The sequence below is a fragment of the Nonomuraea sp. 10N515B genome (genome assembly GCF_052245915.1).
Taxonomy (GTDB): Bacteria; Actinomycetota; Actinomycetes; order Streptosporangiales; family Streptosporangiaceae; genus Nonomuraea.
Genome location: NZ_JBQQBQ010000024.1, coordinates 1 through 114442, shown reverse-complemented (window position 1 = coordinate 114442; position 114442 = coordinate 1). Strand labels below are relative to the sequence as shown.

The following is a 114442-nucleotide window of genomic DNA, read 5'->3' as shown; positions in this document are numbered from 1 at the left end:
TCTTCCGCGTGTGGACGGCCTGGTCCACCTCGGCGACGAGCGTGTTGACGTTGCCGCGCCGCCAGTCGGCCAGGCTCTTGCCCTTGCCGTACTTTGTAAAGGCGGCCTTGTCGTTGAACTGGCCGCCCTCGCCCGGGTACGGGTAGAAGTAGTCGTCGAAGTGCACCCCGTCCACGTCGTAGCGGTCCACCACGTCCGTGATGACCTTGACGACGTGCTGGCGCACCTGCGGCAGACCCGGGTTGAAGTAGAGGCGGTCGCCGTATTTGACCGTCCAGTCCGGGTGCTGCCTGGCCGGGTGGTTGGCGGGCAGCTTGGAGACGTCGGCGTCGTAGGAGGCCCGGTAAGGGTTGAACCAGGCGTGGAACTCCAGGCCCCGCTTGTGGGCCTCGTCGATGAGGAACGGCAGCGGGTCCCAGCCGGGATCCTTGCCCGCGGTGCCCGTGAGGAACTGCGACCAGGGCTCGAGCGACGACTTGTAGAGCGCGTCGGAGGCGGGCCGCACCTGGACGAAGACGGCGTTGAAGTTGCGCTTGGCGGCGCTGTCCAGGATCTTGACGTATTCGGTCTTCTGCCGCTCGGCGGACAGCCCGCTCCGCGAGGGCCAGTCGATGTTCTTGACCGTGGCGATCCAGACGCCCCGGAGCTGGCGCTTCGGGTAGCGGGCGTCGGCCGTGCAGGCGGCCACGGGGGTGGCGGCGGTGGTCGTCTTCTTCTTGCTCGCCGCGGGGCTCTCGCTCGCACCGGGGCCGAACGCGTAGGCGGCGGAGGCGGTGACGACGGCGAGGGCTGCGGCGGCTAGGAGTGGGCGTCCAGTTCGCATAATGCCACCCAGTGTGACATCTGCTCAGGGATGGTCGGTACGAAAAACCGAAATGAAGTCGTGATGTTTTTGTGACAATACTCCATGGCTGGGCCGGGAGGGACCACAGATTTCCCTCCCGGCTCCTCAGCTCATCCGAGCCCTCTCCTCGAGGCTCAGTCCTCGGCCGCCAGCTTGGAGGCGAGGTTCGGCGGCAGCGGCTCGTAGCGCAGGAACGAGCGCGTAAAGGTGCCCGTGCCGTGTGACATGGATCTCAGGTCGATGGCGTAGCGCGTTATCTCCAGCTCGGGCACCTCGGCCTTGACCAGAGTGCGTCCGGTGCCGACGGGCTCGGTCCCGAGCACGCGCCCGCGCCGCGACGACAGGTCGGACATCACCGATCCCACGTGGTCGTCGGCCACCAGCACGGAGAGCTCGTCCACCGGCTCGAGCAGCAGGGTCGGCACCTTCGCCGCGGCCTCCTTCAGCGCCAGCTGGCCGGCGATCTGGAAGGCCATGTCGGAGGAGTCCACCGAGTGCGCCTTGCCGTCGTACAGCGTGACGCGCACGTCGACCATCGGATAGCCGGCGACGACGCCCCGCTCCATCTGGGCCCGCACGCCCTTCTCCACCGACGGGATGAACTGCCGGGGCACCACGCCGCCCACGATCTTGTCCACGAACTCGAACCCGCCGCCGGACGGCAGCGGCTCCACCTCGAGGTGGCAGATCGCGTACTGGCCGTGACCGCCGGTCTGCTTGACGTTGCGGCCCATCGCCTGGCACTTGCCGCCGAAGGTCTCGCGCAGCGGCACCCGCAGCTCGATCCGCTCGACCTCCACGCCGTGCCGCTTGGACAGCCGGTCGAGCAGCACGTCGGTGTGCGCCTCGCCCATACACCACAGGACGAGCTGGCGGGTCTCGGCGTTGTTCTCCAGCCGTAGCGTGGGGTCCTCGGCCACGAGCCGGCCGAGTGCCTGCGACAGCTTGTCCTCGTCGGCCTTGGACTTGGCCCTGATCGCCACGGGCAGCAGCGGGTCGGGCATGGCCCAGGCGGTCATCAGCAGCGGCTGCTCGACGTCTGACAGCGTGTCGCCGGTCTCGGCCCGCGACAGCTTGGCCACCGCCACGATGTCGCCGGCCATGCCCTTGGCCGCGCCGCGTTGCTGTTTGCCCAGCGGGCAGGTCAGAGTGCCGATGCGCTCGTCCACGTCGTGGTCCTCGTGGCCGCGGTCGGCCAGGCCGTGCCCGGACACGTGCACGGTCATGTCGGGGCGCAGCGTGCCGGAGAAGACGCGGACGAGGCTGATGCGGCCCACGTACGGGTCGCTGGTGGTCTTGACGACCTCCGCCACGAGCGGGCCGTCCGAGTCGCAGGCGACGCCCTTGACCGGTTTGCCGGACAGGTCGGTGATCTCTGGCATCGGGTGTTCGAGCGGCGACGGGAAGCCCTGGGTGATGACCTCCAGCACCTCCTGCATGCCGACGCCCAGCCCGCTGCAGAGCACCGGGTAGAAGCTGCCGCGTGCGACGGCCTTCTCCAGGTCCTCGATGAGGACCTTGGTGTCCATCGGCTCGCCCTCGAGGTATCTCTCCATGAGAGTCTCGTCTTCGCTCTCCTGGATGATGCCCTCGATCAGGGAGCCGCGGTATTCCTCGATCTGCGTCTCGTACTCCGCGCCGGGCTCCTTCTCGGTGCGGGCGCCGGTCGCGTAGTTGTAGAACTTCTGGGTGAGCAGCCCGATCAGCCCGTTGACATGCCCGTTGGTGATCACCGGTAGGTAGAGGGGCGCCACGCCGTCGCCGAAGACGTCCTGGCAGGTGGCGAGCACCTCGTCGAAGTCGGCCCGCTGATGGTCGATCTTGGTGATCACGACCGCCCGCGGCATGCCGACCTGCGCGCACTCCTCCCAGAGCATCTGGGTGAGCCCGTCGATCCCGTCGGATGCCGACACCACGAACAACGCCGCGTCGGCCGCGCGCAGCCCGGCCCGCAGATCGCCCACGAAGTCGGCGTAGCCGGGGGTGTCGAGAAGGTTGATCTTGATTCCGTTGTGCAGCAGGGGGGCCAAGGCGAGATTGACCGACCGCTGTTGCCTGACCTCGACCTCGTCGAAGTCGCTGACCGTGTTGCCGTCCTCAACCCGTCCCGGGCGCTGAATAGTGCCCGTGGCGGCCAGCAGCTGCTCGACGAGAGTCGTCTTACCTGCTCCTGAGTGGCCGACCAGCACGACATTGCGTATCGCATCCGCCCTGTCGGCCGCGGGTGCCCTGCCCGCGGCTCCTGCGGCGCCTCCCGTGTTTCTTTCCGCCACGTCGCCTCCCGCGTCGTCGGTTTGTTTCCAACGCCGCGCCCGCGCGGAAGCTTGGCAGAAACCGCATGGACGCGGTGTGTTCACCAAATACCCGTGTGGCGGATATCACAAGAGGTGCAGGGCAAAGAAAGTTGTCAGGTCTGTGATGGCCTACGATCGGACCGCGATGCTCAAACTCCTGCGCCCGGCCATGACCCGGATACTCACCCCGCTGGGCAGGGCCCTCGTGGGCCGCGGGATCGGCCCGAACGCCGTCACGGCGATCGGCACCCTCGGCACCGTCGTGTCCGCCCTGACCTTCTTCCCCCTGGGCTACCTGACCGTGGGGGCCCTCGTGATCACTGTCTTCGTGCTGTTCGACCTGCTCGACGGCGTGGTGGCCCGGCTCGGCGGGAAGGGGGGCAGCACCTGGGGCGCGTTTCTGGACTCGACGCTCGACCGGGTCGCCGACGCCGCCATCTTCGCCGGCCTGATCTTGTATTTCGTGTCCAGACAGGACACGCTGATGGCCTCGGTGACGCTGGTGTGCCTGATCGCCGGGACCCTGGTGTCCTACGCCAAGGCCAGGGCCGAGGGGCTCGGGCTCACGGCCGACGTCGGGCTGGCCGAGCGGCCGGAGCGGCTGGTCGTGGCGCTGGTCGCGGCCTGCTTCTCGGGGCTCGGTGTGCCGTACATTCTGCCTGCGGGGATGTGGCTGCTGGCGGCGGCCAGCGTGATCACCGTGGGGCAGCGGGTGATGGCCGTTTACCGGCAGACGAGGGAGAAATGAGCGAGAAGGCGTCGTTCGGCGATCGCGTCGTGGCCGCGGGTTTCGCGGCCGGCTGGAAGCTCGTGCCGCTGCTGCCCGAGCGCCCGACGGCCGCGGTCTTCGGCTTCCTGGCCGACCGGGTGTGGGCCAGGGGCGGCAAGTCGGTGCGCCGGCTGGAGTCCAACCTGGCCAGGGTGACCGGACTCGACGTGGGCAGCCGGGAACTGCGCGAGCTCACCAGGGCGGGCATGCGCTCGTACTTCCGCTACTTCCACGAGATCTTCCGGCTGCCGTCCATGAAGACCGAGGAGATCGTGCGGCGCACGCATGTCATCGGCGCCGAGCACGTCCACGACACCGTGGCGGCCGGGCGGGGCGTGGTGCTGGCGCTGCCGCACATGGGCAACTGGGACCAGGCCGGCGCCTGGCTGGTGGGCGTGGGCCATCCGTTCACGACCGTGGCCGAGCGGCTCAGGCCGGAGTCGTTGTTCCGCCGCTACGTGGCCTTCCGCGAGGGGCTCGGCATGGAGGTGCTGCCGCTGACCGGCGGCGACGGCCACAACTTCGCCTCGCTGGCCATCCGGGTGCGCAAAGGCGGCGTGGTGTGCCTGCCCGCCGAGCGCGATCTGACCAAGAGCGGCATCGAGGTGCGCTTCTTCGGCGCCACCACGAAGGTGCCCGCGGGGCCGCCGCTGCTGGCCGTGCAGACCGGGGCCGCGCTGCTGCCGGCGATCGTCTACTTCGTCGACGGCGACTGGGGCATCCACATCCACGAGGAGGTCCCGGTCCCGCAGGAGGGCACCCGGCAGGAGAAGGTCGCGGTGGTGGCGCAGCGGCTGGCCGACGTGTTCGAGAAGGGCATCTCCGAGCATCCTGAGGACTGGCACATGTTGCAGCGGCTCTGGCTGGAGGACCTGCCTGCTCAGAAGGTCGGCCCATGAAGGTCGGCATTGTGTGTCCCTATTCATGGGACATGCCCGGCGGAGTCAAGCAGCACATCGACGACCTGGCGCAGGCGCTGATCGCGCAGGGGCACGACGTGTCGGTGATCGCGCCCGCGGCCGACGACGACGAGCTGCCCCCATATGTGACGGGAGCCGGGCGGGCGGTGCCGGTGCCGTACAACGGGGCGGTGGCCAGGATGTCGTTCGGCTTCCTGTCGGCGGCGCGGGTGCGGCGGTGGGTGCGCACGGGCCGGTTCGACGTGCTGCACATCCACGAGCCGCTGATCCCGAGCCTGGGCGTGCTGGCGTGCTGGGCGGCGAAGGGACCGATCGTGGCCACGTTCCACGCGTCGTGGTCGCGCTCGCGGGCCATCGCGGTGGCCGAGCCGCTGCTGCAGAGCGCGCTGGAGAAGCTCAGCGGCCGCATCGCGGTCTCCGACGCGGCCCGCAAGAGCCTGGTGGAGCAGTTCGGCGGCGACGCGGTGCTGATCCCGAACGGTGTGACCGTCTCCCGCTACACCGAGGCCGAGCCGCTGGACGGGTGGGGTCCCGACGGGGCCACGATCGGCTTCCTCGGGCGGATGGACGAGGAGCGCAAGGGCCTGCCGATCCTGCTGGAGGCGTTCACGGCGCTGGCGGCCGCGCGGCCGGAGGTGAAGCTGCTCATCGCCGGTCCCGGCGACGAGAAGGACGTGTTCGAGCGGGTGCCCAAGCGCTTCCACGACCGGGTGACGGTGCTGGGCATGGTGAGCGAGGCCGACAAGATCCGCGCCTACCACTCGGTCGACGTGTTCTGCGCGCCGAACACGCGGGGGGAGAGCTTCGGCATCGTGCTGGCCGAGGCCATGGCCTCCGGGGCCACGGTGCTGGCCAGCGACATCCCGGCCTTCCGCAGGGTGCTCGGCGAAGGCCAGGCGGGCGCGTTGTTCGCCAACGGCGATGCCGGCTCGCTGGCGCGCGAGGCCGCCGCGCTGCTCGACGCGCCGGAGCGGCGTGCCAAGCTGGCCGCGGAGGCGCTGGTGGCGGTCAGGAAATACGACTGGTCCACGGTGGCGCGGGACGTGGTGCGGGTGTACGAGACGGTCACGACGAGCGGCGCGGGCCGTGTGGAGGAGGATCTGTGACCGCGGGTGAGCGGGGGGATGAGCTGTGACCTCCACCATGGTCATTCTGATCGTGGGCATCGTCGTGGTGCTCATGGCCGTGTACGTCTCCTGGCGGGCCGGTCGGCTCGACCGCCTGCACATCCGCCTGGAGCTTGCCCGCGAGTCGCTGGACGCCGCGCTGATGCGGCGCCGGGCGGTGGTGCTGGAGCTGGCCGGCGCGCGCCTGCTGGACCCGGCCACGTCGCTGGTGCTGGCCGCGGCCGCCCACGAAGCCAGGATCGCCGGGACCGAGGAGCGCGAGCACGCCGAGAGCGACCTGTCGCGGGCGCTGCGGGCGGCGGTGGACCAGGAGCGGTTCAGGGAGAAGCTGTCGGAGTCGCCCGGCGGCCGCGACCTGCTGGAGGAGCTCGACACGGCCGTGGCCAAGGTCGTCTACTCACGGCGCTTTTATAACAATGCGGTGGCGGTCACCCGTACGGCGCAGCGCCGCTGGCTGGCGAGAACCCTGCGCCTGGCGGGCCATACGGAGTATCCCGATTTCTTTGAAATTGATGACAATCCGCCTGCGACTATGGCAACTGAATGACCTGATTTGGGGAAGCCAGTAAGCTTCATCCCGTTTTTCGGGCTGAAGCGAGGAGTGTTGCAGGTGCGGCTACCCCGGTTGATCACGCTCACACTTGCCGGAGCGGCCGTGCTGCTGCCCGTCGCGGCCTGCTCGTCGGACGAGCCGGCTCCAGGCCAGGTGCCACAGGCCGCTACCGCGGCGCCGAGTGAGGAGCCCGCCGAGGTCGAGGTGCACCCGTTCACCGGCAAGCCGTACGACGCGCTCAAGCCGGTGCTCGCCGTGAAGATCGAGAACACCGCGGCGGGCAAGCCACAGCTGGGGCTGAAGAGCGCGGACATCGTCTACATCGAGCAGGTCGAGGCCGGGCTGACCCGGCTCATGGCGATCTTCTCCTCCAAGCTGCCGGCCAAGGTGGGCCCGGTCCGCAGCGCCCGCATCTCCGACCTGCACATCGCGCCGATGTTCGGCAAGCCGGCCTTCTCCTACTCGGGTGCGCAGAGTCTGATGTTGCCGCTGATCGCCGAGGCGTCGCTGTTCGACGTCGGAGACACCCGCAATCCGGGGGCGTACTTCCGGCAGCCGGGCCGCTTCGCCCCGTACAACCTGTTCGCCAACACCAAGCAGCTGGTGGCCAAGGCGCCCAAGGCCAGCAAGGCCAAGGACATCGGCTTCACCTTCGGCGACGCGCCGGCCGAGGGCGGCGTGGAGAAGAAGGCGTACACCGTCAAGTGGCCCGCCGCGCGCTTCACCTTCGCCTGGTCCGAGCCGCGCAAGATGTGGATGATCTGGCAGGACGGCAAGAAGGACATGGCCGCCGAGGGCGGGCAGCTCGGCGCGCCGACGATCGTCATCCAGTACACCAAGACGGAGCGCTCGCAGTTCCACGACAAGAACGACAGCTACACGCCACTGGTGCACACCACGGGCAAGGGCTCGGCGATCGTGCTGCGCGACGGTAAAGCTTTCAAAGCCAAGTGGGAACGGGAATCGGAGAAGGACGGCACGACGTTCACCACGGAGAGCGGCGAGCCGATGAACTTCGCCCCCGGCCAGGTCTGGGTGGCTCTCGCCAGCCGCAAGCCCGTGATCCCCTGATCGTCCTGTACAAGCTAGGCGACAAATCCTGACATGTTGGCATGTCGGGGTGGGAGTCCATCAGGACCTACCATGGGCTTGATAACTTACCGATTCGCCCTGAGAGCCGTGAGGAAGACCGTGTCCAGCAGCACGCCCCAGACCCCGCCGACCACTGGCCCCGTCACCGGAACCGCCCGCGTCAAGCGAGGCATGGCCGAGATGCTCAAGGGCGGCGTCATCATGGACGTCGTCACCCCCGAGCAGGCCAAGATCGCTGAGGACGCCGGCGCGGTGGCCGTCATGGCGCTCGAGCGCGTGCCCGCCGACATCCGCGCGCAGGGCGGCGTGTCCCGGATGAGCGACCCGGACATGATCGACGGCATCATCAACGCCGTGTCGATCCCCGTCATGGCCAAGGCCCGCATCGGCCACTTCCTCGAGGCCCGGGTGCTGCAGTCGCTCGGCGTGGACTACGTCGACGAGTCCGAGGTGCTCACCCCGGCCGACTACGCCAACCACATCGACAAGTGGCAGTTCACGGTGCCGTTCGTGTGCGGCGCCACCAACTTGGGCGAGGCGCTGCGCCGCATCACCGAGGGCGCGGCCATGATCCGTTCCAAGGGCGAGGCGGGCACCGGCGACGTCTCCAACGCCGTCACCCACATGCGCACCATCCGCGCCGAGCTCAAGCGGCTGGCCTCGCTGCCCGAGGACGAGCTGTACGTGGCCGCCAAGGAGTTGCAGGCCCCCTACGAGCTGGTGGCCGAGGTCGCCAAGGCCGGCAAGCTGCCGGTCGTGCTGTTCACCGCGGGCGGCATCGCCACCCCGGCCGACGCCGCGATGATGATGCAGCTGGGCGCCGAGGGCGTGTTCGTCGGCTCGGGCATCTTCAAGTCGGGCGACCCGGCCAAGCGCGCCGCGGCCATCGTCAAGGCCACCACGTTCCACGACGACCCCGACGTCATCGCCAAGGTCTCGCGCGGCCTGGGCGAGGCCATGGTCGGCATCAACGTCGACGACATCCCGCAGCCGCACCGCCTGGCCGAGCGCGGCTGGTAGTCCGGCGCGTCGTTGCAGGCCACGGACCTGCCTCCGGTGAGATGATCACTGCGGGCGGGGGCGCTGCCGGACGACGGTGACGACGGAAATTTCCGAAAGAGGCGACATCCGCGAAGGATGTCGTCTTTTTCGTGTTGTGCGGTGTTAACTGCGCAGTCATGATCGTCAGTAAGGCTACGGGAAACCCCCTCACCCTCGATTGTCCCAGGAGCCACTGATGCCCAAGCTGAACCGACGGCATTTCCTCGTCACCGGCTTAGCGGCAGGCGCCGCGGCGGCCATCCCGGCCGCCGCCGCGCACGCCGACGATCCGGACCCTGCCGCCGAAACCGCCCAGAGCCTGGCCTCGCGCGGGCTGCGCACCGACCCGTTCACGCTCGGCGTCGCCTCCGGCGACCCCGACCACGAGGGCTTCGTGTTGTGGACCAGGCTCGCCCAGGAGCCTCTCGCCGAGGACGGCCTCGGCGGCATGCCGCAGCGCCCGTTCCCGGTGCTGTGGCAGGTGTACGCCGACGAGCGCCTTCGCCGCGTCGTCCGCTCCGGCGTGAGCGTGGCCGCGCCGGAATGGGGTCACAGCGTGCACGTCGAGCTGCAGAACCTCAGCTCCGACCGCGAGTACTGGTACCGCTTCCGCGTCGGCCCGTACGTCTCGCCCGTCGGCCGCACGCGCACGGCCCCGCACCCGCTGTCGTACGGCGGCGGGCTGGCCATGGCCTTCGTCTCCTGCGCGCAGTTCGAGCACGGCTACTTCACGTCCTACCGCAGGCTGGCCGAGGAGCACCCCGACCTGATCCTGCACCTGGGCGACTACCAGTACGAGTACACCAAGAACACCTACAACATCCCCGGCGGCAACATCCGCCACCACGAGGGCCCCGAGACCGAGACCCTGGCCAACTACCGCCAGCGCCACGCCCAGTACAAGGCCGACCCCGACCTGCAGGCCGCGCACGCCGCCGCGCCGTGGCTGGTGGTGTGGGACGACCACGAGCTGGACAACAACTGGGCCGACGAGGTGCCGGAGCGGCCCGAGATCCCCCAGCCGAACTTCCTGTCCCGCCGCGAGGCCGCCTTCCGCGCCTACTACGAGAACATGCCGCTGCGCCGCACCTCCATCCCGCGCGGCATCGACATGCAGCTCTACCGGCGCATCCGCTGGGGCAGGATGGCCACCTTCCACATGCTCGACACCCGCCAGTACCGCGACGACCAGGGCTGCGGCGACGGCTACAAGAACTGCCCGGCCTCCATCGACCCCGCCCGCTCGATCACCGGGGCCGAGCAGGAGGCGTGGCTGCTGGACGGCTTCCGCCAGTCGCGGGCCCAGTGGGACATCCTCGGGCAGCAGGTGTTCTTCGCCCAGCGTGACAACAACGCCGGGCCCGCCAAGGTCACCAGCCAGGACGCCTGGGACGGCTACGTGGCCTCCCGCCGCCGCATCACGCAGGGCTGGGTCGACGCGCAGGTGCGCAACCCCGTGGTGCTGACCGGCGACGTGCACGCGCACTGGGCCAGCGACCTCAAGCTCGACTACGACGACCCGACCGGGCCGTCGGTGGGCTCCGAACTGGTGGCCACGTCGATCTCCACCGGCGGGAACGGCACCGACTCCGACCCGGCCACGCACCCGTTCCTGACGATCAACCCGCACCTGAAGTTCTACAACAACCAGCGCGGATACGTGCTGACGAAGATCGAGCGTGAGCAGATGGCGGCCGACTTCAAGGTCGTGCCCCGGGTCACCGATCCCGGCGCCGAGGTCTACACCCGGGCCACGTTCGTCATCGAGGACCGGGTGCCGGGGGTGCAGCAGACGTACCTGCGGCCGCTCGACCCGACCATCCTGCGCAGGCAGCCGATGACGAGCGAGGAGACCGTCCGCCTGGAGACCGAGCGCCCCTAGCGACCACACCGGCCCGGCCGCCGTCGCGGCCGGGCTTCGGTCCTCCTGCTCAGGACGCGCCGTCGGCGCCGGGGCGGTGCCCGGCCGCCGCTGAAGGAAGATGCCAAGCCATCCTGGTGTTGAATGGTCGGTACCCGCACCCGGACGGAAGGATCGACTGTGCCCACGATCGGCGTACTCGCTCTCCAAGGAGACGTGCGCGAGCATGTGCGCATGCTTCAGGAGGCAGGCGCGACGGCCCATGCCGTCCGCAGACCGGCCGAGCTGGACGCGGTCGACGGACTCGTCATCCCCGGTGGGGAGTCCACCACCATGTGGAAGCTCGCCGAGACCTTCGACATGCTCCAGCCGCTGCGGATGCGGATCAAGGAGGGCATGCCCGCCTACGGTTCCTGCGCCGGCATGATCATGCTGGCTGACAGGATCGAGGACGGCATCGCCGGGCAGCAGACGATCGGCGGCATCGACATGGTGGTCAGGCGCAACGCGTTCGGCCGCCAGGTGGACTCGTTCGAGGAGGATCTGGACTTCGCGGGCGACCGGGTGCACGCGGTGTTCATCCGCGCCCCCTGGGTCGAATCCGTCGGCGGTGATGTCGAAGTGCTGGGCCGGTGCGAGCCTGGGGATAGGATCGTCGCGGTCCGTCAAGGTCCGCTGCTCGCGACATCGTTCCACCCCGAACTCACCGGGGACGCTCGCGTGCACCGTTACTTCGTAGACATGGTTAGGGAGCTCTAAGTAATGTCCGGCCACTCCAAATGGGCGACGACGAAGCACAAGAAGGCAGCGCTCGACGCCAAGCGGGGCAAGCTGTTCGCCAAGCTCATCAAGAACATCGAAGTGGCGGCCCGCACCGGTGGCCCTGACCCGGATGCCAACCCCACCCTCTTCGACGCCATCTTCAAGGCGAAGAAGAACTCCGTGCCCAACGACAACATCGAGCGGGCCCGCAAGCGCGGCGGCGGTCTGGAGGCCGGCGGCGCCGACTGGCAGACGATCATGTACGAGGGTTACGCGCCGGGCGGCGTCGCGGTGCTCATCGAGTGCCTCACCGACAACCGCAACCGCGCCGCCTCCGAGGTGCGCGTCGCGCTGACCCGCAACGGCGGCTCCCTGGCCGACCCCGGGTCCGTGTCCTACATGTTCAACCGCAAGGGCGTCGTCATCGTGCCCAAGAACGGGCTCGACGAGGACACCGTGCTGATGGCCGTGCTGGAGGCGGGCGCCGAGGAGGTCAACGACATGGGTGACTCCTTCGAGGTCGTCTCCGAGGCCGGGGATCTGGTGCCGGTGCGCAAGGCGCTGCAGGAGGCCGGGATCGACTACGACTCGGCCGAGTCGAGCTTCCTGCCGACGATGAGCGTGCCGCTGGACGAGGAGGGCGCCAAGAAGGTGTTCCGCCTCATCGACGCGCTGGAGGACAGCGACGACGTGCAGAACGTCTTCGCCAACTTCGACGTCAGCGACGCGGTGCTGGAGCGTCTGGGCGCCGAATAGCCGCCTTCTCCGCAAGGCACTGGGCCCCGTTCCTGCCGGGCCCTGGCTCTTGCGTGCTCAGTTCTCACGTGCGGTTTCCTCGCGTGGGATCAAGCCCGGGGCCCGTGGCGGCCTTGAGATGCGCGCGAGGCCGGTGGCGGCGTAGGGTCGGGCGACGTGACTTCCCCCACCCCACCGCAGACGTCCTACCGGGCGCTCGGCTGGCTGCTGGCCGTGCCCGCCCTCTTCGGCACGCTCATCACGCTGGTGCTGCCGACGGCGCAGACGATCTGGCTCAGCTTCCAAAGCGGCGGCGTTCTCAAGGAGAGCGCCTATGCGGGGATGTCCAACTACGGTGAGGTGCTGGGCGACGACGCGTTCTGGCGGGCGCTCGGCTTCACGCTCTCGCTGACCGTCGTGCCGCTGCTCGTGGCCGTGGTCGTGGCGCCGCTGCTGGCGGCGGCTCTCGACTGGGGCGGCGCCTGGACGCGGCGGGCCGGGCGGATCGCGCTGTCCCTCGCGATCGTCACGTTCTCGCCCGTGGGCGTGGCGGCGGCCTGGATCCAAGGCCTGAGTCGGGAGGCGTCCGGCCTGGTCGCCCTGGCGCAGGGGCTGAGCGAGCCGGACACGGCCCCGGGCGCGCTGCGCCTGATCGTCGCCGCGGCGACGTTCGGCGTGGTGTGCTCGCTGGCGGTCATCGCGTTCCTGCCCACCCTGCGCGGCGGCACCGTCGCGCCCGCCATGCTCGTCGTCGGCGTGCTCGTGGCGCTCGCCACCGTCGCCGTCGGCCTGCAGACCTTCTCGATCGGGCTGGTCCTCACCAACGGAGGCCCTCAGCGCTCCACAGGGACCCTCGCGGGCCTCCAATACGACTTCGCCTTCAGGATGGCCCAGTTCGGCCGTGGTGCGGCCGTTGCGACGCTCACAGGTGCAGCCCTCGGCGTGCTGGGGATCGTCGCCACCGTCGTCGTCGCGGCCTCCCGGCTACGCATCACGCTCACGCCTGCCGGCGGCACTCCCGCCCCTCCGGCCCCTCAGGCCGTCGCGCGTCCGGACGCCTGGCCGCAGGGCTCCGCACCGCTGCCCGATGGATCCGCCGCCGCCGCGCCTTCCGGCTCCGGCGGCTCGGACCGGCCGCCGAAGACGGCCGGGATGGTGGTCGGGGTGGCGGCGCTGGTCCTCTTCCTGGCCGTGGGGATCCTGCTGTCCTGGCCGTGGATCTCCGGCGTGCTGGGCTCGCCCGGCAGTGCGGCGGGCGGGCTGCGTACGCAGGTCAACACCTGGGTGCCCGCCGTCGCCGGCGCGCTGGTGTCGGTCGGGGTGGCCTACCTGGCCGCTCTCGGGATCGGCGGGCTGCGCCCGCTCGGGCGCGGGAGCGAGTGGCTGCTGCTGGTGTTCGCGCCCTGGCTGTTCGTCGGCACCGGCCCCCTCGGCGTGGCGAACTGGCAGAACATGCGCAACCTCGGCCTGGTCGACACCTTCCTCGCGCTCTTCCCGCCCCTGCTGGTGAGCGTGCCGGCCCTGCTGGTGCTCACCCTGCTGTGCAAGGGACTGGCAGAGCGGAACGACAGGGACTTCTTCAGCGGTGTCGTCCTGCCCTCGCTGCCCATGGCCGGCATCCTGGTGGGGGCCGTCGCGCTGGTGAACGCCCAGGACCTGCTCTGGCCGCTGCTGGTCGCCCAGCAGCCCGGCCTGTTCACGGCACCCGTCGCCCAGGTGAACGAGCTCGGCCGGTACGCCGTCGCCTCGCCCGGCGTCGGCGTCACCACGCCGCTGCTCATGGTCGTCGTCGCGCTGGCCATCGTGGTCGCCGCTCAGCTGCTCTATCTCGACCGGCTCGCCGTACGCGCAAATGGTTCGCGGCGGCGTATCCCGGCTGCGTAAGTTGGATCATTGTGGAAATTCGCGATCTGACTCCGGAGGACCTCGACGACGTCCTCGACATCCGGAAGCGCTCGTTCGGCCCGCTTTCGGCTGCTGACGCCGAGCGCTGGCGTCGCTCGACGATCCCCTTGCTCGGCGAGGGCCGCTATCTCGGCGCCCTCGACGGCTCCAGGCTCACGGCCGCGGCCCGGCTGCGGCAGTTCACGCAGTGGTGGCACGGCAGGCCGCAGCCGATGGCCGGGATCGCGGGGGTCACCGTCTCGCCCGAAGATCGCGGGCGCGGCGTCGGCACGCTGATCATGCGGGCCGTCATCGACCGGGCCGTGGCGCTCGGCGACGCGGTCTCCGTGCTCTACCCGGCCACCACGCCGATCTATCGGGCCCTCGGCTACGAGCACGCCGGGGCGCAGCACAACGTGCGCCTCCCCGCCGAGGCGCTGCGGCAGATCCGCCCCTCCGGGCAGGTCAAGCTGAGCAGGATGGGGGCCGGCGACGGCGCCGAGGTCATCTCCGTGCTGCACCGCGTCCACGCCGCCGCCCGCGCCAGCGGTCCGGTCTCCTGGGACGAGGGCACCTGGAACCTGTGGCTCGAGGACGAGGACGACTTCCTCTACCTCGCTGACGACGGCTTCCTGATCTACCGGTGGAAGGGCGACGACATCCAGGTCGACAACCTCGTCGCCGGATCCGCGGAGACCGCCAGGACGTTGTGGTCCCTGGTCGGCACCGCCTCCTCGATCGCGCAGCACGTCCTCGCGCCCGTGGCGCCTGACGACCCGGTGCTGTGGCTGCTGCGGGAGCGGGGCAAGGAGCACGTCAAGCAGGTGCGCTGGATGTTCAGGGTGCTCGACGTGGCCGCCGCGATCGAGCGCAGGGGATATCCGCTGCCCGTGAGCTGCGAGGCCGTCGTCACCGTGGAGGACCCGGTGCGGGGTGGCGGCACGTGGCGGCTGGAGTTCTCCGGCGGGTCCGGCGCCGCCACGCCAGTGGGGGAGTCCGGCTCCGGCGCGCCGGGCGCGGTGCTCGGCGCGAACGGCCTGGCCGCTCTGTACTGCGGGGTTCCCACGAGCACGCTGCGGCTGGCCGGGCTCATGTCCGGCGACGACCGGCACGACGAGGCCCTGGACGCCGTCTTCGCCGCCAAGCCGTACATGCTCGACTACTTCTGACAGGCTGTCTCGGGGTGTGGGGTGTGTCTGTGACGGCGTGTCTCGGGTGTGGGGCGTGCCTGTGACGACGTGCCGATGGTGGCTGTCCCGTGTGGGGCTCGGGTCAGAGGCGGTCGGCCGGGCGTTTCACGGTGCGCGGCCACCTCGGCCGGGGTAGAGTCTGGTGCCGAACAGGTGTTCGGCGGCGCGGGAGGGACAGGCCGGTGCGGGTGATGGGCGTCGATCCGGGGCTGACCCGGTGCGGTCTGGGCGCCGTCGAGGGGCGTCCGGGCGCGCCATTGACGCTGGTGGGCGTCGGAGTGATCCGCACCGGCGCGGACGAGGAGCTCGGCACGCGGCTCGTCGGCATCGAGGCGGGGATCGAGCAGTGGCTCGACGACATCCGCCCCGACGCGGTGGCGGTCGAGCGGGTCTTCAGCCAGCACAACGTACGCACCGTCATGGGCACCGCCCAGGCCGCCGGCATCGCCGTGCTGTGCGCGGCCAGGCGGGGCCTGCCGGTGGCGCTGCACACCCCGTCCGAGGTCAAGGCCGCCATCACCGGCAGCGGCACCGCCGACAAGAAGCAGATCGGCGCCATGGTGACCCGCCTGCTGCGGCTGCCCGAGATGCCCAAGCCCGCCGACGCCGCCGACGCGCTCGCGCTGGCCATCTGCCACGTGTGGCGCGGCGGCGCCCAATCACGCCTCGCCGAGGCCCTGGCCCGGGCCACACGAAAGGACGTCAGGCGATGAACGCGCCGGCCACGATGAGTCACGCGGTGGGTCGCCCGCTGGATCGCGCCGTGCGTGGTCCGCTGGGTCGTGCGGTGGGTCGCCCGCTGGATCGCGTGGTGGGCCGCCTGCTGGATCGAGCGGCGAGTCGAGTGATGATCGTGTCAGGTGCGGAGGGCGAGCTGTGATCGCGTCGGTGGCGGGACGGGTGGCGGCGATCGCGCCGGACGGGGCGGTGATCGAAGTCGGTGGGGTCGGCATGCTCGTCCACTGCACCCCGGGCACGCTCGCCACGCTGCGCGTCGGAGAGGCGGCCCGGCTGGCGACGTCGCTGGTGGTGCGCGAGGAGTCGCTCACCCTCTACGGCTTCGCCACCGACGACGAGCGGGCCGTGTTCGAGCTGCTGCAGACCGCCAGCGGCGTCGGGCCCAAGCTGGCACTCGCCATGCTCGCCGTGCACACGCCCAACGCGCTGCGGGTGGCCGTGGCAGGCGCCGACCTCAAGGCGCTCACGCAGGTGCCGGGCATCGGGCAGAAAGGCGCCCAGCGCATCGTGCTGGAGCTCAAGGACCGGCTCGGGACGCCCGAGGAGGCCGTCAACGCCGCGCTCAACGGAGAGCGGCGGGTGGCGGTGTGGCGGGAGCAGGTCCACTCGGGGCTGGTGGGGCTGGGCTACTCCAGCAAGGACGCCGACGAGGCGCTCGCCACCGTGGAGCCGGACGCCGACGCCGAGCTCGCCGCCGGTCGCCAGCCCCAGGTCGCCGCTCTGCTGAAGGCGGCGCTTCGATCGCTGAGCGTGCGATGATCGCGTTCCGGTCCTGTTCCGGTGGCGCTGTTTTCCACGTTGGCAAGGCCGCCTCGCCCCGTCGCTGCGCGGTGAGTGCTGAGGGCCGTACGGTGAGAACTTCGGACCCTGAGGTGGGCGATCCGGTGAGGGGGTGTGGTGGGCGTGGGATTTGAGCGTGAGCTCGTGTCGGCCGATGCCGCGGGCGACGAGCTGCAGATCGAGGCGGCCCTGCGGCCCAAGCGGCTCAGCGAGTTCATCGGCCAGGGCCGGGTGAGAGAGCAGCTGTCGCTCGTGCTCGAGAGCGCCCTGCGGCGGCGGCGGCCGCCCGACCACGTGCTGATGAGCGGGTCCCCGGGACTCGGCAAGACCACCCTGGCCATGATCGTCGCGGCCGAGCTGAACGCGCCGCTCCGCATCACCTCGGGCCCCGCGCTGGAGCGGGCCGGCGACCTCGCCGCCATCCTGTCCACGCTGGCCGAGGGCGAGGTGCTGTTCATCGACGAGATCCACAGGATGGCCCGGCCCGCCGAGGAGATGCTCTACCTCGCCATGGAGGACTTCCGGGTCGACATCGTCGTCGGCAAGGGCCCGGGCGCCACCGCCATCCCGCTCGACATCGCGCCGTTCACCCTGGTCGGCGCCACCACCCGGGCCGGGCTGCTGCCGGCCCCGCTGCGCGACAGGTTCGGCTTCACCGCCCACATGGACTTCTACGAGGCGGCCGAGCTGGAGCAGGTGCTCTACCGCTCGGCCAAGCTGCTCCGCCTCGACCTCCCCGCCGAGGGCGCCCACGAGATCGCCAGGCGCTCGCGCGGCACACCCCGCATCGCCAACCGCCTGCTGAGACGCGTACGCGACTTCGCCGACGTGCGGGCCGACGGCGTGATCAACCGAGAGATCGCCGCCGCGGCGCTCAACCTCTACGAGGTGGACGCCGAAGGGCTCGACCGGCTCGACCGGGCGGTGCTGGGCGTGCTGCTGAGGAAATTCGGCGGCGGCCCGGTCGGCCTGTCCACGCTCGCGGTGGCCGTGGGGGAGGAGCCGGAGACGGTCGAGGTGGTGGCCGAGCCGTTCCTCGTACGCCAAGGACTGCTGGCCAGGACGCCGCGCGGCCGGGTGGCGACCGCGGCCGCGTGGGCGCACCTCGGTATGACACCACCATCGGATGCGTTCGGAGCGTCACTTTTCGGCTGATCACAGAACGGTTGCAACCGTTTCAAATCGGGAACTTCCCCGCGCGCCGAAACGCTGCCTCGTTGCCGCGTTTCGCAACAAGCGCCTACACTCCGTGGCTTGGCTGGCTGTGTAGGCTGACGGGCTGAGCGGCGCGGCCCGACGCAACGCACGGAATTTCCGGCGCGAGGCCGGTGTCAACTTTTTGTACGGCAATGAAAGGTCGCCCCTTATGGACATGGGACAACTCGGTAGCATCCTGCCGCTGATTCTTCTGGTGGTGGTGTTCTACTTCCTGCTGATCCGCCCCCAGCGCAAGCGCCAGCAAGAGGCGATCAAGATGCAAAACTCCCTGGCGCCCGGCACCCGCGTCATGACCACGACCGGTCTGTTCGCGACCGTTGTCTCGGTGGACAATGAGGACGTCGTCCTCGAGGTCGCGCCCGGCATCGAAACCCGCTGGGTGAAGGCCGCGATCGGCCGCGTCGTCGCCCCCGGAGAGCCTCCGGCAGCAGGGGAGCGGGATGCGGACGAGTCCGGGGAGGACACGAACGAGTCCGAGCCCAGCGCGGATCGCAACGACGGTCAGGACACCAACACCAAGCAGTCCTGACTAAGCTCTGCGACAAACCTCTATCCGAAAGAACTGACGACCAGTGGCCCGACCGACCAGCCGCCACAGCCGACCGGGGCGAACGCTCCTGGTGCTGCTGGCGCTCATCCTCGCCCTGGGCGGGACGATGTTCCTGCAGAAGGCGTATACGCCCAAGCTCGGACTCGACCTCGCCGGCGGCACGACGGTGACCCTGTCCCCCGTGACGCAGAACGGTGCCTCTCCTCCTGAGGAGATCATGGACCGCGCGGTCAACATCATCCGCGACCGGGTCAACGGCACCGGCATCTCCGATGCGGAGGTCGCCAAGTCAGGCGACAACATCATCATCTCCATCCCGGGCGTCGGACAGAATGAGGCCATCCAGCTGGTCGCCACCACCGCGGAGCTGCGTTTCCGCCAGGTGCTCGCCCTGCAGGCCACGCAGATTCCGCAGGAGCTGGCCACCAACGCTCCCACGCCGGCCGCCTCGCCCTCGGCTTCCGCGACGGGGTCGGCCAAGCCGTCCCAGTCGGCGGGCTCGCCGGCGCCCAGCGCCTCTCCGACGGGCAAGGCCCTGTCGTCGGCGCTGACCGCGCCGACCCCGAGCGCGCAGCCGACGGCCACGCAAGCCGGCCAGAAGCAGGACAAGAAGGGCCAGAACGCCAAGGCCACGCCGACGGCGAGCCCGACCGCCCCGGCCAGCACGCCGCCCGCTGAGGACCCCAACGCCGGGATCAACACCGAGGGTATCGACCCCGCGGTGCTCAAGCAGTTCCAGGCGCTCGACTGCGCCGACCCCAAGAAGCGCGGCCAGGGCGTCCAGGACGACCCGAAGAAGCAGTTCGCCGCCTGCGATGCCGACGGCAGCGCCAAATACGTCCTCGACGTCGCCAGGGTCGTCGGCACCGACATCGACACCGCCTCCGCGGGCATCCGCCAGGGCACCACCGAGTGGATCGTCCAGCTCGACTTCAAGAGCAAGGGCGCGGGCGAGTGGGGCAAGCTCACCACGGAGGCCTACAACTCGCAGGCGCCGCGCAACCAGGTCGCGGTCGTCCTCGACGGCGTCGTCATCACCGCGCCCAACATCATCAGCCCGATCCCCGGCGGCCGGGCCGAGATCACCGGCGGCTTCACCCAGGCCAGCGCCACCACGCTGGCCGACCAGCTGAAGTACGGCGCGCTGCCGCTGAAGTTCAACCGCAGCTCCGTCGACACGGTCTCCTCGACCCTGGGCCAGGACCAGCTGCGGGGCGGCCTGATCGCGGGCGTCATCGGGCTTGCGCTCGTGGTGCTCTACTGCCTGCTCTACTACCGCGGCCTGGGCATCGTGGCGGTGCTGAGCCTCGTGGTGGCCACGGTCATCACGTACACGTCGGTGGTCGTGCTGGGCACGAACGCCAACTTCCGGTTGTCGCTTCCGCACATCATCGGCTTGGTGGTCTCGATCGGCATCACCGCCGACTCCTTCATCGTCTACTTCGAACGCATACGTGACGAAATGAAGGAAGGGCGGCGCACGCTCCGGGCGGCCGTCGAGGTGGCCTGGGTCCGTGCCCGGCGCACGATCCTGATCGCCGACGCCGTCATGTTCATCGCCGCGATCGTGCTCTACTTCCTGGCGGTGGGCGGTGTGGCCGGGTTCGCGTTCGCGATGGGCCTGACCACGCTGATCGACGTCGTGGTGGTGTTCCTGTTCACGAAGCCGTTCATCGCCATGCTGGCGAAGGTGAAGTTCTTCGCCAAGGGGCACCCGCTGTCCGGTCTCGACGCCGAGCGCATGAGCGAAGTCAGCAGCACGACCGGCCGCACGACCACTCCGCAGGAGGCCTGAGATGGGACTCGCGCGTCGCCTCTATCGCGGCGAGATCGACGTCGACTTCGTCGGCAAATGGAGGCTGTGGTACAGCCTGTCCGGCTTCCTGCTGCTCGTGTCGCTGGCCGGTCTGCTGTTCAACGGCCTCAACCTGGGCGTGGAGTTCAAGGGCGGCACGGTCTACTCGTTCGAGGCCCCGACGGCCACCGTCGAGACCATCCGCGAGTCCATCCGCGAGGAGGGCGTGCACCAGGTGATCGTCCAGTCGGCCGGCGACGGCTGGCGGGTGACCACCGAGAGCCTGTCGGAGGACACCCGGGCACAGGTGCAGTCCGAGATCGCCAAGGACTTCAACACGCCGGCCGGCGAGGTCAGCATTCAGGCCATCGGTCCGTCCTGGGGCGGTGAGGTCTCCCAGCAGGCCTGGATCGGCCTGGGTGTGTTCATGGTGGCGATCATCCTGTATCTGTCGATGGCGTTCGAGCCGAAGATGGCGCTGGCCGCCATCGTCGCGCTCATCCACGACCTCGTCATCACGGCCGGCATCTACGCCTGGTCGGGGTTCGAGGTCACGCCGGCGACGCTGCTCGGCTTCCTGACCATCCTCGGTTACTCGCTCTACGACGCGGTCGTGGTGTTCGACATGATCAAGGAGGTCACGGCCAAGCTGGGGCACACGTCGAAGATGACGTACTCGATGGCGGCCAACAACGCGCTCAACCACACGCTGATCCGGTCGCTCAACACCTCGCTGGTCGCGATCCTGCCGGTGGCGGCGATCTTGTTCATCGGCACCACGCTGCTCGGCGCGGGCACGCTGAAGGACCTGTCGCTGGCCCTGTTCGTCGGCATGATCGTCGGTACGTACTCCTCGCTCTGCGTGGCCACACCGCTGCTGGTGACGCTGAAGGAGCGCGAGCCGAAGTACCAGGCCATCGCCAGGAGGCTCGCCTCCACGGGTGGTGGCAAGAAAGGTTCCAAAAGCGCCGCGGTAGCCAAGGGGTAGCCCGCACCGCGTAGCCGACGCCCTCGCCCGTGACCGGGCGGGGGCGTCGCGTTGTGACCGGCCCAGGAGGCTGGGCGGCGACCGGGAACGGGGCGGGACCGGTCCGCTTGGGGGCCGGAATGCATCATCATGGAGCCCGGCACACGGCCGGTGGAAAGAGGCGAGGAAACCCATGAGCGAGCTGAGCACGATGATCTTGGATCGGATCCGGGACATCCCGGATTACCCGAAGCCGGGAGTCATGTTCAAGGACATCACCCCGCTTCTGGCGGACCCTGTGGCGATGGCCGCCGTGGTGGAGGAGCTGGCCGGGCTGCACCAGGTGGACAAGATCGTGGGGATCGAGGCACGCGGGTTCATCCTGGCCGCGCCGGTGGCGTACCGGGCGGGGGCCGGGTTCGTGCCGGTGCGCAAGAAGGGGAAACTGCCCGCCGCGACCCTCGAAGAGTCCTACGATCTGGAATACGGCTCCGCGACCATCGAGGTGCACCGTGACGCTTTCGCGCCCGGTGACCGGGTTCTCATCGTCGACGACGTGCTCGCCACGGGCGGCACGGCGAAGGCGGCCGTGGAGTTGGTGGAGAGGGCCGGCGCCGAGGTCGTGGGCATCGCGGTGCTGATGGAGCTGGCATTTCTCAAGGGCCGGGAGCGTTTGCCGGGAGTGGAGTTGCATTCCCTGGTGATCGTCTGAGCCCGGTCGGCGACAGCCGGGCTTTGCCACCTGGATACACTGGGGGATCTGGACTCGAACGTGAGGAGCCAAATCGCGTGAGGAGTCATTGCGGGAGGAGTCTGTGTGCCCCGTGATGCAGTCGTGCCCGACGTAACCGACTCCGGCAGTGCCGAGCCGAGCGGCGTGCCGGCAACGCGCCGGCGGCGGTTTGGGGGTGGGGCCATGAACCCGGTGCTGGAGCCGCTGTTCCGCACGGTCCGCGCCACCCACCCCAAGGCCGACCTGCGCGTGATCGAGCGTGCTTACGACGTCGCCGCCTACCACCACCGCGACCAGAAGCGGAAGTCCGGCGACCCATACATCACGCATCCGCTCGCCGTGGCCACCATCCTCGCCGAGCTCGGCACCGACGACGAGACGTTGTGCGCGGCGCTGCTGCACGACACCGTCGAGGACACCGCCTACAGCCTTGACGAGCTGCGCGGCGACTTCGGCGAGACGATCGCGTCCCTGGTCGACGGCGTCACCAAGCTGGACAAGGTGAAGTTCGGCGACGCCGCGCAGGCCGAGACCGTACGCAAGATGGTGGTCGCGATGGCACGTGACATCCGCGTGCTGATCATCAAGCTGGCCGACCGGCTGCACAACATGCGCACCATGCGCTACCTGCCCGAGCACAAACGGCACCAGAAGTCCCGCGAGACCCTCGAGATCTTCGCGCCGCTGGCCCACCGTCTGGGCATGAACACGATCAAGTGGGAGCTCGAGGACCTCGCCTTCGCCATGCTCTACCCCAAGCGCTACGACGAGATCGCGCGCATGGTGTCGGAGCGGGCGCCGCGCAGGGACCTGTTCCTGCAGGAGGTCATCGAGAAGGTCTCCGGCGACCTGCGCGAGGCGAAGATCCGCGCGGTGGTCAAGGGCCGGCCGAAGCACTACTACTCGGTCTACCAGAAGATGATCGCGCGTGACGTGGCGTTCGACGACATCTACGACCTGGTGGGCATCCGCGTCCTGGTCGACACCGTGCGCGACTGCTACGCGGCGCTCGGGACCATCCACGCCCGGTGGAACCCGGTGCCCGGGCGGTTCAAGGACTACATCGCGATGCCCAAGTTCAATATGTACCAGTCGCTGCACACGACGGTGATCGGTCCCGAGGGCAAGCCGGTGGAGCTGCAGATCCGCACCCACGCGATGCACCACAGGGCCGAGTACGGCGTGGCCGCGCACTGGAAGTACAAGGAGGAGGTCGGCGGCTCGGGCCCTCCCGGCAAGGTCAAGCCGGGCAGCGACATGGCCTGGCTGCGCCAGCTCCTCGACTGGCAGAAGGAGACCTCCGACCCGGGCGAGTTCCTGGATTCGCTGCGCTTCGACCTGTCGGTCTCCGAGGTCTACGTGTTCACCCCGAAGGGGCAGGTCATCGCGCTGCCCGAGGGGGCCACTCCCGTCGACTTCGCCTACGCCGTGCACACCGAGGTGGGTCACCGCTGCATCGGGGCCCGCGTCAACGGGCGGCTGGTGCCGCTGGAGTCGCGGCTGGGCAACGGTGACACCGTCGAGATCTTCACCTCCAAGTCGCCGGACGCCGGGCCGTCGCGCGACTGGCTGAAGTTCGTCAAGTCGGGCCGGGCCCGCAACAAGATCCGGCAGTGGTTCTCCAAGGAGCGCCGCGAGACCGCGATCGAGGCGGGCAAGGAGGCCATCGGCCGCGCCATGCGCAAGCAGGGGCTGCCGCTGCAGCGGCTGATGTCCGGCGAGGCGCTGCTGGCCCTGGCCCGCGACCTGCGCTACCCCGACGTGTCGGCGCTGTACGCGGCCGTGGGGGAGGGGCACACCGCGGCGCAGGCCGTCGTGCAGAAGCTCGTGGCCTCGATCGGCGGCGTCGACAGCGCCGAGGAGGACATCGCCGAGACCGCCCTGCCGACCCGGCTGCGCGGCCGCCCCCGGGGCGGCGGCGCGGGCGTCGTGGTGGCCGGGGACGCCGACGTATGGGTGCGTCTGTCGAAGTGCTGCACCCCGGTGCCCGGTGACGAGATCGTCGGATTCGTCACCCGCGGGCACGGCGTGTCCGTGCACCGGGGCGACTGCACCAACGTGCAGCAGCTCAAGTCGCAGCCGGACCGGCTGGTGGAGGTCAGCTGGTCGCCGAGCGACGACAGCGTCTTCCTGGTGGCCATCCAGGTGGAGGCGCTGGATCGGCCGCGCCTGCTGTCCGACGTCACCCGGACGCTGTCCGACCAGCACGTCAACATCCTGAGCGCTTCGGTCACGACGTCGCGGGACCGGGTCGCGATCAGCAAGTTCACGTTCGAGATGGGGGACCCGAAGCACCTGGGGCACGTCCTGAAGGCCGTGCGCAGCATCCAGGGGGTCTTCGACGTCTACCGGGTCAGCGGAGCCGGCAGCTGACCGACGGCCCCTCGCGGGGCTTCGGTCCTTCGCTCGGCAGGCGACAGCGGCCCACTCTGGACCGCTGCGATTGGCAGGGCGCCGTGGGCGCTGCTGCGTGGTGCCGGCCGATGCTGCCACCGGATCACCGTGCTGCCGATCAGAGGCTTCGGGGCTGGAGGTCCATCTGGGGCGCCGGCCGCCGAGCCGCCGGACCGGGCCGTGCCGGCGGGTCAGCGGGGGCGCAGGTCGGGGAGGTTGACGACGATGGCCTCCTGGGTGCTGCGGGCGATCACGACGACCGCCTCCTGAGCCGGGTCCGGGTTCTCCTCGCGATGAGGCACGTACGGCGGCACGAAGACGTAGTCGCCCGGCTTGGTCTCCAGCCGCACCTCCCGCGCCCCCTCCAGGAACACGAACGACGGCGTGCCGCTGACCACGTAGATCGCCGTCTCCGACGCCCCATGGTGATGATCGGAGGACCGGGTGGCGGGCGCCACGTGCGTCTGCCCCATCCACAACCGCGCCGACCCGGCGGTGGCCCCGCTGATGGCCGCCAGCCGCCGCATGCCCGAGCTCTGCGCCGTGCCGCCCGAGAGCCCCTCTGCGGGCACGTGACGCAGCGGCCGGTGAAACGGGTCCCCCTCGGCCCGATAGCCCTCCCAGAGCCGCCCTCCCGCCCCCTCAAGCACGTCTGAGGCCACGGCGGCCAGCCGTGCCGGGTCGTCGTGCGCGGCGAGCAGCTCGGCGGCCAGGTCCGGGTCATGCGCGCGCAGCTCGCGCAGCAGCCACTTGCCGCTGCCCTGCCACCTGCGCCCGAACCCCAGGGCCATCCTGGCCGTCTCCTGCACCACCTGCCACCGGAGGAACGTCTGCTCGCCGGGATCGATCGCCCCCGACAGGTCGTCCAGGAGGTCGGAGAGCGCGTATCTGGCCCGCTCGGCCTCAGTGTGCGTCAACCCGCCCGGGCCGGCCGCCAGGCGCTTGCTCAGGGCCGTCTGGAGGTCGCTGGCGCGGCCGCTGGTCCGGTCGGTCAGCACCGCGCCCTCGGCGCACATCCGCGCCAGGGTGGGCTGCCGCCGGTCGAAGTCCTTGTCGAGGTAGGCGTGCAGGCTGGTCTCGCTGTGCACGAACAGCTCGACCGGCCACCCGCGCCAGCGCAGCGACTCGCGATAAGGGACGGGCAGGCCGTCGAGCACCACGACGACGTCCAGGTCCGAGGTGCTGGTGCGCTGCTCGGTGAGCACGCTGCCGCCGACGAAGGCGTACAGGGCCCCCGGGAACATCTCCTCGACGAGAGCGCGAGCGGCGCTGACGGGATCCATGGCGCAAGCCTAGATCGCAGGCCGCTCCGCGTGCCGCCCGATTCCCCACGATCGGGCGGGAAGGCGACGTCAGCTGAACTCGGCCAGCGTCCGCTCGGCCTCCTCGAGCCAGGAGCGGCGGGCCACCAGGGCTTCCTCGGCCTCCTTGACGTCCTTGGCACGCCCGGCCGCCTGCGCCTTGGCCAGCCGCTTCTCCAGCTGCTCGATCGAGGTGCGCAGCTGGTCGACCGTGCTCTGCGCGCGGGCCCTGGCCTCGGGGTTGGACCGCTTCCACTCGGCGTCCTCGGCCTTGCGCACGGCCTCGTCGACCTTGCGCAGCCCGCCCTCGAGCCGGTCGCGCTGCTCGCGCGGCACCGGGCCCGCGGCCTCCCACCGCTCCAGGATGTGCCGCAGCGCGCCCCGGGCCGTACGTACGTCGGTGACCGGAAGGATCTTCTCCGCCTCGGCCAGGAGCTCCTCCTTGACCTGCGCGTTGGCCGCCAGCGAGGCGTCCCGCTCGGCGAAGACCGCCGACCGGGCCTGGAAGAACTGGTCCTGCGCGGCCTTGAAGCGGCCCCACAGCTCGTCCTCGGCCTCGCGCGAGGCCCGCCCTGCGCTCTTCCACTGCTGCATCAGCTCGCGGTAGACGGCCGCGGTCTGGCCCCAGTCGGTGGAGTCCGCGAGCGCCTCGGCCTCGGCGACGATGCGCTCCTTGGCCGCGCGGATGCCCTCGCGCTGCTCGTCCAGGCCCGCGAAGTACTGCTTGCGCCGCTTGGCGAACGCCGTGCGGGCGGCCGACAGCCGCTTCCACAGCGCCGCCTCGGTGACCCTGTCGATGCGGTCGGCGGCTTTCCACTCCTCGACCAGCTGGCGCAGCCGCTCGCCGCCCGACTTCCAGTGGGTGGTCTCGTCGGCGATCCGCTCGGCCTCGCCGACGATGCGCTCTTTGACCGCCCTGGCCTCGGCGCGCGCGTGCTCACGGGCCGCCTTGACCTCCTCGCGGCGCTGGGCGACCAGCTCCGTCAGGCCGTCCAGGCGGGTGGTCAGCGCGGCCAGGTCGCCGATGGCGTGGGCGTCCGCGACGGCCTCGCGCAGCTTGGCGATGCTGGCCTCGGCCTGCGCCGGTGCCAGATCCGTGCCCCGCACCCGCTGCTCGAGCAGCTGAACCTGGCCCGCCAGCTCGTCGTACTTGCGATGGAAGTAGGCCAGTGCCTCTTCGGGTTCACCGGCCTGCCAGGAGCCGACGGCCCGCTCTCCCTCAGCCGTACGCACGTAGACGGTGCCGTCGTCGTCTACCCGGCCCCACGGGTCGGTGCTCACCGTGTCCTCCCGCACTATCCATCAGACCCTTCGGGACATACTCGTCCCTAGTTTGTATTACGTCAGCTCTTGCCGGCGATTGTCACGTCTTTGATTTCGACGGATTGCTTCGGTGCTCCCGTCCCGTCCCCCATGTCGGCGATGACGCCTGCTTTGCTTACCTTGTCCAGGATGTCGAGCCCCTTGGTGATCGTACCCACCGGCGTGTAAAGCGGGTCGAGTTGGATGTCTCCGAAAACGAGGAAGAACTGGCTTCCCGTGCTGCCCGGCGCCTGCGTTTTGGCCATCGCCATCACACCACGCTTGTACTGGGCACCCTGCAGGTTCTCCTCGGCCAAGACGTAGCCGGGGCCGCCCGAGCCGTCCTGGCTCTTGCCGTCGGCCTTGGCGGTCGGGTCGCCGCACTGCAGCATCGGGAACTTGTCGCTGCCGAGCCGGTGGCACTTGCTGCCGTCGTAATACTTCTTCTTCGCCAGGAATTCCAGCGAGTTGGTCGTGCAGGGCGCCTTGGCGTTGTTGAGCTCGACCACGATGTCGCCCTGGTTGGTCTTGAACGTCATCGTCTTCGCGGCGGGCGTGGTCTTGACGCTCTTCGGCGGCATGCCGACGTCCTTGACCTGCCCGCCGGCGGTGTCCTTGACGTAGTCGCAGGTGCCGGTCGCCGCGTCGTACGGCTTCGGCCCCGTGCTCGCGCTCGGCGCCGCCGTGGCGGTGTCGGCGGCCGACGCCGAGGGCGTTGCGGCCGCCTCCGTGGTTTGATCACCGCCGCCCAGCAGGGCGACCGCCGCCACGATGCCGCCGACCACGATCACCACGCCCACAGTGGAGCCGATGATCGCCGTGCGCTTGGCCTTCTGCTCGCGCTCGACACGGCGCTGCATCTGCCGCTCGTAGTGCTCACGCGCCAGCTGCTTCTGCCGGTCCTTCCCCGTGGCCACCGCTTTGCCTCCCATAGTCAATCAACTGAGGTGGGCGAATCGTATCGGCCAATGGGTAATGATTCGCAGCCCGGCGACCCGCACCGGTACCCTTCGGTTACATTCCCATTGGCTTTTCGACGAGATCACCTGAGGCAGATGCTCATCGCTGGCTTCCCCGCAGGGGCCTTCCAGACCAATTGTTACGTCGTCGCGCCTGCCGCCGGTGAGGAGTGCGTCATCGTCGATCCAGGTCAGGACGCGACCGAAGGCGTCGACGAGCTGCTGCGCGAGCACCGGCTCAAGCCGGTCGCGGTCCTGCTCACCCACGGCCACCTCGACCACGTCTGGTCGGTCGCCCCGGTCTGCGGTGCGCGCGACGTCCCCGCGTGGATCCACCCCGAGGACCGCCACCTGCTGAGCGACCCGGCCGCGGGCTGGTCCGGCACGAGCGCCTCGCTGTTCGGCGGCCTCACGCTGAGCGAGCCCGACGATGTGCGCGAGCTGAGCGACGGCGCGGTCCTCAAGCTGGCCGGCCTCGAGCTCGCGGTGGACCACACGCCCGGCCATACCAGGGGGTCGGTGAGCTTCCGGCTGCCCGATGACGAGATCATGTTCTCGGGCGACCTGCTGTTCGCCGGCTCCATCGGACGTTCTGACCTGCCCGGGGGCGACTACCCGACGATCCTGCGCAGCCTGGCTGCCAAGTGCCTGCCGCTGCCTGACGATACGGTCGTCCTGCCGGGCCACGGACCACAGACCACGATCGGCCGCGAGCGCGCTACCAACCCATACTTGAAAGAAGCAGCGCCGCACGCCGGTCCCACACGAGGGATCTAATGAGCTTCCAAGCACCCAAAGGCGTCAAGGAGTACGTCCCACCGCAGGCCTCGACGTTCTACGCGATTCGCGGAGCGTTCGCGGAGACGGCCAGGCGTGCGGGCTACGCCTACCTCGAGACTGCGGTTTTCGAGGACACCCAGCTGTTCGCGCGCGGCGTCGGCGAGTCCACCGACGTCGTGAGCAAGGAGATGTACACCTTCACCGACCGCGGCGGCAGGTCGCTGACGCTGCGCCCGGAGTTCACCGCAGGCGTGCTGCGCGCGGTCCTGGAATATGGCCTGCACCGCGGCCAGCTCCCGGTGAAGGTCTGGACCGACGGACCGGTCTTCCGCGCCGAAGCGCCTCAGGAGGGCCGCTACCGCCAGTTCTACCAGCTCGACCTGGAGGCGATCGGCAGCGAGGACCCGGCCGTCGACGCCGAGACCATCGCGCTGGCCTGGCAGTGGTACTCCGCGCTCGGCCTCACCCAGGTGCGGTTGCTGCTCAACTCGCTGGGCTGCAAGGAATGCCGCCCGGCTTACCGCGCCCGGTTGCAGGAGTTCCTGCGCGCGCTCGACCTTGACGAGGCCACCAGGGCCCGAATCGAGATCAATCCGTTGCGCGTGCTCGACGACAGGCGCCCCGAGGTCCGTGCGCAGCTGGAGGGAGCGCCGCTCATCGGCGACCACCTCTGCCCTGCCTGCAAGGCCTACCACGACCGGGTCAAACAGCTGCTGGCCGACCTCGGCGTCTCGTGGGAGGACGCGCCCAGGCTGGTGCGCGGGCTCGACTACTACACCCGCACCACCTTCGAGTTCGACCACCCGCTGCTGGGCGCACAGTCCGGCATTGGCGGTGGCGGCCGCTACGACGGGCTCTCCGAGGCCATCGGCGGGCCACCGTTGCCCGGCATCGGCTTCGGCCTCGGCCTCGACCGCACGGTGATCGCCATGGAGAGGGAGGGCATCGCGCTCGCCGCCCCGCCTCGGTGCGAGGTGTACGGTGTGGCGCTGGGCGACGAGGCGGCGCGCGCCATGTTCAAGCTCGTGAACGAGCTGCGCGCGGCCGGTGTCGCCGCCGACATGGCCTACGGCGGCAAGGGGCTCAAGGGCGCCATGAAGGGCGCCGACCGTTCGGGCGCCGCGTTCGCGCTGATCCTGGGCGAGCGCGACCTGGCCGCCGAGGCCGTGCAAGTGAAAGACCTGACCACCGCTGACCAGACCGAGGTGCCCTTGACCGAGGTCGTCGAATTCTTGAAAGGGAAAGTGCAGTGATCCGCACGCATACGGCCGGGTCGCTCCGCGAGGAGCACGCCGGGCAGCAGGTGACGCTCGCGGGATGGGTGGCCCGCCGCCGCGACCATGGCGGCGTGGTCTTCATCGACCTGCGTGACGCCTCCGGCTCGGCGCAGGTGGTCTTCCGCGAGGAGGACCACGCCCACGACCTGCGCGCCGAATACTGCGTGAAGGTCGTCGGCGCGGTCCGCCTGCGCCCCGAGGGCAACGAAAACCCCGACCTGCCCACCGGCAGGATCGAGGTCGTGGCCGACACGGTGGAGGTGCTGAGCGAGTCGGCGCCGCTGCCGTTCCCGATCGAGGGCAACGTGGGCGTCTCGGAGGAGGCGCGGCTGAAATACCGCTACCTCGACATCCGCCGCCAGCAGGTGGCCAATGCGATGCGCACCCGCTCCAAGGCCACCTACCTCGCCAACGAGGTCATGCACGAGCTCGGCTTCGTCTACGTCGAGACGCCCACGCTGACCCGCTCCACCCCCGAGGGCGCCCGCGACTTCCTCGTGCCGGTGCGCCTGCAGCCCGGCAATTGGTATGCCCTGCCGCAGTCGCCCCAGTTGTTCAAGCAGCTGCTGCAGGTGGGCGGGCTCGAGCGTTACTACCAGCTCGCCAAGTGCTACCGCGACGAGGACCTGCGGGCCGACCGGCAGCCGGAGTTCACCCAGATCGACGTCGAGATGTCCTTCGTGGACCAGGAGGACGTCATCGAGGTCGGCGAGAAGCTGATCGGCCGGCTGTGGAAGGAGATCGCCGGCTACGAGCTGCCGACGCGGCTGCCGCGCATGACGTACGCCGACGCCATGGCCCGCTACGGCTCCGACAAGCCCGATCTGCGCTTCGGCCAGGAGCTGGTCGAGATGACCGCCTACTTCGCGAACACGTCGTTCCGCGTCTTCCAGGCCGAATACGTCGGCGCGGTCGTCATGCCGGGCGGCGCCTCGCAGACCCGCAAGGAGCTCGACGGCTGGCAGGAGTGGGCCCGTTCGCGCGGCGCCAAGGGCCTGGCCTACGTGCTCGTGCAGGAGGACGGCACGCTCGGCGGCCCGGTGGCCAAAAACCTGTCCGAGGAGGAGGCCGGCGGGCTGGCGGCCAAGGTCGGCGCCAACCCGGGTGACGCGATCTTCTTCGCGGCCGGCCCCCGGCACTCCTCCCGTGACCTGCTCGGCGCCGCCCGTCTGGAGATCGGCCGGCGCTGCGACCTGATCGACGAGTCGGCGTGGTCGTTCCTGTGGGTCGTCGACGCCCCCATGTTCGAGCCGGTGCACGACGAGGTGGGCCGCGAGATCGGCTGGACGGCCGTGCACCACCCGTTCACCGGTCCCAAGCCGGAGTGGGCCGACAACTTCCAGGACCACCCGGGCGAGGCCCTCGCCTACGCCTACGACATGGTGTGCAACGGCATGGAGATCGGCGGAGGCTCGATCCGTATCCACCGGGCCGAGATGCAGCAGCGTGTCTTCGACGTGCTCGGCATCTCCAAGGAGGAGGCCGAGAGCAAGTTCGGCTTCCTGCTCGAGGCGTTCAAGTACGGCCCGCCGCCGCACGGCGGCATCGCCTACGGCTGGGACCGGATCTGCATGCTGCTGTCCGGCGGCGACTCGATCCGCGACGTGATCGCCTTCCCGAAGACGGCCTCCGGCTTCGACCCGCTCACCGCCGCGCCCACGCCGATCACGGCCGACCAGCGCAAGGAGGCAGGCGTCGACGCCCAGCCCAAGGCCTGAACGACGGCTGCTCAAGGCGTGAACGCAAGAACGGCAGGCGCCCGCGTTGCGGGGCCTGCCGTTCTTGTGTCTCCTACTTGACCGTGACGCTCTTGATCACGATCGGCGTCTTCGGGGCGGTGGAGCCGCCGTCGCCGGTGATGTCGTCCTCGTTGACGGTGACGCCGTCCTTGGCGACCTTCTCGATGATCTCCAGGCCGGACTTCACTATGCCCAGCACCGAATACTGCGGCTCGATCTGCGCGTTCTCGTCCGACATCGAGATGGCGAACTGACTGCTGTTCTGGCCGGCCGCGTCCTGAGGCTGGGTCAGGAACACCACACCCCTGGTGTACGGCACCACGCCCACGGCCTCGTCGCCGAACACGTACCCCGCGGTGCCGAGGCCGTCCGTCGGGTTCTTGCCGTCCGCCTTGGCCTGAGGGTCGCCGCACTGCAGCAGGAACAGACCGGTCGTCTCCGGCGTCGCGAGGCGGTGGCACTTGGTGTTGTCGTAGAACTTCTTCTTGGCCAGGAACGCCATGGAGTTCACCGAGCACGGGGTGGCGTTCGCGTCCACGTCGATGACGATGTCACCGTGGTTGGTCTTGATCGTCATCGTGCTGAGCTTCAGGTTGGGCTTCTTGCCGGGCATCCCCACGTACTTGTTCGGAACCGAGTCGTCCCGCTTGTACGTGCACGACACCGAGCCCGCCTTCTTCGGCGGCGTGGTGCTCGGGAGCTCTGTCGGCGCGGGGGCGGAGGCGGAGGCCGACGCGGACGCCGAGGGCGTGCTCGCCGCCGAGGCCGCCTCACCGCCGTCCTTGCTGACCAACGTGGTCGCGGCGAAGATGCCGCCCGCCACCACTACGACGGCCACGCCCGCGCCGATGAAGGTGTTCCGCCTCGCCTTGGAGGACTGCTCGGCCGCGGCGCGCTCCTTCTGCCGCTCCTTGTGCTCCCGCGCCAGCTCGCTCTTGCGGTCGTCGTCGCCGCTCACCGCTTGTCTCCTTCATCTTTGCCGTCACATGACCAAACAACTCCGCGCATGCTACCGGCCTCCGATATGTGCCGGACGTAAGTGGCGAAAGCCGTGATGTGCGACTTGTGAGGTCGCGAACCATATGGTGCTCACATTCGTAGTTGAAATGAGCACTAAGGAGCCCCCATGTTCGACCAGATCCTGGGCCTCCCGGCCCACCCCCTGATCATCCACTTCGCCGTCGTGCTGACCCCGCTCCTCGTCGTCGTGGCCGCCGTCTACGCGCTGCTGCCGCGCTGGCGGCCGTACATGGCCTGGGCCGTCGTCCTGCTCTCCCTGGTGGCGCCCGCGGCCGTCTACGCGGCCAAGGAGAGCGGCGAGAGCCTCAAGGCGGCCCGCTTCGCCACCGCCGGCGGCGAGGTGGGCGCCCGCATCTCCACCCACCAGAGCTTCGCCAACCCCTTGCTGCTGTCGGTGCTCGGGCTCGCCGCCGCCGCCCTGCTGCTGGTGTACGCCACCCGCCCGGCCCGCGACTCCGTGGGCGGCGACCGGTTCGGCCGCGCCGCGACGCTGACCCTGTCGGGACTGACGCTGGCGCTGGCCGCGGTGGCCGGCTACTTCGTCTTCCGGGCCGGTGACTCCGGAGCGAGAGCCGTGTGGGGAGTGTAATCTCGCGTTGTGGAGAGCCTGTTCGATTCGGCGGCTGAGGAGGCCACCCCGCAGCCCCTCGCGGTGCGCATGCGCCCGCGCACGCTCGACGAGGTGATCGGCCAGCGGCACCTGCTCGGCCAGGGCACCCCGCTGCGGCGCCTGGTCGAGAGCGAGGCTCCCATGTCGCTGTTCCTGTGGGGTCCGCCGGGCACCGGCAAGACCACGCTCGCCTACGTCGTCTCCAACGTCACCAAGCGCCGCTTCGTCGAGGTCTCGGCCGTGTCCGCCGGCGTCAAGGACGTGCGTGCCGCCATCGACAACGCCCGCCGCGAGCTGGGCATGACCGGGCGGCAGACCGTGCTGTTCGTGGACGAGGTGCACCGCTTCAACAAGGCACAGCAGGACGCCCTGCTGCCCGCCGTGGAAAACCGCTGGGTCACCTTCATCGGGGCGACCACCGAAAACCCGTTCTTCTCGGTCATCTCGCCGCTGCTGTCGCGCTCGCTGCTGCTGACGCTGGAGTCCCTGTCCGAGGACGACATCCGCGTGGTGCTGGAGCGGGCCGTCGCCGACCCGCGCGGCCTGGACGGCCGCGTCACCCTCGCGCCCGAGGCCCTGGAGCATCTCGTACGCCTCGCGGGCGGGGACGCGCGCCGGTCGCTGACCTACCTCGAGGCGGCGGCGCTGCTGGCCGACGACATCACGGTCGAGGTCGTGGAGAAGGCCGTCGACAAGGCCGCCGTGCGCTACGACCGGCAGGGCGACCAGCACTACGACGTGATCAGCGCGTTCATCAAGTCGATGCGCGGCTCGGACGCCGACGCCGCACTCCACTATCTGGCCCGCATGATCGAAGCGGGCGAGGACCCGCGCTTCATCGCCCGCCGCATCGTCATCTTCGCCTCCGAGGACGTCGGCATGGCCGACCCCACCTGCCTGCAGACCGCCGTCGCCGCCGCCCAGGCCGTGCAGCTCATCGGCCTGCCCGAGGGGCAGATCAACCTGGCGCACGCCGTCATCCACTGCGCCCTCGCCCCCAAGTCCAACGCCGTCGTCAAGGCCATCGGGGCCGCGATCGGCGACGTGCGACGCGGCCTGATCGGCCAGGTGCCCGGCCACCTGCGCGACGCCCACTACCCGGGCGCCGCCAAGCTGGGCCACGGGGACGGCTACAAATACCCGCACGACTTCGACCACGGGCTCGTCCGCCAGGACTACGCGCCCGAGCAGGTCCGCGAGCGCCGCTATTACGAGCCGACCCGGCACGGCGCCGAGGCCCCGGTCGCCGATCGCTGGGCCAAGATCCGCGACTTCCTGCGCGCAAAGCCGGACGCATAGGTGAAAGCCGTACTAAACAGCTGTTCACGGGGAATCACCACCGTGTGAAGGCGACCGTTACCTCCGGCGGCGGCCTGTTCGGCCCCACATCGATCACCTGGCGCATCCACACCGAGCCGCTCGCCTGGCCGGCGGTGCTGCGCGCCTTCCAACTGCAGGCCCTGCATCCCCGCACCATCCGCAGCATCGCCCAGAACTGTCTGCTCGACGACCCCGAGGTGGCCCGGGAACGGCTGCGGCGGCAGCTCACCTACCTCACCGTGCGCACGTTCGGCACCCGCGAGCAGGCCGAGCAGGCCGCAGAGCGGGTGCGCCGCGTGCACGCCCGCCTCATCGGCCTCGACACCGACACCGGCACTCTGTTCCGGGTGGACGACGAGGAGAACCTGCGGTGGGTCCACTGCGTGGAGACCTCCTCGCACCTGGAGGTGGCTCTGCGCGCCGGCGTGCCGCTCACCGGCGCGGAGGCCGACGCCTATGTGGCCGAGCAGCGGCGCAGCGCGAGTCTCGTCGGGCTGCGGGACGTGCCGGGCGACGTGGCGGAGCTGCGCGATTACCTCGAGGGCATGCGCCCGTACCTGTCGGCCACCGACGAGGCGCGCGACGCGCTGCGCCGCAGCCTCAGCCCGCAACTGTCATTGCGCCTTGCGCTACTGACAGCGCCGCTGGCGCTCGGCTCGCTGCCCGCCGCGGGCGCCCTCGCCTTCGCCACGCTGCCCGCGTGGGCCCAGGAGATGTACGGCCGTCACGCGGGCAAGGCCACCGAGTACGCGGCCGGCACGGCGCTCAAGGCGTTGCGGGTGGCGGCGGCCGCCCTGCCGGATCGGCTGGTCGCGCCGGAGATCAGGGCGGCCCGCGGGCTCATGCGCGCGCTCGCGCGCGCGCCGGGAGCGGACGTGGCGGCCTGAGGCGGCTCGTCGTCCTCACCGATGTTGTCGCTCGGACGCGATAGGGTCGTGCCGTTCCGGCCCAGCGTACGAGGGAGAGAGCGGATGCTTACCGCTGGAGAGGTCGCCGGGCTGATCGCGGCCACGGGCTGGATCGTCCTGGTCTGCGTTCTCGCCATGGTGCTCGTCAAGCTCGCCAGGCTCCTCACGGAGACCACCAAGGCGGTCTCCGACCTCAACAACCGCCTCACGCCGCTGCTGGACGACCTGAGCGTCACGGTCAGCGAGACCAACAGGCAGCTGATCGCCGTCGAGGCCATCGCCAAGGACGTCAAGCAGGTCAGTGGCCACGCGGCCAAGCTCAGCGCGGTGACGCAGACGGTCTTCACCGGGCCGCTGATCAAGGTGTCGTCGCTGACCTACGGCGTGCGGCGCGCCATCGAGGCCCGCCGGCCGCGCAGAGCCGTGCCGAGGCGGACGCGATGATCAGAAGGCTGTTCTACCTGTCGCTCGGCGCGTTCCTCGCCATGTGGGTGATGCGCAGGCTGCAAGCGCTCCATCCCAACCATGTCATCCACAGGACTGCGGACGGTGCGGCAGGCATGCTCCGGCAGGTGAGAGACTTTACCTCTGACGCGCTAGGCGAGGCCGCCGAGCGCGAAACGGAGTTGCGGGCACGCTTCGGGCTCGACAACGCTGAAGACAACAACTGACTAAACGCAAAGGATGGCCACCATGGAGTCGGCAGAGATCGCCCGCCGCTTCCTGCGCTTCTTCGAGGAGCGTGGGCACAAGATAGTGCCCTCGGCCAGCCTGATCGCTGAGGACCCGACGCTTCTCCTGGTCAATGCGGGTATGGTGCCGTTCAAGCCGTACTTCCTGGGGCAGCGCAAGCCTCCGGCGTCACGGCTGGCCACCGCGCAGAAGTGCGTGCGCACCCCCGACATCGACGAGGTCGGCAAGACCACCCGGCACGCGACGTTCTTCCAGATGCTGGGCAACTTCTCCATCGGCGACTACTTCAAGGCCGAAGTGATCCCGTTCGCGTGGGAGCTGCTCACCAGGTCCGAGTCCGACGGCGGCTTCGGCTTCCCCGAGGACAAGCTGTGGGCGACGGTCTATCTCGAGGACGACGAGGCCTACGACCTCTGGCGCAACAAGGTCGGCCTGCCCGAGCACCGCATCCAGCGCCGCGGCCTGGAGGACAACTACTGGCACATGGGCGTGCCAGGCCCAGGCGGCCCCTGCTCGGAGATCTACTACGACCGCGGCGCCGAATACGGCAAGGAGGGCGGTCCGGTCGCCGACGAGGACCGCTACCTCGAGGTGTGGAACCTCGTCTTCATGCAATACCAGCTCAGCCAGGTCCGCACCAAGGTCGACTTCGACGTGGCGGGCGAGCTGCCGGCGAAGAACATCGACACCGGCATGGGCCTGGAGCGCATGGCGGCGATCCTGCAGGGCGTCGACAACATCTACGAGATCGACACCACCTACAAGATCCTCGACAAGGCGGCCGAGCTCACCAAGACCCGTTACGGTCGCGACCACCGCTCCGACGTCAGCCTGCGGGTGATCGCCGACCACGTGCGCACCGGCACCATGCTGGTGGCCGACGGCGTCATGCCCGGCAACGAGGGCCGTGGTTACGTGCTGCGCCGCATCCTGCGCCGTTCGGTGCGCAACCTGCGCCTGCTCGGCTCCGGTGACGAGCGTTATATGCACGAGCTCACCGACGTCGCGATCAACGTGATGGGCGAGCAATACCCCGAGCTCAAGGCCGACGCGCCACAGATCCACGGGGTCATCGACGCGGAGGAGGCGTCCTTCCTCGGCACGCTGCGCACCGGCACCGCGATCTTCGACGTGGCCGTCGAGGAGACCAAGCGCAAGTCCGGCACCACGATCCCCGGCGACCAGGCGTTCAAGCTGCACGACACCTACGGCTTCCCGATCGACCTGACGCTGGAGATGGCGGCCGAGCACGGGCTCAAGGTCGACGAGGAGGGCTTCCGCCGCCTCATGAAGGAGCAGCGGCAGCTGGCCAAGGCCGACGCGGCGGCGAAGAAGACCGGCAACGCCGACATCTCCGTCTTCGGGCAGCTGCTCGAGGCGGCAGGCAAGATCGAGTTCCTCGGCTACGACCAGACCGAGGCCGACACCAGCGTGGTGGGCATCCTGGTGGACGGCGCGTCCGTCCCCGCGGCGGGCGCGGGCTCGACCGTGGAGGTGGTGCTCGGGCGCACCCCGTTCTACGCCGAGGGCGGCGGCCAGCTCGCCGACCAGGGCGTGATCCGCACCAGCGGCGCCGAAGTCGAGATCGTCGACGTGCAGTCCCCGCTGCCCGGGCTCGTCGTGCACCGCGGCAAGGTCCGCAGCGGCGAGCTGAGGGTCGGGGACGAGGCGCAGGCCGAGATCGACATCGAGCGCCGCCGCGCGATCTCCCGTAGCCACAGCGCGACCCACCTCGTCCACCGCGGTTTCAAGAACGCGCTCGGCGAGACCGCGGCGCAGGCGGGCTCGGAAAACTCGCCCGGCCGGTTCCGTTTCGACTTCACCGCATCGGGCGCGGTCCCGGCCAGCGTGCTGCGCGACGTCGAGGACGAGGTCAACGCGGTGCTCATCAACGACCTCAAGGTCAACGCCTTCTACACCTCGCAGGCGGAGGCCAGGGCGATGGGCGCGCTGGCGATGTTCGGCGAGAAATACGGCGACGAGGTCCGCGTGGTCGAGATCGGCGACTACTCGCGCGAGCTGTGCGGTGGCACCCACGTGCACAGCTCCGGCCAGCTCGGCCTGGTCAAGGTGCTGGGCGAGCAGTCGGTCGGCGCGGGCGTCCGCCGCGTCGAGGCGCTCGTCGGCATCGACGCGTTCCGGTTCCTGGCGCGTGAGAGCGTGCTGGTCAACCAGCTCACCGAGCAGCTCAAGGCGCGTCGCGAGGAGCTGCCCGAGCGCATCGACGGCATCGTCACCCGGCTGCGCACGGCCGAGAAGGAGCTGGAAAGGCTCCGCTCGGCGCAGGTGCTCGAGGCGGCCGGTGATCTGGTGGCCCAGGCTCGTGACCTGCGGGGAGTCTCCGTCGTGACACACCGCGCGCCTGATGGCACCGGCCCCGATGACCTGCGTAAGCTCGCGCTTGATGTGCGTGGCAGGTTCCCGGCCGACCGGCCGGCGGTCGTCCTGATCGCCGGCGTCCCCTCCGACCGGCCCGTGGTGGTTGCCGCGGTCAACGAGGCGGGGCGCGAGCGGGGGCTCAAGGCCGGACAGCTGGTCGGCGTCGCCGCCAAGGCGCTTGGGGGTGGCGGCGGTGGCAAGGACGATGTCGCGCAAGGCGGTGGCACACGACCGGAGGCGATCGGCGACGCGCTGCGCCTGGTTGAGGAAGCCATCGCGGGGCAGCTCGGCTGACATGAGGTTCGGTTCACGGATCGGCGTGGACGTCGGCTCCGTACGCGTCGGCGTGGCCCGCAGCGACCCTTCGGGGCTGCTGGCCACGCCGGTCGAGACCGTCAAGCGGGGCAAGGGCGACCTCGACCGCATCGCCGCGATCGTCGCCGAGCACGACGCGATCGAGGTCGTGGTGGGACTGCCCACCTCGATGTCGGGCCGCGAGGGGCAGGCGGCCGCACTGGCCCGCCAGTTCGCCGCCGCTCTCGCCGCCCGGCTCGCGCCGACGCCCGTACGGCTGTTCGACGAGCGGCTGACCACGGTAGCCGCCCAGCAAGGACTGCGGGCCAGCGGCGTGAAGGCCAAGAAACAGCGTGGCGTCGTCGATCAGGCGGCGGCTGTCGTGCTGCTGCAGGATGCGCTCGACTCCGAGCGCGCCACGGAAAGACCACCAGGCAGGCCCGTCGCACCGCCCCCGGCGGACGACGGACCTGCCCGATGAGCGGGCGATTCACGGGGCAGGCCGGCACGGCGGCGACGGCGGGGGGCCGGTCGGCCGGGCGTGTGAGGGGGGCGTCAAGCGCGCCCCCCATGAGCGGGCACCCCGGTGCGGCGCCGATGGCGGGCGTTCCCGGGACGCGTGCGAGAGTGGCGTTGGCGGCGGGCCTTCCCGGGACGCGCGGGCGTGTGGTCGCAGGCCGGAGCGGCCAGGCGTTTGGCGGGGTGGTCGCATGAGCGGCGACGGCACTGGCGGGCGCGCGCCGAATGACCCTCGTGAGGAGGAGCAGGGCGACGTCGGCGACGTGATCCCGTTCCAGGCCGACGACGACCCGCCCGAGGAGGCCGAGTCACAGGGTGGCGAGCGGGCCGAGCCCGAGGGCTCCCCAGACCGCGAGGGCTCCCAGGACCGCGAGGGCTCCCAGGACGGCGAGGGCTCCCAGGACCGCCAGGACCCTCAGGAGAGGGAAGACGCCGAGGCGGACGTCGTCCGGCTGACGGCGCCCCGCAAGCAGGCCATGCGCACGGTCGCCCTGGTCGCAGCCGGCCTGATCGCGGCCCTGGTGGCACTGGGGCTAGGGGCGTTCGCGGTGCTCAAGCCGTACCTCAGCCCCGACGACTTCGAAGGCCCCGGCAGCGGTGCGGTGACCGTGCGGATCACGCCCGGCTCCAGCGCGGAGGCCATCGGCTCGGCGCTCGCCGAGGCCGGAGTGGTGGCGAGCACGCAGTCGTTCGTCCGCGCGACGGAGGATCGCGCGGTGGCCGACCGGCTGCGGCCCGGGCACTACCGCCTGCGCAAGGGCATGGCCGCGGGCGCCGCGCTCGACCTGCTGCTCAGCCCCGCGTCCAGGGTGGTGCGGCGGGTTACCGTGCCCGAGGGCATGCGGGTGAGCGAGGTGCTGCCCCGCCTCGCTCGCCAGGCCGGGCTGCCGCTCAAGGACCTGCAGAGCGTGGACAAGGCCCTGGTCGGCCTGCCCAAGTACGCGCCCGGGCTCGAAGGGTTCCTCTTCCCCGCCACGTACGAGATCGAGCCGGGGGACACGGCCGTGGACGTGCTCGCCGCGATGGTCGAGCGCTTCGGCGTCGCGGCCAAGAAGGTGCGGCTGGCCGAGCAGGCGGCGCGCGTGAAGCTGACGCCGCTGGAGGCCGTCACGGTGGCCAGCCTGATTCAGGCGGAGGGCGGCACCGACGAGGACTATCCCAAGATCTCCCGAGTGATCTACAACCGGCTCGCGAAGGGCACACCGCTCGAGATCGACAGCACCGTCCTGTACGCGCAGAACCGGCGGACACTGAGAGTAACGGAGCGCGACACCAAGGTGGACTCCCCCTACAACACCTACCGCCGCAAAGGACTGCCGCCAGGGCCCATCGCCAATCCCGGGGAGAAGGCGCTGATGGCGGCCTTGCACCCGGCCAAGGGCGATTGGCACTGGTTTGTAACGACGGATCCGGCGCATAGAATCACCAAATTCACCAACAAAGAGAGCGAGTTCGTGAGATACCGGGAAGAGTTGAACAAGAACCTCGGGGCGAGCTGATGGCCGACGGGACCCCCTCCGTCCCCACGCAAAAGCTCCAACGCGGGGCATGCGTCCTCTTTCCGTCCCCTAGCATGGCTACCCAGAGTGATCTCCGCCGGTCATGGCAGCATGTCCAGCGGCTCCCCCAGTTCCACTCGGTAACCGCTGCCGGTTGGGCACTTCCGCTTGACGCCTGGCCGGCAGTACCGGGAGATTGGCCAGCGAACCTATGAACGATCTCGATCTGAACACGCTGCTCGGCGCCGAGGACGACGAAGGTCAGACCAGGCGCCGGACCCGAGGCTCCGGCAAACGTGGCAACGGCCGCAGACGGCGCAGGCGCCGCAACCGGGGGCGATTCATAGCGCCGCTGCTCGCCTTCGTCGTGCTGGCGGGCATCATCGGCGGCGGCGGATACTACGGCTACCTCTGGCTCAGCGACGCCCTCGTCCCCGACGACTACACCGGTCAGGGCAGCGGCGAGGTCGTCATTGAGATCAAGGACGGGCAGAGCGCCTCGGAGGTGGCCGAGGAGCTGGAGCGGCAGGGGGTCGTAAAAAGCGCCAGGGCGTTCACCAACGCGATCGCCAACGCCGGCAAGAGCGCCTCGCTGCAGCCGGGCTCGTACAAGCTGCGCAAGCAGATGTCGGCGGCCTTCGCCGTAACGATGCTCGTCCCGGAGAACCGGCTGCTCGCCAGGGTGACGATTCCGGAGGGCCGGCGTCTGTCGGACACTCTGACCTTGCTCGCCAAGGCGACCGGCAAGCCGGTCAAGGAGTTCACCGCCGCGGCCAAGGACGCCGGTGACCTGGATCTGCCCTCCTATGCCAAGGGCAAGCTGGAGGGGTACGCCTTCCCGGCCACGTACGACTTCCAGCCCAAGACCACCCCGGCGCAGATGCTCGCCATGATGGTCAACCGGTTCAAGCAGACTGCCAAGAACGTGGACCTTGAGGGCGGCGCCAAGGACCTCGGGTACACACCGCACGAGATCATCATCATCGCCAGCATCGTTCAGGCCGAAGCCGGACGTGCTGAGGACATGCCGAAGATCGCCCGCGTCGTCTACAACCGGCTGGGGCACAAGCCGCCCATGCCATTGTCGATGGACAGCACGGTGATGTACGCGCTCGGCAAGTACCGCACCTACGCCACCCACGCGGAGCTGCAGACCAAGTCGCGCTACAACACCTACAAGTACGAAGGCCTGCCGCCCGGCCCTATCGCCAACCCGGGTGACCACGCCATCGAGGCCGCGCTCAACCCGGCCAAGGGGCCCTGGCTGTACTTCGTGGCCACCGACCCCAAGAGCCAGGTCACAAAGTTCGCCACCACCGACGCCGAGCGCGCGGCGCTGGTGGCCGAGTGCGTCGGCAACGGCGGCTGCGGCGGCTGACCCTCGCCGCATGGGAAGCGCCGTCCGCCCGGGGCGCGCAGTGCGCAGGGCGGACGGCGATAGGGTCTTCCTGTGTCGGAAGGAGTGGGGATGCGGGCTGCGGTGCTGGGATCGCCCATCGGGCATTCGCTCTCGCCCTACCTGCACAGGGCCGCCTATCAGGCGATGGGCCTGGACGGGTGGAGCTACGAGGCGTTCGAATGCGACGAGGCGCGGCTGCCCGGCCTGCTGGGGGAGCTGACCCCTGTGCGCGGGCAGGGCGGGCAGGACGGTGACGCCTGGGCGGGCCTGTCGCTGACCATGCCGCTCAAGCGGGCCGTGCTACCGCTGCTGGACACCGTCTCCGAGCTGGCCGTCGAGGTCGGCGGGGCCAACACGGTGGTGTTCCGCGACGGGCTGCGGCACGGCGACAACACCGACGTCTACGGCATCGAGCAGGCGCTGGCCGAGGCCGGGGTGCCCGCGCCGCGGTCGGTCACCGTGCTGGGCGGAGGGGCCACGGCGGCCTCCGCGCTGGCGGCCTTGCGCAACCTCGGGCTGTTCTCGGCGACCCTGCTCGTACGCGACCCCGCCCGGGCCGGGGATACGGCTGAGGTGGCCGAGCGGCTGGGTGTGGCGCTGGGGGTGGAGACGTTCGACAAGCTCGACGCGCTCACCCGGGTGGACCTGGTGGTGTCCACGCTGCCGGGCGGCGCGGCCGACGTCTTCGCCGACCGGCTGGCCCAGGTCCCCGCGCTCTTCGACGTGGTCTACTCACCCTGGCCGACCAGCGCGGCGACGGCCGTGCAGGCGGCGGGCGGCACTGTGGTCGGCGGGTTCGCGATGTTGCTGCATCAGGCGGTGCGGCAGGTGGAGTTGATGACCGGCCGGACGGATGTGCCGGTGGAGGCGATGCGTGCGGCCGGTGAAGCGGAGATCCTCAGGCGGGCGGCCAGTCGAACGGATTGATCGTTTTCACGCCGAGCCCAGCGAAGTCCTTGACGTTGCGGGTCACGAGGATCCAGTCGTGCGTGCGTGCGGTGGCGGCAATCAGGCCGTCGACGATCGGGAGCGGCCGTAGGGCATGCAGCCGCCCCCATTCCTCGGCCACGGCGGCGGTGACCGGCAGGATCCGGGTCTTGAACTCGCGCTGGAGACGAGCCAACCAGCCGTCGTAGCCGCCTGCTCGTGCCGGATCGCGGCGCCGCAGCAGCTCGACGCCCTTGCGGATCTCGCCGAACACCATGACGCTCACGTAGAGGCCCGGCCCGTTGATGGTGTCGAGCCACGCCTGCATGTTGGCGTCCCTGGTGCGCTTGGTCATCTCCGACACGACGTTGGTGTCGAGGATGTAGCTCATTCGATGCCCTCGAAGTCGATGTCCCGCATCTCGTTGCTCTTGTCTCGAGCGAGGTCCAGGTCGCTCAGGTCAGGACCGGAGAGCAGAAACTCCTTGAAGTCCGGCTTCGGCTCCTGGCTCTTGAGCTGGTGATATTCCTCCATGTCGAGGATCACCGCCACATCGCGCCCGTGCCGCATGACGATCTGCGGCCCCTCGTCATGTGCTCTGCGAACGACCTCGCTGAACCGCTGCTTGGCCTCTTGCAGCTGCCATTTGGTCGCTTCGAGCTTTTCTCCTGTCATATGACCCCATTCTGACTAGTTTCCTGGACAGAATTCTAGGGGAAGGTGTCGGGCCAGCGGGGAAGATTCGAGGATGCTACGTGGTTGTGGTAATGTAGCTCTCTGATCGGTCCGGCATGCACTGCTGGACGCGCAAGCGGAGGTCTCCCTCCCACCCGAGTCGCCGAAAGGTGTCCGGGTCCAGGATCACGCCGGACTACTCCGGGGAGCTCGAGGCCACGAAAGCCACAGAGCTCAGTGGCCCCGCATGCGCGACGTGCGGGGCTTTTCGCGTCAGGAAGCGCGGAAGGCCCTCGGCACGACGAGCACGTAGGGATCGCAAACCTAGGAGGCCCCATCAGCACTGAGCCCCGCATCAACGAGCGTATCCGAGTTCCCGAGGTTCGCCTCGTGGGCCCGAACGGCGAGCAGGTAGGCATCGTCTCGATTCACGACGCCCTGAAGCTCGCCCAGGAAGCCGACCTTGACCTCGTCGAGGTCGCGGCCACGGCTCGACCGCCCGTGTGCAAGCTCATGGACTACGGCAAGTTCAAGTACGAGTCCGCGATGAAGGCGCGCGAGGCGCGCAAGAATCAGGCGCACACGATCATCAAGGAGATCAAGCTCCGGCCGAAGATCGACCCGCACGACTACGAGACCAAGAAGGGTCACGTGGTGCGGTTCCTCAAGGCGGGAGACAAGGTCAAAGTCACGATCATGTTCCGCGGACGCGAGCAGTCCCGGCCGGAGCTGGGCTTCCGGCTGCTGCAGCGGCTCGCGGACGACGTCCAGGAGCTCGGCTTCGTGGAGTCCCACGCCAAGCAGGACGGCCGTAACATGATCATGGTGATCGGTCCGCACAAGAAGAAGGCCGAGGCCAAGGCCGAAAAGGCCGCAGCCAGGGCACAGCGTGGCAGCGAGGACGCTTCCGTACAGGAAGGATGACCCGCGGTTGGGGTTAGCCTTACCAAGCACCCCGATTCAGCCACCGGGACGACGAAAGACGCCGCGACCGGGTCGGCCAGCACCGGCCCGGCCACCGGCACGACCGAAACGAGGAGAGACGGCGACATGCCGAAGATGAAGACGCACAGTGGTGCGAAGAAGCGGTTCCGGCTGACCGGCACCGGCAAGATCAAGCGTCGCCGTGCCAATCGCGCTCACTACAACGAGTGGAAGTCGTCCACGCTGACGCGTCGTCTCAAGAATGAAGTCGTCCTTTCCGACGCCGATTCCAAGAAGATCAAGAAGCTGCTCGCCAAGTAGCGCGAACTTTCCCCGGGGAGAAGAAACATGGCACGCGTGAAGCGGGCGCTCAACGCCAAGAAGAAGCGCAAGGTCGTCCTCGAACGGGCCACCGGTTACCGTGGCCAGCGGTCACGTCTTTACCGCAAGGCCAAGGAGCAGATGCTCCACTCGATGACGTACGCCTACCGGGACCGTAAGGACCGCAAGGGCGCGTTCCGCCGTCTGTGGATCCAGCGGATCAACGCTGCGGCCCGCCAGAACGGCATGACGTACAACCGTCTGATCCAGGGCCTGCGCCTGGCCAACATCGAGGTCGACCGCAAGATCCTCGCCGATCTCGCGGTGAACGACATTCAGACCTTCGCCACGCTCGTCGAGGCCGCCAAGAAGGCGCTGCCGGCGAACGTGAACGCTCCGGCCGCGAGCTGAAGCACCACAGAGGGGCCCACCGGCTGACGGTGGGCCCTTTGCCGTATCCACAGGGGGAGAGCATGGCCGGGTCCGAGCTGACCAACGTGAAGTCGCCGCGGGTCAAGGCCGCCCGGCGCCTCACCAAGCGGGCCTTCCGGGAGCAGGACCGCAGGTTCCTGGCCGAGGGCCCGCAGGCGGTACGCGAGGCGCTGCGGCTCGACGGCGTCGCCCTGGAGCTGTTCAGCACCGCCGAGGCCGAGCTGCGCCACCCCGAGCTGATCACCGAGGCGACGCTCAAGGGCGTGCCCGTGCACCGGGCCAGCGGCGAGGTGATGGCCGAGCTGTCACAGACGGTGACCCCGCAGGGGCTGCTGGCGGTCTGCACGCTCGTGCACGTCCCCTTGGACGAGGCGCTGGAGGAGCCGCCGCGCCTGGTGGCGGTGCTCGCGCACGTCCGTGACCCGGGCAACGCCGGCACTGTGATGCGGGTGGCCGACGCGGCCGGCGCGGACGCGGTGGTGTTCACCGATGCCTCCGTCGATCCGTACAACGGCAAGTGTGTGCGCGCCAGCGCCGGCAGCATTTTTCATCTGCCGGTCGTCATCGGTGCACCGGTCAGTGCCACTGTGCGTCAACTGAAGGAGCGAGGCTTGCGGGTGCTGGCGGCAGACGGCGCGGGCAAGCACACGCTCGACGACGTCGACCTGTCGGGCCCCACCGCGTGGATCTTCGGCAACGAGGCTTGGGGACTGCCGGAGGAGATACTGGCCGAAGCGGATGATGTGGTCAGAGTGCCCATCTACGGACAGGCTGAAAGTCTCAACCTGGCCACCGCGGCGGCGGTATGCCTTTACTCCTCCGCTAGGGCTCAGCGAGTGTCCTAGGCGGCCGGAAACCCGCTATTGTCGGCGTTGTAGGCGGAGGAGGCGAGGTCGTGCACGGTGCGGAAACCGACGGGCAAGTAGTGGCCGCCGCGTGCACGATAGCCATCGACGACCTTCCCGACGGTCTCATCGTGACCGACCGATATGGGTGCGTGCTGGCCGTCAACCGGGCTGCGGCGCGGCTCACCGGCGTGGCCATGGAGCGCGCGGTCGGCCGTCACATGAACGACGTGTTCCCGTTCCGCGACCACGACGGGCGCGACTGGTGGAAGGCGGTCGACCCCGAATGCGGGCTGCGCACCCGTAGCAGGGTGCCGGAGCGGCCGCTGCACCTGCCGGGCGGGCAGGAGCTCCACGTCACCGCGAGGCTCGTACGCGAGCCGGAGCGCGGCGGCGAGGTCGAGCGGGTCGCGATCACCCTGCGTGACGGCGGCGCCCGCGCCCGGCTGGAGCGCAGCCGCGCCGACCTGGTCTCCACCGTGGCCCACGAGCTGCGCTCGCCGCTGACCAGCGTCAAGGGGTTCACCGCGACCCTGCTGGCCAAGTGGACCCGTTTCACCGACGAGCAGAAGCGGGTGATGCTCGAGACCGTCAACAACGACGCCGACCGCGTCACCAGGCTCATCACCGAGCTGCTCGACGTCTCACGCATCGAGTCCGGGCGGCTGGAGGTGCGCCGCCAGGTCGTCGACATCCCCGCCAGGGTGCGCAGGCTCATCGCGGGCCGGGTCGCGGCAGGCGAGGCGGAGGACCGCTTCCACCTGATCGTGGGCGACGACCTGCCCGAGATGTGGCTCGACCAGGACAAGCTCGACCAGATTCTGGGTAACCTGGTGGAAAATGCGCTGCGCCACGGGCGCGGCACCGTGACAATCGAGATCGAGTCCGTGGGATGGGGAGTTGCCGTGTCGGTGCGCGATGAGGGCGAGGGCATCGAGCCCGAGCTGGCTCCGCGCGTCTTCCGGCAGTTCTGGCGGGGCGGCAACAGCCGCAGGCGCGGCGGCACCGGGCTCGGGCTGTTCATCGTCAAGGGCCTGGTCGAGGCGCACGGCGGCACCATCACCGTGCAGCGGGCGCCCGGGGGCGGGGCGGAGTTTCGATTTACCGTGCCCACCGGCACGCCCGACTTCGCCTCGTCTATGTGACAAGCGGAATGCGGGCTCGGTGGGCGGGCCCCACTAGACTCATTTCCGCTCAAGCCCTGGATACGGAGCTCACTCTTGTCTGACTACGACCCCGTCGAGGTGACACCGCTGCATGCCGATGAGGTGTCGCGCATGGAGGCCGACGCCATCGCGGCGATCAAGGCGGCCGACAGCCTCGACGCACTCAAGCAGGCCAGGCTGGCGCACGCGGGCGACCGCTCGCCCATCGCCCTGGCCAACCGCGAGATCGGCGCCCTGCCGCCCGCCGCCCGCGCCGAGACCGGCAAGCGCGTCGGCGCCGCCCGCAAGGCGATCAGCGAGGCGCTGGCCGCCCGCCAGGCCGAACTGGAGGCCGAGCGTGATGCCCGGGTGCTCGTCGAGGAGACCGTCGACGTCACCCTGCCCTGGGACCGGCGGCCGCGCGGCGCCCGTCACCCGCTGACCACGCTGCAGGAGCGCATCGCCGACGCGTTCGTCGCCATGGGCTACGAAGTGGCCGAAGGGCCCGAGCTCGAAGGCGAGTGGTTCAACTTCGACGCGCTCAACATCGCCAAGGACCACCCGGCCCGCTCCGACCACGACACGTTCTTCGTGGGCTCCACCGAGTCGGGCATGGTGCTGCGCACGCAGACCTCGCCGGTGCAGATCCGCGCGCTGCTCCAGCGCGAGCTGCCGGTCTACGTGATCTCGCCGGGCAAGACGTTCCGCACCGACGAGCTCGACGCCACCCACACGCCGGTCTTCCATCAGACCGAAGGCCTGGCCGTGGACGAGGGCCTGACGATGGCCCACCTCAAGGGCACGCTCGACCGGTTCGCCGAGGTGATGTTCGGCAAGGGCATCACGACGCGCTTCCGGCCCAACTACTTCCCGTTCACCGAGCCGTCCGCCGAGATGGACCTCAAGTGCTTCGTCTGCCGCGGCGCCTCGGCGACCCCCGGCAACCCGCCCTGCCGCACCTGCAAGTCGGAGGGCTGGATCGAGTGGGGCGGCTGCGGCATGGTCAACCCGCGCGTGCTCATCGCGTGCGGCGTGGACCCCTCGCGCTACTCCGGGTTCGCCTTCGGCATGGGCATCGAGCGGACTCTGATGTTCCGCCACAACGCCGAGGACATGCGAGACATGATCGAAGGAGACGTGCGCTTCACGCTCCCGTTCGGAATGGAGATCTGATGAAGGTCCCGCTTTCCTGGCTGCGGGAGTACGTCGATCTCCCGGCGGTCACCGCCCACGAGGTGGCCGACAAGCTCACCATGGCAGGGCTCAAGCTCGAGTCGATCATCTCGCACGGCCACGACGTCAAGAACGTCGTGGTCGGCGAGGTGCTCGAGATCGAGGAGCTGACCGGCTTCAAGAAGCCGATCAGGCACTGCAAGGTCGAGACCGGCGAGGCGACGCCCCGCGAGATCGTCTGCGGCGCCACCAACTTCGTGGCCGGCGACCGCGTGCCGGTGGTGCTGCCCGGCGGCGTGCTGCCCGGCGGGTTCGAGGTCGGGGCGCGCAAGACGTACGGGCGCATGTCCGAGGGCATGATCTGCTCCGAGCGGGAGCTCGGGCTGAGCGACGAGCACGCCGGCATCATGGTGCTGGCGCCGGACACGCCGATCGGCGCGGACGTGGTCGAGCTGCTCGGTCTGCGTGACGACGTGATCGAGCTGGAGATCACGCCCGACATCGGCTACGCCCTGTCGATCAGAGGGGTGGCCCGCGAGGCGGCGACCGCGTTCGGGGTGGCCTTCCGCGACCCCGCCGCCGTTGAGCTGCCCACCGAGACCGGCCCGGCGTGGCCGGCCTCGATCGCCGACCCGACCGCCTGCGACCGGTTCGTGCTGCGCGAGGTCACCGGCTTCGACCCGGCCGCGCCCAGCCCGCTGTGGATGCGGACCCGCCTCACGCGCGCCGGCATGCGGCCGGTGTCGCTGGCCGTCGACATCACCAACTACCTGATGCTGGAGCTTGGGCAGCCGCTGCACGCGTTCGACCGGTCCAAGCTGAGCGGCGAGATCGTCGTACGCCGGGCCCAGCCGGGGGAGCGCCTGGAGACGCTCGACCACGTCGTCCGTGAGCTCGACCCCGACGACATCCTCATCACCGACCGGTCGGGCCCGATCTCGATGGCGGGCACCATGGGCGGCCTGGAGACCGAGATCTCCGACGAGTCCTCCGACATCGTCATCGAGGCCGCGCACTTCTCCGCCACCGGCATCTCGCGCGAGTCCCGCAGGCACGGGCTGGTGTCCGAGGCGTCCAAGCGGTTCGAACGCGGCGTCGACCGGGAGTTGCCGCTCGTCGCCTCCTGGCGGGCCGTGCAGCTGCTGGCCGAGCTCGGCGGGGCGACCGTCCAGCCCGGGGTCACCCACGCCGAGGTCGAGGTGACGCCGCCGCGCATCGCGATCCCGTGCGGCTACCCGAGCGTCGTGGCCGGGGTGCCCTACTCCAAGGACACCGTGGTCGCCCGGTTGCGGCAGGTCGGCTGCATCGTCGTGGACGGCAACGATCCCGCGGTGCGCAAGGGCGGCGTCGACCCGACCGGGGTCGTGACCGGCGGCGCGCTCGCGGCCAAGCTGGCCGTCAACGGCGACGACATGATCACGGTGACGCCGCCGTCGTGGCGGCCCGACCTCACCGACCCCAACGACCTGGCCGAAGAGGTCATCCGGCTGGAGGGCTACGACACCCTGCCGTCGGTGCTGCCCAGCGCCCCGGCCGGGGCAGGCCTCACCGAGGGACAGCGGCTGCGCCGGCGGGCCGGCCGGGCGCTGGCCGAAGGCGGCTACGTCGAGGTGCTCAGCTACCCGTTCATCAGCGCCGACGACTTCGACCGGCTGTTGCTGCCCGCCGAGGACGCGCGACGCCACGCCATGCGGCTGGCCAACCCGCTGTCGGAGGACGAGCCGCTGATGCGCACCACGCTGCTGCCGGGGCTGCTCAAGACCCTGGTACGCAACGTCGGACGCGGCTTCACCGACGTGGCGCTGTTCGAGACCGGAGCCGTCTACCGGCCGCGCGAGGGCGCTCCGGAGGTCGCACCGGTGCTCGGCGTCGAGCGCAAGCCGACCCCCGAGGAGCTGGCCTCGATCGAGGCGGCGCTGCCCGACCAGCCGATGCGGGTCGCGGTCGTCCTGGCCGGCGAGTTCGAGCGGTCCGGCTGGTGGGGCGGCGGCCGTCAGGCCACGTGGGCCGACGCCGTGCAGGCCGCGAGGCTCGTGGCGGCCGAGGCCCGGCTCGAGCTGTCGGTCACCGCCGACCAGCACGAGCCCTGGCACCCCGGGCGTTGCGCCGCACTCTACGTGGGCGACACGCTCGTCGGGCACGCCGGCGAGCTGCACCCGCGCGTGATCGAGGCCTACGGGCTGCCGCCGCGCACCGCGGCGATGGAGCTCGAGCTGTCGCGCCTGGAGCCGGCCGTGCCGGGGCCCGTCGACGCGCCTGCCGTGTCCTCGTATCCGGTGGCCACGCAGGACGTTGCACTGATCGTGCCCGACTTCACGCCGGTCGCGGACGTGGAGTCGGCCCTGCGCGACGGGGCGGGGGAGCTGCTGGAGTCGATCCGGCTGTTCGATGTCTACGCCGGGGAGCAGGTGGGTGAGGGGAACAAGTCGCTCGCCTACACGATGCGGTTCCGGGCGGCCGACCGGACGTTGACGGTGGAGGAGACGACGGCGGCGCGGGACGCGGCGGTGGCGATGGCGGCCGATCGTGTGGGGGCTCAGCTGCGGAGCGCCTGAGCCTGGGAACGGGCCGGTACGGCGGGATGCCGTGCCGGCCCTTTCGTTCAGATGCGGTCGAGCTCGGTGAGGTCGATGTCCAGGTCGAACGGAACGGTCAGCCGCAATCTGTCTCGATGGATGCCGGTGAGGGCATAGGAGCGAGTGGCGGGGTCGAGCTCGTAGACGTAGACGACCGCTCGGCCGGTGTCGGTCTCGACCCGCCAGAAATGCCGGATCCCGGACTCGGCGTAGAGGAGCGGCTTGCGCTTCCTGTCGCGGGACCTGGTGTCCTGAGTGACGACTTCAACCGCCAGTTGGACGTCTTGCGCGAGGTAGAAGGTCTCGTTCAGGCTTTTGTGAGCCTCGGCGCGGATGACAATGACGTCCGGTTCGGGGCGTTGATCCTCGTCGAGGATGACGGTCATCCGGCTGCACACGAGGAGATGGTCGGGGGCTGTGCGGTCCAACACGGAATGGAACAGCATCAGGACCCGGCAGTGGATGTCGGTTTGCGGGGCGAAGAAGACCAGGCTGCCGTCGATCAGTTCAGAGTGGTTGGGCAGTCCTGCGAGGTGATCGAGATCCTCGGCCTTGAACCCCTCAGGGGGTGGGATGACCCAGGACGGGAGGCAGTCAACATCCTCTTCCGCGGTTGTCATAGCGCAACGTTAGTGTACTGCTACGGTGCGTGCTCACATGTTCAACTCTTCATACCGGGTTGGCGGAATTCGGTCGCATGACGCAATTGCTGGTGTTCGGCGAGCGTGAGGACGCCGAGGAAGTCGCGGAGACGCTGGGTGAGTGGTTCCCTCAGTTCGGGGTGCCGCGGGTGGTGCGCGAGACGCTCGCCGGCGAGGACGACGTGGAGGACGCGCAATGGGTGGTTGTCGTCGAAGGGCCCGGTGAGGACGCACTGGCGAAGGTGGATCAGCTAGTGGAACAGTACGACGGGTGGCGGGAGGCGGGCTGAGCCCCGCTCGCATGCGGTCGATCTCTGTGAGGGTCGATGTCGAGGGCCGGGGACGGTGAGGCGGGGCAGGGAAGCCGTGTCTCCGTCAGTCGAACCAGTGAAAAGGTGTCTCATGCCACCCCGTGCCACGAAGTGCGCGGGGTGGCATGAGATGTGCGGTCTCACGACCGCGTACGCCGCTTACGCGGGTGACGCCCGTACGGCCAGGTGAAGCCGTGCGGGTCTCCCCTCGACCGTGTTGGACACTCCGCTGCCCGAAGGCGTCCGCGTCCCGTTTCGTCGCTGCTCCGGGGTTGTCTGCTGACGCGGATTCCAGGGTCCGCCGCTGAGGAAGCACGGCGGAGTGGATCTGCTGACGTGTGTCCAACGTCGCCACCAAGGTCACCTGCCTATCGGTGGTGGCTGGGTCTGGTCACTCCGGCCCGCCCCGGTTTCATGGGACAAGCCCCGGCCTTCAGACCGGGGAGCGAGTGACGCTGCAACGCTACCAATCACGCTTAGTATATGCACAACTACAGATCGAGGCGGGGTAATGTGTTCGTCCGGTGCGAACGGCTCTCCCGCCGCGGCCCGGATCGGGGCAGAGTGGCGGCATGCGTATCGCCGTGCTGTCCGACATCCATGGTGTGCTGCCCGCGCTCGAAGCCGTGCTGGCCGAGCCCGACGTGGCTACCGCCGACCTCATCGTGCTGACCGGGGACATGGCGGCGGGGCCGATGCCGGTGGAGACGCTCGACGTGCTCGTGGCGCTGGGGGAGCGGGCGCTGTGGGTGAGCGGGAACGCCGACAGGGAGCTCGTGGAGGTGGCGCGGGGGAAGGTGAACCCTCGTGCGGTCACCCAGTGGGCGGGCGAGCGGTTGCGGGGCGATCAGGTCGAGGTGCTGGCTGGGTTGCCTGCGCGGCAGGTGGTCGAGCTCGGGCGGCTCGGGACGGCCTTGTTCGTGCACGGCACGCCGCGCAGCGACGAGGAGGTGGTCCTGGTCGACAGCTCGCTGGAGCGGTGGGGTGAGGTGCTGGCGGGAGAGACGGCCGGGACCGTGGTGCTGGGGAACACGCACATGCCGTTCGTACGGCTGGCTGATCGGGTGCTGGTGGTCAACCCGGGGTCGGTCGGCATGCCGTACGGAAGGGACGGGGCGCACTGGGCGTTGCTGGACGGCGAGACCGGGGCGGTGGCCCTCCGGCGCACCCCGCTGGACGCCGTGCGGGTGGCCCGGCGGCTGGTGGCCGAGAGCGGGTTCGACGGGATCGAGGAATGGGTGTCGGAGTATGTGACCAGCACCTATTCCGATGCCGAGGCGTTGCGGGTGTTCGCCAAGGCCGAGAACCGTTAGGACTCCTGGGCTGCCGGCTCTTGCCTGCGGGCCTTTTCCGCCAGGGCGTGCTCGTCGGTCCTGGCATCGTAGCGGCGGAACCTCGGCAAGGCCGTGGCCAGCGCCAGGACGGCGCCTACGCACAGCATGCCGCCCGCGGTCAGCGAGAAGCGGGTGCCGCCGAAGTTCGCCATCAGGCTGGCCCGGGCGTTGCCGAGCATGGGGCCGCTGGCGTACGACAGGAGCTCGATGCCCGCCAGGCGGCCGCGCAGCTCTCGTGGGATCGTCTGGTTCCACATGGTCATCCGGAAGATGCCGCTGACCATGTCGGCCGCGCCGGCCAGCGCGATGCAGACGAAGACCAGCCACACGTTGGGGGCGAGCCCCGTCAGGGCCACCGCCACGCCCCACAGCGTCGCGGCGACGATCACGCCCAGGCCCTGCCGCTGCACCCGGGCCGTCCAGCCGCCGGTGAGGGAGGCGATGAGCGCGCCGACCGCGGCGGCCGAGTACAACAGCCCGAGCGCCTGTGGCGCACGAAGCTCGTCGGCCAGGAAAGGGAAGAGCGCCGTCGCCATGGCGAACACCATGGCCGCGATGTCGACCAGGTACGTCCCCATCAGGTCGCTACGCCCCACGGCGTACCGCACACCTTCGACCAGCGATTTCAGCGACGCGGGCGCCGCGTCCTCGGCGGGCGGCAGGGATCTGATCCGCCACAGCAGCGCCAGCGACAGCAGGAACGTCACCGCGTCCACCCCGTACGCAGCCGCTGCGCCGGCCGACGTCACCAGGAGCCCGCCGAGGGCGGGGGCCACGATGGCGCCGAAGTTCCAGCGCAGGCTCGACAGCACCGCCGCCGCGCCCTGGTGCTCGTGCTTGACGACCTGCTGGAACACCGCCTCCATGCTGGGCCGCTGCAGGCAGGCGATGCCGGTGGAGATCGCGCCCACCACGTACAGGACCCAGACCTGCGGGTTCGGCACCATCGCGTTGACCGTGAGAGCGGCCGAGGTGACCAGGAGGCCCAGCTCGCTCATGACGATGATCTTGCGGCGGTCGAGGGCGTCGGCGAGGGCGCCGCCCCACAGGCCGCACACCACCATCGGCACGAACTCCGCCAGGCTCACCAGCCCGACCGCAAGGTAGGAGCCCGTCAGCTCCTTCATCTGGTACGGCACCGCCACCAGGGTGATGAACGTGCCGAACATCGTGATGACCCCGGCCCCGAACAGCAGGCGATAGTCGCGCGAACCGCGCAGCGGGCTCAGGTCGATGGAAAGGTGACGAAGAAGGCGTCTTACTCGATCGGGCACGAGGTCCGATTGTCCGGCGGAAGCTGCGGTCCCCGCAAATCGTTTTCCCGCACGACGGACACGCGAAGGCCCCGGGGTGACCGGGGCCTTGGTCTCGGGGTCAGGCGGTGGGGACCTTGTCGAGGAAGCCGAGGACCTTGCGGATCCTGCCGTCCTCGGCCAGCTCCACGACGTCGAAGCCGACCGCGACAGGCTCCCCGCCCGCCGGGCCGAGGTGCCAGGTGAACCTGGCGATGTTGTGGTGGGCCTCGTAGACCTCGCCAGGGGCGAACACGAGGCCGGGGAACATGCCCTGCGCCCCCTCGATCACCGCGGCGATCCCGGCGTGACCGGCCACGTCGGCCAGCGGGTCGGTGTACGTGGCGTCCTCGGTCCACAACTCGGCCACGGCCTTGGTGCGGGCGTCGGCGTCGGTCTCGTTCCAGGCGGCGATGTAGCGGTCGACAAGAGTGGTGTCCATGGTGATCTCCCTTACTGGTTGCGGGCCTTGCGCAGGCCCATGATCTGCAGCTCGGCGAACCCGGCCACGGCCAGCGCCTGGGCGATGGCCCAGATCGCGCCGATCGTGGTGAAGTCGCCCGCCCCGGTGATGACGGCTGCGACGCTGCCCAGGGTCCAGATGATGTTCAGGGCGATCACGGCCCTGGTGGCGGCCGGGCTGATCGCGCGGCGGGTGGCCAGCAGGCCGACCGCGGCGCCGTACACGAGCAGGAAGACGCCGATCCCGCGCAGCAGGCCCGCCTCGGGGCCGAGCAGGGCGGCGACGGGGCCGGCGAAGGCCAGGTAGACCAGCCCGTTGCCGCCGGTGACGACGGCGTCGGCGGCCAGCGCCAGGCGCAGGAACTTCAGGCGGTCGGTCGTGACGCTCAGGGCGGTCATATCGGCTCCTTCGGTGGTTCGGTGCGACACCTGAAAGATGTCAGCCACCGCATAGGGGCCGCGATTACGCCAGAGGTAAGCGGAGGTGGTGATTCGCCGCTTCACCTGCGGCAATGGTCATGGTGTGACGCTCGTCACGGCGAGCCACCGAAAAGTTGATCAAGCGGTTCCGAGGATCTCCTGCCGCAGGTGGGTCTTGAGGATCTTGCCACCGGGGTTGCGGGGCAGCTCGCCCTCGCGGAACCAGAAGTGGACCGGGATCTTGAACGTGGCGATCCGGCCGGCCAGGAACGCCTGCAGCTCCTCCGAGGTGACGGACTGCCCGGGGGCCAGGCGGATGACGGCGCCGACCTCCTCGCCCAGCTCGTCGTGCGGCACCCCGATCACGGCCGCGTCGTCGACCGCCGGGTGCTCGAACAACGCCGCCTCCACCTCGGCGCAGTAGACGTTCTCGCCGCCCCTGATCACCATGTCCTTGGCCCGGTCCACGATGTAGACGAAACCCTCTTCGTCGATCTTGGCCAGGTCGCCGGTGTGCACCCACCCGTCCACGAACGTCTGCGCCGTGGCCTCCGGCTTGTTCCAGTAGCCGAGGATCACGTTCGGGCCGCGCAGGCACAGCTCGCCCACCTCGCCGGGCGGCAGCTCGTTGTCCATCGGGTCGACCACGCGCACGTCCACCACGGGCACCGGGCGGCCGATGCTGTCGGGCCTGGCCCGGTAGTCGGCGCCGCCGTTGCCGATGGCCAGCGCGGTCGTCTCGGTCATGCCGTAGCCGTTGGAGGGGGCGCGGTTGGGGAGGTTCTCGGTGATGCGCTCCAGCAGCTTGGGCGGCGCAGGGGCGCCGCCGTAGCCGAGGGTGGCCAGCGACGACAGGTCGTACTTGCCGAAGTCGGGGTGGGACATGAGCTGCCACGCGCTGGTAGGCACGCCGATCATGGCGCTGATCTTCTCCCGCTCGATCAGGCGCAGCGCCTGCTCAGGATCCCACTTGTACATGAGCACCAGTCCGCCGCCGCTGAACATCGTCGTCGTCATGGCCGAGAAGCAGCCCGTGACGTGGAAGAGCGGCACGGTCAGCAGCGTCACGCGGCGCGTCCCCGCCGCCGCCGCGAGGTCCTTGCCGGCCAGCGCGAGCGCGTGCATGAGCCCGTAGGCCGCGGTCATGGGCGACTGGCCCAGGTTGCGGTGGCTGCCCAGCGCGCCCTTGGGGCTGCCGGTCGTGCCGGAGGTGTAGAAGATCGTGGCCGGGTCGTCCGCGGACAGCTCCACGCCAGGCAGCTTCACGTCGGCCGCGACCTCGCCCAGCACCTCGTCGAAAGCACGCGCTCCGGCCGGTGGCTCGCCCCTCGTGACGATCAGCGGCACGCCCGTCGAGGCCAGCCGCGCCGCCCGCTCGCCGTCCGCGATCAGCACCTTCGCGCCCGAGTCCCGCACGCCGTAGGCCAGCTCGGCCTCCGTCCACCAGGCGTTGAGCGGCACGGCCACGGCCCCGGTGGCCAGCACCGCCGAGAACGAGACCACCCATTCCGGATAGTTGCGCATGGCCACGGCCACCCGGTCGCCCTTGCGCACGCCGTAGTCGTCCACCAGCCGGTTGGCCAGTGTGGCGGCGCGGCGGAAGTGGTCCTCGAAGGTGATCTGCTCGTCCTCGTAGACGAGGAAGACCTTCTCGCCGTGGAACCTGCTCATCTCCAGGAGGGCGCGGAAGTGGGCGGGTGCGTGTTTCCACGTGCGTACCCCGGTGTCGCCGATCTCCTCTATCTCGAAGAGCTGGCCGGGGCCGGTGAGCTGCTCCTGGACCTGGGCGTGCGTGAGGGACATCTGCAGAACGCTCCCCGCGGTGGACGATTATTCTGGGTAAATCACAGTACCGACCGGTAGGTACGTCGCGCTAGAACCTCGTGCCCGTGAAAGTTTCATCCTTGCGCCGATAGTTTCTGCTGCCCAACTGCTGCTTTGGCGACTGCCCGCGACCGGCATTGACCGCTCACTTGCATGTCAATACCGTCTGCGGTGCGATCCAAGCGAGATCGAAACTTTCGGGTCGAGTGCCTGCCTCCGGAGGTAGATGTTCGTGCTGTCGTCCTCGTTCGCCAGAGTCCTCGCCTTAGCGGGGATGTCCTTAGCCTTCCTCCTGCCCGCCAGTTCGGCCGACGCGTCGGCGTCCCTGCGCACGCACGCCTCCGCCAAGGGCAAGTTCATCGGGGCGGCGCTCGCCACCAGCCCGCTGTCCAATGAGACCTCCTACCGCACCATCGCGGCCACCGAGTTCAGTCAGGTCACCGCCGAGAACGCGATGAAGTGGGACGCCACCGAGCCCAGCCAGGGCCAGTTCAACTTCTCGGGCGCCGACGCCATCGTCAACTTCGCCACCCAGAACAACCAGCAGGTCCACGGCCACACCCTGGTGTGGCACAGCCAGACCCCGAGCTGGGTGCAGAACCTCGGCGCCAGCGCCATGCGCGCCGCCATGCAGAACCACATCAGCCAGGTCGTCGGCCGCTACGCCGACAACGCGACCGTGGTCTCGTGGGACGTGGTGAACGAGATCTTCGACGACAACGGCGGGTGGCGCTCCTCGTTCTGGTACAACACGCTCGGCCAGAGCTTTGTCGCCGACGCCTTCCGCGCCGCCCGCGCCGCCGACCCCAACGCCCGGCTGTGCATCAACGACTACAACGTCGAGGGCATCAACGCCAAGAGCACCGCGATGTACAACCTGGTCTCGTCGCTTCGACAGCAGGGCGTGCCCGTCGACTGCGTGGGCTTCCAGGGCCACCTCGCGATCCAGTACGGCTTCCCGAACGACCTGCAGCAGAACCTGCAGCGCTTCGCCGACCTCGGCGTCCAGGTCCGCATCACCGAGCTGGACGTGCGCATGCAGATGCCCAGGGACGCGACCAAGGACGCCACCCAGGCCACCTACTACCGCAACGTCGTCAACGCCTGCCTGGCGGTGACCGCCTGCGCCGGCGTCACGATCTGGGGCTTCACCGACAAGTACTCGTGGGTGCCGGACACCTTCTCGGGTCAGGGCGCCGCGCTGATCTACAACGAGAGCTACCAGCCGAAGCCGTCGTACAACGCCGTGCACGACGCGCTGGCCGGCGGCACCACCACCGACACCACGCCGCCGACCACGCCGGGCACGCCCACGTCGAGCAACGTCACCTCCAACTCCGCCGCCCTGACCTGGGCTGCCTCCACCGACAGCGGCGGCAGCGGGCTGGCCGGGTACAACATCTACCGCGAGCAGGGCGCCACCGACACGCTGCTGGCCCAGAGCACCACGAACTCGGCCACGCTGACCGGGCTGAGCCCCACCACCCAGTACCAGGTCTACGTGCGGGCCCGTGACGGCGCCGGCAACCTGTCGGCGAACTCGCCGCCGGCCACGTTCACGACGATGTCGGGACCGGGTGGCGGGGGCCCCTGCACCGCGGCCGGCACCGTGCAGACCCAGTGGAGCACCGGGTACGTGGTGCAGCCGGTGACCGTCACCAACACCGGCACGTCCGCCATCACCGGCTGGACCGTCACCTTCACCCTGCCCTCCGGCCACACGCTCACCGGCTCGTGGAACGCCGACGTGACGGTGAGCGGGCAGACCGTCACCGCCAAGAACGCGGGGTACAACGGCAACCTGGCCCCGAACGCGAGCACCAGCTTCGGGTTCCAGGTCAGCCGGCCGAACGGGAACACTCAGACGCCCTCCGGATACACCTGCGCCTGATGCTCCGCGAATCCCCTGGGCGCTTCTCCTGCCGCCCAGGGGATTCTCTCTGCCGAAGATATTGACAATTAAACCGTCGAGGTCTGTCGTTCGCCATAGGAGGTGAACGGCATGAACGAATGGGATGCCACCTCGTACGCGGGCAAGGACACCATCCTGCGGGTCGTCAGGGACGAGGCCGATCGGCTGTTCGCGCTGGCCGAACCGGAGGAGGCATGGGAGGCGCCGACCGCCTGCCCAGGCTGGACGACGCGGGACGTGGTCGCGCACATCGTCGACACGACCGAGGGATACTTCGCCGCGTTCGACGCGGCCCGCCGTGGCCAGGACGTCGGCACGGCGTACGGGCTGCCCGGCATGGGCGATCGGGTCAACGAGCAGGCCGTGGCGCTGCGCGGGATCCCGCAGAAGGAGCTGCTCGACCGGCTCAAGACGGACTTCGAGCACATGCAGGCGATCCTGCGCGAGCTCGGCGAGGACGAATGGGCCGGGCTCACCGTCCCGCACTTCTACATGGGGCCGCTGCCCGCGTACTTCTACGCGGCAGGGCAGCTCATGGACTACGCCGTGCACTCCTGGGACATCCGGCAGGGGACCGGCCGGGCGCACGGGCTGTCGGGGGAGGCGGCCGATCTGCTGGTGCCGTTCATGTTCGTGCTCTGGCAGTCCACGATCAGGCAGGAGGCGGACCTGACGACGCCGTTCGAGCTCGGCATCCGGGTGGGCGGGGTCAACGGCGGGGACTTCCGCGTGTCGGTGGGGACGGGCGGGATGACGTACGAGCAGGGTGACCTGGCTGGGCTGCCGACCGTCATCGAGTTCGACGCGGGGAGCATGGTGCTCACGACGTTCGGGCGCAGCAACACCGGCACCGTCAGGGGCGACCTGGCGATCGCCGACCGTTACCTGAATCTGTTCTTCCGTATCTAGAGCCGCGGGCCGCCGGTGCGCATACCGGCGGCCGCGTGCCGTTACGGTTGGCCCGTAATGTGGGGTGATGACAGATCGGGAAGTGGCCGTTCTCATCGGCCTGCAGGCTTCCGGTAAATCCGCCTTCTACCGGCGATGCCTGGCCTCCACTCATGCCCATGTGACCAAGGACGATTTCCCCAACGCGCGGCACCGGCAGCGCCGCCAGCTCCGTCTGATCCGTGAGGCGCTGGAGGAGGATCGGAAGGTGGCGGTCGACAACACCAATCCTTCGCCCGAGGAGTGGTGGCCGTTGATCGTGACAGGGCGGGAGCACGGGGCGCGGGTGGTGGCCTATTGGTTCCCGCCGAACCTGAAGGGGTCCCTCCAGCGCAACGCGGAACGGCTCGGCCGGGCACGCGTGCCGGAGGTGGGCGTCTTCTCGACGTTCAGGCGGATGCGGCGCCCCCGGGTGGCCGACGGGTTCGACGAGGTGTCCGTGGTGGAGTTCGACGGGCGCGGCGGCTTTCTCGTGCGGAAGGAGGAGGGATGAGGGTCGACCGGTTGGAGGCGGGGATGCGGGCGCGGGAGTGGTTTCACTCGCTGACGCTGCTGCCCGGTGCGTGGGCGATCGTGCGGGTGGATGGGCGCGCATTCTCCCGCTACACGGAAGGCCGCTTCGACAAGCCTTTCGACGTGCGCTTCCGCGAGTTGATGGCAGTCGCGGCGCGGAGCCTGCTGGAGGAGTTCCAGGGGTGTTACGCCTATGCGCAGAGCGATGAGATCTCCCTGGTGCTGCCTCCCTCCTTTGACCTGTTCGGGCGGGAGGCGGAAAAGCTGGTGTCGATCTCGGCAGGCGTGGCGTCGGCGGCCTTCACGCACGCGGCGGGCGAGCCGGTGCACTTCGACAGCAGGATCTGGCTGGGCAGCTCGGTGGAGGACGTCGTCGACTACATGTCGTGGCGGCAGGCCGACGCCGCCAGATGCGCACTGAACGGCTGGTGCTACTGGACCCTGCGCAGAGACGGCAGGACGGCGCGGCAGGCCGGCAAGCTGCTCGAGCACACCACGGTCGCCGACAAGAACGAGCTGCTGTTCCAGCACGGCGTGAACTTCAACGAGCTGCCTGCCTGGCAGCGCCGCGGCATCGCCTTGTGGTGGGAGACGCACGACCATCAGGGGCACGACCCCATCCGCGGCGTGGACGTGGTCACCCAGCGGCGGCGGGTGCACGTGGAGTGGGATCTGCCCATGAAGGACGACTACCGGCGGCTCGTGGAGCGGCTGGTCACCGACTGACCGCCGGCAGCGGTCGCGGAGCTCGCTCAGCGCTCACCCCAGGTCATGCCCTCCGGCCGCCGGCAGCTGGTGCTTGGCCACGCGCGCGGTGGGCGTCCTGGGCAGGGCGTCCAGCCGCTGCCAGAACCTCGGCACCTTGTACGGAGCCAGCCGCGCGGCCGTCCAGTCGCGCAGGGCCGCCAGGTCCAGCTCGCGCCCCGGGGCCGCGACCACGAACGCCTTCACCTCCTCGTCCGTCAGCTCGGACGGGACCCCGATCACCGCGCATTCCAGCACGTCGGGGTGGGCTTCCAGGGTCTCTTCGACCTCCAGGGGTGAGAGGTTCTCGCCGCGGCGCCGGATGACCTCCTTTTTGCGGGCCACGAACGTGTAGGTGCCGTCGGGGTTGGCCGTCACCAGGTCGCCGGTGTGCAGCCAGCCGTCCTTGACGGCCCTGGCGGTTTCGTCGGGCATGCCCCAGTATCCGGGGGTCACGGCGGGGTTGTGCAGGAGCAGCTCGCCGTCCTCCGCCACCCGCGCGTGGTTGATCGTGCCCAGCCTGGGGTGCTGGCGGGGCGTGCCCAGGGTCTCGTAGGGTCGGGCGCCGCGGGGCCAGATCAGCCCGTACGGGGTCTCCGACAGGGCGTAGCCGACGACGATCTCCAGGCCGAAGCGGCGCTCGATCTCCAGCTGCCGTTCGCGGGCCGGTGCCGGGCCCGTGTAGCAGAGCTTGAGCGGGTTGTCGGCGTCGTCCGGCCTTTCCGGCTGCCGCATGAGGATCTCCAGCATGGCGCCGATCGCGTTGAACTCGGTGGCGCCGTACCGCCGGGCGTCGTCCAGGAAGGAGCCGGCCGAGAAGCGGGGCAGGAGGACCAGGCCGGCGCCGCAGGACAGCGAGCCCATCACCGAGTAGGCCGGGGCGTTGATGTGGAACAGCGGCAGCGACGTCATCAGGCGGTCCGCGCCGGTCAGGCCGAGCCAGTGGGCGAAGCCCTGGCCGGCCAGCGCGTACGCCCGGTGGGTCTGCATGACCAGTTTGGAGCGGCCCGTGGTGCCGGAGGTGGGGATGAGCACGGCCAGATCGTCCGGCTTCACCAGGTCCGGAGGAAGGCCGACGGGTCGTGGCCATGGGCCGGGGTCACGGATGACGTGGGCCGGCTTGGCCTGCTCCATGAGGGCGTCCAGCTCGTGGTCCGTGCTGCGCGGGTTCACGGGGAGGGTGATGGCGCCCAGCGTGGTCAGAGCCAGCCAGCAGATCAGGTCTCGCGGGGTCGTCCTGGCCACGAGCATGACGACGTCGCCGTGCCGCACGCCCTGGGCGGCCAGGGCGTGCGCCTCGCCGCCCACCAGGGCGGCGGCCTCGGCGAACGTGATCATCGAGTCGCCGTGCAACCATGGGCCGTCGCGGCCGGCGGCGGCGAGGAGCACGTGCGGGATCGTGGCCGGGAGCGATCCGGGGGTGGTCAAGGCTCCAGCGTGATCCCTTCGCGCCTGAGGTCCTCGATGATGCCGTCCACCAGGCGGGTGGCGACCGTGTGGCGCAGCTCGCCGTGGTCACGCAACTCGCGCACGGCGGGAACGGGATCCGGGTCGGCGAACAGCCGCTCGTCGGCGTAGTCCACCGGCCGGCCTGTCGGGTCGATGGTCCACCAGGACGCCTCCAGCGCGATGCCGTTGGGGTCGCTGAAGTAGATCGACCGCAGGAACCCGTGGTCGATGACGTCGGTGACCTCGCACCCATGCGCCTTGAGCCGGTCGCGCATCCGGTTGAGCGCGTCCTCGTCCGGCAGGTGCAGCGACAGGTGATCGAACTGCGCCGCCTTGGCGTACGGCACGCCCGCGGGCTTGGCGAAGCTGTCGAGCGGCTGGTCCGCGTACTCGAAGAAGGCGACGGTGTTGCCCGGCGCCACCTCGAAGAAGTAGTGCTTGAACGCGGGCACGGCAAGGGTGGTGACCAGGCGGGCGCCGAGCACACCGTGCCAGAACCGCACGGTGGCGTCCATGTCCGCGGTCACCAGGGCGAGATGGTGCACGCCGCGCCAGTGCACCGGGTCGGGGGTTGCGGCCATGCGTCAACCGTACGCCTTTCAACTATCCCTGGTAAGTGAGGACTACCTGCCCTCAGCCCTTCACCGAGCCGGCGAAGCTGAAGGAGCCGGCCAGATATTTGTTGACCGCGACGTAGAGGACCACGGCCGGGGCGGTGTAGAGGATGGAGAAGGCGGCCAGCTGACCGTAGGCGACCTGGCCGTACTCGGAGAAGAACGTGAAGACGGTGACCGCGGCCGGCTGCTTCTCCGGGGTGTCCAGCAGGACGAACGGGGCGAAGAAATTGCCCCACTGGCCGACGAAGACGAAGATCGCGACGACGGCGATGCCCGGGGCCATCAGCGGGCCGACGACGGCCGTCAGGGAGCGGATCCAGCCGGCCCCGTCGACCCAGGCCGCCTCCTCCAGGTTCACCGGCACGCCGTCCATGAAATTCTTCATCATCCAGATGGAGAACGGCAACGAGCTCGCCGTCAGGAACAACACCATCGCCGGGACGGAGCCGTACAGGTTGAAGCGGAAGAACATCGCGTAGACCGGTACCAGGATCGCGGTCACCGGCAGCCCGGTGGTGAACAGCAGGGTCAGCATGAAGTGGCGGCGGTAGCGCAGCTGGTAACGCGACAGCGGGTACGCCGCCAGGCCCGACACCAGGACGGTCAGGATCGCCGTCGAGCCCGAGATGACGATCGAGTTGATCAGCGGAAGGATGATCGTCTCCCAGGTGAGGACGGCTTCGAAGTTGTCCAGGGAGAAGGTGAGCGTGGGCGTGGCGGACAGGGTGGCCTCCGGCTGCACCGAGGCGATCAGCACCCACAGGAACGGCCCCAGGAAGGCCAGGGCGATGAGCAGCAGGGCCAGCACCGCCGCGCCCCTCGCGGCCAGCCGCGTCATGCGTCCTCCACCTTGATCAAACGCAGGTAGATCAGCGAGAACAGGGCGCCGATCACCAGCATGACGAGGGCGATCGCGGAGCCGTAGCCGATCTCGAAGTAGCGGAACGCCTGCTCGTACATGTACAGCGGCGTCGTCTGGCTGGCCGTTCCCGGGCCGCCGCCAGTGAGGGCGTAGATGAGGCCGAAACTGGCCAGGGTCTGCAAGGTGATCAGCATGAGGTTCGCCATGATGGAGCGGCGGATCAGCGGCAGCGTGATGTGCAGCAGGCGGCGGCCGGGCCCGGCGCCGTCCACCGCGGCGGCCTCCACCAGGTCGGCGGGGACCTCCGAGAGCGCCGCCGAGTACACCAGCATCGAGAACGCCGTGCCGCGCCAGATGTTGGCCAGGATGACCGCGAGCATCGGCGCCGTGTAGAGCCATTCCTGCTCGATGCCGAGCGCCGTGTTGAGCGTGCCCTCCTCGGCCAGGAACGAGAACCAGCAGGCCGCAGCCACGACCTCCGGCACCACCCAGGCGGCGATCACGACGCCGTTGACCACGCTGCGCGTCACCCGGCCGCGGCCGCGCTGGAGCAGGGCGATGATCAGGCCCAGGGTGTTCTGGCCGATGACGGCCGAACCGATGACGAAGACGAACGTCAGGAAGAACGAGTTGAGGAAGGTCGGGTCGCCGAAGAGCTTGATGAAGTTGGCCAGGCCCACGAATCGCGAGTTCACCGACGCCGAGCCGGTGAGCGTCTCGTTCGTGAACGCGATGTAGACGCTCCAGAGGATGGGCCCGGCCAGGAACAGGGCCAGGATGACCAGGGCCGGGCCGAGGGGGAGGAGCCAGCGCAGGACCCCGCGCCGCGCCGGGCCGCGCACGGGCGGGCTCGTCACGGGCGGGGACTGCGGCGCGGTGGCGACCGTCATCGGGCCAGGACCTTGTCGGGGCCTCCCACGGCGGAGGGCAGCGCCTGGACGTACGCGGCCGTCGCCTCCTCAGGGGTCTGCGCGCCCGTCGTGACCGCCTCCATGGCCTCCTGGACCTCGGTGGACACCTTCGGGTATTCCTCGAAGGCGGGCCGGTAGTGGGTGACCGAGGCCAGATCGGTCCAGAACTTGATGCTCGGGTTGCCCTCGCTGTACTTCGGGTCGGCGGCCACGTCCTTGCGGGCGGTCAGGTCGCCGGTGCCGACCGAGTACGCCGTCGAGTTCTCCTTGTTGGTGGCCACCGTGATGAAGTCGAACGCCTCCTGCTTGTTCTTGGCGTAGGCGCTCATCGCGATCACCCAGCCGCCCGACATGCTGACCGCGCCCGGCGGCTCGCCGTTCTGCGTGGGCATGCGCGTCCAGCCCATCTTCTCCGTCCACTCCGGCCACGGCTTCGTGCCGGTCGCCTTCCACGCGGAGGATGCCCAGGCGCCGTCGAGGGAGATGCCGAGTTCGGCGCCCGGGAACCACTCGAGCGTGATCTTGTCTCCGAGCTTGGCGTTGTGCGCGTCGGCCTGCTTGGGGCCGAGCTCCTCGCGGTAGATGGTGTTGATGAAGGTCAGGGCGTCGGTGAAGTTCTTGCCCCCGGCCAGCCACTTCTTCTGCGTCTCGTCGTAGAGGGTGCCGCCCGGGGTGCCATACAGGAGCATCTCGAAGCCCTGCATGGTCGACGCCTCGCCGTGGATCTTCGTGGAGTACATGGCGAAGGGGATGACGCCGGGGACCTTCTGCTTGATCGTACGGGCCGCCGTCAGCACATCGTTCCAGGTCTTCGGCTCCCACGGGACCGGCAGCCCGGCCTTGGCGAAGACGTCCTTCTGATACCAGAGACCGCGCGTGTCCGTGCTGATCGGAACGCCGTAGACCTTGCCGTCACCCCCCATGGCGGCCTGCTTGACCGAGTCGGGGAACTGGCTGCTCCAGTCGGGCCACTTGGCCAGGTAGTCGTCGAGCGGGGCCAGCTTGCCCGCCGCGACGTCCGCGTTGACCTGGAACGTGTCGTGGTAGTAGACGTCGGGCGCCGAGTCGGGGGAGCGGTTGAGCAGAGCCAGCTTGGTGTAGTAGGCCTCGTTGGTGCCCTGGACCGCGGTCAGCTTGACCTTGACGCCGGGGTGGGCGGCTTCGTACTGCGTCTTCGCGCCGGTGAGCATCTTCTCCAGATGCGGCCACGTCGGCTCGACTCTGTAGAGGACTTCGAGTTCCTTGCTGCCGGAAGTGTCCTGCGCGGGGTCGGCGCCGCAGCCGGCGACGACCGCGAGGAGCAGGAGGGAACCGGCCAGCGGACGTTTCATCACGGCCTCCCCGTATTGCTTTGGGTTGAACGTGACGGTAAATCTTTTTGATTTACTAAGTCAATACTTTGTGTTGACATATTGACATGCAGCTCGGCACGAACCTGCCCAAGATCGGCAGCTACAACCGGGCCGTGGTGCTGGAAGCCGTTCAGGCCTCCGACGGCATCAGCCGGGTGCAGATCGCGGCCCGCACCCGGCTCACCGCGCAGACGGTCTCCGTGATCGTGCGCAGGTTGCTGGAGGAGGGCCTGGTCGTGGAGGACGGCTCGGCGCCGTCGAGCGGCGGCAAGCCGAGGACGATCCTGCGCGTCGATCCGGGCGCCGGGTACGCGGTCGGCGTGCACTTCGATCCGAAGGAGATCTCGTGCGTGCTCGCCGACCTGGCGGGGCGACCGGTGGCCCGCTCGCACCTGGCCGTGCGGCCGGGGCTCAAACCGGAGGCGGTCATCCGGCAGATGGCCAGGGCGGCGCGACGGATCCTGCGCGAGGCGAGGGTGCCGGACGGGAAGGTGCTGGGGGTGGGGCTGGCCTGTCCCGGGCCGCTGGACGGGGACGGCGTGATGGTGTCACCGCCGCGGCTGCCGGCATGGGAGCAGGTGCCGATCAAGAAACTGCTGCGCGAGCACACGCGGTTCCCGGTGACCGTGGACAACGACGCGACCGCCGCGGCGATCGGGGAGCGGTGGGCCGGGATCGCACGGACCACGCCCAGCTTCGCCTACCTGTATCTGGGGACCGGCATCGGCGGCGGGATCTTTCTGGACAACCAGGTGTATCGGGGGCGGTCGATGAACGCCGCCGAGTTCGGGCACATCACGGTCGAGCCGGACGGGCCCGAGTGCCACTGCGGGAATCGGGGGTGCGTGGAGGCGATCTGCTCGCCGAGCGCCATCGAGGCCGCGATGGGGGGACATTTCTCGCATGCCGACATTTGCGCTGCCGCCGCGCGAGGGGAGGCCGCGGCGCGCGAGGTGATCGAACGGGTGGCGGGGCGGCTGGCCGATGCCGCGGTGAGCGTGGTGAACATGCTGGACATCGATCTGCTGGTGCTCGGCGGGCCCGCGCTCAGGGAGGTGGGGGAGATCTACCGGGAGATGATCGCGGCGGCCACGGCGAGCCGGGCGCTGGCCCGGCGGCTGCACACCGTGCGCGTGGAGACTTCGCCGATCGCCGCGGACGCCGCCGCGATCGGCGCGGCCTCTCTGGTCTTCCACGCCACGTACGCGCCCAGGCTGGCGACCACCCTGCTCGGCGGCTGAGTTTGCTGGCGGGTTTACGACAAGTCGGGATCTGGCCACGCCGACCTCATGGACAATGGCTGATCAGGATGGCTAGGAATTCGGTATTCATGCTTACCGATTCTGTGGAGGTCGTCCATGCCGCGTGGGACAGGGCGATGGCGGCGGAGCACCGTGGTGGCGGGCGTCCTGGCCATGATCGCCGCGCCGCTCTCGGTGCCTGGCGCGCACGCGTCCGCCGCGTCGCTTTCGGTTTCCGGCGCGGCGAGCGACGAGATCACGCTGATCACCGGTGACCGGGTGCGGGTGACGGCCGTGGACGGCGAGCACAGCACGGTGACGGTCACCCCCGCGCCGCGGGCCGACGGCTCCGTGCCGACGTTCCAGGTGCTGGAGGTGGACGGCGCGGTGAGCGTCATCCCCGACGACGTGGCCGCCCTGGTGCCGGAGCGGCTCGACAGCGCGCTGTTCGACGTGACGGAGCTGGCCGGCCAGGGGTACGGCGCCGAGCTCCCGCTGATCCTGGACTACGCGGGGCCCACGCCCAAGGCCGCGATCCCGGCCGTGAAGCAGGTCCGGACGCTGGAGAGCATCGGCGGCGCGGGCGTCACAGTGGCCGCGGCCGACGCCCCCAGGCTGGGTGCCGAGTTGACGAAACTGGCACGGGCCCGAGCCGCGGGACCGCTGGCGGGCGTGTCGAAGATCTGGCTTGACCGCAAGGTCAAGCCGGTGCTGGAATACAGCGTCCCGCAGATCGGCGCTCCCGCGGCGCGGGCCGCCGGGTACGACGGCGCAGGCACGACCGTGGCCGTGCTCGACACCGGCGTGGACGCAGAACACCCCGACCTCGCCGGCCGGGTCGCCGACCGGCGCGACTTCGCCGGCGCGAACGTCACGGACGACCCCCACGGCCACGGCACCCACGTGGCCTCCACGGTCGCGGGCGCCAAGGGCGTCGCGCCCGGCGCCAGACTGGTCAGCGGCCGCGTGCTGGACTCCACCGGCCACGGCCTGTCGTCCTGGATCATCGACGGCATGGAATGGGCGGCCGGCGAGCAGCACGCCCAGATCGTCAACCTGAGCCTCGGCGCCCGCGAGGCGGGCGGCCCGCTCACCGACGCGCTCTCGCGGTTGACGAAGCAGCACGGCACGCTGTTCGTCGTGGCGGCCGGCAACGACGGCTGCGACCAGTGCGTGGGCACCCCCGGCGACGCCCCCGAGGCGCTGACGGTCGGCGCGGTGGACCGGGAGGACCGGCTCGCCGGCTTCTCCAACCGCGGCCCCATCGCCGCCGACCAGGCCGTCAAGCCGGACGTGACCGCGCCAGGCGTGGGCATCACCGCGGCCGAGCCCGGCGGCGGTCACGTCGCGATGTCCGGCACCTCGATGGCCGCTCCGCATGTCACGGGCGCCGCCGCGCTGCTGCGCCAAGCCCGTCCCGGCATCACAGGCGGCGAGCTGAAATCCCTGCTCATGGCCACCGCCGCCCCGGGCAGGGAAATCCCGGTCGACGCGCAGGGCGCGGGCCGCATCGACGTGGCCGCCGCGCTCAAGGGCTCCGTCGTGGCCTCGCTCGGCTCGGCCCACTTCGGCCGGCTCGGCACGGGCGAGCGCAAGAGCATCACCCTGACCTACCGCAACCTCGGCCAGGCCCCTGCCGAGCTGGACCTGACCAGCGGCGCGGCGTTCACGGTCCAGCCCGCGAAGCTGACCGTCCCCCCGTCGGGAACGGCCGAGGCCACGGTCACGGTCACGGCCGCCGAGCCGGGCCGGCTCCGCCAGGAGCTGACGGCCGCCGTCGCGGGCGGCCCGCCGGTGCGCACCCTGCTGACGGGAGTCGTCGAGGACCGGCGCGTCGAGCTGCGGGTACGCGGCATCGCCAGGGACGGCCGCACCGCACGCGGCGGCTTCACCGTGCTCAACCTCGACGAGGGCACCCTGGTCGGCCGCGTGCTCCCCGGGAACCCGGCGCAGCCGTGCACCGACCAGAAGTACGGCACCGGCACCTGCCTGCTGGTCAAGCCCGGCACCTACTCCGTGCTCGGCCACGTCTTCACCATGCCTGCCACCCAGGACAGCACCGCCGCCGGCAAGCCGCTCAACGAGAGCCTCCTCGGCGACCCGGAAATGGAGATCACCGAGAACACCGAGGTCGTGCTGGACGCCCGCAAGGCCGTCGAGGTCGAGATCGAGACGCCCGATCACAAGACCAAGCGGAACACCGGCGCGGCCGCCGCCCTCATGTGGTACCGCTCCGGTGAGCAGGGCACCGCACTGCGCGGCGGCACCACGATCTCGCCCGGCGCGCACATCGAGGAGCGGCTGTTCGTCCAGCCCACCAGGAAGGTCACCAAGGGCGTCTTCACCGTGGCCACCCGCTGGCGGCTGAAAGCCCCCGAGATCGCCCTCACCGCTCCAGGGCTCCGCCTGGAGCCGCAGTACGTGGATCCGGTCCAGTTCAGCGACTTCTCCACCGAGTATCCGCGCCTGGACGGCACCCGGCTGCTCATGGCCGTGGACGCCGGCCGAGGCACCGCCGAGGAGATCCAGGCCCGCGATCTGAGGGGCAAGCTGGCCGTCATCCGGCGCACCGACGGCGTGCCGGTCTCCGCCCAGGCCAACGCTGCCGCGGCCGCCGGGGCCGCGATGGTGGCGGTCTACAGCGACCGGCCCGGCGCCGACGTCACCACCGGCGGCAACAAGGTCAAACTCGCCGTCCCGACCGTCCGGCTCACCCACGAAGAGGGTCTGCGGCTCATAGAGCGGCCGGTGCCGGTCCTGGCCAGGGGTGTCGTGGCCAGCCCGTACGTGTACGACCTCTACCTGCGTGAGAAGGGCCGAGTCCGCGACCGGCTCCAGTACGTGGTCCGCGCCGGTGAGCTGGCCAGGATCGAGACCGGCTATCACAGCCAGCTCGCCGATGACGTGACCGTGAACGAGGCCAGGTTCGCCTTCGAGCCGTGGGACACCCTGTCGATCTCCACAAACCACCCCATGGCCAAGGTGCCGCGTACCCGGGTGGACTACGTCACTCCGGACCCCGAGGTGCGGTGGAGCTCGTCGGCGATCAGCCCGGAGCGGTCCTACAACAACATGTGGCCGCACCCGGACACCCCGCGCGTCTCGGTCTCCTCGCCCCACTTCCGCCCCTACCAGGCGGGGGAGCGGGCCGTCCGCACGGTGTTCAAGCAGCCCCTGCTGCCCGGCGTCAACCCGCGCAACCCGCTGCGCAGGGAGGGCGACCGGTTGCGGATCTCGATGCAGGGTTTCGTGGACGCGGGCGGCAACTACGGCGAGGCGTACACCAGTCCGTACGAACGCGGCCTGAAGACCAGCTTCCGGCTCTACCGGGACGACACGCTGCAGCTGCAGACGAACCATCTGCCGTCGGGGACGGCGACGCTGCCGGCCGGGCGGTCGGCGTACCGGATCGAGTACGACCTGATCAACGAGGCCGAGTGGGCCAGGATGTCCACCCGCACCAAGGCCGTCTGGACGTTCAGCTCGGAACGGGCCGCGCAGACCACGGTCATCCCGCTGCTGCTGGCCACGTTCGACGCACCGGTGGACCTGAAGAACCAGGCCGCCTCCCGCAGACTCGGCGTGACCCTCTCCCACCAGGAGGGCGCAGAGCAGAGCGCGGTCAAGAGCGTGTCGCTGGAGGTGTCGTACGACGACGGCGCCAGTTGGCGGCCGGCCCGCCTGCGCGACAAGGGCGACCGGAGCTACGAGACCACGCTCGACCGGTCGCCCTCAGGATTCGTCTCACTGCGGCTCACCGCCGCCGACGTCGCAGGCAACACGCTGACGCAGGAAGTGATCCGCGCCTACGCGGTGCGCTGAGCGCGCGGTCAGGGCCCGCCCGGGATCGCGGCCAGCAGCTCCCGGGTGTAGTCGTCGGCGGGACGGTCGAAGATCTCGTCGGTCGTGCCGCTCTCCACGATCCGCCCGTCGCGCATCACGTGCACCGCATCGGAGATCATCCGTACCACGGCCAGGTCGTGGCTGATGAACAGGTAGCTCAGTCCCAGCTCCCGCTGCAGCGCGGCGAGCAGCTCCAGGATCTGCGCCTGGACGATCACGTCGAGCGCCGAGACGGCCTCGTCGAGCACGACCAGCTCCGGCGAGAGCGCCAGCGCCCGCGCGATGGCCACGCGCTGGCGCTGGCCGCCGGACAGCTCATGCGGCAGCCGCTCGCCCAGCGAGGCCGGCAACGACACCTTCTCCAGCAGCTCGGCGGCGCTCTTGCGGCGCTCGGCCGCCGTGCCGACGCCGTGCACGCGCAGCGGCTCCGTGATCGACTTCTCCACGGTGTAGCGGGGGTCGAGCGAGGCGTACGGGTTCTGGAACACCGGCTGCACCCGCCGGCGGAACGCGAACAACTCACGCCGCCCGAGCCCGGCCAGGTCCGTGCCGTCGAAGCGGATGCTGCCCGCGGTGGCGTCGTCCAGCCCGAGCAGCAGGTTCGCGGTCGTCGACTTGCCGGAGCCCGACTCGCCCACGATCGACACGGTACGGCCCCGCGGGATGGTGAAGGAGACCGCGTCCACCGCGGTCAGCTCCTCACCCGTGCCCCTGATCGGGAACACCTTGCGCAGGCCGTCGACCACCACCAGGTCCTCCGCCGCCGTCTCCGGACGGGCCACTCGCACCGACGACAGGCTCGGCACGGCCCGCAGCAGCCGCTTGGTGTAGTCGTGCTCCGGCTCGGCCAGGATCCGCTCCGCCGGCCCGGTCTCGACGATCTCGCCCTGGTACATGACGGCCACGACATCGGCCCGCTCGGCCGCCAGCGCCAGGTCGTGCGTGATGAGGAACACAGCCGTGCCCATGTCCGCGGTGAGCCGCTCGAGCTGGTCGAGGATGCGCCGTTGCACGGTCACGTCCAGCGCTGAGGTCGGCTCGTCGGCGATGAGCAGCCGCGGCCGGCAGGCCAGCCCCATGGCGATCAGCGCCCGCTGCCGCATGCCGCCGGAGAACTCGTGCGGGTACTGCCCGACCCGCCGCGCCGGGTCGGGGATGCCCACCATGTCCAGCAGCTCCAGCACGCGTGCCCGCGCCGCCTTCCCGGCGGCCACGCCGTGCACCTCCAGGGCCTCGGCGATCTGGTCACCGATGCGCAGCAGCGGATTGAGGTTGGACATGGGGTCCTGCGGGACCAGGCCGATGCCGGCGCCGCGGATCGAGGTCATCTCCCGCTCGCTCGCCGTCGCCAGGTCGCGTCCCTCGAACACGACCCGGCCGGAGGTGATGCGGCCGTTGTCGGGCAGCAGCCGGTTGACCGCGGCGGCCGTGGTGGACTTGCCCGATCCCGACTCGCCGACCACCGCGACCGTCTGGCCCGGCATGATCTCCATGGAGACGTTCTTGACGACGGTGACGTCCTGCCTGCGGGTGCGGAAGGCGACCGACAGGTCGCGGATCTCCAGGAGCGGGCTATTCATGCGGTCCTCGATCGTTGCGTGGTGGCCTGCAGCAGGCGGTGCCAGAGCTCCTCGGCCGGCGTCGGGGCGCCCGCGACGAGCAGGCGGTTGCTCGCCACGACCAGGGAGACGTCCCGGCCGGGCACGAAGCCGATCGCGCAGCCCACGTGGCCGGGGTGCCCGAGCACCGTGACCGTCTCGCCCGCCAGGTCCAGGGAGTAGCGGCGGAAGCCGAGCGCCTGCTCGGGGTCCGGCCCCGGGGCGAAGAACTCCCGGACGACCTCGGGCCGCCACAGCCGGTCGTGCTCCTCGTACCGGGACAGCGCGGCGCAGTATTTGAGCAGGTCGGGCACGGTCGAGAACAGCCCGGCATGCCCGGCGACCCCGTCGAGCGCGTGGTAGGCGTTGCCGTCGGCCACCTGGCCGAGCACGGGCTCGCGCCGCCAGCGGGTGAAGTCGGTGCTGCGGTACGGGACCGGGTACGGCCTTCCGGTGTCGAGCATGGTCATCTCGACCCGGTCGTCCAGGGCGCTCATGGCCACCTCGGTGCCCGTGGGGCGGGCGTACGTGGTCTGGGTGAGGCCGAGCGGCCGGGTGACCAGCTCGGCCACCGCCCGGTCCAGCCGCAGCCCCGTCGCGGCCGTGACGATCCGGCCGAGCAGGATGAAGCCGAGGTCGGAGTAGTGCCGCGCGCGGCCGGGCCGGTAACGCGGCGGCGGTGGCTGCGCCTGGATGTAGAGCGGCCACCATTCCCACAACCCGCCCCGGTGCAGGAGCAGCTCCCGCACGGTGATCGCCTCGTACGACCGCGGCAGGTACGCGCTCAGTGGCGCGTCCAGGTCCACCAGCCGCTCCGACACCAGGCGCATGAGCGCGGTCGTGGTCGCCACGATCTTCGTGACGGAGGCCAGGTCGTGGTAGGTGTCCAGGGTCATGGGCGCCTCGCCCGAGAGCTCGCCGCCCTCCACGCGCACGGTCCGGTGCCCGGTGCACTCGGTCAGCTCGAACCAGGGCGTGCGCGCGGCCATGACCAGGCCGGCGGGCTCGTCCGGGCTCATCGGGTCAGCACCAGCGAACGGGGCGGTTCGGCCATCGGGGCGGGCAGGACGAGCGGGCCCGCGCCCGGCGTCAGCGTGCCGAGGACGCGGGCGGACCGCGCGCCCGTCCCGCCGGGCACCGTGCCGGGCAGACCGTGCGCGGTCAGCCAGCCGATCAGGGCGAACGCGATGGCCTCCTTGTCGTCGGCGGGCGCGCCGAACGCGTCGGACGGCGCCACCTCCACGCCGGGCAGCGCCGCGCGCAGCCCGCGCATGATGACGGGGTTGCGGCATCCGCCGCCCGAGACGACCAGGGCGCTGACGCCGGCGGCACGCACGTCGTCGGCGACGGTGCGCACGGTCAGCTCGGTCAGCGTCGCCACCAGATCCGCATCGCCGATCGTGCCGGTCGCCGCCGGGCCGGTGCCGCCGGCCCGCAGACCCGCTCTGGCCAGCGCGGCCTCCACATATCCCAGGTGGAACAGCTCCTTGCCGGTGCTCTTGGGGGCGGGCAGCCGGTAGTAGGGCTCGTCGAGCAGCACCTCCAGCAGCCGGGCGTCGGCGCGCCCCGACGCCGCGATCGCGCCGTCCTCGTCGAACCCCCGGCTGTTCAGCCGCCGGCTCGTCACCACGGCGTCGATCAGCGCGTTCGCCGGGCCGATGTCGTAGGCGAACAGCTCACCCCCGCGCACGACGGTCATGTTCGCGATGCCGCCCAGGTTGAGCGCCCCGGCCCCGCCGGGCTGCCCGCCCAGCAGCAGCCCGTCGAGCACCGACACCAGCGGAGCCCCGTGCCCGCCCGCCGTGATGTCGCGGATGCGCACATCCGACAGCACGGGAACGCCGGTTCGCTCGGCGATCCACGCGGGCTGCCCGATCTGCAGCGTGCCCCGCGCCTGCGAACCCTCCACCCAGTGGAACACCGTCTGCCCGTGCGACACGATCAGATCGACGGGACCGCCCCGCTCGATCGCCTCGGCGGCGGCCGCGGCGAAGCTCTGCCCGATGAGCGTGTCCAGCACGCACACCTCCGCCAGCGTCGTCCTGGCCGGCGGCAGCGCCGCGATCAGCCGGGCCCGCAGCTCGCCGCTGTACGGCGTGCTCGCCGTGTGCCCCACCCGGCCCTCCAGCACCTCACCGGCACGCGAGAAATCGACGACGGCCACGTCGATCCCGTCGTGCGAGGTGCCGGAGATCATCCCGAGAACCCTCATGAGCGCCTTCCTCGATTACGCGGGTCAAGCGTGTCACGCAGGCCGTCACCCAGCAGATTCAACCCCACCACGAGCAGCACGACGACCGCGCCCGGCGCGATCAGCGTCCACGGGGCCACGAACACCAGGCTGCGCGCCTCGAAGATCATCGAGCCGAGCGACGGGGCCGGCGGCGGCGTGCCCAGGCCCAGGAAACTCAGCGACGCCTCCGTCAGCACCGCCCACGACAGCGACAGCGCCACCTGGACCACGATGATCGAGGTGATGTTCGGCAGCACGTGCCGCACCATGATCTGCGCGCGGCTCAGGCCCGTGGCGACCGCCGCCTTCACGTACTCGATCTCCCTGAGCGACAACACCGGGCCGCGGGTGACGCGGATGAAGATGGGCACGTACACGATGGCGATCGCCACGGCGATCGTGAACCAGTTGCGGTCCAGCACCGCGGCCAGCGACAACGCCAGCAGCAGCGGCGGGAACGCGAACAGCACGTTCGTCACCCCGCCGATCGCCCCGTCGGCCCAGCCGCGGTAGAAACCCGACACGAGCCCGCCGAGCGTGCCGATCACGGTCGCGAACGCCACCGCCACGACCGCGATGAGCGCCGAGTTCCCCACCCCGGCAGCCACCCGCGAGAACACGTCCCTGCCGAACTGGTCGGTGCCGAACAGGTGCGCGCCCGACGGCGACCGGAACCGCGCCGGCGGGTTCTGCGCGATCGGGTCGTACGGCAGCAGCCCGAAGTACGCCAGCACCGCCACCCCGGCCAGCACGACGAGGATGACCGAGCCCGCCAGCGCGGCGGGACTCCTGCGCAGAGCCGTCACGACGCCCTCACCCGCGGGTCGATGATCCGGTAGAGCACGTCGGTCAGCAGATTGACCAGCACGAACGCCAGCGCGATCACCAGCACCGTGCTCTGCACCACCGCGTACTCCTTCTGCTGGATGCCCAGCAGCACCTGCCGGCCGATGCCCGGCACCGAGAAGATCTGCTCGACCACGACCGCGCCGCCGAGCAGATAGCCGAACTGCAGGCCGGTCATCGTCACGATCGGCACGAGCGCGTTGCCGAGCACGTGTCTGACCTGCAGCAGCCGCTCCGGCACCCCCTTGGCGCGGGCGGTGCGCACGAAGTCGTGCGAGCGCACCTCCAGCACCGCCGCCCGGGTGGTGCGCAGGATCGGCGCCGCGATCCCGAAGCCGAGCACGAGCGCGGGCAGCACCATCTGCTGCAGGTTGAGCAGCGGATCCTCCAGCAGCGTCGCGAAGCCCTGCCCGTTGGGGTTGAACCCGAACGACGCCGCGAAGATCGACAGCAGCGTCGTGGCCAGGAGGAACGCCGGGATCGACAGACCCGCCAGGCTCACCGCCTGCCCCACGGCGTCCCGCGGGGCGCCGGCCTTCGACGCCGACAGCATGCCGAGCGGCACGCCGATCAGCAGCGCCAGCGCGATCGACAGCACCGCCAGCTCGAACGTCACCGGCAGCGACTGCGACGTCAGGTCGAGCACGCTCTGCTGGTTACGCGCCGAGTAGCCCAAGTTCCCCGTGACCATGTTGCCCAGCCACGAGAAGAACTGCGTGACCAGCGGCTGGTCGAGGCCGTAGTAACGCTCGAGCGCCGCCCGCTGGGCGGGGGTGAGCGCGGCGGCCTCGGTGCCGAGCCCCGCCGTGATCTGGTCGCCGGGAATCGCCCGGAGCATGACGAACACGAACACGGCCACCCCGAAGAGGGTGCCGAGCGTGCCCGCCACCCGCCGGACGACGCGGTTGCGTACGAGAGAGCGCATCAGCCGGCGGACGTGGTGCGCAGATACTGCAGCGAGCCGTTGGCCATGGGCGTGAAGCCCTGCACGCCCGCGGTCGTGGCCGTGTAGGTGTAGCCGGAGAACAGCCAGATCCAGGCGGCGTTGTCCTCCAGGTGGGCGGCGACCTGGTCGTAGATCGCCTTGCGGGCGGCCTGGTCGGTGGTGGCCTTGCCTTCGGCGAACAGCCGGTCCAGCTCGGGGGAGCTGTAGCCGGCGACCTTGTTGAGGTTGCCCTTGCTGGTGAAGTAGCGGCCGTAGGAGCCGTCGGGGTCGGGGCGGCCGCCGTTCAGCGCGACGGCCGCGTCGAAGTCGGCGGCCACCCAGCGGTCCACGAACGCCCCCGACTCCAGCACCTCCAGCTCCAGGTTGATCTTGGCCTCGGCGAGCTGGGCCTTGAGGTTCTGCGCCTCGTTGACGGACGTCGCGTACTCGCCCTGGGAGACGATGGCCTTGACGGTCACCCCGCCTGACTTGCCGGCCTTGCTCAGGTAGTCGGCGGCCTTGGCGAGGTCGCGGCTGGGGCAGGGACGCTTGTTCGGGTCGGACTTGAACGCGGTGGCCGTGATGGGCCCGCTCACCTCTCCCTCGCCGAGCGCGGCGGTGTCGAGCACCTGCTTGCGGTCGATCGCGCACTGGATCGCCAGGCGCACGTTGACGTCCTTCAGATCGCCCTTGCGCGCGTTGAGCTGGAGCACGTGGTAGCTGAGCTGCGGCGTCTTGGCGACCGTGATCGTGCCGCCACCCTCGGCGGTCTGGGCGACCAGCGGGTCGTTGAAGACCGCCAGCTGCACGTTGCCCGACTGCATCGCCGAGACGATGGACGACTCGTCGGGGATCACCCGGAACTCGACCGTGGGGACCTTCGGCTTCTCACTGCCCCAATAGGTGTCGTTCCTGGCGAGGGTGATCGACTGGCTGGGCACGCGCTTGCTCAGCGTGAACGGCCCGGTGCCGTTGGGGGTGGCGTTGAGCTTCTCCTCGGTGTCGTCGGAGGACAGCATCGCCATGTTGACCGTGGCCAGGTTGGCGGGCAGCGCGGCGTCGGGCCCGGTCAGGCTCAGCACCACCGTGGCCGGGTCGGGCGCCTCGACCGACTTCACCGACGACAGCGACGCCATGGCGACCGCCGCCGTGGCCTCGTCCATGATCTTGTCGAGGGAGTGCTTGGCGTCCTTGGAGTCGAACGCGCTGCCGTCGGCGAAGGTGACGCCCTGCCGGAGCTTGAGCGTGAGCGTCTTGCCGTCCTCGGAGGTCTCCCACGACTCGGCCAGCCCGGGCACCACGTTGAGGTCCTTGTCGAACTCCGTGAGCGTCCCGTACAGGTTCTGCAGCACGTTGACGGCCTGGAACTGGGTGGCCTTCCAGGGGAAGAGCGTGTCCGGGTCGGAGGTGACGCCGACCACGAGACCCTTGGCGGCGCCCGTGCCTGTGCTGGTGCCGGTGCCGGGCCCGGAGGAGGATGAACAGCTGGTGAGGGCGATGGACAGCGCCGCCGTGAGGGCGACCGTGGAGAACGCGCCACGGGGCATGTGGCCTCCTCAGGCAGTAGGTCATAAAATTACGCAGACCTTACCACTGGGGTATTTTCTTTTCCCTCCCAGGATGGATGACGATGGCCGAGGACGACGGCACCTTGCTGATCCGCATCCGCGCCGCCATGCCCGCCCTGCGGCCGTCCGAGCGGCGCATCGCGGAGGCGTTCGCCGGGGACCCGGCCGCGGCGGCGAACCTGTCCATCGCCGACCTGGCCGCCCGCTGCGCCACCTCCACGACGTCGGTGGTGCGCTTCTACCGCCGCATGGGGTACGCCCGCTACCAGGACTTCAGGATCGACCTGACCCGGGCAGTGGCCAGGGAGGAGCTCGCCACGTCGAGCCTGCCGGAGGCGTCCGGCGACATCGACCGCCACGACAGCCTGGAGGGCATCGTCTCCAAGGTGGCGATGAACGAGACGTTGTCCATCGCCGACACCGCCCGTTCGCTGGACATGAAGGCCCTGGCCGAGGCGGTGGCGCTGCTGGGGGCCGCCCGCAGGATCGACACGTTCGGCGTGGGCGCGAGCGCGCTCGTCGGGCTCGACCTGCAGCAGAAGTTGTCCCGCATCGGGCGCACCGCGATCAACTGGCACGACCCGCACTCGGCCTGGACCTCGGCCGCCACGCTCGACGGCACCTGCGTCGCGGTGGCGGTCTCGCACACCGGCGCCACCGTGGACACGGTCGAGTTCCTGTCGATCGCGCGCAACTCGGGGGCCGCCACGGTCGCGATCACGAACTTCCTGGACTCGCCACTGGCCCGCGCGGCCGACGTGACGCTCACCACGGCCGCGCGGGAGACCCAGTTCCGCTCCGGTGCCCTGGGCAGCCGCATCGCCCAGCTCATGGTGGTCGACTGCCTGTTCACCGGGGTCGCGCAGGCCTCCTACGACGAGTCGATGGAGGCGCTGCGCGCCACGTACGCGGTCGTGCACGGCCGCGTGGTCAAGCGCGCCTAGTTTCCTCGCAGCATGTTCACAGACCGGATTCACCTGGGGTTCACTGGATATCTCTACCTTGTAGGGCCATGAGCTGGAAGTACCGGGCCAACGCGACGCTTGAGGGCCTGACGGGATACACCTTGACGCGGCGGCTGCGCAAGGAGCCGCCCAAGCCGCCTCCACCGAAGCCCCCGCTGGAGTTGCAGCGGCTCCCGGGTGACACGGTGCGCCCGCCCGTCGACCCGGTGCACGACCGGCTGCTGCGCGAGCCGGCCTTCCTGCTGTCGTCCGTGCGGTCGGGCTCCACGCTGCTGCGGGTCATGCTCAACAGCCATTCGCAGGTGCACTCCCCGATCGAGACGCACTTCCGGCGGATCACCATCGGCCTCGGCACCGACCCCGTACGGCAGGCGATGGAGGCGCTCGGCCACACCCACAGCGACATCGAGCACATCGTCTGGGACCGCATGCTGCACCGGGAGCTGACCCGCAGCGGCAAGCCGGTCCTGGTGGAGAAGACGCCGAGCAACGTGTTCGTCTGGCGGCGCCTGGCGACCTGCTGGCCGGACGCGCGGTTCATCTTCCTGCTGCGCCACCCGATGTCCATCGTGCAGTCCTGGCATGAGGCCGATCCCGAGAAGCGGCCCATGGAGGAGGCCGTGCCGCGCACGCTGAGCTACATGACCTACCTGGAGGAGGCCCGGACCCACCTCGACGGGCTGACCATGCGCTACGAGGACCTGGTCGCCGCCCCGGAGGCCGAGCTGCGCCGGCTCTGCCTGTTCCTCGGCCTCGAATGGGAGCCGGGCATGCTCACCTACGGCAACAAGGACCACGGCGGCTTCGTCAAGGGCATCGGCGACTGGCGGGACAAGATCCGCACCGGCACCGTCGTCGCCGGGCGGCCGCTGCCGACTCCCGACGAGGTGCCGGAGGCCCTGCACGAGATCTGCCGGAAGTGGGAGTACCTCTCCTGACCAGAACCAGTCCGCACGGTAACCGTTTCAGGTCTGTGACAGAGTTTCGTGCGCCATTTGCCCGCTGTTCGCCTTGGGCTTCGATATGGTGCCCGTCGTGATCAACGGGCCCTCGCGCCGCGCTTTACTAGCCGGAACCCTCGCCAGTCTCGCCGTGCCGTCCGCCGCATCGGCCGCCGACCCTGACGGCCTGCCGTCGCGTCCCAACATCGTCGTCATCCTGGCCGACGACCTTGGCTGGGGTGAGATAGGAGTGCAGGGCCAGCGCCTGATCCGGACGCCGAACCTGGATCGGATGGCGGCCGAGGGCGTCAGGTTCGAGGCCGCGTACTCGGGGGCGCCGCTGTGCGCCCCCTCACGCTGCGCCCTGCTCACCGGGCTGCACGCCGGGCACGGCACCGTACGCGAGAACCCCGAGGGCGGCCCGCAGCACGCGCTCACCGACGCCGACGTCACCTTCGCCGAGGTGCTGCAGCTGTCCGGCTACCGGACGGCCTGCATCGGCAAGTGGGGCTTCGGGCCCGAGCTGGCCGGTCAGGTCTCGCACCCGAACATGCGCGGGTTCGACGAGTTCTTCGGCTACATCGGCCACCGCCACGCCCACCAGTACTTTCCCAAGTACCTGTGGCACAACGGGGCCAAGGTGCAGCTGGACGGCACGTCGTACGCGCCGCACCTGTTCCGCGAGCAGGCGGTCGAGTTCATCCGGCAGGGCGGCGAGGACCCGTTCCTGCTCTACTTCGCCAGCACACTGCCGCACTCGCCGAGCGTGATCGCCGGCGACGCCGGGCCGTACGAGGACATGCCGTGGAGCGGTCCCAACCGCCGTCACGCGGCGCAGGTGGCCAGGCTCGACACCGACGTCGCGGCGCTGCTGCGCGCGTTACGCCAGGCGGGCGTGGCCGAGCGCACGCTCGTGCTGTTCACCAGCGACAACGGCCCGCACCGGGAGAAGGGCGTGACGCCCGCGCTGTTCAACTCCAACGGACCGTTCCGCGGCGACAAGCGCGAGGTGTACGAGGGCGGCATCCGCGTGCCGATGATCGCCTGGTCGCCGCGGCTGCGGCCGCGCGTGGTCAAGCAGCCGGTGGCCTCCTGGGACCTGCTGCCGACGCTGGCGGACCTGGCCGAGGTGCCGGCCCCGGCGAACCTGGACGGGCTCTCCTTCCGCGGCCTGCTCACCGGCGCGGGCGCGCCCAAGCACGAGCACCTGGTGTGGAACCGGCCGCGCAAGGCCCAGGCCATCCGCCGCGGCCGGTGGAAGGCGGTCAGGTTCGCCCCCAACATCGGCGGCGCCGGGCCTGAGGGCCGGACCGAGCTGTACGACCTGGCCGCCGACCCCGGGGAGCAGCGCGACCTCGCCGCGGCGCGGCCCAACCTGACCGACGAGCTGATGACCGCGCTGGACGCGTCGATCGGACCCGACCCGCGGATCCCGTACGGGCTGAAGACGGAGATCGTCGGCAACGAGGTCGTCGTGACCCTGCACAACGGCTCCTCCGTGTCGTGGAACGAGGTCAAGCTGGGGCTCGACGGACCGCGCCGGGTCCGCGCGCACACGGTGGCGCGGGTGGACCCGGGGATGTCGATCGCGGTCGGCTTCCCGCTGCCCGCGGGGAGCCGCAGCCGCGTCGTCGCCCTCGCCGACTTCGAGTCAGGCGGCCGCTCGCACCTGTTCCGCAAGGTGCACCGCAGGAGCGCCTTCCCCGCCGACGTCGTCACCCCCTGAGCCCTCACCCGGTCTCAGGGGAGACAGCCCACGTGTGCGAGGGCCTGCTTCAGCAGCACCCCCTGCCCGCCGGGCATCTCCTGCTGCACCATCGGCGAGGCCGCCTCCTCGGGGGTGAACCACACCAGGTCCAGCGCGTCCTGCCGGGGCCGGCAGTCGCCCGCGACGGGCACGATGTAGGCCAGGGACACGGCGTGCTGACGCGGATCGTGGTACTGGGTGACGCCCGGCGTCGGGAAATACTCGGCGACCGTGAACGGCTGCGGAGATGCCGGGATGTGCGGGAGCGCCACCGGGCCGAGGTCCTTCTCCAGGTGGCGCAGGAGCGCGTCGCGGACCCGCTCGTAGTACAGCACCCGGCCCGAGACGAGCGCCCGGCTGACCGTTCCATCCGACGCGATGCGCAGCAGCAGGCCGACGCGGGTGACCACGCCGGTGTCGTCGACGCGCACCGGCACCGCGTCGACGTAGAGGATCGGCAGCTGGCCGCGGACGGACTCAAGCTCTTCCGGCGACAACCAGCTGGGCGTCGTTTCGGTCTTTTCGGTCATTGGCTGATCGTACGTCCCCCCGACCTACCGGCGTACCCGGGCCGGCTCCGGCAGGGCACGACCGGCCAGCCACGACGCCGTGCAGATCACCATCACGAAGCCCAGGAAGGGCAGATACTCGTCGATCTTACGGTTCATTGGAGATCACGCTCCGCTCTCGCTTTCGCCAGCCGCTTGCGCTGCGGCTGGACGGTGTACGTCGGGTCGTTCGCCGACTCCGTTCCTGCGTGGAAGATCCCGAATCGGGTGCAGGCCGATCCCGCCAGCAGCGCCGCCCCCGCCGCGACGGCCGCGATCCTGCTGCGCCGGCCGAAGGCGATCCCGGCCAGCGCACCGGCCAGCGTCAGCGCCTCACCCGCGCGCAGCAGCCTGCTGCGCTTGAGCGGCACGGCCTGCGGCCCGAGCCGCCGCTCCATCCGGAGGGCGGCGGCGCACCCGGCGGCGGCGCCCAGCAGCGCCACCCGCCGGGCCGGGCCCGCCTCGGCCAGGGGCGCGGCCAGCATGCCGAGCCCGCCCGCCGCCGCGGCGGCCGAGCCGGCGAACAGGAACGGCATCTCGCGGTAGCCTTCGTGCCAGACGGGCACGGCGGTGTCGCAGATCAGCGCGGCCGTGTAGGTGGCCACCGCAGGCCCGGCCAGCCCGGCTCCGATCGTGGCGGCCCGGCCCAGCCGGGGGAGACGCCCCGTCAGTGTGGTGGCGGCCGCGCAGGCGGCCGGCGGGCCGTACGCGGTCAGGAGCCACGTGCCGACGCTCATCGGCGAGGTCACCTTGAACACGCGCAGCATGTTGACGAACCGCTCGGGGCGGCCGAGGTCGTGGATCAGCGAGTAGAGCGACCCGCCGAGCGCGCACAGCGCCCCGGTCTTGGCCGCCCTGGCCAGGCGCGGCCGGCCGGTCAGCTCGGCGGCGGCGGCCAGCGTGGACGAGGCCCCGGCCAGGCCGCCGAGGAACAGGTATCCGGCGATGTCGGGGGCCTGCCACGTCGGCTCGTTCAGCACGGGCAGGCCGTAGTAGGAGCCTGCTTGCGGCTGGGCCGTCCCGGGGCGCAGGGGCCTGGGGCCCGCGGACCCCGGCGTGGCCTCACGTTCGGTCCGCACCTCGGCCGAGCCGTCCAACCGCACGTCGGTCTGGCTCATGATCTCCTCCGTCCTGGGGCCGAGCCCAAGAGGGCTGAGCTCACCGCCTCCGCGCCGGCCGGCCGCCGTAGCAGGGCCGCGGCGGCCATTCCCGCCAGCAGGGCGAAGGCCGCGGCGCCGGCGTGGCGCCACATCGACGGCAGGTCCCTGGTGGTCACCACCGGGTCGGGTGGCAGGCCGTACACCTCGGGCTCGTCGAGCAGCAGGAAGAACGCCCCCATGCCGCCCACGCCGTCACCGGTGTCGTGGCCGTACAGCCGCGCCGAGGTGACCCCGGCCTCGCGCACCTGCTCCAGCCGCCGCTCCGCCCGCTCCCGCAACTCCTCCAGGTCGCCGAACTGGATGGAGTCCGTGGGGCACGTCTTGGCGCAGGCCGGCTCCTGCCCCGCCCCCAGCCGGTCGTAGCACATGGTGCACTTGGCCGCCGTGCCGCCCTGCTCGCGCTCCCGCTTGCCGATCACCCCGAACGGGCAGGCCGGCACGCAGTAGTCGCAGCCGTTGCACACGTCCTCCTGCACCACCACCGTCCCGTGCTCGGTGCGGAACAACGACCCCGTCGGGCACACGTCCAGGCAGGCGGCGTGCGTACAGTGCTTGCACACGTCGGAGGCCATCAGCCAGCGGAAGTCCTGGTCGTTCAGCCCGGGTTCCTGGTGGCCGAGCGGCCGCCGCTGCTCGATGAACGCCACATGCCGCCAGGTGTCCGCCCCGAGGCCCACCGTGTTGTCGTACGACATACCGGTGAAGGTCAGCCCGTCCTCGGGGACGGCGTTCCACTCCTTGCACGCCACCTCGCACGCCTTGCAGCCGATGCAGACGCTGGTGTCGGTGAAGAACCCCACCCGCCCGGCGCCGATCGCCTCGTCCAGGTCGAAGGCCATGGCTCAGGCCTCCATTCCGGTGTCGCCGGTGACTCCGGCCCGCTGCCAGTAGGCCACGACGAGCTCGGGCAGCGCCGCGCCGCGTGGCCGCCGCCCCGGCCGGATGTCCGCCGACAGCGCCTTGACCTCCTGGATGTGCGAGTTGGGGTCCAGCGAGATCGACGACAGCTCGTTGGCCGCATCGCCCCTGGCCAGGCCGTTCGGCCCGAAGTGGAACGGCAGGCCGATCTGGTGCAGCGTGCGCCCGTTCAGGTGCAGCGGCGCGATCCGGTCGGTGACCAGCACCCTCGCCTCGATGGCGTTGCGGGCCGTGATGATCGTGGCCCAGTCGCCGTGCACCAGCCCCCGCTCGGCGGCCAGCTCGGGCGACACCTCGCAGAACATCTCCGGTTGCAGCTCGGCCAGGTACGGCGTGTGCCGGCTCATGCCGCCCGCGGTGAAATGCTCGGTCAGCCGGTAGGTCGTCACCACGTACGGGAAGACTGACGCGCCCGGCTCGTCGCCGCTCGGGTGATACCGGTTGTCCTCGTGCGGGTAGAGCCTGCGGGCCGGGTTGCGCTGGTGCCCGTACAGGGGGTTGGCCACCGGCGAGTCCTGCGGCTCGTAATGCGCCGGCAGCGGCCCGTCCACCACCCCGGTGGGCGCGAACAGCCAGCCCTTGCCGTCGGCCTGCATGATGAACGGGTCGATGCCCGACAGCGCCGCCGCCCCCCGCGCGTCCGGCGGCGGCCGGTAGTCCGGGCTCTTGTCCACCTCGAAGTCGGGCACGTCATAACCGGTCCACCGGCTCCCGTCCCACCAGACGAGCTTCTTGCGCTCGCTCCACGGGCTGCCGTCCGGCTTGGCCGAGGCCCGGTTGTAGAGGATGCGCCGGTTGGCCGGCCACGCCCACGCCCATTCGGCGGCGATCCAGTCCTGCTCGGCGGCGGGTCTGCGGCGGGCGGCCTGGTTGACGCCGTCGGCGCGCACGCCGCAGTAGATCCAGCAGCCGCACGCGGTGGAGCCGTCGTCCCGCAGCTCGGCGTAGCCGGACAGCGGCCGTCCCTGCGCGTCCCGGCCGTTGATCTCGGCCTGCACCGCCTCCGCGTCCGGCTCGGCCGTCGCGCCCTCGACCGGGTAGTCCCAGGTGAGGTCCAGCACGGGCCGGTCCATCGGGTCCTCCGAGTCGGCCAGCTTCTCCCGGATGATCCGCCCCAGGTGGTACATGAACCACAGGTCGCTGCGGGCGTCCCCCTCAGGCTCGACGGCCTGGTGGTGCCACTGCAGCAGCCGGTTGGTGTTGGTGAAGCTGCCGCTCTTCTCGGTGTGCGCGGCGGCGGGCAGGAAGAACACCTCGGTGCGGATGTCCTTGGTACGCAGCTCGCCCGTCTCGAGCTCCGGGCCGTCCTTCCACCAGGTGGCGCTCTCGATCAGGTTGAGGTCGCGCACCACCAGCCAGTCCAGGTTCGCCATGCCGAGGCGCTGCATCCTGGCGTTGGCCGAGCCGACGGCCGGGTTCTCGCCGAGCAGGATGTAGCCCTTGCAGGTGCCGTCGAGCTGCGCCAGGACCGTGTCGTACGTGCTGTGCGACCCCGTCAGCCTGGGCAGGTGGCCGAAGGCGAAGTCGTTGTCCGGCCGCACCGCCTCACCCCACCACGCCTTGAGCAGGCTCACTAGATAGGCGGGCATGTTGGCCCAGAACCCCTTGGGCGGGGCGTCGGCGTGCAGGAAGTCGCGCAGCCGCTCGTGCTCGTGCGCGTACGGCATCGGGATGTACCCCGGCAGCATGTTGAACAGGGTCGGGATGTCGCTGGAGCCCTGGATGCTGGCGTGCCCGCGCAGCGCCTGGATGCCGCCGCCCGGCCGGCCGATGTTGCCCAGCAGCAGCTGCAGGATGCTCGCCGTGCGGATGAACTGGGAGCCGTCGCTGTGCTGCGTCCAGCCCACGGCGTAGACGAACTCCGCCGTCTTGTCCGGCCCGGAGTTCTCCGTCAGGTGCCGGCACACCTCCGCGAACAGCCGGCGCGGCACCCCGCACGTCTGCTCCACCATCTCCGGCGTGTAGCGGGCGAAGTGGCGGCGCAGGATGCTGAGCACGCAGCGCGGATGCCGCAGCGTCTCATCGCGCTTCACTTCCCTGCCCTCGTACTGCCAGGTGCCGTGGTCGTAGGTGTGGGTGCCCGGGTCGAAGCCGGAGAACAGGCCGTCGAGGTCCTCGGCGTCGCGGTAGTCCTCGCGCAGGATGGTGGCCGCGTTGGTGTAGTCGACCACGTACTCGCGGAAGTAGAGCTCGTTCTCCAGCACGTGGTTGATGATCCCGCCGAGGAAGGCCACGTCGGAGCCGGCTCGGATGGGCACGTGCAGGTCGGCCAGCGCACTGGTGCGGGTGAACCGCGGATCCACATGGATGATCACAGCGCCGCGCGCCTTGGCCTCCATCACCCACTGGAAGCCCACCGGGTGGGCCTCGGCGAAGTTGGAGCCCTGGATGACCACGCAGTCGGAGTGCTGCAGGTCCTGCATGAACGTGGTGGCGCCGCCCCGACCGAACGACGTGCCCAGGCCCACCACGGTCGAGCTGTGGCACACCCGTGCCTGGTTCTCGATCTGCACCACGTCGAGCGCCGTCAGCAGCTTCTTGATGAGGTAGTTCTCCTCGTTGTCCAGCGTGGCGCCGCCGAGGCTCGCGATGCCCATGGTGCGGGCGGTGCGCCGGCCGTCCCGCTCCCACTCCCAGGTCTCGCGCCGGGTGGCGATGATCCGGTCGGCCACCATGTCCATGGCCGTGTCCAGGTCGATCTCCTGCCAGTCCGGCGCACCCGGCGGCCGGTAGAGCGCCTTGCGCTGACGGCCCGACGCGGTGGTGAGCTGGAGGCTGGCCGCGCCCTTCGGGCACAGCCGTCCCCTGCTGACCGGTGAGTCCGGGTCGCCCTCGATCTGGACGACCTTTCCCTCTCGTACGTACACGTTCTGGGCGCAGCCCACCGCGCAGTACGGGCACACCGACTTGACCACCCGCTCGGCGTCGGCGGTTCGCGCCCGCAGCCGCTCCGTATGGGCGGACTTCACCGCCTGTCCCCGCCCATACCGGTCTCTGCCGGTCAGCTGCCGCAGCAGCGGCCACGCGAAATCCATGACACCCCCCGATGCCCCTGGTCCGACTCTTGCCCGAACCGGACAGAGCGAAAACCAAGGTCAAAGGGGGTCAGAAGACGCGCGAGGCAGCCTCGTCCCACGCGCCGGCGTCGCCGGAGGGCTCGTAGCGGCGCAGCGGCTCGGCCGCGGCCACCAGCGTGCGCATCTCCGCCAGATCGGAGACCAGCCCCGCCGCGCGGGCCTGCACGAGCACATTGCCGAACGTGGTCGCCTCCGCGGGACCGGCCACCACCGGCAGCCCGCAGGCGTCCGCGGTCAGCCGGCACAGCAGCTCGTTGCGGGACCCGCCGCCCACCAGGTGCACGACCTCGACGTCGCGCCCCGACAGCTCGACGGCCTGCCGGATGGCCTGCCGGTGCCCGAGCGCCAGGCTCTCCAGCACGCACCGCACGTACGCCGCCGGGGTGGCCGGCGGGCGCTGCCCGGTGCGGCGGCACTCGGCCGCGATCCTGGCCGGCATGTCACCCGGCGGCAGGAACACCGGCTCGTCCGGGTTGACCACGGCCGCGAACGGCCGCTCGCCCGCCGCCGCCTTCAGCAGATCGCCGAGGTCGGAGCCGGGCCAGGCGCGCAGGCACTCCTGCAGCAGCCACAGCCCCATGACGTTGCGCAGATAGCGGACGGTGCCGTCGATGCCGGCCTCGTTGGTGAAGTTCGCGGCGCGGCTGTCCGGCGTCAGCACCGGACCCGGCAGCTCCACCCCGGCCAGTGACCACGTGCCGCAGGAGACGTACGCGAACGCCGGGCCGGTGGCGGGCACCGCGACCACGGCCGAGGCCGTGTCGTGCGAGCCCACCGCTCTGACCGGCGCCGACCAGCCGATCTCGGCGGCCACGTCCCGGCGCAGCCCGCCGACCGCCTCGCCCGGCTGCCGCAGCGGCGGGAAGATCCCGGACGGCAGCCCCAGCCGCTCGATCAGCGGGGTCGCCCACGTCCTGGTGCGCACGTCGAGCAGGCCCGTCGTCGAGGCGTTGGTCACCTCCGCGCCCAGCTCGCCGGTCAGCCAATAGCCGAGCAGATCGGGGATCAGCAGCATCGTGGCCGCCTGGTCCAGCCGGTCGGCCAGCAGCTGGTAGATCGTGTTGAACGGCAGCACCTGCAGCCCGGACACCTCATACAGCGCCTCGGCGCCGACCTCTTCGGCCACCCGCTCGGCCACGCCCTGCGTGCGGTCGTCGCGATAGTGCACCGGGTTGCCCAGCAACGCGCCGGACTCGTCCAGCAGCCCGTAGTCGACCGCCCACGAGTCCACGCCGATCGACGACACCGGGCCCGCGGCACGCAGGCCCGCCAGGATCTCGCGGTAAAGGCCGAGGATGTCCCAGTAGAGGCGGCCGGCCACGCGCACCGGGCCGTTGGGGAAACGATGCGCCTCTGTCAGCTTCAACCCGTCGGACAGATCGGCCAGCATCACCCGGCCACTGGAAGCTCCGAGGTCCACGGCGGCGAAACGGCGGCTCATTGGGTCGACTCCCTGGCGACCAGCTCCGGCTGGAACATGATGTGCTGGTGAGCGTGCGTCTCGGGGTTGTCGCACTCGTCGAGCAGCAGCTCGGTGGCGATGCGGCCGAGCTGATAGGTGGGCTGGCGCATCGAGCTCAGCGACACCGTCGAGGCGGCGGCGAACTCGATGTCGTCGTAGCCCATCAGCGCCACGTCCTCGGGCACCCGCACCCCGGAGCGGAGCAGAGCCCGCAGCATGCCGAGCGCGAGCAGGTCGTTGGCGCAGAACACGGCCTCCGGCAGGGGGCCGCCGGCCATCAGCTCGGCGGCCGCCTTCTCGCCCGCGCGGGCCGTCATCGTCGCGACCTCCACCACCCGCAGCTCGCCGGGGTCGAGCCCGGCGAGCCGCATGGCCGCCTTGGCGCCCTCGCGGCGCTCCACGCACTGCCTGATCGTCAGCGGTCCGGTGATGTAGGCGACGCTGCGCGCGCCCTTGGACAGCAGGTGCGCGACGGCGGCGCGGCCGCCCGCCACGTCGTCCACGGCGACGGCGCACTGGTCGGGCCGGTGCGCCGGGTGGTCGACCAGCACCACGCTGATGTTGTGCTCGCGCATCCGATCGAGTCTGGCCGGGTCCTCGCCGGACGGGGTGATCAGCACGCCGCGCACCCGGTGCTCGGCCAGCACCCGCAGGTTGCGCTCCTCCTTGTCCTGCGAGCCCGCCGAGTTGCCCAGGATGACGGCGTAGCCCAGCTCGCTGGCCACGTCCTCGACCCCGGCGGCGACCTCCGTGAAGAACGGGTTGCCGATGTCGATCACGCTCAGGCCGATCGTCCTGCTGTGCCCGGCACGCAGCGTCGAAGCCGAGCCGTGCCGGACGAAGCCCAGCTCGCTGATCGCCGACTCCACCCGCTCCCGCGTGGCGGGAGCGACTTTGCTTGGCCGGTTCAGTACGTTGGAGACCGTGCCGGGGGAGACGCCGGCGTGCGCGGCGACGTCCTTGATGCTGACCATGGCCATGGGGCCCAATTAAAATGTACAAACGCACAGGACGCCACATGGCCGCCCATACACCGCCCGGCCCAGGGGAAACCAGGCCGTGGCTGCGGCGCGGCCCCCTCGCAGTTCCCGGCGGCGGCTGGCGAAGCTGTCGGTCCAGCATTGAATCGGTTCACCCACAACCGTGCCCACGGGCGCACGAGCAGCGGTGGCGAAGACGGCGGCGACGGTGATTTCTTCCGCCCTGACCTGGAGCTACGCTCTCACGCTGGCGTAAAGGTCTTGTGCGGCAGGCGCGAGGAACGTTTTAATCCCCCGTACACGCAGGCGTAACAAGCTATGAGCGCTAACAGTTACTCGAAAGGCAGGCTCATGCCGGATGTCATCGCCTACGGCGGGGACTGGAATCCCGAGCAGTGGCCCGAGGAGACGTGGGAACAGGATGTCGCGCTGATGCGCGAGGCCGGCGTCAACAGGGTCAGCGTCGGGATCTTCTCCTGGTCGATGCTGGAGCCCGTCGAGGGGGTGTTCGACTTCGGCTGGTTCGACCGGGTGATGGACCTGCTGGCCGCGAACGGCATCCAGGCCAACCTGGCGACCCCGACGGCCTCTCCGCCGCCGTGGTTCTCCGACGCCTACCCCGAGGCGCTACCGGTCGACGCGGACGGGCGGCGGCTCTACCACGGCAGCAGGCAGGGCTTCTGCCCCAGCTCGCCGATCTACCGCGAGAAGGCGTTGCGGATCGCCGAGCAGGTGGCCCTGCGCTACCGAGCGCACCCGGCGCTGGCCCTGTGGCACGTGCACAACGAGTACGGCTGCCACAACGCCCGCTGCTACTGCGACACCTCCGCCGCGGCGTTCCGCGCCTGGCTGCGCAACCGCTACGCCTCGCTGGACGAGCTCAACGACGCGTGGGGCACCGCCTTCTGGTCACAGCGCTACAGCGACTGGGCCCAGATCCTGCCGCCCCGCGCCACCCCCAGCTTCCCCAACCCGGGCCAGCAGCTCGACTTCCGCAGGTTCAGCTCCGACGCGCTCGTCGAGCTGTACGTCGCCGAGCGCGACCTCCTCAAGTCGATCACCCCGGACGTGCCCGCGACCACGAACCTGATGGCGGGCGCGCACTGGGAGATGGACTGCTGGTCCTTCGCCGACGAGCTCGACGTGGTCTCGACCGACCACTATCTGGTCGGGGCCCGCGCCGAGCCGCACATCGACCTGGCCTTCGCCGCCGACTACGCGCGCTCGCTCAACGGCGGGCGGCCGTGGCTGCTGATGGAGCACTCGACGAGCGCGGTCAACTGGCAACCCCGTAACCTCGCCAAGGCGCCCGGTGAGCTGCGCCGCAACTCGCTGCAGCACCTGGCCAGGGGCGCCGACGGGATCATGTTCTTCCAATGGCGGGCCTCCCGCGCCGGCGCCGAGAAGTGGCACTCGGCGATGCTGCCGCACGCTGGCACCAACACCAAGATCTTCCGCGAGGTCGCCGCGCTCGGCGGCGAGCTGGCCGGGCTCTCCGAGGTGGTGGGCAGCACCGTCAAGGCCGACGTGGCGATCCTGCTCGACCACTCCAGCGTGTGGGCCCAGGACCATCCCGCCCAGCCGACGGCGGACCTGGACCCGGTCGAGGAGGTCAAGCGCTGGCATGCCGCCCTGTGGCGGGCGGGCGTCACCTGCGACCTGGCCCGGCCCGAGTCCGACCTGTCCGGCTACCGCCTGGTGCTGGTGCCCGCGCTCTACCTGGTGAGCGACGCGGGGGCGGCCAACCTGGAGGACTTCGTCCGCCGGGGCGGGGTCGCGCTCGTCGGGCCGTACAGCGGGATCGTGGACGAGCACGACCGGGTGCGGCTGGGCGGTTACCCGGGGGCGTGGCGTGACCTGCTCGGGGTGACGGTCGAGGAGTTCTTCCCCCTGGACGGGCCGATCCGGCTGGCGTCGGGGTCGACGGGGACCGTGTGGAGCGAACTGGCGCACGCCGGCGGGGCGAAGGTCCTGGACACCTACGCCACCGGCGAGCCCGCCTGGACCCGCAACGCCTGGGGCGACGGGGCCGCGCACTACCTGACCACCCGGCTGGACGACGAGGCGCTGGCCGAGGTGATGGCCATCGTCTGCGCCGAGGCGGGCGCCGAACCCGTCGCCAAGGCGGGCCCGGGTGTGGAGGTGGTGCGGCGCTCGCACCCCGACGGCCGCTCGTTCCTGTTCGCGATCAACCACACGGAGGAGGACGCCGTCGTGACGACGCCTGCGGGGGACCAGGTGACCGTGCCCGCCGGCGACGTCGTTGTCCTCCCCGCCTGACATCCGGGCCTCGCCTGCCGGGGCCCGGCTTCCACAACCGTTGGGAAAGCGCTTCCCCGGGAGGCGTGTCATCCCATCGATCCCCCCTTCCCCTACGGAGGTGCACCCCCAATGTCCGAAATCTCGCGACGTGATGCGTTAAAGGGAATGGCCGTCGCCGGAGCGGCCGTCCCGCTGGCCTCGATGCTGGAGTCGCCCGCCCTGGCCGCCCTGGACATCCCCGACGTCAGCCTGCGCTGGCTGGAGGGCAAGCCCGCCGAGGCCCCCGGCACGACCTGGGGCGTCCCCTGGCCGAAGGGTGCGGTGCCCAAGGAGCAGCAGTTCGCGCTCACCGCCGCCGACGGCGCGGCCGTGCCGGTGCAGACGTGGCCACTCGGGTACTGGCCGGACGGCTCGCTCAAGTGGACGGCCCACGCCGCGGGCCCCGGCACCCCCGTCGCCGAGACGTACACGCTGCGCCCCGGCACCGCGGCCGCCCCGGCCAAGCCGGTCACGGTCAAGGACGAGAAGCAGTACGTGGATGTGGACACGGGCGTGATCCGGGTCCGCGTCCGCAAGGGCGGCAGCGAGCTGATCTCCCAGATCTGGCGCGGCGAGACCGAGATCGCCCGCAAGGGGCAGCTGGTCAGCCTCAGGCAGGGCAAGATCGACGACGGCGACGACCGCACCAGCGAAGTGGACTCCTACCTCAGCGACATCGCCAAGGTCGAGGTCGAGCAGTCCGGCCCGGTGCGCGCCGTGATCAGGATCGAGGGCCGCCACACCTCCAAGAAGGGCAAGTCCTGGCTGCCGTTCACGGTCCGGCTGTACTTCTACGCCGGCGCGGAGAGCGTGCGCATGACGCACACGTTCGTGTTCGACCGCGACGGCCAGGACGACTTCATCGCCGGCCTCGGCGTGCGCTTCCGCGTCCCGATGCGGGACGAGGCCTACAACCGGCACGTCCGCTTCGTCGGCGACGGGCACGGCCAGCTTGCCGAGGCGGTCAAGGGCATCACGGGCCTGCGCCGCGACCCGGGCCTGGCCGTCCGCAAGGCGCAGGTGGCCGGCCAGAAGCTGCCGGACATCGCCACCTGGGACACCCGGGTGAGCAGCCGCGTCCACCTCATCCCGGACTGGGGCGACTACACCCTCTCCCAGCTGTCCTCCGAGGGCTTCACGCTGAAGAAGCGCACCAAGAAGGGGTACGGCTGGGTCGCCGTCGACCAGGGCAAGCGGGCCTCGGGCTTCGGCTACGTGGGCGGCGTGGGCGGCGGTCTCGCGTTCGGCATGCGCGACTTCTGGCAGCGCCACCCCAGCCAGCTCGACATCCGCGGCGCCGCCTCCGAGGAGGCCGAGGTCACGGTCTGGATGTGGTCGCCGGAGGCCGGGCCGATGGACACCCGCTTCTACCACGACGGCCTCGGCCAGGACACCTTCCCCGAGCAGATCGAAGGCCTCAACATCACCTACGAGGACTACGAGCCCGGGTTCGGCACGCCGCTCGGCATCGCGCGGACGACCGAGCTGACCTTCTGGGCCGTGGCCGCCACCCCCGACGCGGCGCGGCTCGGCGCGATGGCCGACGCGGTGCGCACGCCGCCGCTGATCATCGCCCCGCCCGAGCACCTGGCCGCCGCCAAGGTGTTCGGCGGCCTGTTCACCCCGGTCGACCGGTCCACCCCGGAGAAGAAGACCATCGAGGACCGGCTCGACTTCCTCTTCGACTACTACAAGAAGCAGGTCGAGCAGCGCCACTGGTACGGCTTCTGGGACTACGGCGACATCATGCACACGTTCGACGAGGACCGTCGCGTGTGGCGCTACGACATCGGAGGCTACGCCTGGGACAACTCCGAGCTCTCGCCGGACCTGTGGCTCTGGTACGCCTACCTGCGCTCGGGCCGGGCCGACGTCTTCCGCTTCGCCGAGGCGATGACCCGGCACACCGGCGAGGTGGACGTCTACCACCTGGGCCCGTGGGCCGGGCTCGGGACCCGGCACAACGTCCAGCACTGGGGGTGCAGCGCCAAGCAGCAACGCATCTCGACGGCCGTCTACCGGCGCATCTTCTACTTCCTGACCGCCGACGAGCGCACCGGGGACCTGATGCGGTCGCTGGTGGACTCCGACAAGACGTTCATGGCGCTCGACCCGCTGCGGAAGATCCGCACGGCGCCGTACACGCCGAACCCGGAGGCGCTGGCCATCGGCCTGGGCACCGACTGGAGCGGCCTGGCCGCCGCCTGGCTCACCGAATGGGAGCGCGGCGGCGACCCGATCGCCGAGAAGAAGCTCAAGGCCACGATGCGGACCATCGCCGCGATGCCCAACGGGTTCGTCACGGGGGAGGGGCTCTACAACATCAACACCGGTGAGTTCGCGCCTGCCGCGAAGAAGGTGGCGGTGTCTCATCTGTCGGCCATGTTCGGGCAGGTCGAGATCTGCGCCGAGCTGATCGACCTGGTGGACATGCCGGACTTCGAGAAGGCGTGGCTCCAGTATTGCCGGCTGTTCAACGCCACCAGGGCCGAGCAGGCGGCCGAGACCGGGGCCCACTTCGGCAACCTCATTCTCAAGCAGGGGCACTCCAGGCTCACGGCGTACGCGGCGGTCCGGCTGAAGCGCGACGACCTCGCCACCCGCGCCTGGACGGAGTTCCGCACCGGCGACGGGTACGCCCCGACCCTGCCGTGGAAGTCCGAGAAGGTCGCCACCACGCTCAACCCGACCGACGAGGCGGCCTGGGTCTCCACCAACACCACCGCCCTGTACGGCCTGGCCGCCATCCAGAACCTGGCCCTCGTGGGCGACAAGCTCCCCAAATGACCGATTAAAACGTGTCACCACCCCCGGCTGACCTCCTGGTCAAGCCGGGGGCCGGGGACGCATTGACAGCGAGCACCAGGGATCGTAGTTTCCTGCACGGAGGATTAAAACGTTTTGAAGGGAGTGCCAGTGCAACGCGTCTGCTTCCTGCTGAAAGTCCGCCCAGAGCGGCTGGCGGAGTACCGCGAACGCCACCAGAACGTCTGGCCGGACATGCGAGAAGCGCTGTCGCGCACCGGCTGGCACAACTATTCGCTCTTCCTCAGGGACGACGGCCTGCTCGTGGGCTACCTGGAGACCGAGGACTTCGAGGCCGCCAAGAAGGCCATGGCCGAGACGGACGTCAACGCCCGCTGGCAGGCCGAGATGGCGCCCTTCTTCGAGGACCTCGACGGTCGCCCCGACGAGGGCATGGCGCCGCTGACCGAAGTGTTCCACCTGGATTGATCGGGGAGTTCATGACTGACATCAAGGCCGCGCTACGGGCGCAGCACATCGAGACGCCGTCCTGGGCGTACGGCAACAGCGGCACGAGGTTCAAGGTGTTCGCCCAGCAGGGCGTGCCGCGCGACCCGTACGAGAAGCTCGCCGACGCCGCCCAGGTGCACGCCTACACGGGGGTGGCGCCCACGGTCGCCCTGCACATCCCGTGGGACAAGGTGGACGACTACGCCGACCTGGCCCGGCATGCCAAGGACCTGGGCGTCGGCATCGGCGCGATCAACTCCAACGTCTTCCAGGACGACGACTACAAGCTCGGCAGCGTCACCAACCCGGACCCGCGGGTGCGCCGCAAGGCCACCGACCACCTGCTCGAGTGCGTGGACATCATGGACGCCACCGGCTCCGACACCCTCAAGCTGTGGTTCTCCGACGGCATCAACTACCCGGGTCAGGACGACATCCGCGCCCGCCAGGACCGGCTGGCCGAGTCCCTGGCCGAGGTGTACGAGCGCCTGGGTGAGGGCCAGCGGTTCCTGCTGGAGTACAAGCTGTTCGAGCCCGCCTTCTACGCCACCGACGTGCCGGACTGGGGCACCGCGTACGCGCACTGCGTCAAGCTCGGCCCCAAGGCGCAGGTGGTCGTGGACACCGGGCACCACGCGCCGGGCACCAACATCGAGTTCATCGTGGCGTTCCTGCTGCGCGAGGGCAAGCTCGGCGGCTTCGACTTCAACTCCCGCTTCTACGCCGACGACGACCTGATGGTGGGGGCGGCGGACCCGTTCCAGCTTTTCCGCATCATGTTCGAGGTGGTGGGCGGCGGTGGCTTCGACCCTGAGCTCAACGTGGCCTTCATGCTCGACCAGTGCCACAACATCGAGCCGAAGATCCCCGGCCAGATCCGCTCGGTCATGAACGTCCAGGAGGCCACCGCCAAGGCCCTGCTGGTCGACCGCGAGGCTTTGGCCGCGGCGCAGAACGAGGGCGACGTGCTGGGCTCGAACGCCGTGTTCATGGACGCCTACAACACCGACGTGCGGCCGCTGCTCGCCGAGCTGCGGGAGGAGATGGGCCTCGCGCCCGACCCGATGGCCGCGTACGCCAAGTCCGGATATTTCGAGAAAATCGCCGCCGAGCGTGTCGGCGGACAGCAGGCCGGCTGGGGGGCCTGAAGCACCATGGATGTCATCAACGAACTGCTGGAACGCTCGCACCGCCTGGGAGCCGACCCGCGCAACACCAACTTCGCCGGCGGCAACACCTCGGCCAAGGGCAGTGAGTCCGACCCGGTGACCGGCGAGGACGTCGAGCTGCTCTGGGTCAAGGGCTCCGGCGGCGACCTGGGCACGCTCAAGGAGTCCGGCCTGGCGGTGCTGCGCCTGGACCGGCTGCGCGCGCTCAAGGGCGTCTACCCGGGCGTCGAGCGCGAGGACGAGATGGTCGCCGCGTTCGACTACTGCCTGCACGGCAAGGGCGGGGCGGCCCCGTCGATCGACACGGCCATGCACGGCCTGGTCGAGGCGGGCCACGTCGACCACCTGCACCCCGACGCGGGCATCGCCATCGCGACCGCCGCCGACGGCGAGGAGCTGACCAGGCGCGTCTTCGGCGACCGGGTGGTGTGGGTGCCGTGGCGGCGTCCCGGCTTCCAGCTCGGCCTGGACATCGCCGCGATCAAGGACGCCAACCCGCAGGCGATCGGCTGCGTCCTCGGTGGCCACGGCATCACCGCCTGGGGCGCCACGTCCGAGGAGTGCGAGTCCCGCTCGCTGGAGATCATCCGCACCGCGGAGGCGTACCTGGCCGAGCACGGCCGGCCCGATCCCTTTGGCTCGGTCGTCTACGACACGCTGCCGGAGGCCGAGCGGCACGCCCGCGCGGCCGCGCTGTTCCCGGTCATCCGCGGCCTGGCCTCCATCGACGTGCGCACGGTCGGCCACTACACCGACACGCCCGAGGTGCTGGACTTCGTCTCCCGCGCCGAGCACCCGAGGCTGGCCGCGCTGGGCACGTCCTGCCCCGACCACTTCCTGCGCACGAAGGTCGCCCCGCTGGTGCTCGACCTGCCGCCGGACGCGCCGCTGGAGCAGGCCGTCGAGCGGCTGCGTGAGCTGCACGCCGCCTACCGCGAGGACTACACCGCCTACTACGACCGGCACGCCACCCCGGACTCGCCGCCGATGCGCGGCGCGGACCCGGCGATCGTGCTGGTGCCGGGCGTCGGGATGTTCTCCTTCGGCAAGGACAAGCAGACCGCCCGGGTGGCCGGCGAGTTCTACGTCAACGCCATCAACGTCATGCGCGGCGCCGAGTCCGTCTCCACCTACGCGCCCATCCCCGAGTCGGAGAAGTTCCGCATCGAGTACTGGGAGCTGGAGGAGGCCAAGCTCCGCCGCATGCCCAAGCCCAAGCCGCTGGCCACGCGCGTGGCGCTGGTCACCGGCGGCGGCTCGGGCATCGGCGCGGCCACCGCCCGCCGCCTGGCCGCCGAGGGCGCCTGCGTCGTGATCGCCGACCGCGACCTGGCCGCCGCCGAGAAGGTGGCCGAGGAGATCGGCGCGAGCGCGTACCGGGTGTCCGACGTGGCCGTGGCCGCCGGCGTGGACGTCACCTCCGAGGAGCAGGTCGTCGCCGCGGTACGCGCCGGCGTGCTGGCCTTCGGCGGCGTGGACCTGATCGTCAACAACGCCGGCCTGTCGCTCTCGCGCGCGCTGCTGGAGACCACCCTCGCGGACTGGGACCTGCAGCACGACGTCATGGCGCGCGGCTCGTTCCTGGTCTCCCGCGAGAGCGCCCGGGTGATGATCGACCAGGCCATGGGCGGCGACATCATCTACATCTCGTCCAAGAACGCCGTCTTCGCCGGCCCGAACAACGTCGCCTACGGCGCCGCCAAGGCCGACCAGGCCCACCAGGTCCGGCTGCTCGCGGCCGAGCTGGGCGCCCACGGCGTGCGCGTCAACGGCATCAACCCCGACGGCGTGGTCCGCGGCTCCGGCATCTTCGCCTCCGGCTGGGGCGCCAACCGCGCGAAGGTCTACGGGGTCGAGGAGGAGAATCTCGGCGAGTTCTACGCGCAGCGCACCCTGCTCAAGCGCGAGGTGCTGCCCGAGCACGTGGCCGCGGCCGTCTTCGCCCTCACCGGCGGCGACCTGACCCACACCACGGGCCTGCACATCCCGGTGGACGCCGGCGTGGCCGCCGCCTTCCTGCGCTAGGCGTAGGAGGCGACGAGCCCGACCAGCATCCCCGCGACGCCGGCCGCCGTGATCAGCCAGCCTCCGATCACGGCGGCCCGCCGTCCCCTGCGTGCGCCCGCCCAGTACATGATCACGTACGGCAGGAAGCCCAGTCCGCCGAATCCGACCGCCGGCAACGTCAGAGCGGCGAGCACGCCCATCGTCCCGGCGGGAACGGCCCGATCCCCTTCAGGGGTGAGCTGCGCGCGCTTGACGTCCCCGGCCGAGGAGTCCGGCGAGGCGTCCACCGGCATGGGAGCGCCCACAGAGCCCGACGTGCCCGAGTCCGGCACCACATCCGGGCTGAACAACCCCTTGCAGTCGTAGCGTCCCTCGCCCAGGTCCTCGCACGAGATCACCTGCAGCGTGCCCGGTGTGCCGATCCGGCCCGTCGCGAGCTCCAGATCCCGTACGACGAACACCATCGGCATCAGGCACACCACGAGCCAGAGCAGCACGAGGATGACCTTCCCCACGCGCCCGGGGTCCCGCCCCGCAGGTGTGACGAACTGCACATCGGGCAAGAAATCGCTCATAGGCTCATCATTCTGCCTGCGACTTGGGTTTCACCTGCAGCCTGCTGGGACGGCCGGCTTGCACATCCATCCTGAGAAGTGCATCATCTTCACAAGCAAGGTCATGAGCAGTTATGCATGAATATGCAGGAGGATGGGATGAGGGCGGCGATCGCCGGAGCCAGCGGCTATGCGGGGGGCGAGCTGCTGCGGCTCCTGCTCGGCCATCCCGAGCTTGAGATCGGCGCGCTCACCGCGGCCTCCAGCGCGGGCAGCCGCCTGGGCGCCCACCAGCCCCACCTGCCGCAGCTGGCCGACCGGATCATCGAGGACACCACGGCCGGCGTGCTCGCCGGCCACGACGTCGTGTTCCTGGCGCTGCCCCACGGCCATTCGGCCGCCGTCGCCGCCCAGCTCGGAGCGGACACGGTCGTGGTGGACTGCGGCGCCGACCACCGGCTCGCCGACCCGGCCGCCTGGCAGGAGTTCTACGGCGGCGAGCACGCGGGCACCTGGCCCTACGGGCTGCCCGAGCTGCCGGGACAGCGCGACGCCCTGCGCGGGGCCACCCGGATCGCGGTCCCCGGCTGCTATCCGACCTCGGTCCTGCTGGCCCTGTTCCCGGCGTTCGCCGCCGGGCTGGCCGGGCCGGACGTGGTCGTGGTGGCCGCGAGCGGCACCAGCGGCGCCGGCAAGTCGCTCAAGCCCAATCTCCTGGGCAGCGAGGTCATGGGCTCGGTCAGCGCTTACGGCGTGGGCGGCGTGCACCGGCACACCCCCGAGATGGAGCAGGGCCTGTCGGCCGTCGCCGGCACACCGGTCCGGGTGTCGTTCACCCCGACGCTCGCCCCGATGAGCCGCGGCATCCTCGCCACCTGCACCGCCCCCGCCGCGCCCGGCCTCACCCAAGAGTCGCTCAGGGCGGCGTACGAGGTGGCGCTGAAGGACGAGCCGTTCGTCCGGCTCCTGCCCGAAGGGGTCTGGCCGGCCACCGCCATGACCTACGGCGCCAACACCGCCGCCCTCCAGGTGACGCTCGACGAGCGCGCGGGCCGCGTGGTCGCCGTCATCGCCATCGACAACCTCACCAAGGGCACGGCCGGAGGCGCCATCCAAAGCGTCAACCTCGCCCTCGGCCTGCCGGAAGAACTCGGCCTCCCCCTGACAGGAGTCGCACCGTGACCTCCGCCGTGGCGGCCAAAGGCCCCCGGCCGGGCGGTTCGCGGTTCGCGGCCGGTGCCTGGAGGGCCGAGCTCAGCACCATGTCCTGGGACTCCACGTTTACTCGCAGGCGCGCAACGGTGCGGCTGACGAAGGAGGAAGTGTGAGCGTTACAGCGCCACTAGGTTTCAGAGCCGCAGGTGTCGCCGCCGGGATCAAATCCGCCGGCGCCCGCGACCTGGCCCTCGTCGTCAACGACGGGCCCAGCCGCGCCGCCGCCGGCGTCTTCACCGCCAACCGCGTGAAGGCCGCCCCCGTGTTGTGGTCGCAGCAGGTCCTGGCGGGCGGCCGGCTGCGAGCCGTGGTGCTCAACTCCGGCGGCGCCAACGCCTGCACCGGCCCGGAGGGCTTCCAGGACACGCACGCCACCGCCGAGAAGGTCGCGGCGGCGCTCGAGGACTCGGCGGGCGAGGTCGCGGTCTGCTCGACCGGCCTGATCGGCGAGCGCCTGCCGATGGAGGCGCTGCTGTCCGGCGTCGACATCGCCGCCACCCAGCTGTCCCGGGACGGCGGCCTGGCTGCGGCCGACGCCATCCGGACCACCGACACGGTCTCCAAGATCTCCTTCAAGCGGGCCAACGGCTACATGGTCGGCGGGATGGCCAAGGGCGCGGGCATGCTCGCCCCGGCCCTCGCGACCATGCTCTGCGTGATCACCACGGACGCCGACGTGACCAGCGACGAGCTCGACACGGTGCTCCGCCAGGCCACCGCCAAGACGTTCGACCGGCTCGACACCGACGGCTGCATGTCCACCAACGACACCGTGCTCCTGCTGGCCAGCGCCGCCTCCGGGGTCAAGCCTGACCTGGCGGAGTTCGAGCAGAAGGTCACCGAGGTCTGCGCCGACCTGGCCAGGCAGCTCCTGGTGGACGCCGAAGGCGCCAGCAAGGCCATCGCCATCGAGGTGATCGGCGCCCACTCCGAGCAGGACGCGGTCAAGGTCGGCCGCTCCGTCGCCCGCTCCAACCTGCTCAAGTGCGCCATCCACGGGGAGGATCCCAACTGGGGCCGCGTCCTGGCCGCGATCGGCACCACCGACGCCGTCTTCGAGCCCGACCGGCTCAACGTGGCGATCAACGGCATCTGGATCTGCCGCGGCGGCGCGGTCGGCGACGACCGCTCCAAGGTGGACATGCGCCCCCGGGACGTGACCATCACGATCGACCTGTCGGCCGGACCGCACACGGCGACCGTGCACACCACGGACCTGACGGCCGACTACGTCCACGAGAACTCGGCGTACAGCTCATGAGGCTCTCCACCGCCCAGACCAAGGCCGAGGCCTTGATCGAGGCGCTGCCTTGGCTGACCCGCTTCCACGGCGCGACGGTCGTCATCAAGTACGGCGGCAACGCCATGACCGAAGAGGCGCTCAAGGAGGGCTTCGCCGAGGACGTCGTCTTCCTGCACCACGTGGGCCTGCGCCCGGTGGTCGTGCACGGCGGCGGCCCGCAGATCAGCAGCGCGCTGGACAAGCTCGGCATCGAGTCGACGTTCACCGCCGGCCTGCGGGTCACCACGCCCGAGGCCATGCAGGTCGTCAGGATGGTCCTGACGGGCCAGGTCAACCCCGAGATCGTGGGCCTGGTCAACCGGCACGGCCCGTTCGCGGTCGGCATGTCCGGCGAGGACGCCCACCTGTTCACCGCCGTGCGCAAGCACGCGCTCGTGGACGGCGAGCCGGTCGACATCGGCCAGGTCGGCGAGATCATCAAGGTCGACCCCGGCGCCGTCAAGGCCCTGATCGACGACGGCCGCATCCCCGTGGTCTCCAGTGTCGCCAGGGGAGACGACGGCCAGATCTACAACGTCAACGCCGACACCGCCGCCGCCGCGCTGGCCGTGGCGCTCCAGGCGCAGAAGCTGATCGTGCTGACCGACGTCGAAGGCCTGTACGCCAACTGGCCCGACGACACCGACGTGATCGACAGCCTCACCGCCGACGAGCTGGAAACGCTCATGCCCACGCTGTCCAGCGGCATGGTCCCCAAAATGGAGGCCTGCCTGTCGGCGGTGCAGGGCGGCGTGCCGCAGGCCCACGTGCTCGACGGCCGCGTGCCCCATTCACTGCTGCTAGAGATCTTCACCAATGAGGGAATCGGAACGATGGTGATGCCCTGATGAACCTTTTTGAGAGGTTCGAGAAGGTGTTCATGCCCAACTACGGCATCCCGCCGGTCGCGCTGGCGCGCGGCGAGGGCTGCCGCGTGTGGGACGTGGACGGCAAGCAATACCTCGACTTCATCGGCGGCATCGCGACCAGCTCGCTCGGCCACGCGCACCCCGCCCTGGTCGAGGCCGTGTCGAAGCAGGTCGCCACCATCGCGCACACGAGCAACCTGTTCCTGCACGAGCCCGAGGTGCTGCTCGCCGAGAAGCTCATCGCCCTGCTGAACGCCCCCGCCCGGGTCTTCTTCGCCAACTCCGGCACCGAGGCCAACGAGGCGGCGTACAAGCTGGCGCTCAAGTACGGCCGCCGCGAGGGCCGCTCCTACTTCGTCGCCGCTGAGAACGGCTTCCACGGCCGCACCATCGGCGCCCTGTCGCTGACCGGCAAGCAGTCCATCCGCGACCAGTTCGGCCCGTTCCCCGTCGACGTGCGCTTCGTCCCCTACGGCGACGCCACCGCGCTCAAGGAGGCCGTGACCGGCGACTGCATCGCGGTCTTCCTGGAGCACACCCAGGGCGAGGCCGGCGTGGTGCCCCCGCCGGCCGGCTACTTCGAGGCCGCCCGCGAGATCTGCGACTCGACCGGCGCGCTGCTGGTGGCCGACGAGATCCAGTCGGCGATCGGGCGTACCGGGCACTGGTTCGCCCATCAGGCCGACGGCGTCACGCCCGACATCCTGACCCTGGCCAAGGGCCTGGGCGGCGGGATGCCGATCGGCGCCTGCGTCGGCTTCGGCGAGGTCGGCAAGCTGTTCGCGAAGGGCGACCACGGCTCGACCTTCGGCGGCAACCCGGTCTCCTGCGCCGCCGCCCTGGCGGTGCTGGACACCCTGGACCTCGACCACGTGAAGACCGTTTCCGCACGTCTGCGGGACGGTCTGGAGGCCGTCGGCCATCCGCTGCTGAAGGGCGTCCGCGGCCGCGGCCTGTGGCTGGCCGCGGTCCTGGACGAGCCGCGCTCGGCCGACGTCCAGAAGGCCGCCGCGAACGCCGGCTTCCTGGTGAACGCCCTCCAGCCCGACGCGGTGCGCATCGCCCCGCCGCTGGTGGTGACGGCCGACGAGGTGGACGCCTTCGTGGCCGCGTTCCCCGCGATCCTGGAGGAGGCCGCACGATGACCAGGCATTTCCTGAAGGACGACGACCTCTCGCCCGCCGAGCAGGCGGAGGTCCTCGACCTCGCCGCCGCGATGAAGAAGGACCGGTTCGGCTACCGGCCGTTCGAGGGCCCGCAGACGGTCGCGGTGCTGTTCGACAAGCCGTCGGCCCGCACCCGCGTCTCCTTCCACACCGGCATCGGCGAACTGGGCGGCCTGCCGCTGGTCGTGGACAACGTCTCGGTCCTGATGGGCCGCGGCGAGCCCACCGCCGACCTCGCCAGGGTGCTCGACCGGCAGGTCGCCGCCATCGTCTGGCGGACCACCGGCCAGGAGCTCATCGACGAGATGGCGGCCCACTCCCGCGTGCCGGTCGTCAACGCGCTCACCGACGAGTTCCACCCGTGCCAGATCCTCGCCGACCTGCAGACCGTCCGGGAGCACCTGGGCAGGACCGCCGGCCTCACGCTGACCTACCTCGGCGACGGCGCCAACAACATGGCCCACTCCTACCTGCTCGGCGGCGCCACGGCCGGGATGCACATCCGCATCGCCGCCCCGGCCGGCTACCAGCCCGACGCGGTCATCCTCGACCAGGCCGCCGCCATTGCCGCCAAGACGGGCGGCTCGGTGGTCGCGCTGTCGGACCCGGTCGCCGCCGTCCAGGGCACGCACGTGATCGCCACCGACACGTGGGTGTCGATGGGCCAGGACGGCAAGGAGCAGCGGGTCCGCGACCTCATGCCGTACCAGGTCAATGGCGAGCTGCTCGAGCACGCCGCGCCCGACGCGATCGTGCTGCACTGCCTGCCGGCCTACCGCGACTACGAGATCACCGACGCGGTGCTCGAAGGGCCGCGCAGCGTCGTGTGGGACCAGGCCGAGAACCGGCTGCACGCGCAGAAGGCGCTGCTGCACTGGCTGGCGACGCACCGATGACCATTCCGATGACCAAGGCGGCCAGGCAGCAGAGGATCACCGATCTGCTGCGGCGGCAGGCCGTGCGCTCCCAGCCGGAGCTGGCCAAGCTGCTCGCCGACAGCGGCGTCGAGGTCACCCAGGCCACGCTCTCGCGCGACCTGGACGAGCTCGGGGCGCTCAAGCTGCGCGCGGAGGACGGCTCGCTGGTGTACGCGCTGCCCGGCGAAGGCGGCGGGCGGATCCCGCTGGCCCGGGTGGGCACCGGCGAGTCCCCGTCGGCGAGGCTGCAGCGCGTCGCCGAGGAACTGCTGGTCAGCGCCGAGGCCTCGGCCAACCTGGTCGTCGTGAAAACCCCTCCGGGGGCGGCCCAGTTCATGTCCTCCGCGATCGACCACGCCGACTGGGAGTCCATCCTCGGCACGGTGGCGGGCGACGACACCATCCTCGTCATCACCCGCGACCCGGCAGGCGGGCCGGCGGTCGCCGACGCCCTCCTGAAAGTCGCCGCCCGGCGTAGTTTGGAGCAGAAATGACCGAGCGCGTGGTCCTCGCCTACTCCGGCGGGCTCGACACCTCCGTCGCCATCCCCTACCTCGCCGAGAAGATGAACGCCGAGGTCGTCTGCGTCGCCGTGGACCTCGGCCAGGGCGGCGAGGACATGGAGGCGATCCAGAAGCGGGCCATCGACTGCGGCGCCGCCGAGTCGGTCGTGGTGGACGCCAAGGAGGAGTTCGCCGCCGACTTCTGCGTGCCCGCGCTGCAGGCCAACGCCCTCTACATGGACCGCTACCCGCTGGTGTCGTCGCTGTCGCGCCCGCTCATCGCCAAGCATCTGGTGTCGGCGGCCCAGCAGTTCGGCGGCACCGTCGTCTCGCACGGCTGCACCGGCAAGGGCAACGACCAGGTCCGCTTCGAGGCCGGCCTGGCCGCGCTGGCGCCCGGCCTGAAGGTCGTCGCGCCCGCCCGCGACTTCGCCTGGACCCGCGACAAGGCCATCGAGTACGCCGAGGACAAGGGCCTGCCCATCGAGACGTCGAAGAAGAACCCGTTCTCCATCGACCAGAACCTCTGGGGCCGCGCCGTCGAGACGGGCTTCCTGGAGGACATCTGGAACGGCCCGACCGAAGAGGTCTACTCCTACACCGCCGACCCGTCCCAGCCGCAGGAGCCGGACGAGGTCGTCGTCACCTTCGAGGCGGGCGTCCCGGTCAAGATCGACGGGCGGCCGCTGACGCCGTACCAGATCATCGACGAGCTCAACAAGCGCGCCGGCGCCCAGGGCGTCGGCCGGATCGACATGGTCGAGGACCGGCTCGTCGGCATCAAGTCCCGCGAGGTGTACGAGGCGCCGGGCGCCATCGCGCTCATCACCGCCCACATGGAGCTGGAGAACGTCACCGTCGAGCGTGACCTGGCCCGCTTCAAGCGCGGCGTCGACCAGCGGTGGAGCGAGCTCGTCTACGACGGCTTGTGGTTCTCGCCGCTCAAGGACGCCCTCGACGCGCTCATCGCCGAGGCCCAGAAGCACGTCTCCGGCGACATCCGCATGACGCTGCACGCCGGCAAGGCCACCGTCACCGGCCGCCGCTCCGAGGAGTCCCTGTACGATTTCTCGCTGGCCACGTACGACACCGGCGACACCTTCGACCAGTCGCTCGCCAAGGGCTTCGTCCAGCTGTTCTCCCTTCCCGCGAAGATCGCCGCGGCGCGGGACGCGAGGAAGGGCTGATGCACTAATGTCGCGCCGGAGCGCAGGAGCTCGGGGCGAGAGAGCGAGGAACGATGCCAACGAGCACCGAAGCGGGCGCGACCATGAATACAGATAGAGGAGGAGAAGATTACGGTGAGTGATGGCAAGCCGATGCGGCTGTGGGGCGGGCGGTTCGAAGGAGGCCCGGCCGACGCGCTGACCCGGCTGTCGGTGAGCGTGCACTTCGACTGGCGGCTGGTGCCGTACGACCTGGCGGCGTCCAGGGCGCACGCGCGCGTGCTGCACAAAGCGGGGCTGCTGAACGACGAGGAGCTCGAGCGCATGATCGGCGCGCTCGACGACCTGGAGCGGGCCTGCAAGGCGGGCGAGTTCCGGCCGACGGTCGCCGACGAGGACGTGCACACCGCGCTGGAGCGCGGCCTGCTGGAGCGGCTCGGCTCGCTCGGCGGCAAGCTCCGCGCCGGCCGCTCGCGCAACGACCAGATCGCCACCGACCTGCGTCTCTATCTCCGCGACCACGCCCGCACGATCGTCTCCCGGCTGGTCGAGCTGGAAACGGCGCTGATGACCCAGGCCGCCGAGCACGCCGAGACGGCCGCGCCCGGCATGACGCACCTGCAGCACGCGCAGCCGGTGTCGTTCGGCCACCAGCTGCTGGCGCACGTGCACGCCTTCACCCGCGACATCGACCGGCTCATCGACTGGGACAAGCGCGCCGCGATCTCCCCGCTCGGGTCCGGCGCGCTGGCGGGCTCGTCGCTTCCGCTGGATCCGCAGGCCGTGGCGCAGGAGCTGGGCTTCTCGGCCGCCGCGCCCAACTCCATGGACGCCGTCGCCGACCGGGACTTCGCGGCCGAGTTCCTGTTCGCCGCCGCCCTGATCGGGGTCCACCTGTCGCGGCTGGGCGAGGAGATCGTCCTGTGGGCCTCGCAGGAGTTCCGCTGGATCGAGATGGACGACGCCTACTCCACCGGCTCGTCGATCATGCCGCAGAAGAAGAACCCCGACGTGGCCGAGCTGGCCCGCGGCAAGTCAGGGCGGCTGATCGGCAACCTGATGTCGCTGCTGACCACGCTCAAGGGCCTGCCGCTGACCTACAACCGCGACCTGCAGGAGGACAAGGAGCCGGTCTTCGACTCCGTCGACACGCTCCTGCTCGTCCTGCCCGCGATGGCCGGGCTCGTCGCGACCATGCGGGTCAACACCGCCCGCCTGGAGGCCTCCGCCCCGGACGGGTTCGCGCTCGCCACCGACCTGGCCGAGCTGCTGGTGCGCCGCGGCGTGGCGTTCCGCGAGGCCCACGAGGCCGTCGGCCACCTGGTGGTGTGGTGCCAGGTGCACGACAAGGACCTCGGCGAGCTCACCGACGACGAGCTGGCCAAGGTGTCGCCGCACCTCACGCCCGACGTGCGCGACGTGCTCAACGTGCCCGGAGCGCTGGCCGCGCGCAAGGCGCACGGCGGCACGGCACCCGACCGCGTACGCGACCAGCTCATCGCGCTCCGCGAAGCGGTCGACGCGCAGGCGGCATGGGCGGCGGGCAGCTGAGCTCCGCCCCGCTGCCGCGGAGCTTCTTCGACAGGCCGTCGCACGAGGTGGCGCCCGACCTGCTCGGGCGCGTCCTCGCACACGGCAACGTCGCCGTGCGCCTGACCGAGGTCGAGGCGTACGGCGGCCCGGGCGAGGACCCGGCGGCGCACACCTACCGCGGCAGGACGCCCCGCAACGCCGTCATGTTCGGCCCGCCGGGTCACCTGTACGTGTACTTCACCTACGGCATGCACTTCTGCGCCAACCTCGTCTGCCTGCCCGACGGTTGCGGCTCGGCCGTGCTGCTGCGGGCGGGCGAGGTGGTGGCGGGTCTCGACGAGGCACGCCGGCGGCGCAACGGCGGGCGCGCGGCGGACAGCGCCGGCCGCAGGACCATCCCCGACCGGGATCTCGCCCGGGGCCCCGCAAGGCTCGCGGTGGCCCTCGGCCTCCTGCGCGAGCACAACGGCCTCGACGCGATCTGGGAAGGCCCGCCGGATCCGACCGGTGGGGACGGCGCCCGCCGGCTGACCGGCCGGCCCCACACAGCGGCCATGATGCTCGAAGGCGACCCGGCCGACCCCGCCTCGATCAGGTCAGGGCCTCGCACCGGCATCTCGACGGCCAAGGAGGTGCCGTGGCGGTTCTGGATCGAGGGCGACCCGACCGTGTCCCCGTACCGAGCTCACGTGCCGCGCCGCCGGAGCGCCGCCGCCACCTCCGTGGGAGAGGCGCCCAGCTCGTGAGGACTGAAGACATGCAGGTGATCACCCGTGTCGATCTCCAGCATCTCGCTGCGCAGCCCCCACCTCCTGCGGACGTCGACCTTGATGTCCCAGATCGCCTCCCAGGGCACGTGCCGCTTGCCCGCGAACCCGTGCACCACGGTGATCCCGCTCTCGTCGGCCGCCAGCCGCACCGGAACGATCAGGTCACGCAGCCCCATCGCCCCCACCAGGACGGCCGCGGGGACGGCTAGGATCACGCCGCGGACATCGCCTGCCAACCACCAGTAAACGGCGAGTCCGGCGCATACCAGACCCCCTAAGATCTTGAAAACGGCCAGCTCGCGACGGACCCTCCACATGGAGACAGAGCGTATCCAAGTGGCGGTCAACCCAGGCGATCAGGCACGCTTGTAACACCCAACGTCCAACGTCTCAATGAAAGCCGGCACCGTGATCGACATTCTCGATGACCTCGCGTGGCGAGGCCTGATCGCTCAGTCCACCGACCTCGACGCCCTGCGTGCGTCCATGGCCAAGGGACCGATCACGGTCTATTGCGGTTTCGACCCGACCGCGCCTTCCCTGCACGTCGGCCACTTCGTGCCGCTGCTCACGCTGCGCCGCCTGCAGCGGGCCGGGCACCGCCCGATCGGCCTGGTCGGCGGCGCCACCGGCCTGATCGGCGACCCGAGCGGCCGCAACACCGAGCGCTCACTGAACGCGACCGAGGTCGTCGCCGAATGGGTGGAGCGCCTGCGCGGGCAGGTCGGCCGGTTCCTCGATTTCGACGCCCAGCCCAACGCCGCCCTCATGGTGAGCAACCTCGACTGGACCGGCGAGCTGAGCGCCATCGGCTTCCTGCGCGACATCGGCAAGCACTTCCCGGTCAACCGCATGCTGGCCAGGGAGTCGGTCTCCGCGCGCCTGCAGGGTGAGGGGCTGAGCTACACCGAGTTCAGCTACCAGATCCTGCAGGCCAACGACTACCTCGAGCTGCACCGCCGCTACAACTGCACGCTGCAGATCGGCGGCAGCGACCAGTGGGGCAACCTCACGGCGGGCGCCGACCTGATCCGCCGCGTCGAGGGTGCGCACGTCCACGCGCTCACCCTGCCGCTGATCACGAAGGCCGACGGCACCAAGTTCGGCAAGACGGCGGGTGGCGCGCTCTGGCTCGACCCGGAGATGACCTCGCCCTACGCCTTCTACCAATACTTCCTCAACTCCGATGACCGCGACGTGATCCACTACCTCAAGGTGTTCACGTTCAAGAGCCGCGAGGAGATCGAGGCCCTGGAGAAGGCCGTCGCCGAGCGGCCCTTCGCCCGCGAGGCGCAGCGGACGCTGGCCGAGGACCTGACCGAGTTGCTGCATGGCAAGGAAGAGCTCGACGCGGTCGTGGCGGCCTCCAAGGCGCTCTTCGGCCAGGGTGCTCTGGAAGACCTGCCCGCCTCGACGCTGGCGGCCGCGCTGGCCGAGGTGCCCAAGGCCGAGATCTCCGCGCTGGGGGTGCCGTTCGTGGACCTGCTGGCCGACAGCGGCCTGGTGGAGTCGAAGTCGGCGGCCCGGCGGGCGGTCAAGGAGGGCGGGGCATACCTCAACAACGTCAAGATCACCGACGAGACTTACGTGCCGGCCGCCGACGACCTGCTGCACGGGCGCTTCATGGTGCTGCGGCGTGGCAAGAAGTCAATCGGCGGCGTCGAGGTCGGCTGACCGGTGCTTGTGCCAAGCGGGCCTTTCCAGTGGCGGAAGGCCCGCTTCGGCGTAGTACGAGGCGTTTTCGCAGCTGGTCGGGTCCGTCGGTGAACTCTCAGCAGTTCAGCGACGAATGAACAGAGCCACGGTGAGGCCCGGCAGATCCCCGGAGTGCTTGGCCATGCTGAGTTCGAACCCCGCCTCTTTCACCTGTCCGACGCGAGGAATCCCGTCACCCTCCAGCCCCGACTTCTTCGTCCCCCGCCACACCACCCAGACCCGTTCCCGCCTGTGCAGCGCCGCGGAGACATCGGACCGCTCGGGATAACCGAACCCGTCGGGGTGGGGCGCGACACCGATCCGTAGCACATCGACCGGCATCAGGGAGTCCGCGTAGTAGTCGAATCCCCGGCGCACCTGGCTCTGCCCGAACACGATCGCATCGTCCGGCTCGGCCCTGATCACGCGAAGGGCCCACGGGATGTTCTCGAAGCGCCCGTTCTCCTCCCGGATCTCCACGTGATCAGGAAAGGCCAGCCCGGCCCCGAGCAACACGACCACCACCCCCGCGGCCACGGGGAAGCGCGGGATGGCGGCCACGGCCAGCCCCGCCAGCAGCGCCAGAGCCGGAGCGGTCACGAAGAGATACCGGTCCACATAGACCGGGGTGAGCAGGTGAGACACCGCGAGAAGCAGCAGCGGCGGCAAGATCAGCCACCCCACCAGCGCGAGCGCCCATGCCCTGTCCCTGCCGCCCGCCGATGAGCCCGCGCCTCCCGCGGGTGATCCCGCGCCGTCCGCCGGTGAGCCCGCGCCCCCAGCTCCACGCCGGCCCGCCCACAACAGCGCCGCGCCGGCCAGCGCCATCGCGAACAACAACACACCGAGCGCCGTCGTGCCGGCCGCCATCTTGGGGAACTTCAGCCACACCTCAGGCCCGCGCTGCGGGATCCAGCTGATCGCGTGCCGCTCGCCGTACCCGATCAGTCCCAGCACCACGGCAGGCACGAAGCCGGCGGCGAGCGCGCCCAGCATCGGCGCGAGCACCGCCCGGCGGGCCAGCGCCACGTGGGCGGGCAGCGCCAGCACAGCGAACAGATGCGTCGAGCACACCAGCGCGATCGCCACCCCGTAAACCACCCACCGCCTGCCCTCCGGACGCTCGAGAGCCCGGTGCAGCGCCCAGAAGGAGAACACGACGGCCGCGGCCGCGAACGCGTACGACCTGGCGAAAGCCCCGAGGTAGGACACCGACGGCAGGATCGCGAAGACGGCGGCCGCGGTCACGCCGGCGCGGGCGGAGTGCAGGCGCCGCCCCAGATCGGTCAGGAACCAGGCCGCCACGCCGATCACGATCGCCGACGGCAACCGCAGCCACAGCTCTGCCGTGCCGGCCTTCATCCAGAAGTGCATGAACAGGTAGTACGGCAGGAAATGGCCGTCGATGTGCTGCGCCAGCTCCCACATACCCGCCAGCGACCGTGAGGCGAAGCTGATGGTGGCCAGCTCGTCGCCGTTCAAGGTGGCGGAACCCGTTCCCGAGAAGGCCGCGCCGCCCGCGAGCAATGCCATCCACCACGGGGTTGACCTGCGGAGACGTTGGGCGGGGCGAGCAGGGGGTGCAAGAGTGGCGGCAGTGGTCACCGGGGCAGGATACGCGGCGTAAGAGCGGTCAAATGGCAGATGTGATGGCCGGTCCCCTCATTGGCGCGAATCACCTCCGTGTCACTGACTGGTGGTACGTGTCGGCTTCATAACGATCACCACGCGCCGCTCCGCATCGCCGACCGGTCGCTCGTACTCCAAGCCGTAGCGCGTGGCCAGCACGTCGAAGAAGTCACCCGACGAATCCGGCTCAACCCGCTCGACCACGCCCCGGATCTCCAGATAGCGGTACGGCCTCTCGGGGTCGTTGATCGAGATCGCCAGGTGCGCGTTCTGGGTGACATTTCGGTGCTTGCGGCGGTCCGTCGTGGTCGTGAATCGCAGGTACTCCCCGTCCCACACCGTCCAGACCGGATTCACGTTGGGCGTGCCGTCCGGCTCGATCGTCGCCAGGTGGGCGAACAGCGGCCGCTCCAGCAGATCCAGGTGGCTCTTCGGAATCATCGCTTCCTCTTCTCCTTCAGTGCCCGATCTTCAGCGAGCTGACTTTATCAAGGTTTTGATGATTATCAAGGTTCGAATCATTGTATGAGGTTGTATTGTCCGGGCATGGGGATGCCCGCAGGTGAACGGCTCGGCATGGACATCAAGCGCACCGAGCAGTCGCTCATGACCGCCAAGCAGCTGGCCGTCAGGGCGGCCGGGTTGACCGTCCCTCAATACGCGGCGCTGCTCGTGCTTGCCGACAGTCCCGGAATCTCAGGTGCGGCGCTGGCGCGGACCTGCCTCGTGACGCCGCAGGCCATGACGGTCGTGCTCAAGAACCTGGAGGAACGCGGCCTCATCGAGCGCTCGCCGCATCCCTGGCATCGCAACGTCCTCGAGACCCGGCTCACGGAGTCCGGGCGTGCGGCAGTGGAAGTGGCGGACGAGAGGGCCGTGATGATCGAACGGGCCATCGCGGATGAGTTCACCGAGGGGGAGCGTGCGACGTTGCGCGAGCTGCTGGCCCGATGCGAGCAGGCCATCGGGCGCGGGGCGGCGCAGCTGTGAACGGCCCGTGCCTGGCGATTTGACGTGTCGCGAATCGCGACCTAATCTTTGACTTCGCCCCGGGAGTGAGCCGGACGCCGATCAGGCGGACGGGCCTCGGACAAGCCCCTTGAAATGACGAACCACTCGGCAGAGTCGCTTCGGCGTGCTCGAGCCCGAGTCGTTCCTGGGTGTGCCGCAGTCACCGGAAAATCGGTTGATTCGACAAGCTCTGGATGGAACGGTAAGTTACGAGGGTTGCCCCGGAAACGGGGCGCACCATTCTACAGAGGTTGGGCAGCGCTTCTCAAGTCTCACGATTTGACACAGCACTTTCTCGCTTGATAAGATGGTGAAGACGAAACTGTCGCCTCCAACTCGAGATCGCAAGATGTCGATGAGGATGTACGCGTCCGTTTCTTGAGAACTCAACAGTGTGTTAAAAGCCAGTGCATGTGCATCACACATGTATGACCCCGTCATTTTTGACGGTTATTGCTTGGATGATTCATCCGAACATGATCATTGTTTGGA

Annotated in this window: 100 protein-coding genes (1 of these 100 cut by a window edge); 66 read left to right on the top strand and 34 right to left on the bottom strand. The window is 70.2% G+C overall.

What is annotated here, in order from left to right; genetic code table 11:
• Both ACTWQA_RS31490 and ACTWQA_RS31485 read right to left on the bottom strand, forming a co-directional pair.
• Positions 1-823 carry the 5' portion of a glycoside hydrolase family 10 protein gene (locus ACTWQA_RS31490; RefSeq protein ID WP_443162648.1) on the bottom strand. The gene continues 767 nt to the left of window position 1, outside the view, so 823 of the gene's 1590 nt are visible here — the first part of the coding sequence; its start codon is at positions 821-823; its stop codon lies beyond the left edge, outside the window.
• Between the two features lie 155 nt (positions 824-978).
• Entirely contained in the window at positions 979-3117 is a 2139-nt protein-coding gene (locus tag ACTWQA_RS31485) for an elongation factor G-like protein EF-G2 (protein WP_443162647.1), read from the bottom strand.
• 145 nt (positions 3118-3262) lie between these two features.
• On the opposite strand from ACTWQA_RS31485, the gene pgsA reads away from it, so the two are divergent.
• The 19 genes from pgsA (at position 3263) to ACTWQA_RS31390 (ending at position 24226) form a co-directional block, all read left to right on the top strand.
• A complete protein-coding gene (pgsA, locus tag ACTWQA_RS31480; protein ID WP_443162646.1) occupies positions 3263-3886 on the top strand; it encodes a phosphatidylinositol phosphate synthase in 624 nt (207 codons plus the stop codon).
• A complete protein-coding gene (locus ACTWQA_RS31475) occupies positions 3883-4806 on the top strand; it encodes a phosphatidylinositol mannoside acyltransferase (protein WP_443162645.1) in 924 nt (307 codons plus the stop codon). The genes pgsA and ACTWQA_RS31475 overlap by 4 nt, the downstream gene beginning before the upstream one ends.
• Positions 4803-5933, top strand: a complete 1131-nt coding sequence (locus tag ACTWQA_RS31470; RefSeq protein WP_443162644.1) for a glycosyltransferase family 4 protein — start codon at positions 4803-4805, stop codon at positions 5931-5933. Before ACTWQA_RS31475 ends, ACTWQA_RS31470 begins: the two co-directional genes overlap by 4 nt.
• A gap of 37 nt (positions 5934-5970) precedes the next feature.
• Positions 5971-6501 carry a hypothetical protein gene (locus ACTWQA_RS31465; RefSeq protein ID WP_443162681.1) on the top strand — a complete coding sequence of 177 codons (531 nt, stop codon included), beginning with the start codon at positions 5971-5973 and terminating at the stop codon, positions 6499-6501.
• Positions 6502-6564: 63 nt separating this feature from the next.
• The gene (locus tag ACTWQA_RS31460) at positions 6565-7578 is read left to right on the top strand and encodes a DUF3048 domain-containing protein (protein ID WP_443162643.1); all 1014 of its coding nucleotides are present in this window, start codon (positions 6565-6567) and stop codon (positions 7576-7578) included.
• Positions 7579-7650: 72 nt separating this feature from the next.
• Positions 7651-8619 carry a pyridoxal 5'-phosphate synthase lyase subunit PdxS gene (pdxS, locus tag ACTWQA_RS31455; RefSeq protein WP_443162642.1) on the top strand — a complete coding sequence of 323 codons (969 nt, stop codon included), beginning with the start codon at positions 7651-7653 and terminating at the stop codon, positions 8617-8619.
• A gap of 217 nt (positions 8620-8836) precedes the next feature.
• Positions 8837-10522, top strand: coding sequence for an alkaline phosphatase D family protein (locus ACTWQA_RS31450; protein ID WP_443162641.1), 1686 nt, complete (start codon positions 8837-8839; stop codon positions 10520-10522).
• A 123-nt stretch (positions 10523-10645) separates the two neighbouring features.
• Positions 10646-11260, top strand: coding sequence for a pyridoxal 5'-phosphate synthase glutaminase subunit PdxT (gene pdxT, locus ACTWQA_RS31445; RefSeq protein WP_327580722.1), 615 nt, complete (start codon positions 10646-10648; stop codon positions 11258-11260).
• 3 nt (positions 11261-11263) lie between these two features.
• Positions 11264-12019 (top strand): YebC/PmpR family DNA-binding transcriptional regulator, encoded by a 756-nt coding sequence (locus tag ACTWQA_RS31440; RefSeq protein ID WP_327580723.1) that lies wholly within the window; start codon positions 11264-11266, stop codon positions 12017-12019.
• A 156-nt stretch (positions 12020-12175) separates the two neighbouring features.
• Positions 12176-13882 carry a hypothetical protein gene (locus ACTWQA_RS31435; protein ID WP_443162640.1) on the top strand — a complete coding sequence of 569 codons (1707 nt, stop codon included), beginning with the start codon at positions 12176-12178 and terminating at the stop codon, positions 13880-13882.
• An 11-nt stretch (positions 13883-13893) separates the two neighbouring features.
• Positions 13894-15051 carry a GNAT family N-acetyltransferase gene (locus ACTWQA_RS31430; RefSeq protein ID WP_443162639.1) on the top strand — a complete coding sequence of 386 codons (1158 nt, stop codon included), beginning with the start codon at positions 13894-13896 and terminating at the stop codon, positions 15049-15051.
• Between the two features lie 203 nt (positions 15052-15254).
• On the top strand, positions 15255-15785 hold the full coding sequence (ruvC, locus tag ACTWQA_RS31425) for a crossover junction endodeoxyribonuclease RuvC (RefSeq protein WP_443162638.1): 531 nt from the start codon (positions 15255-15257) through the stop codon (positions 15783-15785).
• Between the two features lie 163 nt (positions 15786-15948).
• Positions 15949-16569 (top strand): Holliday junction branch migration protein RuvA, encoded by a 621-nt coding sequence (gene ruvA, locus ACTWQA_RS31420; protein WP_443162637.1) that lies wholly within the window; start codon positions 15949-15951, stop codon positions 16567-16569.
• Positions 16570-16713: 144 nt separating this feature from the next.
• Positions 16714-17745, top strand: coding sequence for a Holliday junction branch migration DNA helicase RuvB (ruvB, locus tag ACTWQA_RS31415; RefSeq protein WP_443162636.1), 1032 nt, complete (start codon positions 16714-16716; stop codon positions 17743-17745).
• A gap of 217 nt (positions 17746-17962) precedes the next feature.
• Positions 17963-18337: a preprotein translocase subunit YajC gene (yajC, locus tag ACTWQA_RS31410; RefSeq protein ID WP_327580728.1), complete on the top strand. Its 375-nt coding sequence runs from the start codon at positions 17963-17965 to the stop codon at positions 18335-18337.
• A gap of 43 nt (positions 18338-18380) precedes the next feature.
• Positions 18381-20153 (top strand): protein translocase subunit SecD, encoded by a 1773-nt coding sequence (secD, locus tag ACTWQA_RS31405; RefSeq protein ID WP_443162635.1) that lies wholly within the window; start codon positions 18381-18383, stop codon positions 20151-20153.
• A 1-nt stretch (position 20154) separates the two neighbouring features.
• Positions 20155-21141, top strand: a complete 987-nt coding sequence (gene secF / locus ACTWQA_RS31400; protein ID WP_443162634.1) for a protein translocase subunit SecF — start codon at positions 20155-20157, stop codon at positions 21139-21141.
• A gap of 172 nt (positions 21142-21313) precedes the next feature.
• Positions 21314-21832, top strand: a complete 519-nt coding sequence (locus tag ACTWQA_RS31395; RefSeq protein ID WP_305921678.1) for an adenine phosphoribosyltransferase — start codon at positions 21314-21316, stop codon at positions 21830-21832.
• Positions 21833-22036: 204 nt separating this feature from the next.
• Complete coding sequence (locus ACTWQA_RS31390; protein WP_443162633.1) at positions 22037-24226, top strand: RelA/SpoT family protein; 2190 nt, start codon at positions 22037-22039, stop codon at positions 24224-24226.
• 212 nt (positions 24227-24438) lie between these two features.
• Here the strand turns inward: ACTWQA_RS31390 and ACTWQA_RS31385 are convergent, their stop codons facing one another.
• The 3 genes from ACTWQA_RS31385 to ACTWQA_RS31375 all read right to left on the bottom strand — a co-directional run bounded on the left by ACTWQA_RS31385 (position 24439) and on the right by ACTWQA_RS31375 (position 27767).
• Positions 24439-25530, bottom strand: coding sequence for a cupin domain-containing protein (locus tag ACTWQA_RS31385; protein ID WP_443162632.1), 1092 nt, complete (start codon positions 25528-25530; stop codon positions 24439-24441).
• 69 nt (positions 25531-25599) lie between these two features.
• Positions 25600-26829 carry a DUF349 domain-containing protein gene (locus ACTWQA_RS31380; RefSeq protein ID WP_443162631.1) on the bottom strand — a complete coding sequence of 410 codons (1230 nt, stop codon included), beginning with the start codon at positions 26827-26829 and terminating at the stop codon, positions 25600-25602.
• Between the two features lie 62 nt (positions 26830-26891).
• Complete coding sequence (locus tag ACTWQA_RS31375; RefSeq protein ID WP_371825892.1) at positions 26892-27767, bottom strand: peptidylprolyl isomerase; 876 nt, start codon at positions 27765-27767, stop codon at positions 26892-26894.
• Between the two features lie 138 nt (positions 27768-27905).
• Here ACTWQA_RS31375 and ACTWQA_RS31370 point away from each other — a divergent pair, with 138 nt between their 5' ends.
• The 3 genes from ACTWQA_RS31370 to aspS are packed head-to-tail and all read left to right on the top strand — an operon-like array spanning position 27906 to position 31584.
• The gene (locus tag ACTWQA_RS31370; protein WP_443162630.1) at positions 27906-28586 is read left to right on the top strand and encodes an MBL fold metallo-hydrolase; all 681 of its coding nucleotides are present in this window, start codon (positions 27906-27908) and stop codon (positions 28584-28586) included.
• On the top strand, positions 28586-29842 hold the full coding sequence (gene hisS / locus ACTWQA_RS31365; protein WP_443162629.1) for a histidine--tRNA ligase: 1257 nt from the start codon (positions 28586-28588) through the stop codon (positions 29840-29842). The genes ACTWQA_RS31370 and hisS overlap by 1 nt, the downstream gene beginning before the upstream one ends.
• The gene (gene aspS / locus ACTWQA_RS31360; RefSeq protein ID WP_443162628.1) at positions 29839-31584 is read left to right on the top strand and encodes an aspartate--tRNA ligase; all 1746 of its coding nucleotides are present in this window, start codon (positions 29839-29841) and stop codon (positions 31582-31584) included. The genes hisS and aspS overlap by 4 nt, the downstream gene beginning before the upstream one ends.
• A gap of 73 nt (positions 31585-31657) precedes the next feature.
• On the opposite strand, the gene ACTWQA_RS31355 is transcribed toward aspS, so the two are convergent.
• On the bottom strand, positions 31658-32563 hold the full coding sequence (locus tag ACTWQA_RS31355; protein ID WP_443162627.1) for a peptidylprolyl isomerase: 906 nt from the start codon (positions 32561-32563) through the stop codon (positions 31658-31660).
• A 168-nt stretch (positions 32564-32731) separates the two neighbouring features.
• On the opposite strand from ACTWQA_RS31355, the gene ACTWQA_RS31350 reads away from it, so the two are divergent.
• The 10 genes from ACTWQA_RS31350 (at position 32732) to ACTWQA_RS31305 (ending at position 43173) form a co-directional block, all read left to right on the top strand.
• Positions 32732-33214: a DUF2231 domain-containing protein gene (locus ACTWQA_RS31350; RefSeq protein WP_443162626.1), complete on the top strand. Its 483-nt coding sequence runs from the start codon at positions 32732-32734 to the stop codon at positions 33212-33214.
• A gap of 9 nt (positions 33215-33223) precedes the next feature.
• Complete coding sequence (locus ACTWQA_RS31345; protein WP_443162625.1) at positions 33224-34534, top strand: replication-associated recombination protein A; 1311 nt, start codon at positions 33224-33226, stop codon at positions 34532-34534.
• A gap of 44 nt (positions 34535-34578) precedes the next feature.
• Positions 34579-35442, top strand: a complete 864-nt coding sequence (locus ACTWQA_RS31340) for an oxygenase MpaB family protein (protein ID WP_443162624.1) — start codon at positions 34579-34581, stop codon at positions 35440-35442.
• Between the two features lie 84 nt (positions 35443-35526).
• Entirely contained in the window at positions 35527-35907 is a 381-nt protein-coding gene (locus ACTWQA_RS31335) for a DUF948 domain-containing protein (RefSeq protein WP_443162623.1), read from the top strand.
• Complete coding sequence (locus ACTWQA_RS31330) at positions 35904-36134, top strand: hypothetical protein (protein ID WP_305921690.1); 231 nt, start codon at positions 35904-35906, stop codon at positions 36132-36134. The genes ACTWQA_RS31335 and ACTWQA_RS31330 overlap by 4 nt, the downstream gene beginning before the upstream one ends.
• Positions 36135-36156: 22 nt before the next feature.
• A complete protein-coding gene (gene alaS, locus ACTWQA_RS31325; protein ID WP_305921691.1) occupies positions 36157-38829 on the top strand; it encodes an alanine--tRNA ligase in 2673 nt (890 codons plus the stop codon).
• Position 38830: 1 nt separating this feature from the next.
• Positions 38831-39310 (top strand): Holliday junction resolvase RuvX, encoded by a 480-nt coding sequence (gene ruvX / locus ACTWQA_RS31320; RefSeq protein ID WP_443162622.1) that lies wholly within the window; start codon positions 38831-38833, stop codon positions 39308-39310.
• Between the two features lie 229 nt (positions 39311-39539).
• A complete protein-coding gene (gene mltG, locus ACTWQA_RS31315) occupies positions 39540-40847 on the top strand; it encodes an endolytic transglycosylase MltG (protein ID WP_443162621.1) in 1308 nt (435 codons plus the stop codon).
• A gap of 211 nt (positions 40848-41058) precedes the next feature.
• Positions 41059-42225 (top strand): endolytic transglycosylase MltG, encoded by a 1167-nt coding sequence (mltG, locus tag ACTWQA_RS31310; RefSeq protein ID WP_443162620.1) that lies wholly within the window; start codon positions 41059-41061, stop codon positions 42223-42225.
• A 90-nt stretch (positions 42226-42315) separates the two neighbouring features.
• The gene (locus tag ACTWQA_RS31305) at positions 42316-43173 is read left to right on the top strand and encodes a shikimate dehydrogenase (protein ID WP_443162619.1); all 858 of its coding nucleotides are present in this window, start codon (positions 42316-42318) and stop codon (positions 43171-43173) included.
• Here ACTWQA_RS31305 and ACTWQA_RS31300 read toward each other — a convergent pair.
• Entirely contained in the window at positions 43145-43564 is a 420-nt protein-coding gene (locus ACTWQA_RS31300) for a type II toxin-antitoxin system VapC family toxin (RefSeq protein WP_443162618.1), read from the bottom strand. The two genes, ACTWQA_RS31305 and ACTWQA_RS31300, sit on opposite strands and share 29 nt — an antisense overlap.
• Positions 43561-43848: a type II toxin-antitoxin system Phd/YefM family antitoxin gene (locus tag ACTWQA_RS31295; protein ID WP_443162617.1), complete on the bottom strand. Its 288-nt coding sequence runs from the start codon at positions 43846-43848 to the stop codon at positions 43561-43563. The genes ACTWQA_RS31300 and ACTWQA_RS31295 overlap by 4 nt, the downstream gene beginning before the upstream one ends.
• A gap of 315 nt (positions 43849-44163) precedes the next feature.
• Here ACTWQA_RS31295 and infC point away from each other — a divergent pair, with 315 nt between their 5' ends.
• The 7 genes from infC to ACTWQA_RS31260 all read left to right on the top strand — a co-directional run bounded on the left by infC (position 44164) and on the right by ACTWQA_RS31260 (position 51243).
• Positions 44164-44772 carry a translation initiation factor IF-3 gene (infC, locus tag ACTWQA_RS31290; protein WP_443162680.1) on the top strand — a complete coding sequence of 203 codons (609 nt, stop codon included), beginning with the start codon at positions 44164-44166 and terminating at the stop codon, positions 44770-44772.
• 126 nt (positions 44773-44898) lie between these two features.
• Complete coding sequence (rpmI, locus tag ACTWQA_RS31285) at positions 44899-45093, top strand: 50S ribosomal protein L35 (RefSeq protein ID WP_043622108.1); 195 nt, start codon at positions 44899-44901, stop codon at positions 45091-45093.
• A gap of 27 nt (positions 45094-45120) precedes the next feature.
• The gene (gene rplT, locus ACTWQA_RS31280; protein ID WP_127934456.1) at positions 45121-45504 is read left to right on the top strand and encodes a 50S ribosomal protein L20; all 384 of its coding nucleotides are present in this window, start codon (positions 45121-45123) and stop codon (positions 45502-45504) included.
• Between the two features lie 62 nt (positions 45505-45566).
• Entirely contained in the window at positions 45567-46370 is an 804-nt protein-coding gene (locus tag ACTWQA_RS31275) for a TrmH family RNA methyltransferase (protein ID WP_443162616.1), read from the top strand.
• Positions 46371-46420: 50 nt separating this feature from the next.
• Complete coding sequence (locus ACTWQA_RS31270; RefSeq protein WP_443162615.1) at positions 46421-47515, top strand: ATP-binding protein; 1095 nt, start codon at positions 46421-46423, stop codon at positions 47513-47515.
• A 132-nt stretch (positions 47516-47647) separates the two neighbouring features.
• Entirely contained in the window at positions 47648-48688 is a 1041-nt protein-coding gene (pheS, locus tag ACTWQA_RS31265) for a phenylalanine--tRNA ligase subunit alpha (RefSeq protein ID WP_305921759.1), read from the top strand.
• On the top strand, positions 48688-51243 hold the full coding sequence (locus ACTWQA_RS31260) for a phenylalanine--tRNA ligase subunit beta (RefSeq protein ID WP_443162614.1): 2556 nt from the start codon (positions 48688-48690) through the stop codon (positions 51241-51243). The genes pheS and ACTWQA_RS31260 overlap by 1 nt, the downstream gene beginning before the upstream one ends.
• 47 nt (positions 51244-51290) lie before the next feature.
• Here the strand turns inward: ACTWQA_RS31260 and ACTWQA_RS31255 are convergent, their stop codons facing one another.
• Positions 51291-51884, bottom strand: a complete 594-nt coding sequence (locus tag ACTWQA_RS31255) for a Uma2 family endonuclease (RefSeq protein WP_443162613.1) — start codon at positions 51882-51884, stop codon at positions 51291-51293.
• Positions 51885-51961: 77 nt separating this feature from the next.
• On the opposite strand from ACTWQA_RS31255, the gene ACTWQA_RS31250 reads away from it, so the two are divergent.
• Complete coding sequence (locus tag ACTWQA_RS31250; RefSeq protein WP_327580751.1) at positions 51962-52195, top strand: hypothetical protein; 234 nt, start codon at positions 51962-51964, stop codon at positions 52193-52195.
• 593 nt (positions 52196-52788) lie between these two features.
• Entirely contained in the window at positions 52789-53529 is a 741-nt protein-coding gene (locus ACTWQA_RS31245) for a metallophosphoesterase family protein (protein WP_443162612.1), read from the top strand.
• Here ACTWQA_RS31245 and ACTWQA_RS31240 read toward each other — a convergent pair.
• From ACTWQA_RS31240 to ACTWQA_RS31225, 4 genes are all read right to left on the bottom strand, one after another.
• Entirely contained in the window at positions 53526-54824 is a 1299-nt protein-coding gene (locus tag ACTWQA_RS31240; protein WP_443162611.1) for an MFS transporter, read from the bottom strand. The genes ACTWQA_RS31245 and ACTWQA_RS31240 overlap by 4 nt on opposite strands.
• 100 nt (positions 54825-54924) lie before the next feature.
• Positions 54925-55284 (bottom strand): nuclear transport factor 2 family protein, encoded by a 360-nt coding sequence (locus tag ACTWQA_RS31235; RefSeq protein ID WP_443162610.1) that lies wholly within the window; start codon positions 55282-55284, stop codon positions 54925-54927.
• An 11-nt stretch (positions 55285-55295) separates the two neighbouring features.
• The gene (locus ACTWQA_RS31230) at positions 55296-55703 is read right to left on the bottom strand and encodes a hypothetical protein (RefSeq protein WP_443162609.1); all 408 of its coding nucleotides are present in this window, start codon (positions 55701-55703) and stop codon (positions 55296-55298) included.
• A gap of 159 nt (positions 55704-55862) precedes the next feature.
• Complete coding sequence (locus ACTWQA_RS31225) at positions 55863-57527, bottom strand: class I adenylate-forming enzyme family protein (RefSeq protein ID WP_443162608.1); 1665 nt, start codon at positions 57525-57527, stop codon at positions 55863-55865.
• Positions 57528-57822: 295 nt separating this feature from the next.
• On the opposite strand from ACTWQA_RS31225, the gene ACTWQA_RS31220 reads away from it, so the two are divergent.
• The 4 genes from ACTWQA_RS31220 (at position 57823) to ACTWQA_RS31205 (ending at position 61647) form a co-directional block, all read left to right on the top strand.
• Entirely contained in the window at positions 57823-59439 is a 1617-nt protein-coding gene (locus ACTWQA_RS31220; protein WP_443162607.1) for an endo-1,4-beta-xylanase, read from the top strand.
• Between the two features lie 111 nt (positions 59440-59550).
• Complete coding sequence (locus ACTWQA_RS31215; RefSeq protein WP_443162606.1) at positions 59551-60369, top strand: maleylpyruvate isomerase family mycothiol-dependent enzyme; 819 nt, start codon at positions 59551-59553, stop codon at positions 60367-60369.
• A 67-nt stretch (positions 60370-60436) separates the two neighbouring features.
• Positions 60437-60901 carry an AAA family ATPase gene (locus tag ACTWQA_RS31210; protein ID WP_443162605.1) on the top strand — a complete coding sequence of 155 codons (465 nt, stop codon included), beginning with the start codon at positions 60437-60439 and terminating at the stop codon, positions 60899-60901.
• On the top strand, positions 60898-61647 hold the full coding sequence (locus tag ACTWQA_RS31205; RefSeq protein ID WP_443162604.1) for a tRNA(His) guanylyltransferase Thg1 family protein: 750 nt from the start codon (positions 60898-60900) through the stop codon (positions 61645-61647). The genes ACTWQA_RS31210 and ACTWQA_RS31205 overlap by 4 nt, the downstream gene beginning before the upstream one ends.
• A 33-nt stretch (positions 61648-61680) precedes the next feature.
• Here the strand turns inward: ACTWQA_RS31205 and ACTWQA_RS31200 are convergent, their stop codons facing one another.
• From ACTWQA_RS31200 to ACTWQA_RS31180, 5 genes are read right to left on the bottom strand one after another with little or no spacing between them, the layout of a single operon-like run.
• The gene (locus ACTWQA_RS31200; RefSeq protein ID WP_443162603.1) at positions 61681-63093 is read right to left on the bottom strand and encodes an AMP-binding protein; all 1413 of its coding nucleotides are present in this window, start codon (positions 63091-63093) and stop codon (positions 61681-61683) included.
• A complete protein-coding gene (locus tag ACTWQA_RS31195; protein ID WP_443162602.1) occupies positions 63090-63695 on the bottom strand; it encodes a VOC family protein in 606 nt (201 codons plus the stop codon). The genes ACTWQA_RS31200 and ACTWQA_RS31195 overlap by 4 nt, the downstream gene beginning before the upstream one ends.
• Before the next feature lie 52 nt (positions 63696-63747).
• Positions 63748-64569, bottom strand: coding sequence for a carbohydrate ABC transporter permease (locus ACTWQA_RS31190; protein ID WP_443162601.1), 822 nt, complete (start codon positions 64567-64569; stop codon positions 63748-63750).
• Positions 64566-65483, bottom strand: coding sequence for a carbohydrate ABC transporter permease (locus ACTWQA_RS31185; RefSeq protein WP_305921713.1), 918 nt, complete (start codon positions 65481-65483; stop codon positions 64566-64568). The genes ACTWQA_RS31190 and ACTWQA_RS31185 overlap by 4 nt, the downstream gene beginning before the upstream one ends.
• Positions 65480-66835, bottom strand: a complete 1356-nt coding sequence (locus ACTWQA_RS31180) for an extracellular solute-binding protein (RefSeq protein WP_443162600.1) — start codon at positions 66833-66835, stop codon at positions 65480-65482. Before ACTWQA_RS31180 ends, ACTWQA_RS31185 begins: the two co-directional genes overlap by 4 nt.
• 86 nt (positions 66836-66921) lie before the next feature.
• Between ACTWQA_RS31180 and ACTWQA_RS31175 the strand changes: the two genes are divergently transcribed.
• Both ACTWQA_RS31175 and ACTWQA_RS31170 read left to right on the top strand, forming a co-directional pair.
• On the top strand, positions 66922-68097 hold the full coding sequence (locus ACTWQA_RS31175; RefSeq protein ID WP_443162599.1) for an ROK family transcriptional regulator: 1176 nt from the start codon (positions 66922-66924) through the stop codon (positions 68095-68097).
• 117 nt (positions 68098-68214) lie between these two features.
• On the top strand, positions 68215-71919 hold the full coding sequence (locus ACTWQA_RS31170; RefSeq protein ID WP_443162598.1) for a S8 family peptidase: 3705 nt from the start codon (positions 68215-68217) through the stop codon (positions 71917-71919).
• A gap of 8 nt (positions 71920-71927) precedes the next feature.
• Here the strand turns inward: ACTWQA_RS31170 and ACTWQA_RS31165 are convergent, their stop codons facing one another.
• Genes ACTWQA_RS31165 through ACTWQA_RS31140 form a run of 6 tightly spaced genes read right to left on the bottom strand, consistent with a single transcriptional unit; the run spans position 71928 to position 79089 of the window.
• Complete coding sequence (locus tag ACTWQA_RS31165) at positions 71928-73520, bottom strand: ABC transporter ATP-binding protein (RefSeq protein WP_443162597.1); 1593 nt, start codon at positions 73518-73520, stop codon at positions 71928-71930.
• A complete protein-coding gene (locus ACTWQA_RS31160; protein ID WP_443162596.1) occupies positions 73517-74557 on the bottom strand; it encodes a serine hydrolase domain-containing protein in 1041 nt (346 codons plus the stop codon). The genes ACTWQA_RS31165 and ACTWQA_RS31160 overlap by 4 nt, the downstream gene beginning before the upstream one ends.
• Entirely contained in the window at positions 74554-75750 is a 1197-nt protein-coding gene (locus tag ACTWQA_RS31155) for an anhydro-N-acetylmuramic acid kinase (protein ID WP_443162595.1), read from the bottom strand. The genes ACTWQA_RS31160 and ACTWQA_RS31155 overlap by 4 nt, the downstream gene beginning before the upstream one ends.
• The gene (locus ACTWQA_RS31150) at positions 75747-76577 is read right to left on the bottom strand and encodes an ABC transporter permease (protein ID WP_443162594.1); all 831 of its coding nucleotides are present in this window, start codon (positions 76575-76577) and stop codon (positions 75747-75749) included. The genes ACTWQA_RS31155 and ACTWQA_RS31150 overlap by 4 nt, the downstream gene beginning before the upstream one ends.
• Positions 76574-77542 (bottom strand): ABC transporter permease, encoded by a 969-nt coding sequence (locus tag ACTWQA_RS31145; protein WP_443162593.1) that lies wholly within the window; start codon positions 77540-77542, stop codon positions 76574-76576. Before ACTWQA_RS31145 ends, ACTWQA_RS31150 begins: the two co-directional genes overlap by 4 nt.
• Entirely contained in the window at positions 77542-79089 is a 1548-nt protein-coding gene (locus ACTWQA_RS31140; protein ID WP_443162592.1) for an ABC transporter substrate-binding protein, read from the bottom strand. The genes ACTWQA_RS31145 and ACTWQA_RS31140 overlap by 1 nt, the downstream gene beginning before the upstream one ends.
• An 83-nt stretch (positions 79090-79172) precedes the next feature.
• Here ACTWQA_RS31140 and ACTWQA_RS31135 point away from each other — a divergent pair, with 83 nt between their 5' ends.
• The 3 genes from ACTWQA_RS31135 to ACTWQA_RS31125 all read left to right on the top strand — a co-directional run bounded on the left by ACTWQA_RS31135 (position 79173) and on the right by ACTWQA_RS31125 (position 82742).
• Positions 79173-80054 (top strand): MurR/RpiR family transcriptional regulator, encoded by an 882-nt coding sequence (locus ACTWQA_RS31135; RefSeq protein ID WP_443162591.1) that lies wholly within the window; start codon positions 79173-79175, stop codon positions 80052-80054.
• Positions 80055-80122: 68 nt separating this feature from the next.
• A complete protein-coding gene (locus ACTWQA_RS31130; protein WP_443162590.1) occupies positions 80123-81013 on the top strand; it encodes a sulfotransferase in 891 nt (296 codons plus the stop codon).
• Between the two features lie 97 nt (positions 81014-81110).
• Positions 81111-82742, top strand: a complete 1632-nt coding sequence (locus ACTWQA_RS31125) for an arylsulfatase (RefSeq protein ID WP_443162589.1) — start codon at positions 81111-81113, stop codon at positions 82740-82742.
• A 14-nt stretch (positions 82743-82756) separates the two neighbouring features.
• On the opposite strand, the gene ACTWQA_RS31120 is transcribed toward ACTWQA_RS31125, so the two are convergent.
• The 6 genes from ACTWQA_RS31120 to ACTWQA_RS31095 all read right to left on the bottom strand — a co-directional run bounded on the left by ACTWQA_RS31120 (position 82757) and on the right by ACTWQA_RS31095 (position 90908).
• Positions 82757-83293: an NUDIX hydrolase family protein gene (locus tag ACTWQA_RS31120; RefSeq protein ID WP_305921726.1), complete on the bottom strand. Its 537-nt coding sequence runs from the start codon at positions 83291-83293 to the stop codon at positions 82757-82759.
• A 134-nt stretch (positions 83294-83427) separates the two neighbouring features.
• Entirely contained in the window at positions 83428-84429 is a 1002-nt protein-coding gene (nrfD, locus tag ACTWQA_RS31115) for an NrfD/PsrC family molybdoenzyme membrane anchor subunit (RefSeq protein ID WP_443162588.1), read from the bottom strand.
• Positions 84426-85310: a 4Fe-4S dicluster domain-containing protein gene (locus tag ACTWQA_RS31110; RefSeq protein WP_443162587.1), complete on the bottom strand. Its 885-nt coding sequence runs from the start codon at positions 85308-85310 to the stop codon at positions 84426-84428. The genes nrfD and ACTWQA_RS31110 overlap by 4 nt, the downstream gene beginning before the upstream one ends.
• Before the next feature lie 3 nt (positions 85311-85313).
• Complete coding sequence (gene fdnG, locus ACTWQA_RS31105) at positions 85314-88424, bottom strand: formate dehydrogenase-N subunit alpha (RefSeq protein WP_443162586.1); 3111 nt, start codon at positions 88422-88424, stop codon at positions 85314-85316.
• A 70-nt stretch (positions 88425-88494) separates the two neighbouring features.
• A complete protein-coding gene (locus tag ACTWQA_RS31100; protein ID WP_443162585.1) occupies positions 88495-89907 on the bottom strand; it encodes a rhamnulokinase in 1413 nt (470 codons plus the stop codon).
• A complete protein-coding gene (locus ACTWQA_RS31095) occupies positions 89904-90908 on the bottom strand; it encodes a LacI family DNA-binding transcriptional regulator (RefSeq protein WP_443162584.1) in 1005 nt (334 codons plus the stop codon). Before ACTWQA_RS31095 ends, ACTWQA_RS31100 begins: the two co-directional genes overlap by 4 nt.
• 351 nt (positions 90909-91259) lie before the next feature.
• Between ACTWQA_RS31095 and ACTWQA_RS31090 the strand changes: the two genes are divergently transcribed.
• From ACTWQA_RS31090 to ACTWQA_RS31070, 5 genes are all read left to right on the top strand, one after another.
• Positions 91260-93188, top strand: a complete 1929-nt coding sequence (locus tag ACTWQA_RS31090) for a beta-galactosidase (RefSeq protein WP_443162583.1) — start codon at positions 91260-91262, stop codon at positions 93186-93188.
• A gap of 111 nt (positions 93189-93299) precedes the next feature.
• A complete protein-coding gene (locus ACTWQA_RS31085; protein WP_443162582.1) occupies positions 93300-95996 on the top strand; it encodes an exo-rhamnogalacturonan lyase family protein in 2697 nt (898 codons plus the stop codon).
• Positions 95997-96125: 129 nt separating this feature from the next.
• Positions 96126-96443 carry an L-rhamnose mutarotase gene (locus ACTWQA_RS31080; RefSeq protein WP_305921734.1) on the top strand — a complete coding sequence of 106 codons (318 nt, stop codon included), beginning with the start codon at positions 96126-96128 and terminating at the stop codon, positions 96441-96443.
• 11 nt (positions 96444-96454) lie between these two features.
• Complete coding sequence (gene rhaI, locus ACTWQA_RS31075) at positions 96455-97612, top strand: L-rhamnose isomerase (protein ID WP_305921735.1); 1158 nt, start codon at positions 96455-96457, stop codon at positions 97610-97612.
• A 6-nt stretch (positions 97613-97618) separates the two neighbouring features.
• The gene (locus ACTWQA_RS31070) at positions 97619-99658 is read left to right on the top strand and encodes a bifunctional aldolase/short-chain dehydrogenase (RefSeq protein ID WP_443162581.1); all 2040 of its coding nucleotides are present in this window, start codon (positions 97619-97621) and stop codon (positions 99656-99658) included.
• Here the strand turns inward: ACTWQA_RS31070 and ACTWQA_RS31065 are convergent.
• Positions 99655-100215, bottom strand: coding sequence for a hypothetical protein (locus ACTWQA_RS31065; RefSeq protein ID WP_443162580.1), 561 nt, complete (start codon positions 100213-100215; stop codon positions 99655-99657). The two genes, ACTWQA_RS31070 and ACTWQA_RS31065, sit on opposite strands and share 4 nt — an antisense overlap.
• A gap of 123 nt (positions 100216-100338) precedes the next feature.
• On the opposite strand from ACTWQA_RS31065, the gene argC reads away from it, so the two are divergent.
• The 9 genes from argC to ACTWQA_RS31020 all read left to right on the top strand — a co-directional run bounded on the left by argC (position 100339) and on the right by ACTWQA_RS31020 (position 109591).
• Positions 100339-101376 carry an N-acetyl-gamma-glutamyl-phosphate reductase gene (argC, locus tag ACTWQA_RS31060; RefSeq protein WP_443162679.1) on the top strand — a complete coding sequence of 346 codons (1038 nt, stop codon included), beginning with the start codon at positions 100339-100341 and terminating at the stop codon, positions 101374-101376.
• Positions 101377-101518: 142 nt separating this feature from the next.
• Positions 101519-102670, top strand: coding sequence for a bifunctional glutamate N-acetyltransferase/amino-acid acetyltransferase ArgJ (gene argJ, locus ACTWQA_RS31055; RefSeq protein ID WP_443162579.1), 1152 nt, complete (start codon positions 101519-101521; stop codon positions 102668-102670).
• Positions 102667-103539 (top strand): acetylglutamate kinase, encoded by an 873-nt coding sequence (argB, locus tag ACTWQA_RS31050; RefSeq protein WP_305921740.1) that lies wholly within the window; start codon positions 102667-102669, stop codon positions 103537-103539. Before argJ ends, argB begins: the two co-directional genes overlap by 4 nt.
• Positions 103539-104705, top strand: a complete 1167-nt coding sequence (locus ACTWQA_RS31045; RefSeq protein WP_443162578.1) for an acetylornithine transaminase — start codon at positions 103539-103541, stop codon at positions 104703-104705. The genes argB and ACTWQA_RS31045 overlap by 1 nt, the downstream gene beginning before the upstream one ends.
• Positions 104702-105622: an ornithine carbamoyltransferase gene (gene argF / locus ACTWQA_RS31040; RefSeq protein ID WP_443162577.1), complete on the top strand. Its 921-nt coding sequence runs from the start codon at positions 104702-104704 to the stop codon at positions 105620-105622. The genes ACTWQA_RS31045 and argF overlap by 4 nt, the downstream gene beginning before the upstream one ends.
• The gene (locus ACTWQA_RS31035; RefSeq protein ID WP_327580790.1) at positions 105619-106137 is read left to right on the top strand and encodes an arginine repressor; all 519 of its coding nucleotides are present in this window, start codon (positions 105619-105621) and stop codon (positions 106135-106137) included. Before argF ends, ACTWQA_RS31035 begins: the two co-directional genes overlap by 4 nt.
• Entirely contained in the window at positions 106134-107333 is a 1200-nt protein-coding gene (locus tag ACTWQA_RS31030; protein WP_443162576.1) for an argininosuccinate synthase, read from the top strand. The genes ACTWQA_RS31035 and ACTWQA_RS31030 overlap by 4 nt, the downstream gene beginning before the upstream one ends.
• Before the next feature lie 132 nt (positions 107334-107465).
• Positions 107466-108863 carry an argininosuccinate lyase gene (gene argH, locus ACTWQA_RS31025; protein WP_443162678.1) on the top strand — a complete coding sequence of 466 codons (1398 nt, stop codon included), beginning with the start codon at positions 107466-107468 and terminating at the stop codon, positions 108861-108863.
• Complete coding sequence (locus tag ACTWQA_RS31020; protein ID WP_443162575.1) at positions 108845-109591, top strand: DNA-3-methyladenine glycosylase; 747 nt, start codon at positions 108845-108847, stop codon at positions 109589-109591. Before argH ends, ACTWQA_RS31020 begins: the two co-directional genes overlap by 19 nt.
• Here the strand turns inward: ACTWQA_RS31020 and ACTWQA_RS31015 are convergent.
• Complete coding sequence (locus ACTWQA_RS31015) at positions 109531-109932, bottom strand: PH domain-containing protein (protein WP_443162574.1); 402 nt, start codon at positions 109930-109932, stop codon at positions 109531-109533. The genes ACTWQA_RS31020 and ACTWQA_RS31015 overlap by 61 nt on opposite strands.
• A 91-nt stretch (positions 109933-110023) precedes the next feature.
• On the opposite strand from ACTWQA_RS31015, the gene tyrS reads away from it, so the two are divergent.
• Positions 110024-111289: a tyrosine--tRNA ligase gene (gene tyrS, locus ACTWQA_RS31010; protein ID WP_305921761.1), complete on the top strand. Its 1266-nt coding sequence runs from the start codon at positions 110024-110026 to the stop codon at positions 111287-111289.
• A gap of 105 nt (positions 111290-111394) precedes the next feature.
• Here tyrS and ACTWQA_RS31005 read toward each other — a convergent pair whose 3' ends face one another.
• Positions 111395-112843 carry a glycosyltransferase family 39 protein gene (locus ACTWQA_RS31005; protein WP_443162573.1) on the bottom strand — a complete coding sequence of 483 codons (1449 nt, stop codon included), beginning with the start codon at positions 112841-112843 and terminating at the stop codon, positions 111395-111397.
• A 153-nt stretch (positions 112844-112996) separates the two neighbouring features.
• The gene (locus tag ACTWQA_RS31000) at positions 112997-113380 is read right to left on the bottom strand and encodes a PPOX class F420-dependent oxidoreductase (protein WP_443162572.1); all 384 of its coding nucleotides are present in this window, start codon (positions 113378-113380) and stop codon (positions 112997-112999) included.
• A gap of 105 nt (positions 113381-113485) precedes the next feature.
• Between ACTWQA_RS31000 and ACTWQA_RS30995 the strand changes: the two genes are divergently transcribed.
• Entirely contained in the window at positions 113486-113929 is a 444-nt protein-coding gene (locus ACTWQA_RS30995; RefSeq protein ID WP_443162571.1) for a MarR family winged helix-turn-helix transcriptional regulator, read from the top strand.
• Positions 113930-114442 lie beyond the last annotated feature (513 nt).

What these genes read in the sequence shown, in the direction of transcription:
- mltG (WP_443162620.1), top strand. Translation starts at nt 41,059, where the DNA reads ATGAACGATCTCGATCTGAACACGCTGCTCGGCGCCGAGGACGACGAA.
- ACTWQA_RS31395 (WP_305921678.1), top strand. Translation starts at nt 21,314, where the DNA reads ATGAGCGAGCTGAGCACGATGATCTTGGATCGGATCCGGGACATCCCG.
- mltG (WP_443162621.1), top strand. Translation starts at nt 39,540, where the DNA reads ATGAGCGGCGACGGCACTGGCGGGCGCGCGCCGAATGACCCTCGTGAG.
- ACTWQA_RS31305 (WP_443162619.1), top strand. Translation starts at nt 42,316, where the DNA reads ATGCGGGCTGCGGTGCTGGGATCGCCCATCGGGCATTCGCTCTCGCCC.
- ACTWQA_RS31005 (WP_443162573.1), bottom strand. Translation starts at nt 112,843, where the DNA reads ATGGCATTGCTCGCGGGCGGCGCGGCCTTCTCGGGAACGGGTTCCGCC.
- ACTWQA_RS31475 (WP_443162645.1), top strand. Translation starts at nt 3,883, where the DNA reads ATGAGCGAGAAGGCGTCGTTCGGCGATCGCGTCGTGGCCGCGGGTTTC.
- ACTWQA_RS31370 (WP_443162630.1), top strand. Translation starts at nt 27,906, where the DNA reads ATGCTCATCGCTGGCTTCCCCGCAGGGGCCTTCCAGACCAATTGTTAC.
- pdxS (WP_443162642.1), top strand. Translation starts at nt 7,651, where the DNA reads ATGGGCTTGATAACTTACCGATTCGCCCTGAGAGCCGTGAGGAAGACC.
- ACTWQA_RS31000 (WP_443162572.1), bottom strand. Translation starts at nt 113,380, where the DNA reads ATGATTCCGAAGAGCCACCTGGATCTGCTGGAGCGGCCGCTGTTCGCC.
- ACTWQA_RS31090 (WP_443162583.1), top strand. Translation starts at nt 91,260, where the DNA reads ATGCCGGATGTCATCGCCTACGGCGGGGACTGGAATCCCGAGCAGTGG.
- ACTWQA_RS31190 (WP_443162601.1), bottom strand. Translation starts at nt 64,569, where the DNA reads ATGACGCGGCTGGCCGCGAGGGGCGCGGCGGTGCTGGCCCTGCTGCTC.
- ACTWQA_RS31015 (WP_443162574.1), bottom strand. Translation starts at nt 109,932, where the DNA reads ATGTGGAGGGTCCGTCGCGAGCTGGCCGTTTTCAAGATCTTAGGGGGT.
- secF (WP_443162634.1), top strand. Translation starts at nt 20,155, where the DNA reads ATGGGACTCGCGCGTCGCCTCTATCGCGGCGAGATCGACGTCGACTTC.
- ACTWQA_RS31260 (WP_443162614.1), top strand. Translation starts at nt 48,688, where the DNA reads ATGAAGGTCCCGCTTTCCTGGCTGCGGGAGTACGTCGATCTCCCGGCG.
- ACTWQA_RS31440 (WP_327580723.1), top strand. Translation starts at nt 11,264, where the DNA reads ATGTCCGGCCACTCCAAATGGGCGACGACGAAGCACAAGAAGGCAGCG.
- ACTWQA_RS31220 (WP_443162607.1), top strand. Translation starts at nt 57,823, where the DNA reads ATGTCCTTAGCCTTCCTCCTGCCCGCCAGTTCGGCCGACGCGTCGGCG.
- ACTWQA_RS31175 (WP_443162599.1), top strand. Translation starts at nt 66,922, where the DNA reads ATGCAGCTCGGCACGAACCTGCCCAAGATCGGCAGCTACAACCGGGCC.
- ACTWQA_RS31020 (WP_443162575.1), top strand. Translation starts at nt 108,845, where the DNA reads ATGGGCGGCGGGCAGCTGAGCTCCGCCCCGCTGCCGCGGAGCTTCTTC.
- ACTWQA_RS31085 (WP_443162582.1), top strand. Translation starts at nt 93,300, where the DNA reads ATGTCCGAAATCTCGCGACGTGATGCGTTAAAGGGAATGGCCGTCGCC.
- ACTWQA_RS31390 (WP_443162633.1), top strand. Translation starts at nt 22,037, where the DNA reads ATGAACCCGGTGCTGGAGCCGCTGTTCCGCACGGTCCGCGCCACCCAC.
- ACTWQA_RS31225 (WP_443162608.1), bottom strand. Translation starts at nt 57,527, where the DNA reads ATGTCCCTCACGCACGCCCAGGTCCAGGAGCAGCTCACCGGCCCCGGC.
- ACTWQA_RS30995 (WP_443162571.1), top strand. Translation starts at nt 113,486, where the DNA reads ATGGGGATGCCCGCAGGTGAACGGCTCGGCATGGACATCAAGCGCACC.
- ACTWQA_RS31095 (WP_443162584.1), bottom strand. Translation starts at nt 90,908, where the DNA reads ATGGCCATGGTCAGCATCAAGGACGTCGCCGCGCACGCCGGCGTCTCC.
- ACTWQA_RS31215 (WP_443162606.1), top strand. Translation starts at nt 59,551, where the DNA reads ATGAACGAATGGGATGCCACCTCGTACGCGGGCAAGGACACCATCCTG.
- rpmI (WP_043622108.1), top strand. Translation starts at nt 44,899, where the DNA reads ATGCCGAAGATGAAGACGCACAGTGGTGCGAAGAAGCGGTTCCGGCTG.
- ACTWQA_RS31205 (WP_443162604.1), top strand. Translation starts at nt 60,898, where the DNA reads ATGAGGGTCGACCGGTTGGAGGCGGGGATGCGGGCGCGGGAGTGGTTT.
- ACTWQA_RS31465 (WP_443162681.1), top strand. Translation starts at nt 5,971, where the DNA reads ATGGTCATTCTGATCGTGGGCATCGTCGTGGTGCTCATGGCCGTGTAC.
- ACTWQA_RS31350 (WP_443162626.1), top strand. Translation starts at nt 32,732, where the DNA reads ATGTTCGACCAGATCCTGGGCCTCCCGGCCCACCCCCTGATCATCCAC.
- ACTWQA_RS31100 (WP_443162585.1), bottom strand. Translation starts at nt 89,907, where the DNA reads ATGAGCCGCCGTTTCGCCGCCGTGGACCTCGGAGCTTCCAGTGGCCGG.
- ACTWQA_RS31255 (WP_443162613.1), bottom strand. Translation starts at nt 51,884, where the DNA reads ATGACAACCGCGGAAGAGGATGTTGACTGCCTCCCGTCCTGGGTCATC.
- alaS (WP_305921691.1), top strand. Translation starts at nt 36,157, where the DNA reads ATGGAGTCGGCAGAGATCGCCCGCCGCTTCCTGCGCTTCTTCGAGGAG.
- ACTWQA_RS31110 (WP_443162587.1), bottom strand. Translation starts at nt 85,310, where the DNA reads ATGGCCTTCGACCTGGACGAGGCGATCGGCGCCGGGCGGGTGGGGTTC.
- ACTWQA_RS31165 (WP_443162597.1), bottom strand. Translation starts at nt 73,520, where the DNA reads ATGAATAGCCCGCTCCTGGAGATCCGCGACCTGTCGGTCGCCTTCCGC.
- ACTWQA_RS31140 (WP_443162592.1), bottom strand. Translation starts at nt 79,089, where the DNA reads ATGCCCCGTGGCGCGTTCTCCACGGTCGCCCTCACGGCGGCGCTGTCC.
- fdnG (WP_443162586.1), bottom strand. Translation starts at nt 88,424, where the DNA reads ATGGATTTCGCGTGGCCGCTGCTGCGGCAGCTGACCGGCAGAGACCGG.
- argF (WP_443162577.1), top strand. Translation starts at nt 104,702, where the DNA reads ATGACCAGGCATTTCCTGAAGGACGACGACCTCTCGCCCGCCGAGCAG.
- ACTWQA_RS31385 (WP_443162632.1), bottom strand. Translation starts at nt 25,530, where the DNA reads ATGGATCCCGTCAGCGCCGCTCGCGCTCTCGTCGAGGAGATGTTCCCG.
- pdxT (WP_327580722.1), top strand. Translation starts at nt 10,646, where the DNA reads ATGGTCGGTACCCGCACCCGGACGGAAGGATCGACTGTGCCCACGATC.
- argH (WP_443162678.1), top strand. Translation starts at nt 107,466, where the DNA reads ATGCGGCTGTGGGGCGGGCGGTTCGAAGGAGGCCCGGCCGACGCGCTG.
- ACTWQA_RS31045 (WP_443162578.1), top strand. Translation starts at nt 103,539, where the DNA reads ATGAACCTTTTTGAGAGGTTCGAGAAGGTGTTCATGCCCAACTACGGC.
- ACTWQA_RS31250 (WP_327580751.1), top strand. Translation starts at nt 51,962, where the DNA reads ATGACGCAATTGCTGGTGTTCGGCGAGCGTGAGGACGCCGAGGAAGTC.
- ACTWQA_RS31230 (WP_443162609.1), bottom strand. Translation starts at nt 55,703, where the DNA reads ATGACCGCCCTGAGCGTCACGACCGACCGCCTGAAGTTCCTGCGCCTG.
- pgsA (WP_443162646.1), top strand. Translation starts at nt 3,263, where the DNA reads ATGGCCTACGATCGGACCGCGATGCTCAAACTCCTGCGCCCGGCCATG.
- ACTWQA_RS31450 (WP_443162641.1), top strand. Translation starts at nt 8,837, where the DNA reads ATGCCCAAGCTGAACCGACGGCATTTCCTCGTCACCGGCTTAGCGGCA.
- ACTWQA_RS31160 (WP_443162596.1), bottom strand. Translation starts at nt 74,557, where the DNA reads ATGAGCCCGGACGAGCCCGCCGGCCTGGTCATGGCCGCGCGCACGCCC.
- pheS (WP_305921759.1), top strand. Translation starts at nt 47,648, where the DNA reads ATGGAGGCCGACGCCATCGCGGCGATCAAGGCGGCCGACAGCCTCGAC.
- ACTWQA_RS31185 (WP_305921713.1), bottom strand. Translation starts at nt 65,483, where the DNA reads ATGACGGTCGCCACCGCGCCGCAGTCCCCGCCCGTGACGAGCCCGCCC.
- ACTWQA_RS31335 (WP_443162623.1), top strand. Translation starts at nt 35,527, where the DNA reads ATGCTTACCGCTGGAGAGGTCGCCGGGCTGATCGCGGCCACGGGCTGG.
- ACTWQA_RS31130 (WP_443162590.1), top strand. Translation starts at nt 80,123, where the DNA reads ATGAGCTGGAAGTACCGGGCCAACGCGACGCTTGAGGGCCTGACGGGA.
- ruvX (WP_443162622.1), top strand. Translation starts at nt 38,831, where the DNA reads ATGAGGTTCGGTTCACGGATCGGCGTGGACGTCGGCTCCGTACGCGTC.
- argC (WP_443162679.1), top strand. Translation starts at nt 100,339, where the DNA reads ATGCAGGAGGATGGGATGAGGGCGGCGATCGCCGGAGCCAGCGGCTAT.
- ACTWQA_RS31065 (WP_443162580.1), bottom strand. Translation starts at nt 100,215, where the DNA reads ATGAGCGATTTCTTGCCCGATGTGCAGTTCGTCACACCTGCGGGGCGG.
- ACTWQA_RS31145 (WP_443162593.1), bottom strand. Translation starts at nt 77,542, where the DNA reads ATGCGCTCTCTCGTACGCAACCGCGTCGTCCGGCGGGTGGCGGGCACG.
- hisS (WP_443162629.1), top strand. Translation starts at nt 28,586, where the DNA reads ATGAGCTTCCAAGCACCCAAAGGCGTCAAGGAGTACGTCCCACCGCAG.
- ACTWQA_RS31245 (WP_443162612.1), top strand. Translation starts at nt 52,789, where the DNA reads ATGCGTATCGCCGTGCTGTCCGACATCCATGGTGTGCTGCCCGCGCTC.
- ACTWQA_RS31180 (WP_443162600.1), bottom strand. Translation starts at nt 66,835, where the DNA reads ATGAAACGTCCGCTGGCCGGTTCCCTCCTGCTCCTCGCGGTCGTCGCC.
- ACTWQA_RS31470 (WP_443162644.1), top strand. Translation starts at nt 4,803, where the DNA reads ATGAAGGTCGGCATTGTGTGTCCCTATTCATGGGACATGCCCGGCGGA.
- argB (WP_305921740.1), top strand. Translation starts at nt 102,667, where the DNA reads ATGAGGCTCTCCACCGCCCAGACCAAGGCCGAGGCCTTGATCGAGGCG.
- ACTWQA_RS31195 (WP_443162602.1), bottom strand. Translation starts at nt 63,695, where the DNA reads ATGGCCGCAACCCCCGACCCGGTGCACTGGCGCGGCGTGCACCATCTC.
- ACTWQA_RS31295 (WP_443162617.1), bottom strand. Translation starts at nt 43,848, where the DNA reads ATGACAGGAGAAAAGCTCGAAGCGACCAAATGGCAGCTGCAAGAGGCC.
- rhaI (WP_305921735.1), top strand. Translation starts at nt 96,455, where the DNA reads ATGACTGACATCAAGGCCGCGCTACGGGCGCAGCACATCGAGACGCCG.
- yajC (WP_327580728.1), top strand. Translation starts at nt 17,963, where the DNA reads ATGGGACAACTCGGTAGCATCCTGCCGCTGATTCTTCTGGTGGTGGTG.
- ACTWQA_RS31035 (WP_327580790.1), top strand. Translation starts at nt 105,619, where the DNA reads ATGACCATTCCGATGACCAAGGCGGCCAGGCAGCAGAGGATCACCGAT.
- ACTWQA_RS31330 (WP_305921690.1), top strand. Translation starts at nt 35,904, where the DNA reads ATGATCAGAAGGCTGTTCTACCTGTCGCTCGGCGCGTTCCTCGCCATG.
- rplT (WP_127934456.1), top strand. Translation starts at nt 45,121, where the DNA reads ATGGCACGCGTGAAGCGGGCGCTCAACGCCAAGAAGAAGCGCAAGGTC.
- ACTWQA_RS31070 (WP_443162581.1), top strand. Translation starts at nt 97,619, where the DNA reads ATGGATGTCATCAACGAACTGCTGGAACGCTCGCACCGCCTGGGAGCC.
- ACTWQA_RS31030 (WP_443162576.1), top strand. Translation starts at nt 106,134, where the DNA reads ATGACCGAGCGCGTGGTCCTCGCCTACTCCGGCGGGCTCGACACCTCC.
- ACTWQA_RS31120 (WP_305921726.1), bottom strand. Translation starts at nt 83,293, where the DNA reads ATGACCGAAAAGACCGAAACGACGCCCAGCTGGTTGTCGCCGGAAGAG.
- ACTWQA_RS31135 (WP_443162591.1), top strand. Translation starts at nt 79,173, where the DNA reads ATGGCCGAGGACGACGGCACCTTGCTGATCCGCATCCGCGCCGCCATG.
- ACTWQA_RS31155 (WP_443162595.1), bottom strand. Translation starts at nt 75,750, where the DNA reads ATGAGGGTTCTCGGGATGATCTCCGGCACCTCGCACGACGGGATCGAC.
- ACTWQA_RS31235 (WP_443162610.1), bottom strand. Translation starts at nt 55,284, where the DNA reads ATGGACACCACTCTTGTCGACCGCTACATCGCCGCCTGGAACGAGACC.
- ACTWQA_RS31170 (WP_443162598.1), top strand. Translation starts at nt 68,215, where the DNA reads ATGCCGCGTGGGACAGGGCGATGGCGGCGGAGCACCGTGGTGGCGGGC.
- ACTWQA_RS31275 (WP_443162616.1), top strand. Translation starts at nt 45,567, where the DNA reads ATGGCCGGGTCCGAGCTGACCAACGTGAAGTCGCCGCGGGTCAAGGCC.
- ACTWQA_RS31300 (WP_443162618.1), bottom strand. Translation starts at nt 43,564, where the DNA reads ATGAGCTACATCCTCGACACCAACGTCGTGTCGGAGATGACCAAGCGC.
- nrfD (WP_443162588.1), bottom strand. Translation starts at nt 84,429, where the DNA reads ATGAGCCAGACCGACGTGCGGTTGGACGGCTCGGCCGAGGTGCGGACC.
- ACTWQA_RS31210 (WP_443162605.1), top strand. Translation starts at nt 60,437, where the DNA reads ATGACAGATCGGGAAGTGGCCGTTCTCATCGGCCTGCAGGCTTCCGGT.